This window comes from Psychrobacter sp. M13 (assembly GCF_030718935.1).
GTDB classification, from domain to species: Bacteria; Pseudomonadota; Gammaproteobacteria; order Pseudomonadales; family Moraxellaceae; genus Psychrobacter; species Psychrobacter immobilis_G.
Genome location: NZ_CP132194.1, coordinates 1383188 through 1498530, shown reverse-complemented (window position 1 = coordinate 1498530; position 115343 = coordinate 1383188). Strand labels below are relative to the sequence as shown.

Here is a 115343-nt window from a genome sequence, read left to right as displayed (position 1 = left end):
TAGAGAATACCAACGGCGTTATTGTCTATCAAGAGCAAGTCATGCAGATATCGCAAGTCATGGCAGGTTATAGTCTAGGTGGCGCTGATATGCTCAGGCGAGCAATGGGTAAGAAAAAGCCTGAGGAGATGGCAAAACAGCGTGATATCTTCATCACAGGGGCAACTGCCCAAGGTATTGATGAGGTCACCTCAGGTGGGGTGTTTGACTTGATGGAGAAGTTCGCCGGTTACGGTTTTAACCGCTCGCATTCTGCCGCTTATGGCGTATTGGCTTATCAAACGGCTTATCTAAAGCAATACTACCCTGCGGAGTTTATGGCAGCAGTACTCACATCTGATATGAACAATACTGATAACGTAGTGTTCTTTATTAATGATTGCCGTGAAAACTTTGACTTGACGGTGGTCAATCCTTCGGTCAATCGCAGTGAATGGCATTTTGTCGCTGATACGCCGACTAATATTATTTATGGCTTAGGTGCCATCAAAGGTGTGGGTGAAGGCGCGGTTGAATCTATCGTTGAGGCGCGTCGCACAGATGGCTTATTTAAAGATCTATATGATTTCTGTCGCCGTGTCGATATCAAAAGGGTCAATAAGCGCACCCTTGAGGCTTTGGTTAGCGCGGGTTGTTTTGATGATTTTGCCGCGACCCTGCGACCGGATCTACCAGCGGACGCCGCTTACGAGATTCGCGGTGCGCTGATGAGTCAGCTGCCCAGCGCCGTGCAAGCCGCTGAGCAAGATCGACAAAACAAAGAGCTCGGTATGATGGACTTGTTCGGTGAGATGGATGGCGTGGTTGCAGCACCGCCATTGGTCATGACCAGCGACCTGATCTGGGGTGATAAGCACCGGTTAAAGGCTGAGAAGAATACTCTAGGCTTGTATCTGACAGGACATCCTATCAATGAGTATTTAGAAGAGCTAAAACGCTATACCTCAGGGATTCGCTTAAATAAACTCACAGATACAGGATATAATGGCAGCTGTTATTTTGCAGGGCTGATCATCGACATGGCAAACTTCGGTAATCGAAATGTTATTATACTAGATGATGGCACCTCAAGGTTGGAGGTTAGCTGTTATGCTGAGCGCTTTAACCGCGTAAAAGAGCAGTTAAAAGTCGATGAGGTAGTCATTATCAAGGGCAGTATCCGTGAGCGTGACGGTCGTCTGTTTGCCCGTCTTGATAATGCTATGACCATGATTGATGCACGTCTGCGCTGGCTTAAAAAAATCAGTATAAAAGTACATGGCGAGGACACTAAATTATTAATGCGCTTGCAACCTCTATTAAAGTCAGCTCAAGCGAGTATTATTCCAGCGCCGCGCCTATCTCATAACTATGAACAAGATGATGATGGCAGTGCTTATAACGCTGGCATGGAAGCTCAAGTATATGATGAGGCAGGCAATGATTTAATGGCACAGCCGCAGCATACTGCACAGAACGATGCAGATTCCGCTTTTGGTAATGATGATATTAATGATAATTGTACGGCGCTTGGCTTAAGTATTTATGCCGACTACGGTATCGCCAATGTAGCCCTATCTGAGCACTGGCGGGTTTATCCCAACGATGATAATTTGCAAGCGCTTAAGAGCATGATCAGCGACGATAATTTGCACTTTCACTATAGCTGACTTTATAAGGTATAATATTGAGAACAAAGTTAAAATTAAATATATAAGCACTTAGCCTTTAGTAATGTTTAGGTCTTTAGTAATACTTAGTTTTAATGTTATACCTTAGGATTGAGGACAATGATTGAATTCAAAGTAAATCGCAACCCAAATTATATGCAAAAAAATAACTATAAAATCAAGGTCACGCACAAGCCTGCGCCTGATCAGATAGTTATTGACGAAGAGCAGTTTGAAGATATGTGCACATTGCTCGAAGATGACTTTGCAGGTTTGGTACAAAGTTTTTTTGTAGATAGTTTTGAGCGTATTAAGCTTATGCGCGAAGCACAAGCTAGTAATAACAATACTGAGGGCTATGAAGCAGCTCATGCGCTAAAAGGTGCTAGTGCTACCCTAGGTGCTAAGCAGTTAGAGATACTCTCTGGTAGACTGCAAGACGCTTGTCGTGATCATAATATTGCGGATCAGACCGCTCTTATCGATCAGATATCAGTAGCGTTGCAAAAGGTTGAACGTGAAATTAGTTCGCGATTAGGATTATAATGTTTCTTAATAATACGTCTATATCAGATAAAAATGCTCCAGTATCTAAAACGGTTGACTATCTATCTTGCTTGCAAGTAATTATGGTCAACACTACTCTGCCTGCCAATATTGGCTCAGCAGCGCGCGCTATGCATACTATGGGTTTGACACGATTGAGTGTTGTTAATCCAAAACACCCTATTGATGATACTAGTATCGCGCATGCTGCAGGTGGTCAAGATATTTTGGCAAACGCTAAAATTGTAGATCATTTAGAGACAGCGATTAGTGACTGTCAGCTGGTGTTTGCCGCCAGTTCCCGCAGCCGTCATCTACCGCGTCCTGTCGTCAATCCAATGCAAGCGGCAGAGATTATGATGGACTTTATAGATAGTCAAAGCGCAATCGAGCTTGGCAATATGCCTAATATTGCTATTCTCTTTGGTCGTGAAGATCGCGGGCTGACTAATGAGGAGCTCTCTTTGGCAGATTATCATATTCAAATAGATGCCAATCCTGATTATCCTGTACTCAATGTCGCCTCAGCGCTGCAAGTCATTGCCAGTTTTATTTTTACTTATGTACAGAGTCATGTTGCTAATAATTCGGCTAAAAATGCAGTTACTATGACCGCAGATGAGATAGAAGATAGCTTGGAGCTACCGATGTTGTCTACCTTTAGACGTCAACAGTGGGATGAGCCTGCCATTAATCAGCAACAACTGCAGCACCTTATAAAGCGTATCACAGAACTAATGGTTGCTCGTAATTTAGCAGATAGTGAACACTTGCGGTCCTTACCATCGCGCCTGTCACGGTTAGGATCACGACTACAACTTGATCAAAAAGAGTATCAACTATTAAGTGCTTTAGTCGCTAAACTACTAAAAGACTAGAACTGTACGAACTTGCTGGATACTTGCCTTTAGCATCTCCGCGTTAAACCAGCTGAACTACTTTGTAGGTTGCATTTTTGAGACAAGCCACACCTTAACAATACACCTTATGCGAACAACCTAAGCTTTTTATATCATTAGCTGTGGCTATATACTAGCGCACGCAACCTATCTTATTTTATATCTTAAATGATGTAACACCAGCAATAGCTATCCTACAAAGCGAATTTGATACTCATTTTAAATATTGATCTTGAATACTTATTCTTAAATAATGAAAAGGAATGATTTATGAACTGGAATGTCTATTTATCTGGAGAGATACATACTGATTGGCGTCAAAAAATTATGCAAGGCGCTAAAGAGCACAATCTGCCTATTACTTTTAGCTCAGCGGTGACTGAACATGGAGCTAGCGATGCAGCTGGTGACCTATTAGGCGAAAATGACAATCAATTTTGGCGTGATCATCAGTCTTCAAAGGTCAACTCAATTCGTACCAAAAACCTGATTCAAAAATGTGATATTGCGATTATTCGTTTTGGTGATAAATACAAGCAGTGGAATGCCGCATTTGACGCAGGCGCTTGCGCTGCATTAGGTAAGCCTTATATCACTTTACACGCAGAAGATATTATCCATCCGTTAAAAGAGGTAGACGCGGCAGCAATGGCATGGGCACAAACGCCAGAGCAAGTGGTTGAGCTACTAAAATATACGGTCAGCGATAGCTAAGCTGTATAGTGAAGGCGCAATTTAGGTGGCCATATAGAAGTACCGTACAATTACACCTAAAAACGTGCCTTTAAGCAAAAAATCAGGGTCTGTTGAATATTCATCAGGCCCTGAGTTTAATCTCTCAACTGCTTTTATTTATAACTCATAGCTATATTTTAGAGACCAAAACTGCTATAACTTAATAGACTATAATCAAAATACGATAGGACGTGCTATGCCATCGACAGCCTCTTTATATAAATCACTTTCTCGCATAAAAAAAGATCTCAAAGAAGATATCGAAGCGGTCTTTACTCGTGATCCTGCTGCGCGTAATAGCTTGGAGGTGATACTCACCTACCCTGGTATTCATGCGCTTGTCCTGCATCGGGGAGCACATTACTTGTGGCAACATGATCATAAGCTCTCTGCTCGTATCATCTCTTATGGTTCACGAGCGCTAACTAGTATTGAGATTCATCCTGCCGCCAAGATAGGTAAGCGCTTTTTTATCGATCATGGTGTCGGTGTCGTTATCGGTGAGACGGCTGAAATTGGTGATGATGTTACTCTGTATCATGGTGTTACTTTGGGCGGAGTCTCATGGAATAACGGCAAGCGTCATCCGACTCTAGAAGATGGTGTTATCGTTGGTGCTGGTGCCAAAGTTTTGGGCCCGTTTACCGTTGGCAAAGGCGCAAAAATTGGCTCTAACGCGGTAGTGGTGAAGCCTGTCCCTGCTGGCGCGACTATGATCGGCGATGCGGCTCGTATGATATCGGATCATCATGACGAAAAAGGCAACCCAATCGTTAAAACGGCAAAAGAGATAAAAGCGACTAAAAAAACCAGCTCAACACGAGCTTCTACTTTCCAGGCCTATGGTATCGAGCAATCTTCACAAGATCCAGTGGCAGAGGCCTTTGCTAAGATGCTTGAGCATATCCAGCAGTCAGAAAACCGTCTTGATCAGCTGCAAGATGCCATGTGCAAGCTCGATCCTGACTTTTGTAAAAAAGACTATGATAAATTATGTCTAAAAGATTTAGATGTCATTGGTGACAGCGATATGGATGCTGCCGACACTGAAGAGAAGTAGAAACTATTTTGATTATTTTAAGTCCTATCAAACGTAGAATCGTTTATGTCGTCATATTTGAGATAGTAGCGATTATTTCCTCGACGCTTATCTTAATGGCGCTGAGCGGCGGCGATGCTGTCCAGTCACTGCCTGTTGCTGTGATGGTTTCGGCTGCAGCAGTGATTTGGAACTTTGTTTTTAATTCTCTATTTGAAGGATGGGAGCAACGACGTGGTAATCCAGAGCGTACTATTGTTGTTCGCGTTATTCATGCGCTAATATTTGAGGGCGGGATATTCTTAATCTGCTTACCTCTGTATATGATTTGGTATGATGTAGGATTGTATGAAGCCTTTATCATGGAGTCAGCCTTACTGCTGTTCTTCTTAATCTATACTTTCTTGTTTACCTTAGTTTTTGACAAGATATTTACTTTGCCTTATCAAGTTATGGCGAGTAAGCAAAGGGCTTAGATAAAAATACTTAGACGCAAGCTTATATACTGTATGGGTCGTAGGGTGGTTCAGCTCAAACGTGACCCACCAAATACCTACTTTAAAAATTCAATTCTTAAATCTATTAGACGTAATTATTATAGTTTAAAATTTAACGCGTAGGCTGGGTTTTTAACCCAGCATTCTAAATTTTAACTATGATCTATATTCAATTGAATAAGCAATTTTTCGATAATCTTAATACACTCATCTTCTTGTAAAACAAACTCTTCTCCCATATCTATAGCTATTAAACTGTGTAAATCACTATGAAGTTCATAAGGTATTTCATTGGAATAACTGAGTAAAAATCCCATTGCTTGTTCTGAAATTAATATGGGTTGATACTTATTAAGTATTTGTTTTTTCAGTTTTAATAGCTCAACCCCAATAAGCTTATTCATATAATTTCCTTAAAAACGCTTTGTATCAATCAACCTGATCTTATCATTTATCTTTCGCTCTAATCATCTTAAAACCTCAGCCGCCAACTCTCCCACCCCATCCATCTCATGCGCCTTAAACGGATAACGCTCTGCCATTACTATCCAACCGCTACTACCTTCTAGCCTTACTAATAAAGTATCAATATCCATCGTCACTTTTTTTACAGCCACTTGTTTTATAACGGTGTTTTTAACTTGTCGCTGTCTATTACAGTCATTTTCAAACTGCTTAAATAGCTGTCGTAATTGCTGCAACGTCATCGAAGAAAGTAAAGCTAAATAAGCGCATTGATTGATATAATCAGGTTTTAGTTGAGTTGGTGTAGCAGTAACATCAGGATTTTGATAGGCCTTCGATAATTTTATCTCACCCAATTTGGCAAGGCTTTCGTGCACAGTAGCTAAATGCTGCTCGGCTTGATGATTGCTCCCCAGCGATATCACTGCTGCACTCACTGTTTGCGCTTGCAACTGCTCAAAGGTCTGCATTTCTAACTGATCTATATTTTTTAGCATTAAATTTTGATCAGTCATTAGATTTATCAACAGCTTTTGCATAGCGAGTGATTTGCACACCGACCGCGTCCGCATCGACTATAGCCGTTGGTTTGGCGACGCTTAACGTGATTTTCTGACAGCTATAATTAGCAAATAATCTATCGATAAGCTCAGCAGCTAAATGCTCAAGCAGTTTAGCTTTGATGTCTTTACACCAAGCAGAAACGTCATCACAGACGTCTTTATAACTTAACGCATCTGCCACGTCGTCTGATTGCGCGGCTTTAGCAATATCAGTTTCTAGAGCAATATCTATTAAGATTGGCTGAGTAATCGCGCGCTCCCAAGCAAAGACCCCTATTACTGCTTCAACTTTTAGACCTTTGACAAACACTACGTCAGCTTCAGTATTAAACATGTTCTAATCCCTATTTGTTTTTAGTATTACTATTTAGTCGTTTTATCTAGCTTTGCTGTCTTTAACATTTTACTTGGGCGATGACGCCATAGATCAATGCTGAATAATAACAGACCGAACCATATCAGACCAAACACCATTAATCGGTGCAGGTCGAACGGCTCTTTGTAATAGAATACCGCCAAAAAGAAAATAAAGGTCGGCGTTAGATAATTCATAAAGCTAAGAATACTATAAGCCACTAGCTTAGTAGACTTATTAAACAGCAGTAGCGGTATCAAAGTAATCGGACCTGCCAGCATTAATAGCCAAATATTGGAGCTGACCCAAAAGCTAAGCTGGGAGCTTGCTACATCTGCTTGCCAGAACCACCACAAGCATATCGGTAATAGCATCGTCGTCTCGACAAACATCGCGTCAACTGCGGTCAATGGCGTTTGCCGTTGAATAGTGCCGTAAGTGCTAAAACTAAAGGCCAGAATTAAAGACACCCATGGCAAACTACCGAGCATTACCACCTGAATCACTACGGATAGTAATGCAAAGCCAATTGCCACCCATTGCAGTGTGCGCATACGCTCTTTAAACAAGATCATTGATAGCGCGACGCCGACAAGTGGGCCAATAAAATAGCCCAAACTGGCCTCTAGTATCTGATCGCTATTGACCGCCCATACATAAGTGAGCCAGTTAACCGCGATAATCAGCCCTGATAAAAAAGTGAGCGCGATCCATTTTGGATTTTGTTTTAAGGTGCTAATCCATTGCCAGCGCTTGGTCACCACAAGCACTACTAATAAACATAAAAACGTCCAAACAATACGATGACCAATAATTTCAGTCGCGTTATAAGTCGATAGTTGTTTAAAATATAAAGGAAATGCACCCCAAATAGAAAAAGCAATAAGCGCGGTAAAGATACCGCGCTGAGTGGTCTTGATAGGGACGACTGGTTTTTTGACAACGTTTTGGGTAGTCATAGGACAACAACTTTTTTGAGCAAAGAGCGCTCTTGCGCTTAAAATAAAAAAGCAATGCGTCAGAATTTATATATTCTGACGCATTGCTAAAACTTGATAATAGGCTAGCTTACCTAAAAACTAGCGGTCTAACAACTCGACATTAATAACTTTATTCTGGCTTGACACCACTATCCACTTCTATCGCCATACCGATTTGATTGGCTAGTTCCGCAAATCCAGGAAAACTGGTATTAACCGTTTCAACACCTTCGATGATGATTTGTTCTGATGCGCGCAGACTGGCCACGGTAAAGCTCATAGCGATACGATGATCATGATGCGAGGTGATGTGACCACCACCAAATACAGGCTGGCTATTGTTGATCTCTTTACTGCCTGCGCTACCCCTACCTTCAATGATCATACCATCTTCGGTAACGGTGCACTCTACACCTAAAGTTTGCAAGCCTTCTGCCATAACTGCTATACGGTCAGACTCTTTGACCCGCAGCTCTTTGGCACCTGTCAGCACCGTACGACCTTTTGCACAGCTAGCCGCAATAAACAGCACTGGAAACTCGTCAATCGCTAACGGCACTAGCGATTCTGGAATCTTGATACCGACTAGGTTTGATGAGCGAATAGTAATATCAGCAACGGGCTCTTCGCCAACATAAGTCTTATTACTAAGGGTAATGTCTGCTTGCATCAGCTTAAGAATATCGATGACACCCGTACGCGTAGGATTGATACCAACTTGCGTTAAAGTCAGCTCGCTGTCTTGACTAATAGCTGCCGCTACCATAAAAAACGCAGCCGATGAGATATCAGCAGGGACAGCGATATCTCCGCCCGTCAGCTGACCGCCGCCCTCAACGCTGATGCGATTGCCATCGACATGCACAGGGTAGCCAAACGCGCTGAGCATACGCTCAGTATGATCGCGACTGATCTCAGGCTGAGTGACGGTAGTCGTCCCTTGCGCCCATAACCCTGCTAGCAATAGACAAGATTTGATTTGAGCCGAGGCCACTGGCATCTCATAATCTATACCTTGTAAGGATTGACCGACTTTATCACGACCCGTGATACTAAGTGGTGAGGTACCTTTAGTACCTGTGCTTTGAATCACCGCACCCATTTGACGCAGTGGCGCGGCAATACGCTCCATTGGGCGCTTATTTAAGCTGGTGTCACCTGTTAATACACTATCAAAATTTTGTGCCGCTAATATACCTGCTAGCAGACGCATACTAGTGCCTGAGTTACCCATATAGATAGGCGTTTTGCTAGGCTTCAAGCCATTCATGCCGACACCATGAATGGTTAGCTTACCTTTATCAGGGCCTTCAATAGTGACCCCCATATCGCGAAAGGCTTGCAGTGTTGCCAAGGCATCTTCACCTTCTAAGAAGCCCGTTACTTGAGTCACGCCTGTCGCTAAGCTACCTAGCATAATGCTGCGATGAGAAATAGATTTATCGCCAGGAATGGAGATAACACCAGAGACTGTGTTGCTGTTATTATTTTTGGGCGAGATAATATAAGAAGCTGACATAGCAGAGATATCCGTATAAGGAGTGCTGGCTAACATATGGCCAAAATGTCGCCGTGCGGCTTGCGCGCGGCCCAAAAGCCCCATCAGGGCGGTTGAATCTTTATCAATTATAAGCTGACGTATATTGGTCAGGTAATCACTGTACTCATCAAGAGCACTAACTATCGAGGTCTGATTGGCAAAGAATATATCATGCCACATCTTCGGATCACTAGCGGCAATACGGGTAAAGTCACGAAACCCACCAGCAGCATAGCGAAACATATCTAAATTATCATCGTGGCTTGCCAGTTGATCCACTAAATTAAACGCTAATAGGTGCGGCAAATGACTGGTATGCGCGAGTATCGAATCGTGATGCTCAGCATTCATCGATATTACCGTCGCCCCTATCGCCTCCCATAGCTGACGCAGCTTAGCGATAGCAGTGAGCGTGGTCGTTGGCAACTCACAAATAATGACGCTGTGATTGATGAATAAAGTACTGCGCCGAGCATGATACCCTGAATCCTCTGCGCCAGCAATCGGATGTGCTGGCACTAAGCCTATGGGAAGGCCTACAGGCAAATCTGCAAACACCTGCTGAGCCGCTTCAATGACATTGACTTTAGTGCTACAGACATCACTAATAATACAGTCAGCAGCTAATTGTCCGCTATCCATTGCTGACTTGATAGCGTCAAATATCACTGGCACGGCTTGCACCGGTGTTGCGATGATTATGAGATCACTACCAGCAACGACTGCACTTAATTCGCTACTGCCTGCGTCTAACAATCCTTGCTCTATAGCAGCTTCAATGCTTGGCTGGTGTCTATCAACTGCGACTATTCTCAGACTTAGCTGATTGTCTCTAATAGCTTGCGCCATGCTTGCGCCAATCAGTCCTAAGCCGATAACACAGACTTGTTGAAACAGCGGCTCAGTTTTCAAATGGCTTTTAAAACTAGGATTACTAGTATTATAAGTAACGGGCGTATTAAAGCTTTGCTTATCCATTAATCATTAACCAATATAGAGCGTAGGGTATCGATCAGGCGCGTATTGTCTTCTGCTAAGCCGACCGTAATACGTAACCAATTAGGCAAGCCATAGCCTATTAGCGGACGCACGATGACTCCTTGCTCAAGCAGTGCTTGATGGATAGCTACCGCGTCTTCTATTTCAACCATTATAAAATTGGCATGCGACTTTACAAACGCCAGTCCCAGCGCGTCAAACTGCTTATTGAGCCAGCGCATTTGACTCTCATTTACTTTACAAGTTTGCGCGATAAAATCTTGATCAGCCAATGCCGCAGCGGCCGCGGCCAAACCAATGCGACTGACATTGAATGGCTGACGCACACGGTTGAGTAAATCCGCTACTGGTGCAGAGCTTAGCGCATAGCCAATACGTAGACCTGCCAGCCCATAAGCCTTAGAGAAAGTTCGTACGATAACTAAGTTATCAAACTCATCTAATAACGTGCGATTATTGGTCTCAGGGCTGTACTCAATATAAGCTTCGTCCAATACCACTAAAACTGAAGCTGGCATGCTGGCAATAAACTCACGTATTGCTTCACTCTCAAGTCCAGTGCCTGTTGGATTATTGGGATTCGCGATAAAGACCAGCTTGGTATTAGTATTGTCTAAGACTGCCTGACGCATAGCATTTAGATCATGTCCAAAGCGCTGCGCGGGTACTTCAATGCCTGTTGCGCCTTGTATTTTGGCTAGCATAGAATAGACCACAAAGGCATATTGACTATAGACAATCGCATCATCGCAGCCCACAAAGCTACGTGCCAAAATATCGAGCAAGTCATCAGAGCCATTACCCAAGGTAATGCAATCGATATTAATATTATTAAAATCAGATAAGGCTTGTTTAAGATAATAACCATTACCATCTGGATAACGCGCCAGCTGAGTCAATTGCTCAGTAATAGCAAGCGTCACATGTGGCGAGCAGCCTATTGGGTTCTCATTGCTGGCCAGCTTGACCACATCTGACACCCCATATTCACGCGTTAATTCTTCTACAGGCTTACCCGTTTGATAAGGCACTAGCTGTAGAATACTATCGTAAGCAGGTGCTAGGCGTGCCAAATCAAGCTCTTGAGAGGACTGCATGAGTTATCCTTAGAGGTATTACCCATCTATTATTGGTAAAAAATATTTATATAGAATCGCAATGCGTTAAATAGTGAAAACGGCTTAAACGGGTTCACTGTATTTTTAAGTTATGGCACTTTAAAACCATAACCCATTAAAATCATAGCACTTTGAAATCACAGCCCTTTTAAATCACAGCACTTTGAAATCATAGTACCGCTTTAGGATAAGAGCCTAATATACGCACATCCTTCACTAACGGGCGAATATCGGCAATAGCCGCGCTGACATTAGCATCTTGGATATGGCCATCCATATCAATAAAGAACACATAAGCCCATTTATTAGGACGCTCAGGACGGGTCTCGATGCTAGTCATCGATACCCCGTGATAGGATAACGGCTTTAGTATTTCAATTAAAGCACCCGCCTTATCATGGGCTGAGACTACAATAGAGGTCTTGTCTTGACCCGATGGCGCAATAGCCTCATGACCGATAATCAAGAAGCGCGTGGTATTGCTCGGGTTGTCCTCAATATTCTTATATAGCTTGTGCAGATCATATTCAGCGACAGCAACGTCGCCTGCGATAGCAGCCGAATGCCATTCGTTTTTGAGGCGACGCGCCGCCTCTCCATTACTTGATACTGCAACACGCTCGACATTGGGATAATTGACATCGAGCCAATGACGACATTGTGCGAGCGACTGCTGATGCGAGTAGATACGGCTGATACTATCAAGCTTAGTATGCTCGGCCACTAAGAAGTTCTGATGAATAGGCAGCTCAACTTCACCGATAATCTTGAGACTTGAGGATAAAAATCCATCTAAAGTATGATTGACCACGCCCTCTGAGGAGTTCTCTACTGGCACGACGCCGTACATAGCCGTGCCTGCTTCCACTTCACGAAATACATCAGTAATCGTATTAAGCGGCATCGTATCAGCCGCTTTACCAAAATGCTTTAGTGCAGCCGCGTGAGTGAAGGTTCCCAAAGGACCTAAAAAGGCAATACGCTGCGGCGCTTCTAGATCTAGGCAGACCGACATAATCTCTCGAAACAGACGCGCCATTTTCTCATCTGAGATAGGCCCCTCATTACGAGCCATAACCGCTTTGAGCACCTGCGCTTCACGCTCTGGACGATAAAAAATAGGATCTTTTGTTGAAGCGTTGTCATTGTTAAGAGCCACTTGCTCTTTTTTGACGGTTGCCACTTGCTGGGCTAACTTGGCTCGATTATTAATCAGCGTATGAATTTCACTGTCAACGGCATCGATACTTTGACGCAATTTGCTTAAGAACACTTGGTCTGTTGTGCTTTGACTGCTCTCATTAGCATCTGTGTTCGTCTGATTGCTGACTAAATCATTGTTCTTTGCTGGTTGCTCGCTCATTAGCGCCTATCCTTAGTGTTTCTACTATTTTATTCTTAATAAGTATTTTTAAAATCTATTATAATCGTCTGCTTTGCTAATTTTTTGATAACAGCATTGACGGCATGTTAAACAGTAGTAGCTAATTAAACTGTCGCCCTACTATAGCAAAAACTATGCTGAGTGCCCATGTGAAAATAAACTAAATGGGCTAAATTGCTTCAAATTAATTCATTTAAGGTTCAAGTTGATATTGTCAGCGAAATTCAAGGTCAAACTATGGTAAAGTTTCAAGATATTCTCTCAAACCTTTGTCAAACTTGCAACGAACAACGAATAACCATGTTCATTCTAAATTAATTTCAAGGATATGCAATGAGTGCTCTACAGCAGCTTCACACTATGACTACTATTGTTGCCGACACAGGTGATCTTACCGCTATTGCGCGTCTAAAACCTAGAGATGCTACCACCAATCCAAGCCTAATTACCAAAGCGCTTATCGAGCCTGATAATCAAGCGATGCTAGCTGATATGATGAACCGCCATCAAGGCGACGTCGATGCCGTGATTGATGCACTCACCATTCAGATTGGCCGTGATATCTTGGCGTTGATTGAGGGCCGTGTGTCTACCGAAGTCGATGCACGCTTGTCTTATGATACTCAGGCGACCATCGATAAAGCGCTGGAGTTTATGGACGCTTATGCCAAGGCAGGTATCGACTCAGAGCGCGTACTGATAAAAATGGCAGCGACTTGGCAAGGGATAGAGGCAGCGCGTTATTTAGAGACTCAAAACATTCACTGCAATCTGACATTGTTATTCGGTCAGCATCAAGCCATTGCTTGTGCCGATGCGGGTGTGACTCTGATATCTCCTTTTGTCGGTCGCATTTTAGACTGGCAAAAGCGTCAACAGAATCGCCAGAATGTACCTGTTACCGATGATATGGGTGTGCAGTCAGTCAAGCTTATCTATCAATATTACAAGCAGCATGGTTATAAGACCCAAGTTATGGGCGCCAGCTTTCGCTCAGTTGAGCAAATACTGGCGCTGGCAGGTTGTGACTTATTGACTATCGCACCCAATCTCATTGATGAGCTGGCTGCTATGGATACTGAGGTTACTCGCCAGTTATCACCTGATATGTCAATGGCTATGGATAATTTGAATAAAATAAGCTTGACTCATGAACAATTTAGTAAGGCCTATCAGCAAGATAAAGTCACTCAAAACTTACTCCCAAAAGGCATCGACGGCTTTATAGGTGCGCGTGATGAATTGGCACAAACATTGGCGGCTATTCGTTAGTTTGATTTGCTACTAACTAAGGCGTGTTAGAAGTATTTATAGGCTGGGTTTTTAACCCAGCTTTTTTTATTTATAAAAAATAAAAATACCTGACTAATTGGTCAACATATTATTATATAATGTTGTTATTAGTCACTAGGGTTTAGCAAGTTGCTCACCCCTCTTTCAATTGAAAAGGATACTCAATGTTAAAGTCAAAATTTAAACAACCTCAGCAAGAAGTGTTTATTCACATCGTCCATAGCAAACGTCTAAAGCCACTAAAAAAGCAGCCAGCAGTGAGATGCATTGAAGCGGTCAATCATATCGATAAAGAATTCTTAGCAGAACTGGCAGGCTCTGAAGAATATATCTCAATCGCCTTTTGTTATAAGAACTATAACGAAGAAAAAAACCCACGTTTGAGTGAAAATGAAAGCTGCGCGGTTATCAGCGTTGCTCACGCAAGAGAGCTATTACATACTGACGTACTAGCTGAAGAGGCGCTAAGTGCCGTTAGTATTATTTTATTCAGTGCCGTATCACAAACCTTTGGCGGATTCTTGACCGATGGCGAAACTAATAAGCGCTATGTACTCTCTAAAGGCACTGAGTACGCTGGCCTGTCTTCAGTTTCTTTAGCACTGTAATTTTTATTATGAAAACTAATATTTATTTCAACTTTTTGTAGGGTGCATTTTATGCACTATTGATTTAACTCAGCGGTGCATAAAATGCGCCCTACGCCTATTCTAGTTTTTTTTAAAGTAATTTTCTTATAAAATTTTGCTAAACATTAAAAACCAACTTAAGCTTTTAAAACGGTATAAACAGGCACTGGAAACTCACCATGTAACTCTACCAAGTCCAGTAATACCAGCGCACCAACCACCGTATGATCAGCAGATTTGCACAGCTCATAAGCAGTGGTCAATGTACCGCCTGTCGCTAAAATATCATCGACTAGCAGCACGCGCTCAGGAGGCAAATTATTTTGCATCTCAAGGGTATCTTTGCCATACTCTAGCGCATACGCTTTATTAGCGACTGGTGGCGGCAACTTACCAGGTTTACGCAGCAATATCATACCTTTACCCAATCGTCCTGCCAGCAGACTTGCAAACACAAAGCCGCGCGCTTCAACTGCACCTAAGCAATCTACCTCGTCCATGAGCCCTACCGGTAATGTAGCTAACATCGCATCGACGACTTCATTAACGTGACTACGCAGTAAAGGGGTAATATCATAAAAATCGATACCTGCTATAGGAAAATCTGGTACGGTACGAATCACTTGCCAAAAGGGATGCTCAGTATTCATCTTTCTCTCATTATAGTTAGGTATTTGGGTATTTAGTTAATGAATTGCTATCAAAAATTAGCGTTGCCTATCATAACATAAGGGCTATCCTGACCCCTGTTTTATCCGTCACCTCATGCCCTACAAAGCCGATAAAGTTTTGTCACCATTTGAATAAGATAAAACTCGTAGTCTGTTAGCAAGCGCTCATAAAAATACGCTATACTTTCAATATACAAGTGTAAACTTAACCCAGTATAGATCGGTTATATGCTAAACTACGCCGTTTTGAACGCACAATATAATAACTTGTGCTCTATAATTTCCAATGTAATATGGTATCAGAAATATTTTAAGACACATATTGCAAGCAACAATAGTAATAATAGGTAGAATTATATATGAAACGTTATGAATGTATTGTCTGTGGCTGGATCTATGATGAAGCGCTTGGCTGCCCTGAAGAGGGTATCGCACCTGGTACAGCATGGGATGACATCCCTGATGATTGGACTTGTCCTGAGTGTGGTGTTGGCAAATTAGATTTTGAGATGATGGAAGTTTAAGTCGATGACACTGTGAGCAGGAGAGATCATGACCCAACCCAATAAGCCAAACCTAACTGCCAACTCTATTACTGAGAACGTTAGTACTGAAAACGCGGTCAACTACCCGACACCTGAATGGGAGCGTTTTGGCGCGCATCACTGGCGCGCATCAGATCTTAGCGAGCATTTGCAACAAGCGATGATCGACATCGGCGATAATATCAAGCTGTGTGTCGAGGCTGGTGGTAATCCAAATAATCCGCCATTGTTGATGGTAATGGGTCTGGGCTCACAAATGATATTTTGGCCAGATGACTTTATCAAACGTCTTATTAATGCTGGATTTTTTATCATTCGTTTTGATAATCGTGATATTGGTCTATCTTCAAAAGTACAGATCGAGGGCTTACCGCGTGTCAGTCAGCTAAAAATGATGCTACGTCTGCAAACAGGGCTATCCAATAAAGCAGCACAAGTAGCTTATAACTTGACCGATATGGCAGAGGATACGGTGCGCTTGATTAAGGCGCTAAATTTAAAAAGCACTCATCTGCTAGGGGCTTCGATGGGCGGTATGATCGCGCAAATCGTCGCGGCGCGCTATCCCAGTTTAGTCAATAGAATGGTATTGATGTTCACTACGACTAATCGCGCCTTTTTAAAACCGCCACGCCCCAAGCAGCTCTATACTTTGATCAATAGACCTGAGAGCCATTCTGAGCGCGATATTGTTCGTCATAGTGTCTGGTTTATGAAAACGGTCGGGACGCCAGGACATGTCAATGTGCGTACCGTACGTGAGATTGCCAAATTGCGTTACCAGCGTAATTTTCACCCATTAGGCACAGTACAACAGCTTAATGCTATTTTGTCCTCAGGCTCCATCGCCCGATTTAGCAAGCAAGTTAAAGCACCCACTATCGTCATTCATGGTAGCGCTGATGGGCTGCTGCCTGCATCACAAGGACGCGTGGTCGCTAAGACTATACCCAAGGCTAAGTTCTACTTGATAGAGGGCATGGCACATGATATTCCAGGCTACTATCAGCCCTATTTGGTTGACTTGATCAGCAAGCATTTATTAGATTAAAAATTATGCAAATTTAGTACTTAACATAAAAAACGGATAGTGATCACTATCCGTTTTTTTATCACTGTACTTTTACTCACAGCTAACCTTATTGCCCTCTTTACTGATACATAGTTTGTCAGCATTTTGCAGACTACCTATCCACGCTTTTTCGTTGTTAAATAAAAACATATCATCAAAATTTTCATTACTCTGCACCGTATCATGCACAAAACTTAATGGAATAACGAACTCACCTTTTAGGTCAATAAAGCCCCATTTATCATCAACGCGTACCCCAGCTAAGCCTTCTGAGAAGGGTCGCACTTCATCGAATGCGTAAGCAATCACAATAGCCTTTTGCTCATCAATGAATCCCCATTTGCCATCTTGCTTGGCAGGCTTTAGCGTTATAACAGAGTCAGGTTTTGGAGTAGTGAGTGTTATTTTGGACACGACAGAAGTCGTCGTAATGTTGCCCAAATCTTTGACAGAGCTAGGAGCGCTGATTTCTCTCACCTCTCGGGTCTCATTGACTTCGTTAGTTGGTTTAATCTCACTGACTTCGTTAATCTCACTGACTTCGTTAATCTCACTGACTTCGTTAATCTCACTGACTTCGTTAATCTCACCGATTTCGCTGATTTCGCTGATTTCGCTGATTTCGCTGATTTCGCTGATTTCGCTGATTTCGCTGATTTCGCTGATTTCGCTGATTTCGCTGATTTCGCTGATTTCGCTGATTTCGCTAGTGTTATTAGGCAAATTGCTGTCATTTTTATCAAGTGCTTTTACAATATCGCAATCGGTAATATTTCCCTTTTTATCGATACATACTTTATCACCACTTTTAAGCGTACCCGTCCACGCTTTATCCTCTTTGAATACAAACATAGACTCACTGTTCACAGTGGTGGCAGTATTGTCTGCAAAGTTAAAGGGAATGACTAACTCGCCGCCTAAGTTGACAAACCCCCAATTATCCTCTATTCGCACTGCTGCTAAGCCCTCAGAGAAAGGTCTGACTTCATCAAATGAGTAGGTAATCATAATGGTATTTTTCTCATCGACAAAACCCCATTTGCCGTCTTGCTGAGCAGGCTGTAGCGTAGTAAAGGTGGCAGGTTTTGTTGCTGGTTGTACGGTAGAGACCTTTTTATCAGGATCAGTTTTAGTAGTGACTTTAGTAGCACTATTAGGAGCGCCATTGGGATCACTTACAGTATCACCATTTTTATTCAACCAGCTAATTGCTTTGTTTTTGCGTACTTGCGCAATGCTATTACGATAATTATCAATATCGCTAAAGCCTGATGAAAAAGGCACGATTATCTTACCACTAGTGTTTATAACCCCATAATTACCGTCTTTTTTGACGATAATGCGCCCGTCGCTTACCGCTCGTGCCCAGCCTCCTGACTCTCGCAGAGCATCGTACATCGTAGGGATGACTTCGCGGCCTTGCATATTTATATAACCGACGCGGCCATTACGCTGCACGGGTATTAGACCGCTTGCTATTTTATCAGCTGCGACCTTTTGATAACGCAATAAATCAACAACAGGCTTGCCTTTAGAATCTATCAAAGCTACGGGCGCACCAAAGTCTTTGCTCGCTAAGTAATAGCCACTGCTTGAGCTGCAAGCGACGCTTTTATAGTAGCTTTTAGGGATCTTACAGCTAGCCGCTTGAGCACTTGACAGAGTGAATAGCACAGCGAATAAAGCTAAGGTTATAGGCACTAGCTTTGCGCTTGGTAATTGCTGTATTGATTGACGAGGTTCTTGAGATAAGTGACGTTGAATCATAGTAAAACCTAAGCTTGGTACGGGTAAATTGCTGAATATAAGAGTCATTGAATCATCTAAGGGTTAGCTTAGCAAATAGCGCTGCTAAGCCCTAGATGCGTTCTGTGAATAGATGCATTCTATGAAAATAACGGTAAGCTTTGAATGAATTCATTGTGGTTATAAAATAAAGAAAATCCGCAAGTCTTCATTTAAGGAGTAATAAGGTTTACACTTGTCGTTTGTTCAAAAAGCTTAGAGTACTTTATGGCTGATAATCCTTCACCCTCCGCTGCTATTGGCTTAGCTATCGGTTGTATTATTTTTGGTTTGGGTAGCCTAATTGTTGCTCATGTCGCTATTGGCAGTTGGGCCATGTCTTTTTGGCGTCTGGCGGTTTCAGGAATAATTTTTACTATACTAGCTAAGATGATGGGGCAACGCCTGCCTCGTTCGCGTCGCGCTATTGTTTATGGCTTATTATCAGGCGCGTTTTTGGGTCTAGACTTAGCGCTTTGGCATGAGAGTATTCATGCAGTCGGCCCTGGTATCTCAACGCTACTCAACAGCTTACAGATCTTCTTTTTAGCGGCGATTGGGTTTTTATACTTTAATGAACGCCAGTCTATTTTACAGCTACTGAGTCTTTGTATGGCGCTTTTCGGTGTGGCACTAATTGGTAGTCCTGAATTTGCGCAAAATACCGATGCGACTTGGGGGTTTGTAGCGGGTATTGTTTCAGGTGCTATGCTAGCGGCATCAATGACCTTTATCCGTAAGACCCATGATACTGAGCCCACCTCCATATTTATCTTAATGCAGCTGGTTAGCATCGGTGGAGTACTGGCAATGGTAGTTCCAATGCTGATCTTTGATCAAGGCGCCATCATGCCTGCGACTTGGTCACAAGTGGGTTGGATAGTAGTCTATGGTGCGATAATGCAGTGCTTGGCATGGGGCTTGATTGCCTACTCAATACCTAAACTATCGCTTACTATGGTTGGTCTATTATTGCTCACTGAGCCGATTGCTGCACTCATTATTGATTATAGCTGGCTGGATAAGCCTATTAATACCTTGCAATGGGCGGGCGCTATTTTGACCATGGCTGCTATTTTCTTAGGATCGCTGAAACCCAAACCGCGTGCCTTAGGCCGTTATCGATTTTTTGCCAAATTTTATAAGCGTCATTATAAATAAGCTATTGATCAAAATGACTTTTAAACTAAAGACAGCTTAAATCCAATCAGATTTAAGCTGTCTTTAGTTAGCGTAAATACTGGCTTACACTATGCAAAAAATCAATCTTTTTGAAGATTAAATAAAGCATTCAGCACGATGGCGGTTAGCGTCGCTGTACCGATACCGCCTAAGTCAAATCCCCCTAAGTGTAGGCTAAAATTACCCGTTCCCATAATCACAGTGACCGCTGCAATAATGAGATTACTGTTCTTGCTAAAGTCGATATGACTATCAAACCAAATTTTTGCCCCAGCGATAGCGATTAGACCAAAGACTACGATAGAGGCGCCGCCTAATAACGCTGGTGGAATAGTCTGGATAATAGCGCCAAACTTAGGCGATAAGCCTAAAGCAATAGCAACAATACCTGCGATGACAAAGATAGTTGTGCTATAGACTTTAGTAACTGCCATTACCCCGATATTCTCAGCGTAAGTGGTCACGCCCGTACCGCCAAAGCCCGCCGAAAACGTCGTCGCTAACCCATCAGCAAAAAACGCCCGACCCATATAAGGGGTCACACGAGCTTTGGTCATCCCCTCAACCGCCTTAAAGTGCCCCAAATTTTCTGCGATCAAAATAAAGGCCACAGGTGCAATCAAAATAATAGCGCTCATCTCAAAACGCGGGGTGTGAATGCTAGGGAGACCGAACCATGACGCTGCTGCGACACTACTAAAATCAATCGGTACGCCAAATCCTAACAAGTTAGTGACGATATAATAAACCACATAAGACAGTATCAAGCCGACCAGTAATAGCAAGCGTCTGAGCATACCACGAGTAAAAACCGCCACGCCACTGATGAGCAGCACCGTAAAGGCTGCCATCCAAGCATCGAACTGATTGGCAGACACGCCTTGAATGGTCACTGGCGCTAGATTGAGACCGATAATCATCACAATAGCACCTGTAACAATAGGCGGCATCAAGCGCTCAATCCAGCCCGTCCCCGTCTTAACCACCAGTAAGCCTACTAACGCATAAATAATACCGCAGACCATAATACCGCCTAAAGCGACATCAAGATTGCTATTAAAACCCACACCTGCATAGGCGGTCACTGCAATCACAGGACCAATAAAAGCAAAGCTCGACCCCAAGTAGCTGGGCATACGACCACCTGTGATTACAAAAAACATCACCGTACAGATGCCTGACATAAGGATCGCCAGATTAGGATCAAAGCCCATCAATAATGGCGCAAGCACTGTTGCGCCAAACATAGCAAAGGTATGCTGTACACCTAGCAAGAAACTCTTACCAGCGGGTAGATATTCATTAATCCCTACTGGATTACGATCCAAATCACCTTTAAAAGGTCGCCATGTCGGGAACCACCGACCGTTTTCAAAGTCTGGATTGTCTGAATAGCTCAGTGAAGCGGTATCAACACCAGCATTATGTAATGCATTAGGTGAGTTGTTATCTATGGGATTATCTGCTGAAGAATGCTCTGAGGGTGAGGTCATACGCGCTGGTTCCTTTTGGTCTATTTCGGACATAGGACTGATATAATACCTTTGAAATTATAGGCAACGAGTTATTTCTATTATGGAATGACAGCTCTTAGTTATGACTGTAGGCTGTATATACAATAGATAATCATAGGTTATTATCAAACTAATTGGTTATAATGCAGGCTTGCTACAGAGCTTACGATATTCATGCCTTTACAGAATGTTACATTGACAACGATGCTGTGCATCATAACGGAATTTAATACTAAAAAAAAGCGTTTATTGCTATACCTGTTGAACCACAAAGGTCTACTAGACTGGCAAGCTTACTTATTTCTAAACAAAATACTGACTCACTTTTTATAGTTCTAATCCGCTTACCATTTCAATAGTATTTTCAATCTAAAACTTAAGCTCAAAATTCGAAACTCAATTAAAAATGATAAGAAAATCGTTGTAAACATTAAGTGCTTTAGATATCAAAGGTAGATATCACATATAGCATCTTTTATTATTACGATTTTTTTAACTCATCATGGATGATTTATTATGATTAGTGTCTTTGATTTATTTAAGATCGGTGTTGGCCCATCAAGCTCACATACTGTGGGCCCTATGGTCGCCGCTAACTTATTTTTAGCCTCCCTACGCAAGCGTGCAGCGCTGAGCGATGTCACTGCTATCGAAGTTGAGTTATATGGCTCGCTAGCGGCTACGGGCAAAGGTCATGCTACTGACACGGCAATACTACTTGGGCTGCTAGGACACGCGCCAAGCACTATTGACACTCGTCTGACCAGTCAGTACCTCACGCCTATATTTTCTGATAAACAATTGTCTTTAGCAGGTGAGCATAGTGTCGCGTTCAATACTGAGCGTGATATTCAGTGGTACGGTGATACGGTACTACCCTATCATCCTAATGCTATGACTATCTGCGCGATATTAACTGATGGTACTCGCTATCAGCAAACTTATTATTCAGTGGGCGGTGGCTTCGTTATTAATGATGCTGATGCCAATAATCCTGATGAAGATAGTGCCGCTCCCTCCATTGGTTCTATTCCCCACCCTTTTAATACTGCAGCAGAGCTACTTGAGCAATGCCGCATACATCGATTGAGTGTCAGTGAACTGGTATTGGCTAATGAGTGTCACTATCGTGATAAAGACGAGGTTTTTGCTTATTTGGATTCTATTTGGGAGGCGATGCAAGATTGTGTCACTCGTGGCTGTCAAAACGGTGGTATTCTGCCAGGAGGTCTTGATGTCAAGCGCCGTGCCCAAGCACTATACCTGCAACTTTGTGATGAAAAAGATCAGCCAAGCACTATAAGTGATAAGCTTGCAGCTATGGACTGGGTCGATCTATATGCATTAGCGGTCAATGAAGAAAACGCCAATGGCGGCAATGTGGTCACCGCTCCGACTAATGGCGCAGCTGGTATTATCCCAGCAGTAATGCATTATTATCGCGACTTTCTAGCCAGCTATAGCACGGACGGCGCCCGTAAGTTTTTGCTAAATTCAACGGCTATCGGTAGTTTGATTAAACAGAACGCCTCAATCTCTGGTGCTGAGGTGGGCTGTCAAGGTGAGGTCGGCTCTGCCTGTGCGATGGCCGCGTCGGCTCTAGCTGAGATTATGGGTGGTGACCCTGCTCAGTGTCTCAACGCCGCTGAGATTGGCATTGAACATAATCTAGGATTAACTTGTGATCCTGTTGGCGGTTTAGTACAAGTGCCTTGTATTGAACGTAATGCTATGGGTGCAGTAAAAGCCATTAATGCTGCTCGTCTTGCTTGTCGTGGTGATGGTCAGCATTTTGTATCATTCGATAAAGTAGTCGAAACCATGAAGCAAACGGGCGCTGATATGCTGGATAATTATAAAGAAACCTCACGTGGCGGATTGGCGGTCTACGCTGATAATCGTATTCCTACCGCATCACAAGGGGTGAGTGTCAAATACAGTCAGTGTTAATCATGCCTGATAACAGTTTTCGTGGCTGATAATCCACAAATAGAATTTATAAATACAAAAAAGCCTCTAATATTTTAGAGGCTTTTGCTTATCACTATTTGCTTATTATTACAGGCGGCTTTAGATAGCTTAATAAAAACTATCTATCCATCTAACTAATTATCTATTTAACTAAATTACTCAGCAGTTTTTGAGATAACTTCATTCAAGATCCATACAGGCTTAACCATACCAGATGCTTCATCAGCTACTGCTTCTTGACGTAGGTCTAAGATATAACGGTAGTTTGGCTCATAAGAAAAACCTTGAATGTTGCCATTAAGCGTATTGTAGTTCTTATTAAAGGTTTGACGATACTGTAGGCACTCAGCTTCAACACGGTTACCGTCGTTAGCAGTGTACTCGCAAATAGCTTTACGTGGAGCTACTTCTACTTCGAAGCTTGAGATGTTAACGACTTTTACGTTGACTGGTTGGCCATCAACGACCATGGCGCGCTCATCATCAAGGCCCATAGTAGAACAACCTGCTAATGCGAAAGTTGATGCTAATGCTGCAATTGCTAATTTTTTCATTAAATTATCCTCAGTTAAAATACTTTATTGTTGTACTGGCGCTCATTATAAAACGCATAAAACCTTACACTCTATAACTGCTTTGTAATTATACGTCAAAGTTTGCAACAGTCATAAATTAGATTCTATCTGTTCAATACTACCGTTATTACTATATAAATACTAGTTTATGACCGCTGGATAAACCGTTAAAATACAATTATCTGATAAGCTGTTGATTAGCTACGATAATCTGCATTTATTTTGACATAATCATAAGATAAATCACAAGTATAAACCGTATCGTTAGCCTCTCCTCGCGCTAACTCTATGTGTATAGTAATCTCAGGAAGACTCATCACCTCCTTGCCAGCCACCTCAGTATAGCTTGGTGCAACCATGCCGTTTTGACAAATTAAGACCTCATTGAGCGACACATCGACTTGCTCAGTGTCCAGATCATCTATACCTGCATAACCAACTGCTGCTAATATACGACCCCAATTGGCATCGCTGGCAAAAAACGCCGTCTTAACCAATGGCGAGTGAGCGACAGCGTAAGCCACATCACAGCATTCCTGAGTCGTCTTGCCACCTGTCACTTTGACCGTCATAAACTTAGTAGCGCCTTCACCGTCACGAACGATCAGTTGCGCCAAACGCATAAACACGGCGCTTAAAGCATCAAATAATGGCTGATAATGCGGGTGATCGGTGCTGTCAATAAGCTCTGTACTTGCAGTGCCTGTTGCTATTAACACACAGCAGTCATTGGTAGAAGTATCACCATCAACAGTAATCCGATTAAAGGATTTCTCATTAATAGCGCTGAGCATCTTTGGTAACAGATCAGCGGTAATATTAGCATCAGTCGCCACAAACCCAAGCATAGTGGCCATATTAGGGCGTATCATCCCTGAGCCTTTGGAGATGCCAGTGATATGGTAGCTGCCACTCTGAGCAGTACTATTACCAGCAATATCGAGCTTTTGGCTAGCAACTTTAGGGACAGTGTCGGTAGTACGAATACCGTCTGCTGCCGCCAGCCAATTATCTGACTTGAGCTGTGTCAAGGCATGATCTAAGCCTGTGATTATCGCTTCACTATTTAGTGGCTCACCAATTACGCCCGTTGAGAACGGCAGAACTGAACGGACATCAATGCCCGCTTTGCTTGCCAGCTCAGTACAGATATCAGTGGCACGGCGCAAACCATCAGCGCCCGTACCCGCATTCGCATTGCCAGTGTTAATAACTAAGTAGCGCGGACTTGCTTGATCAAAATGCGTGCGTAGTACTCGCACTGGCGCAGCACAAAAGGTGTTCTTAGTGGTGACTACTGCTGTGGTAGCACTGTCTGCTATCTTAATGAGCACTAAGTCATTACGATCTTTATAGCGCACACCCGCTGCCGTAGCACTAAGCGTAATCCCATCGATAGGATAAATAGTATCTGGTACTGCAATGTTGCCGACTGCCATAATGAGTCCTTATTTATGGTTATAGATATTCAAAAACTCTGTTTTAAAAAGCCTATATTTTTACCATTTTATTATTCAATGGTTAAAACACTCAAGCAGTTACTTGCTTAAATCGAAAGTTGACCAAATCGGTGCATGATCAGAAGGCTTTTCCATAGCGCGTAGCTCGTAGCTGATACCTGCGTCAACACAGTAATCCGTTAGATCGGGCGTACATAAGATATGATCAATACGCATGCCGCGCTTAGGCTCATCGTTGAAGCCGCGACTGCGATAGTCAAACCAGCTATACAACTCCTGACTATCAGGATAATGCTGACGATAAGTATCAATAAGATCGCGTGACATCAGCGCCTCGTACCATTCGCGCTCCTCTGGCAAGAACGAGGTCTTACCATTTTTGAGCCAGCGCTTGGCATTGGCCTCCCCTATACCGATATCGATGTCCTCTGGCGCAATATTCATATCACCCATAACAATCAATGAGCGCCCCTCAGCTTTGAGAGTATCGATATAAGTCATTAAATCAGCATAATAAGCACGTTTCATAGGATATTTAGTGGGATGGTCTTGGCTTTCACCTTGTGGAAAATAACCATTAAGCACATCAATTTCACGACCACCTAATAAGTAACGCGCATGAATAAAGCGTTTTTGCGCCTCCGCGTCTTCACCAGGAAAGCCTTTTTGTACAAATATCGGTGCAATCTTTGATACCAGTGCTACCCCATAATGCGCTTTTTGACCAAAGTATTCCACGTGATATCCTAGTGATTCGACATCGCTGAGTGGAAACTGATCATCATGGACTTTGGTTTCTTGTAGACCCATGACATCGGGATCGATTATGTCACGTACGGCTTCCAGCTGATGCTGACGGGCGCGAATACCATTGATATTAAAACTAACAAAACAAGCCATTGTTTAACCTATTATTATTTGAGGGTTGGATCTATTACAAGATATATCTACAACCTTGTTGACGCTCTTTAGGACGTGTTGAGATGACGTATTGAGCTGATGTCTTGAACTGAGACGGGTTCTTTACTAACCTACAATAACAGACCTAAAATGGTCTAAGTATTGCTCAACTTTGACCGTTACGCTAAAGTAGCTATTCTACAAACGCTAAGTTTAATCAGCATCTTGAACCGTTATAAACGACTTACAAACACTAAAAATTTATCAGGCAATGATATGATCTCTAACCATACAAACAATGATACCAGTAACAATGCAAGTAGCGATACAGTCGCTAGCGTAACTACGCCTCTATTTGCAACAGAATATCACATCTATATCAATCATACTGATGCAGGCGGCATAGTCTACCATGCAAATCATTTAGTGTTTTTTGAGAATGCTCGCCGTGATTGGTTTACGAAAATTGGACTCAATGGTTATTTCCTGCAAGCGGATAATGGTCAAGTGCAGCACTTTGTCGTCTCTCAGGCCGAATTAAATTATCGTAAAGCAATCTTACTCGATGAGATCATTGAAACACGTATCGATAAAGTGGAGCTAAAACCTGCCAGCATTATCTTTTATCAAAGCATTCATCGCAAGGCTAAAAACGCAGAGTTAGCGGTTGCCATTAATCCAGCTGATACACTACTCAGCAGTGCTAGAATCGTGATCGCTTGCGTACAAAACCAAGTGCAGCCTGAAACCTCCAATTCTAGTCATGAATCAGAGAAAATAGTAGATTCTCCCGCCACTATGACAAATGTTGCTCCAATTAGACCGATTCGCGTACCATCAAAGCTGCACGCTATGATTACACAAGCGATTGCCAATCATGCTAATAAATAATGCTGATAGCCATTTTTATTTTATCAGCTATCAGCATTAGCTTGGAGCAACATTGCCAAAAGCACTATAAAATTATTGAATAAGCCCTTTAAGCTATGATTAGTTTAAAGGGCTTTATATTGTTTGATAAATTTTAACTGACAAATACGGGTTAATAAGAGTCTCATCAAATTAACTGATCTTATTGACTACACTCAAAGGTAAATGCTTCATTGCTTGACCGACTATCGACCACGGCAAGCTTGGTACGCAAGCTTCATCAACCTCAGCTTCGATCGCAGCAACAATCGCTTTGGTGCCCGTATCGACATCTACTTCGAATGGTAACGGCTTAGCATTCGTATTGATCTCAGTACGGATATAACCTGGATAGATAGTTGATACTTTAATCGGCAAGTTAGTAAGCAACATATCCGCACGGATACCCTCAGCTAAATGCGCTAAACCTGCTTTAGTAGCGCCATAAGTGGTCATGTGTTTAGGCAAGCCGCGCATGGCTGACATGCTCGATATTACTACCAGATGCCCACTATTTTGCGCGCGGAATATCTGCATACCTGCTTCACACTGTGCTAACGCTGACACAAAATTAATCTCAGCGGTGCGGCGATTGGTCTCAAACCGACCTTTACCGATACGGCGACTCTCACCAACGCCTGCGTTGACAATTATGCGATCAATTTGCCCAAAGTCCGCTTTGAAGGCATTAAATACTTTAAATATAGCATCGTAATCACTAACATCTAAGGCTTTATATTCCACCCGGATAGTAGGATAACTGTCTGTCAGCTCGATTGTGAGCTGCTCTAAGCGATCCGTACGCCGCGCACAAATTGCCAGATTATAGCCAAGTTTAGCGAATAGTCGTGCCATCTCCTCACCTAGACCTGAGCTGGCACCTGTGATCAAAACCGTTTTGTCTTGACCGACCTGTTTTTTGTTTCGCGCCTTTAGATAACGTGCAGGCTGAATAGCACTATAAGCTTGATCTTTGCTTTGCTTAGCGGTTTGGGTCACTAAATTAAATAATTTATGCTGCATAAACAGTCCTCTCGATGTCTATAGATATAAGATAATAAGCTTGACTTTTGATTCCAAAATTGTCGAGTTAAAGTCGCTATTATAAGGGTTATTACTCTCCTTATGCATAACAATTATGTAGGAGCTGTTAATTAACCTTTAATTCATTACTATCTCAAAGACTATTCTTATTAGATCATTAATTAGCATTTAGTTATTAGTGCTTCGTTACTTAAGCTTCGTTATTAGTGCTTCGTTATTAGACTTTTGCCTTTGCTAAACAGATGACTGTGCTCATTATAAGAGAGCAGCTGCAACTTTTGCTGTTGAACAATAATGCTAGTGACGCCCGTATTGACTGAACTTTGGGTCAATTGATAAGCGGTTGCACTGCTTTGCTTCAATAAATGCGCAGTGATAGCAGCGATGACACCACCTGAGGTAAATACTAGCACCGTACTGTCTGCGTCTAGGCTATCTGCATTTAGATTGTGCCTAGCGTCAACTTGGTTGCGTAGCTCCTCTAGCCCTTGCACGGCCCGCGCACTAAACTGCGGCCAGCTCTCAAGATACTCATCATCATGCTCGCCTGCATGCCAGCGCTGCATAGCTTGACCAAACAGCTCACCTAAGCGGGAAATAGGCTGATTGTTACGATTAAGCTCAGCTGCGATCTGAGCTTGCGTAGATAAGGTAGGATTGGATTTTACAAAGACATCTTCATGATTGAATTCGTTAAAAATAGGCAAAACACAGCTCTCAGGATTGCTCTTATCAAAAATAGGCTTTATACCTAAATCATGATTTGAGACTGACCGATAAGCTTGATAAAAGTGCTCAGCTGAATCACGTTGCCGTACTAAGCTGCCACTAAATATCGCATCGATACGGCGCTGGGTACTGCCATAATGCTCACCTAATCTCTTAGCCTGTACTACTCCAAGCTCTGAGAGTTGGTCGTAGTTTTCTTGTCCAAAGGAGGCTTGTCCATGACGAGCTAACAGAAGGGTTATCATAAAGAGTGGCCTATTATATTTATATAGTTACTACTGGCTCAATTTGAGAGAAGTAAGCGCCGTTATTCATCCGTGTTTTTTGAATCATCATCGATCTCTTGCTTAAAATAAGCTTTAGGTAATACGCTTTTTATCACCGCTTGTAATGGACTTGGTAGTTGCTTAATAGTAGCAGCATCTATGCCTCGATCTTGCAGGTGCGGCTGCACATAGCTCATAAACATAGCTTCGCCCTCATGCTTGGCGATGAGCTTCAAGCATTTTGCATGGAGGACGTGATTGATAATCCAAAAGTTCTTAAAGGCGGGGTTACTGGTTTGTTTATTATAATAGCGATAATAAATCTGCTGAATAATACCTGCTAGGCGAAACAGACCAAACACTTCATAAAAAGCCCAATTATCGAGCTTGAGTCCTGACTTAGAGAGGTAATACTCAACCACTTCATCGCGAGTCATCATGCCCTCTAGATGCGTGGGCTGACGACGCGCTTGTTGCATGATCGCATTGTCATCCGCTTCGATCCAATAGGCCAATGCGCTCCCTAAATCCATTAGCGGATCACCTAAGGTTGCCATTTCCCAATCGAGCACCCCGATCACTTGGGTGGGATCATTAGGGTCTAAAACCACATTATCAAAACGCCAATCATTATGAATGATACAAGTTTTACTGTCTTTAGGAATATGGTTGTTGAGCCACTGTCTAACGAGCGCAAAGCTCGGGGTATTTGGGGTCTTAGCTTTGACATAACGCTTGTCCCAGCCTGTCACCTGCCGCTCGCAATATCCTGCCCCGCGACCTAGCGCTACTAGATCGGGATGGTGTTGATAGTCTACTTGATGCAGCTCAATTAGGGCATCAATGACATTGGTACACAGTTTGCGGATTTGAGTCGAATCCAAATCAAGCGATTTGGGTAAATTAGCACGCGGAATAATTCCCTCTAAGCGCTCCATGACATAAAAGTCTGCGCCAATAACTGTCTCATCGGTGCACAGCGCAAGCGTTTTTGGTACGTAAGGATAGACACCTGCCAGCGCTTGCTGCACGGTGTACTCACGTACCATATCATGAGCCGATTTGGCTTTGGTGCCTTTGGGCGGGCGACGTAGAATTAAATCTTGGTTTTTATCAGGGCTATTGTTTTCATTGAGGCTATTGTCTTTATTGAGGATATTGTATTGCAGACGATAAGTCCAGTTTGATGCGCCTCCTGCGAATTGCGTGATAATGGGATCGCCTTTAACATCAAGACCCTGACCTCGCAGCCATACGCTAACAGCCTCTCCATCAAGCTCTTCGCCTTCACGAACGTCATCACCTTTATCTAAGACTTCTTCATCTCTATTGTTGTTATTGTCTGCCATCTGATAATCCTTATCGTAGGTTTGATTTTACGTTTTTCAATAGTTTATGTTTATCAATAGTCAATGCTTATTCAGTGACAAACTCTATAAAAACTATCCAGCCGCTAAGCTTGGATAGTCTATAGAGCATTAGGTGCCTCAGTATTACTAGCTTTGATACTGCTAACCGTTAGCGCTTGCGGCTAAACCCTTGACGCTTAAGCTCTAGCTTGGCAATCATGGTTTTGTGAACTTCATCAGGACCGTCTGCCAAACGCAACACGCGAGCCTGCGCATAGAAGCCTGGCAACATAGTATCTTGACAAACTCCCATACCGCCATGAATCTGAATCGCCATGTCGACGACTTCTTGTAGTACCGTTGGCGCGACAACCTTAATAGCCGATATCTCAGTTAATGCCGCTTTGGTGCCTTGACTATCCATCTTTTGCGCGGCATATAGAGTCATAAGACGCGCTTGATCAATCTTGATACGCGCCTCCGCTATCCGCTCAAGATTGCCGCCCAATTGTAGTATAGGCTTGCCAAAGGCATTGCGAGTCATACCACGATGAATGGCAAGCTCTAAGGCCTGCTCTGCTGCACCGATACAACGCATACAGTGATGAATACGACCAGGCCCCAAGCGACCTTGTGCGATCTCAAACCCCATACCAGGACCACCGATAAAGCTCGTTACTGGCACTCGCACATTATTAAAACTGACTTCACCATGTCCATGCGGGGCATCGTAATCACCGAATACTTTGAGCATCCGCTCAATCTTGACGCCAGGAGTATTAACAGGTACTAGCACCTGCGAGTGCTGATGATGACGATCTTGGGCTTCATCTGGGGTATGTGCCATAACGATGAGCAAATCGACTGCTGGATCACCGAGACCTGATGACCACCATTTACTACCATTGATAACGATCTCATCACCCTCAATGACAGCGGTTGCTTCCATATTAGTGGCATCGCTTGAGGCTACAGCAGGCTCAGTCATACAGAATACCGACCGCGTCTTACCATCTAGCAACGGCGTGAGCCATTTTTCTTGTTGCTCAGGACTGCCATAACGCCATAACAGCTCCATATTTCCACTATCAGGTGCATTGCAGTTGAAGATATGCGGCGCAAGCAGACTATGCCCTGTTAGCTCGGCAATAGGTGCATAGTCCGTAACCGATAATCCTGCGCCAAGCGTGTCATCTGGCAAGAATAAGTTCCAAAGTCCTGCTTGACGAGCCTCCTTACGCAAGCTCTCATAAGCGGCTGGCCACTGCCATTTTTTCCAGTCTCCATCAGGATTGAGCTTATGACAGTCTTGCCAGAACTGCGCTTCTATCGGCGCAATTTTATTGGCGATAAATTCTTTTACTTGGCTATGCATTGCTTGACCATGGGCGCTTGTGGTAAACATCAAATCACTAGTAGACATCATTAACATCCTTATATTATCGTTTTTTGCCTTAACTTTTTATTTTATAGACCACAATAGCAAAAAAGCATCATGTGATTTATAGTGTACAGGCGTTTACTATTTTTGCAGACTTATTTATAACATAGCACCTACTAATAAACAGCAAAAAAGGCGCGACTAGTTAGGTCACGCCTTTACAAAATAAGAACAGATGCTGCCTTCAAATGCCTTTAATAAAAATTGGATTACTGCTGCATAAATCTACTTTTACAAGTGCCACTTTAATGAATGCTACTGTAAACAACGCTACTTTAAAATATTGAATCGATTATTAAAGTCCAAACGCGCTAGGGCGTCAGGCAGTTTATCTACTGCTATATTAAGCGTTGCCTCTGCCGCTTGTGCTAAGCCTAATTTTTCGGCTAAGGTTGGTTTTTGACGAGAATGCAGCGCATAGACTTCATTATCTGCCATTAGCTCTAAAATATAGCTATCAGAGGTCTGTAGTTTATCCACTAGTTTTAATTTTAGCGCATCTTCACCATACCAATGCTCACCCGTGGCGACTTTATCAAGATCAAGCTGAGAGCGATAAGTGCTGACGAAGTGCTTAAACAGCTCATGAGTTTGCTCAAGCTCTTGTTGATACTTAGCCCGATCTTCGTCATCGTTTTCGCCAAATACGGTCACGGTGCGCTTATAGTCGCCTGCGGTAAATTGCTCATAATCAACGTCGTGGTTTTTGAGCCATTTATGGAAGTTTGGTAATTGAGATACCACACCAATTGAACCAATAACTGCAAACGGTGCAGCGACGATTTTGTCCGCGACGCAAGCCATCATATAACCACCACTGGCTGCAACTTTGTCCACACATATCGTCAGCTTTAGACCCGCTTCTTTTAGACGTACTAGCTGCGCGGCGGCCAGCCCGTAACCATGGACGATGCCACCTGGCGACTCTAAACGGATGATAACTTCATCACCTGCATCCGCCGTGCTGATTAAGGTGCTAATCTCTTCGCGTAGATGCTTGACCGCCGAGGCTTTTATATCACCGTCAAAATCCAGTACAAATACTTGCTGGCTGTCATTCTTACTTTTACGTTTGTTTTTGACTTTTAGAGCTTGCTTGGCTTTTTTTGCCATCGTTTTTTTGAACTGTTTCAATGCCACCTTGCCTTGAGTTGCCTCAAGTAAATCTTCGCGGCGTTGCTCTTGGGCTTTATTGAGATGGAGCACTTTGAGCTCAACAGGGTTCTTGGGAGGATGAAATAGCATAAACGGTATTCCTTAATATAAATAAGATTTAAGATAATAATAATTTTTGGAAGATTTCTTAGCAAGAGTTGCTTACCTTGAGCCTAATATGTGCACGATGTCACAGAGTTTCAAGCACAGCATCAATATTTAGCGGACGAATAAAAATAAAACCTCGCTAAATAAAAAGCTGAGGTATGTTCTATGTTCTATGTTCTATGTTCTATGTTCTATGTTCTATAAGTATAGTTGTATAACAAAAGCACATTAGGCATAATATGCGTTTACATTTATTTTTATGTAACCTATCGTTTTTGTATATAACCAATCGTTAGAATTTATCGATAAACGAGTTAATTCAAACACACTAGGCCTATCACTGGCGCTAGTTACTGTTGAATTGGTTGAAATCTCTTAACGATGGCTGCATTATTGTTTTTTGAATTGGGCAGACAACTGGATAACTATTATTATGACCGACAGCAGCATTGAGCAACCTAAATCTATTACCGAAAGTGAAATGAGCGTACATAGTAGCTATCGCGATGAATATTGCGGCGCAGTAAATGAAAATTTACTTGAGCAAACGATCACTATCGTCGGCTGGGTGCATCGTCGCCGTGATCATGGTGGCGTTATCTTTTTAGATATGCGTGACCGTGCAGGTATCTTACAAGTGGTTGTCGATCCAGACACTCCTGAAGCTTTCGCCACCGCTGACGCGGTTCGCCCTGAATATGTCCTCAAAATAACAGGCCGTGTGCGTCGTCGTTACGAAGGTACTGAAAACAAAAACATGACCAGTGGTCAAGTAGAGCTATTGGGCAAAGAGATTGAGGTGTTAGCAAAGTCTGAAACCCCGCCTTTCCCGCTCAATGATGAGAATATGACCGTCTCTGAAGATCTACGCCTAAAATATCGCTACCTTGATATGCGTCGCCCCCAGATGCAAGAGCGTATGGTTTTCCGTGCTCGCGCCACCTCTGCCATTCGTCGTTATTTAGATGATCATGGCTTCTTAGATGTTGAAACGCCTATCTTGACTCGTGCCACTCCTGAGGGTGCGCGTGACTATCTGGTGCCGTCACGTACGCGTCCAGGTAACTTTTTTGCGCTACCACAGTCGCCGCAGCTATTTAAGCAGTTATTGATGGTGTCAGGCTTTGATCGCTACTATCAGATCGCTAAATGCTTCCGTGATGAAGATTTACGTGCCGATCGTCAACCTGAATTTACCCAAGTGGATATCGAGACTTCATTTTTGAATGAAGAGGAGATCATGAGTATCAATGAAGGCTTGATCAAGCATGTATTCAAGACGATGTTGGATGTTGATTTCGAGACGTTCCCGCGTATGACTTATGCTGAGGCGATGCGTGATTATGCCTCCGACAAGCCAGATTTGCGTATCCCATTGAAACTACAAGACGTTGCTGACTTGATGAAGGACGTTGACTTCAAAGTGTTTGCTGGCCCTGCTAACGATCCAAAAGGTCGCGTTGCCGCACTGCGTATTCCTAATGGTGCCGCGCTAAGCCGTAAGCAGATCGATGCCTATACCAAGTTTGTTGGTATCTACGGCGCGCGCGGCTTGGCTTATATCAAAGTCAATGATGCAAGCAACATCAATAATGGCGTTGATAAAGACTCAGGTCTGCAATCTCCTATTATCAAAAACATGACTGATGAGGTACTTAATAGCCTTATTGAGCGCACACAAGCAGAAGATGGCGATATCATCTTCTTCGGTGCGGACAAAGCCAGCATCGTCAATGATGCGATGGGTGCGCTACGTCAGAAAATTGGCCTCGACCTTGAGATGCAAACTTGCGAGTGGGCACCGCTATGGGTCACTGACTTTCCGATGTTTGAAGAGACTGATGATGGCAAGTGGACGTCCATGCATCATCCGTTTACTAAACCTAAAGGCTCAGTTGAAGCATTAAAAACAGATCCAGCTGCTGCCCTATCTATCGCTTATGATATGGTGCTAAACGGTACTGAAGTCGGTGGTGGTAGCTTACGTATCAATACCTATGACATGCAGCAAGCAGTGCTCGAAGCTTTGGGTATCGGCGAACAAGAAGCCGAAGACAAATTTGGCTTCTTGTTAGATGCCCTCAAATTCGGTGCGCCGCCGCATGGTGGTCTGGCCTTTGGACTGGATCGTCTGATTATGTTGATGGTTGGCGCAGACTCTATTCGTGATGTGATCGCTTTCCCAAAAACTAAGACCGCTGAATGTCCGCTGACTCAAGCACCTGCTGGTGTCGATAGCAAACAGTTACGTGATCTAGGTATTCGAGTGCGCGAAAAAGCACAAGCGGATGCTGATGCGAATAAACAACAACCTGCACAGTAAATTACTCGATAATGTATTAGGGTCTGCTTGATCATTCACAAGCAGGCCCTATTATCTTATACAGTCTTAGCTACTGTTCTGTGAATAGTTATGAACCCTTATCATTTGTTCAAATACGTGCCTTTATCGCTGTTACGCGGTCTGGCACGTAGCATTGCTTGGATCATTATGCGTATGCCAAACGCGAGTTTGCTGCGCACGATTCGCATCAATACGCTTTTGATAGATCCCGCCTTGTCTGAGGCGCAAAAGCATACTCTTAATAAACAGATTGTGCTTAATCAGTGCTTAAGTAGCGTGGAGTCTATTAAAAGCTGGGCGATGTCGCCGCAGTGGAGCATAGATCAGATCATTGATGTCTATGATAAGGAGATTCTTTTAGAAGGTTTAGCCAATCCCAACGGTATGATTGCTATCTTGCCGCATCTAGGGACTTGGGAGATGATGAATGCGTGGATCAATCAACTTGGCGCATCGACTATTATGTACAAGCCCGTCAAGGGTAGATTGACCAATGAGTTTATATTGCAAGGTCGTCAACGCCTTAGCGCTACTTTAGTTCCAACTGACGGTAGTGGTGTCAAAGCTGTATTCAAGGCTTTAAAGCAAGGCGGCTTCAGTATGATACTGCCCGATCATGTACCTGAGCCCTCAGGTGGTGTGGTAGTGCCGTTTTTTGGCATTGAGACTTTGACAAGCACTTTGGCCTCTAAGCTGGCTAGCAAAACTAAATGTGCTTTGGTAGGTATCTCCTGTATTCGTCGCAGTGATGGTCGCGGCTTTGATATTCATTGTTATCGCCTTGATAATCCCGATTTGTATGATCGTAATGCTAATGTCTCAACCCATGCGCTTAATCAAGCTATGGAGAGTATAATAAAGCCACATTGTAGTCACTATATGTGGGGTTATAGGCGCTTTAAGCATATCCCTGAATTAGGCAACCCCTATCGCGCTGATAAGCAGAAACTGACAACGTTCGTTCAAATGAACACGGCTCGTAACAGCACTATTCAAACTGCAAATACTCAAGCTACAAACGCTAAGCTCACCACTGATACCAATACCAATGAAGTTAATAACGCTGACAAACCCTCTGGTTAGATTTTTATGCTTATGGGTGATATGCTTCATTCAACTTTATACTGCTATCACTAATATGAGTATTCCCTAACCTCTACATGAGTATTTTATGGCTACTGATACAACTACAACCACCTCATCCAATCAGACTGACACTACTATTAATCTAGTAGAGCAGCGCTATATTATCTGCATGAAATGGGGTAATAAGTACGGCGCTGAGTACGTCAATCGCTTATATAACATGGTCAGCCGTCATCTGACGTTAGAGTTTCAGATGGTGTGCTTGACTGATGATAGTAGCGGTATCGACCCTGCAATACAGTGCTATCCTATCCCTGAGATGGATCTGCCCGCAGGTCCTGAGAGGGGCTGGAAGAAGCTTACGACGTTCAAGCCTGAATTATATGATCTAAAGGGCGTGGCGCTATTTTTAGACATTGATATTGTTATCGTTGCTAACATGGATGGATTTTTTACTTACGAGGCTCAGCACCCAGATAGCGTAGTGATTATTCGCGACTGGAAGAAGCCTTGGCGGATGATCGGTAACAGCTCTGTATATCGTTTTAACATTGGTATGAACACCTACCCTGACCTGCTTGCGAACTTTGAGCGTAATTTTGAAACGATACGTACCCAAGTACGCCATGAGCAAGCCTATTTATCTAATTATTTGCGCCAGCATCATCACTTAGAGTATTGGGATAAAACCTGGTGCGTCAGCTTTAAGTATCAATGCATCGCCCCTATTCCTTTTAACTTTATTCGCACACCGAAGCTACCTGATAGGGCTAAGATAGTTATCTTTCATGGTGAGATCAATCCGCCAGATGCTATTAACGGTACTGGTGGCAAATGGTATCGCCATATCAAACCAAGTCCTTGGTTAAAGGAACATTGGCAATAGTAATATTTAGTAGTTTTTATTGACTGGTTTAAATAGATGCTGATAACCTGATAACTATCTATATGTTATACCTTTATGCTTTTAAATGATTTGAATAAACAGGGAAGATAATAGTGCAACTGCCCTCTAGCGCCAGCTTTGATATTGACCATCAGCTTATTGCTATTGCTGGTTTTGATGCCAATCAAAATGAGCAGAGCTTAAATCAGCAAGCGGTTAATATCATTGCTTCTGGCCCCTCTATTGCGCATTTAGCATTTGTGGAGCTGTTAGATACCGCGACTATATTTGTCAACGGCAGTATCAGTCTACTTGCTGAGCATACTTTTAATAATGTAGTCGGTTGGGTGATTAGTGATGCCCGTTTTATCAGTCATCAGCCTGAGGTTTTTACAAAGTATTATAATGGTCAGCCTTTATATGCAACCCTAGCTGTGTTTGAGGCAATAGCAGCAAGCCATCCTAATATTATTCGTGAGTATTCAAGCTCAATGCGCATCCTCTACCCTGTTGATAGACCTTGGAGCGTCAAAGCCAATAAGCTAGGGTTTGATATATTATCTTTTAAGCAAAAGCTATTTAATAAAAAAATGCCTTTATCTCATTTTGCTAACGATCCTAATTTTGTGATTGATAATGAGCATAAGCCCGTGCCAATCGGTGTCTCTCTTGATGTTACTCAAGGCTTTGTAGAAGCGGGAACAGTAGTCTATGTCGCCGCGCAGCTCGCTTTTTCACGAAACGCTGGCGCTATTCATCTATATGGTGTGGATCTAATCAATAGTAATCTACCACGGTTTTATGAGAATACAGAAAATAGCGCACCAAGTAAGCTGGATAAAGCAGTTAGCGAGCGTATTGTGCCTTCGCTGAATCTATTAGGTCGGGTGTACAAGCAGCATGGTGTGCCTGTTATTAACCACTCGCCCGTGTCTCAATATTTGTTCGATGATTTGGGTTGATATTGTTTTTATAGTAGCCTTACCAATAACAAGTTCGTATATCACAATGTTAAAGCTATAAGTCTAAAAAATATTTATGAGGCTGATCTGAATGATAAATATTAACTATAGTTCAGATCTTTTTATAAAATTTATATCATAAATTAAATGGTTATCATTATGCTATTATCCACATGCATTGAAAGACGCAACCAATATCTACTATTTTAGTGTTTCAATAACAACATTAATAACCATTTTTATTTCAAAATTTAAGAGTCATTTTATGGATATCTCTGCAAGTATTACTAAGCAAACAGGTCAAGCGAATAATGTGAATACATTAGCATTTTGTGTTGATGAGAATTATTTACCTTATGCTTTGTTTGCTGCTGAACAATTCATAACGTTACATCCAGAATTGCCCTGTGACATTTGTATTTGCCTGCCAGATATCAGCAAAGTACCCCAAAGGTTTCAAGGTAAAGGCATCCGTTTTATCGAGCTATCCATTAATGGTATAGACTCGTTACCTGTAGGTCGTCTTAGCCTAGCTGCCTACTATCGTTTATTTCTACCTCAAGTGTTTAATGAGGTTTATAAATATATTATTTACTTAGATGCTGACACTTTTGTCAATAAAGCTTTTTATAATGATTTGTTGACACATATAGAAACATTGCCAGCTGACTTTTGCGTTGCCGCCGCAACAGATATCATGGAACTAAAGTTTCGCTCCTCTTTTAAGGAGAAAAGATCTATTGTTGATGATTATGTAGAGTCGTATCATCAGTCCAATCATGTTTATCGTAATTCAGGGGTATTGGTATTTAATACTGAAAATTATGTCAAAGAAGATGTGCTTTCAAGGGTATTTAATTATGCTATTGATAATGCTGATAGCCTACAGTGCCATGATCAATCTGCCCTTAATAGAGTTTTATTAGATGATATAGCACTACTACCTTTTGACTTTAATTGGCAAATAAACAGACTCACTTATAAGTTTACCGAAGTAGTAGACCCCTATATTATTCATTTTATCAGTAATAACAAACCTTGGAGGACTGATAATAAATATACCACTAAGTACCAAACATATTACAAGGATTTTTTACTCGCTAACTTTCCTGAGATTACTGTTGATATAGCAACGATGCTGAATCAAAGACGTAAGTCGCCGAAATACAATAACCCTATTAGAGAGTTTATTTCAAGAGAATGGCAGCATCTCAAGAGCACTTCATCAGATAAAATTATGACTATATCAGGTTTTGAAAAAATAAAAGATAAATATGATATAAGAGAAACACTTATAGACACACCGTTTTTAGTTTCTGACAATCGAAACAATGCTGCTAAGAAGCCTAATTAGTATATATTCTCAATTAAGTTATCAATATAAGATAAGACAGGTTTTTTCAATAACTTGTAAATTTCATATATTTTGAGAAAAGTCTAAGTATTTTTGGGCAATAACAGTTGGTAGTAGCTCTTCATCAAACTCAGCATAAAACTGCTTGGGGTTTTGCATAGCTTGTCTCAATTTAGCAGCGATAGCGTCCGTATCGCCTTTTGGCATTAGGTTAGCCGCAGGCAGTAACTCTTTGGGGCCAGACGGACAATCAGTACTAATAACAGGTGTGCCAAGTGCTAACGCTTCTGCAATGACTATAGCGAACCCTTCCCAATCTGAGGTTAATATCTTAAATTGCGCATGCTTGATAAACGGGTAAGGGTTTTCGCAAAAGCCTAAAAATACTACTTTGTCCTTGAGACCTAGATCAATTGCCAATTGTTCCATATCTTTTTTATGTTTACCTTGACCAAGTAGCAATAGAGGCATGGATTGATCGGTTTGTGCATAAGCGTTCAGCAATATGTCGTGGCGTTTAGCTTCTTTAAAACTGCCTACATGAATAATATAGTTTTGATACTTATAGTTTTGAGATTTAGGAACAAAAGCATTGGCTAGTTTTTGAACTGCCTTCTGATCAATAGGATTATGTATAGCGGTAATCGGTGTAATATCACCAAGATTTTCTACAAAATCGTTCATAACGCCTCGACTGACACAAACGCAAGGATGCTTTGAGTAAATATCAATCAGTTTTGACTTAATATGCGCAATATTTTTTATCTCATCAAACTTATACTCTAATGAGATAGTGTTGTGAATGACATTGACAATATTTGGCAAGCGACTGTGACTAAGAACGTTATCTGCGCGATCAAGATTTGATAATACAATAGCAGGCTGACCAATTTTACTTAACACATAGCGATCAAGTGCTGCTGTAAACAGTTTATCTCGAACCGTGATACTTGGTATTAGCTTATAAGGTTTATATCTAATCAAATGATAGTTAAGATTTGGATTAATCTCGTACTCGATCAATGGCTTAAACCTGACAATATGCACCTCAAACCCTAGCTCATAGAGTCCTTGTCCTAAAGTTAAAACAAAACGCTCTGCACCGCCTCCTTGAAGACAATTAATAACCAGTAGTGCAGATTTACTATGATGCTTCATAAAAAGACGTCCCGATAATCATATAGTATTTAACTAAAAGCACACGACTAATGCTGAACTTCAAGAATCGATGCTGCGTTCCAAAAATTTTATATTCAAAAATTAGATAAGTTATAGAGTGTCATACTTATCAATCAATTTAATAATGTCATCTATAAATATTATCTAACCATAGTGCCTAAAGATAGCATCTAACCCTTTATAAAGTTCAGCGCAGTGCTTATTGTGACTATGACTTCTGAACAATAGACTTTATACTAGGGCGTATCATCATTTAAAACAAATAATACTTATTAGGCTAGAGTTTTTGCTCTCAGCTCTGTTCACATTCTCTGCGCAATAAGAAGTATCTAATCATGACCTCTAATAATAAACCTTTCTTGAGCGCCGACCCTAAATCTGATCGCAATAGTCATGACAAAAACTTAGGTATTGATAAAAATACATGGCAACAATGGCGAAAGTTTGGCCTATTATTACTCGCCTATTTTGTTATCTGGTCTATTGCTCCCGCCTTTTTAGCGAGTAGTGTACCCTTCGACGTTAGCGAGGGTGTCAGTTGGGGCAGCGAGTGGCAGTGGGGTTATTACAAACACCCCCCACTTTCATCGTGGATATTATACAGCTTTTATCAAATGTTTGGTCATATCGGCCCTTATTTACTCAGCCAACTCTACGTTTTACTCACTTTATTCGTTATCTATAAGTTAGGAAAACAAGTATGGTCAGTACCGATAGCGCTACTGGGTAGCGCTTTGACCTTAGCGGTGGTTTATTATGGCTACCCTAGCTTAGAGTTTAACCATAATGTGGCGCAATTTCCTATTTGGGCAGGTTTATACTTAGTCTTTTATCAAGCTCTCACCAAAAATCGTCTGATGGACTGGGTATTACTAGGCGTGCTAGGTGGTCTTGGTATGCTTACCAAATACAGCGTGATATTTTTGCTGTTGCCAATGGCATTGTATTTAGTATTACCAAAACAATGGCCATTGCTAAAACAGCCACAGCCTTGGCTTGCTGCCTTTATCATGCTGGCACTATTTTCGCCGCATCTATATTGGCTCATGACCCATGATTGGCTACCCTTTGGTTACGCGAGCGGACGCGCAAACGAAGTTACACAAGGGGCTGATACGATCAAAAACCACTTCGGTTGGATCGGCTTTATTACCGCTCAAATTGTTGCCCATGTTCCGCTATTGTTGATGCTTATCTTCAACCGTAAGCGCTTATTTGCTGTGCGTGATTATAAAGATCATCTACCAGCAGGTGCATCGCTGCTGTGGTATCTGTGGCTATCACCAATCGTAGTGCTAGTAGTACTAAGTGTAGTGTTTGGTATGGGTCTGCGCGATATGTGGGGTATGCCGATGTGGGCGTTGTCAGGACTGCTAGCGGCTTCATTTATTATACCCACAACGCAAGCGTTAATGACCCGTAAATTACACAAAGCGCTCGCTATTTGGTTATCGCTGGTGACTGTGCTTATGGTAGTGTATGTCGGTTTTGGCGATAAGCTACGAGACAAGTCATCAAGAATGCAGTGGCCTGAACAGGCATTGGCTGGGCAAGCTTCAACAACATGGCAATCGGTTAGCAGTTGTCCTCTGGATAGCGTATCAGGAGATCGTTGGCTGGGTGCGCTGGTTGCGATAAATAATGGCTTTCCCTCACAAATGATCTCAGGACCTGCCAGTCATTCTCCATGGATGAGTATTAAACGCTTGCAACAAAACGGTACTTTAGTAATGTGGCAGAGCGATGACGAGGTAGTACTACCCTTATTAGATCAACTAGATGCTAGCGCTTCTAATAACTCAAAGAGCGACTCATTGATCAAAAAACAGGGTCAATGGCAGCTGGCTTGGCGAGAGACTAATATCACTGAACCATTAGTGGTAAACTGGATAGCTTATGTGCCTGCGCGCTGCGCTAAATAGTTCTCTAGCGCTGATACATAGGCTGTTTTTAGTTAGATAGCATTTATTTTTGTCACCATACTTTTTGCAAATTTATATAGGTTCTGCATGACGCAAGATTATAGTTACGCGCCTTACTTGTCTATTATTATGCCTGCCTATAATGATGCTAAGGCGTTGCAAGCTTTTTTACCACAAGTGTTTGAGTTTTCGGCTAAGCTGACTATACCTAGTGATAACGCTGTTAAAAACAACCCTGTCAAAAATAGCACCAGTAAAGACATTAGTAATAGAGCCATCGTTTGTGAAATTATTATTGTTGATGATGGCAGTAGTGACAATCTAGTCGAAGTCGTAACGGCGCTGATGCCAAGCCGCCCTAGTCATACAGAGCTGGTGTTGGTACGTCTATCGCGTAACTTTGGCAAAGAGCCTGCCCTCAGTGCCGGTCTACGTCAAGCTGAGGGTGACATCGTCGCTATGATAGATGCTGATGGACAACATCCGCTTCCCGTACTGGCGCAAATGATCACGATGATTGAGCAATCAAATATCGATATGGTAGCGGGTATTCAGGCCAATCGTCCTCATGAGAGCCGCCTAGCCAAAACTTTTAAAGCCAGCTTTTATCATTTTATTCAAGATCGTCAGCGTTATGAGATTCGCCCTAATGCCGGTGATTTTAGAGTGATGAATCGTAAGGTTGTACAAGCCTTGCGCTCATTACCTGAGCGTCAACGTTTTATGAAAGGCTTGTACGCTTGGGTCGGTTTTAATACGGTATATTTGCCGTTTACCGCTGACAATCGGGATACAGGTGAGAGCAAGTTTAACTTTGGTAGTCTATTTGAGCTGGCATTAGTCGGGATTACCTCTTTTTCACAAAAACCATTACGTCTGATCTCACGCATGGGGTTTATCGTCTCCGCGTTGGCCTTTTTATACGGATTGTATATCGTTATTGAGACGCTATTATTTGGCAGCGATGTTGCAGGTTGGGCAACCGTAGCCGCTGGTATTATGTTTTCGACGGGCATTCAATTGGTATGTATCGGCGTCATCGGTGAGTATGTCGGTCGTCTCTACGAAGAGGTAAAGCAGCGCCCACTATACTTAGTCAATGAAACCATTAGCAGTCATAGCCTAATTGACGCTAATATCGAGCCTGAGCGTTATCAGCATCATGATCTTAATAAACAATCTATCGATCACTCTCGCCCATAATACAGCTACTATCCATGAATAAAATTGCTATGACTCAATCAGCCTCTCGCCAAGCACTATGGTTTTTAGTCGTTGGTGCAAGCGCCGCTGCTGTGCACTTTTTAGTACTCATTAGCGTGGTAAGCTTTACGACTATCAGCCCTGCTTGGGCTAACGTGATTGCCTTTTTATTGGCGTTCATTGTCAGCTTTTTGGGTCACTTTTATTTAACTTTTAGTACATCGACTACCTCTAGCCTTTATAAAGACAGGCAACCTCTGCACACTTTATTAAAATGGTTTGCCAGCTCAGTTATTGGATTTGCCGCCAATCAAGGCTTATTCGTACTGGGGCTTAACTGGTTTGGCGAGAGTTACTATATCTTTATTTGGCTAGTAATCACGGCTATTATTACGGTAATGACTTTTGCATTAGGTAAACTTTGGGCCTTTAAATCATGACTAATAACTCTCAAGATAATAATTTTCAAAACAGCAACTCTGAAAATATCAACTCTCAAAACGATAACTCTATAGCTATGATGAATAAAGAAAATCAAAACCTAGAGCAGACCAATACTCCTACTAATAATGCTCGTGCTATTATAATTAATGTAGATGATTTAGGCTTGTCAGATGCGGTTAATCAAGCGGTTATCCGCTTGGCTGAACGCGGGCTTATTGGTGCTAGTAGCTATATGGTCGGCGGTAGCATCAGCGCTGATACTATAAGTAGGCTAAGCGAGCTAAACGTCGATGTGGGTCTGCATTTAGATCTGACGGGGATATTTCCATCAGACTTACTAGGATCGCTTAAGCCGCTTCTTATTACCAGCTATCTGCGTCGCCTCAAACCTGCAATAGTGACTGATATTATCAACCGTCAATTTGATAGTTTTGAGGATACTTTTGGACGTGCGCCAGCCTTCGTAGATGGTCATCAACACATTCATCAGTTCCCTGTTATTCGTCAGTGCTTAATAAAAGCGTTGACTACTCGCTATGGTGAAGACGCCCAAAATACGGTTTGTGCCCGTGTCACCACGCCCTTAGTCAATGATATAAAATCACAAGTTATCTATCATTTAGGTGGCAAATCTTGGCGTAAGCTATGCGCTGACAATAACATCACGACCAATGACAAGTTCGGCGGAGTATATGGATTTGATACCGATACTGCGCAGCTCTCAGCGCTTTGGAATCAGTGGTTAAGCGCCGCGCCTCGTACTCGGTTTCTCACTTCAGGCTTATACAACTTAGATATAAATCTTGCCTCGCAAGGCACTTATTCTCAATATGGCAGTACTACACCTGCGATTCACTCCGTACCGTTAGGTCTACCACGCGATATGAAAACATCGCTGATTATGTGTCATCCAGCGGTGCCTAATAGTGGCTGGCAAGATGATATCAAGCAGGCACGCGAGCGTGAATTTGAGTGGCTAATGAGCTATCAGTTTGAAGATTTATTATTACAAAACGAGGTTAGACTGATGAGTTGGTCGGATATTACAAAAGGTAATTAAATAGGCTTACTCTGCTACTGCATGAAAAAAGCCAATATTTATTGGATATTGGCTTTTTACTTAGCATCTAGTATTTTTAGATTGAATTAATCAATAAAGCTTAACCAGTCCATGTACTGCTCATTACGACCATGCACCACGTCAAAGTACAAAGTTTGCAGCTTTTCAGTTAAGGGGCCACGGCCACCATTGCCGATAGTACGATCATCGTATTCACGAATCGGGGTGACCTCAGCTGCCGTACCGGTCATAAATATCTCATCCGCAAGATAGAACTCATCACGAGTAATACGGCGCTCAGTGACCTTTATGCCTAAGTCATTAGCGAACTGAATAATAGTACGACGGGTAATGCCATCTAGCGCGCCACCAGCCAAATCTGGAGTATGTAATTCGCCGTTTTTGACCAGAAACAAATTCTCACCTGAGCCCTGACAGACATAGCCTTGTGAATCCATCATAATCGCCTCATCATAGCCATTACGAGTGACTTCACGATTGGCCATGATTGATACGGGATAATTGCTTGACGCTTTGGCCTTGCACATGGTGACGTTTGGCAGATGATGAGTATAAGAAGAGGTTTTGACACGGATCCCCTTTTGAATACCTTCCTCTCCTAAATAAGCGCCCCAATGCCAAGCGGCAACCATAGCATTAACGCTATTATTATGAGCCGCCAAGCCCAGTTTTTCGGCACCTATCCATATCAACGGACGAAGATAAGCTTCGGCTAAATTATTTTGCTTAACGACATCTTTATGCGCCTGCTCTAAGGTTGCCGCATCGAAGGGTACCTCTAACTGAAATATTTTCGCTGATCCTAATAGACGGTCAGTATGGTCTTTTAGACGAAAGATAGCTGTGCGCTTATCATCCGTTTGATAAGCACGTACCCCTTCAAACACCGCTATACCGTAATGTAGACTATGAGTCAGCACATGAATTTTGGCATCAGGCTGCTCAATCATTGTGCCATTCATCCAAAGCTTACCGTCTTGTGTTTCCATGCTCATTGAATCATCCTTAACGTTAGTGCTGATGCCTAACTTTTTTGTTGAGTTTTAGATATTGGTTTATTGATTATATTGTCTTATAAGCGATACAGATAATTAAAGAATCGCTGTAAGCTGCGAGAGATTATAGCACCAGCGCTCTGAATAAATGAAATCTTTTAGTTATCCTAAATTAGACTTTTATTTATATCAAATTAGGATATAAAGGTTAGTTTGTCCCTTCGTTCGTATAGCCGTCATCGCTGCCACCCATCAAGCGCTGCCACTGATCCTGTACTAGCGCGCGAGTGTCAACCCATAGCGTCTCATCGACCAAGAGCGACTGCTCAGATAGCGCTAATTGATGAGTGGCAGCGCGAATACGCAAATAGGCGTCGGTTAAATCTTGGCAAATTTGTGTGTCCCATATCTCAAGTAGCGCCATCTCCTCAAAGATACGCACGTTATCACTCCATTTGGTCAAGCTGGGATAATGGTGAGAATAAGCCAATACCGCAAATTGTGCTAAAAACTCAATATCGACAATGCCACCAGCGTCTTGTTTAAGATGAAACTTACCTTTTTCTTGCTCCCTCTCACTAGTGCCAAGATGCTTTTGCATTTTGAGACGCATGCTCGTCACCTCAACGCGCACTTCGTCAAGGGTGCGTGGCAAAGATAGAACTTCACGGCGAATATCACAAAAATTTGTAGTCACTCGCTTATCGCCGCAGATGGCGCGCGCGCGTACTAAGGCTTGATGCTCCCACGCCCAAGCTTTACTCAGCTGATAGGTTTCAAACGCATGACAGGACACCACCATCATGCCAGCATTGCCTGAGGGGCGCAGGCGCATATCGATCTCATAAGCACGGCCATCACGAGTCTGAGTATTTAGGTAAGTCATCAGCTTTTGTGCCAAACGCGCGGCAAACTTCATGCCACTCACTGAGGTCTCGCCTGTGGTCATGCCCTGCTCTTGTATCTGATGTAAAAATACTAGATCCAAATCAGAGGAATAGGACAGCTCAAGCCCACCAAGCTTACCATATCCAATGATCGCAAAGCCGCAATCGGCCTCGGTGACAGGATCGCCACCTTTACCGATAGGATAACCGTAGCGCTTGACCAGCTCACTAAAGCCACGCTCAAGAGCCGCCTCTAATACCACCGCTGCGATATAAGTGAGCGAGTCGGATACTTTCATAATCGGTCTTTCGGCTAACACATCACTGGCTGCTACTGCTAGCACTTGGTTTTTCTTAAACAGGCGCAGTACGCTCAACAGCTCTTCTTCATCATCAGGCTCAACTCGCAAAAGACGCTGACGCAAAATATCGCGCAGCTCAGGCTTATCAGGCAGATGGCGATAGCGCTGCTGCAAAAACGTATCGAGCAGGACAGGATAGCGTGCCAGCTCACCTGCGATCCAAGGACTGGCTGACAGCATCGGAATCAGCTCAACCGTCGCGTTAGGGTTTTCAGCGATCATCACTAAGTAGATCGAGCGCCGACTGATCGCCTCTAATAAGGTAATGAGTCGGGGTAACGCTTTATTTGCTAATTGCTGCTGCTTTTGGTGCGCAAGCAAGGCATGCAAGATTATAGGATAAGCAGCATCCAACCGAGCCCTTGCCTCTGGGCTTAAATTGACTATCATTTTTGATTGCCAAAAAGCTTCTAGCTGCTCGCGATTCTGTTCGCTCAATACCGTGTCTAACTGCGCTATTTGCTCATCAAGTTTGGCAGGTACAATGCTCGTGTCTTCTTGAGTTGCCACTTTGCGCTCAGTGACCATACGCTCAAACGGCACGTTGACTTGCTCTCGATGCTCATTTAAGGTCAAGAGCAACGCTTGCCAGTCTGTAAAGCCTAAAGTAGTCGCCAAATTATGCTGCCAAAACTCGTCCTGTGGCAGTCGCTGGGTTTGCTGATCGTTGATCGCTTGAATACCATGCTCTAGCCGACGCAAAAAGCGATAAGCCGCTTGTAGTTTCTCATACGTTGGCAGCTTTAGGTATTTCAGCTGAGATAGCGCTTGCATAGCTTGCAAGCAAGACTTGACTTGTAACTGCTGATGACGACCGCCATAAATCAGCTGAAACGCCTGTACAATAAACTCAATATCACGAATACCACCCGCCCCGAGCTTTATATTATCTAAATCTTCACGCTGGGCGACTTGATTTTGGATCAAAGACTTCATCTCACGTAGCGCTGAAAACGCACTATAATCGACATAATAGCGAAATACAAATGGCTTGATCATCGCCTGCAAGTCACGGTAGAACGATGACTCAACCTGTCCAACCACTCGCGCTTTTAACCAAGCAAAGCGCTCCCAAGCGCGACCGTGATTGCTAAAGTATTTTTGTAGTGCCGATAGATGAATCGCCAGATCGCTGCCATCACCCCAAGGTCGTAGACGCATATCGACTCGAAATACAAAGCCATCAGCAGTATTATTATCGAGCAATTTAATAATACCTTGTCCTAAACGCGTCATAAAACGTTTATTGTCGATACTACGCGTGCCCTTTGCCTTATCACCATCCGTCTCGCCGCGTGCTTGATGAATAAATACCAAATCAATATCGCTTGATAAGTTCAGCTCATGTGCGCCAAGCTTACCCATCGCCATAATAGCCATACTGTCGGTTTGTTTATTGCCCTTCGCATTGATGAACGTCGGCTGTCCATATTGGGTAATCAGCTGCCCATAGGTATAGTCTTTGGCAAATAAAATACAGCCATCCGCAAACTCTGATAACTCATCGGTTAGCTGCTCAAGCTCGATATCACCCAGTGCGTCCTGCCAAATCCAGCGCATCATCAATAGATTGCGCAGATGACGCAAACCGCTCATCACTTTGGGCTCATCTGCCAGCTGATAGTTATCATCCAAAGTATAATCTTGAATAAGATCATCAATCTGCTGGCGAGTCAAAGTCTGATCAAGAGGATAACTGCGCAGAAAGGTTTGACAAGAGATCGTGCGACTTTCCCAAATGTTATAAGCAAATTCGCTTGCCGTTTGTAATACTTGCAACTGATGGCTGGTTGGTTGATAGTCTTTAAGGTTGGGCATAGCGAGAAAATCTCCTTATGAGATAAATAAAGGTGACCATCAAAATTCTTATTTTAATACTGTTATCTTAGTACTTAAAGCTTAGTACTTAAATCTCAGTACTTAAGTTAATATCCATAGCTACTCGTTCGTAGCAATAGTGTTTAGCATAAAATTACTATTAATAACCTAGCTAAACTAAGACTCAATCGACTTTATGGTAGCATAAAAGCTTAATAAAAATTAAATAAGCTGGCGTCAAATCTTGACCCTACAAAGGCTTATTTGAAGGCGAGAACACAGGTAAGCAAATGATTAAAGTTGCTGATGTTAGCGACGGCTAGAATTTGTTATTATAGTCATCGCTAACATCGTTTATGATGCTTGTTTTATAACTACTGACTTTATAACTAATAACTTTATAATTACCAACTCTATAACTGCTGCCTCTATGACTACGCCTCTATTACTTATCACCAAAGATCCAAGCCATCCCCTTGCTCATTTAGCATTGCGCTATGCACAGGCCTATTTTGAGCAGGCGGCTACGATGGATAGCGACTCTGATCACACCTCTTTAAACCTGTTCTTTTATGCGGACGCCGCGCATATTGCTAATCGCTTGCGTTGGCAATCGGCTGATCAGATCAATCTAACTGAGCAGTGGCAAGCACTCGCAGCACAACACAATATCAGCTTACCTGTATGCGTCAGTACCGCCCTTAGTCGCGGTATCAGTGATAGCGATAATAGCGCTCGTCATCAATTGCAAGGCGATAATCTAGCCCAAGGTTTTGAGCTGGTTGGCCTTAGTGAGCTGGCGATGATGATGCAAGGCGATTGTCGTTTAGTACAGTTTTAGATCTAGGCTGTTAGTAAAACTTATAAGGTTAAATAATGAAGCTTTTGATTCAACTGCGTACCCCTACTGAAATGGCAAGTTATGAAGGCTGTGCGCTGGCTTTGACGCTAGCGACATTTGGTCATCATGTGCAGCTTTATATCGATGCGCCCGTCTTTGGCTTGATTATGCAGCCTAAGTCGCGTCTACATGGCATGATTCAATCCCTTGAACTATACGATATGCCAGCCGCTTGGCTACCTGATGATGTGTTTAGTGGCTGGCTGACTGGCATGGTGCCTACTGATTTAGCCGCGCAGTTAACCCTTGTCCCTGAAGTAGTCCATTCACAAGACTTCGAGCAATTATTAACCTTTTGATCCTTTAATTTAAAAATCTTCAAAGCTTAACTATTTTAATACTTTACTGTTTTAATAATTTTAGCATGCATAATTTGCAAAGACGGATATATATATGGCAACGCTCTACCAGTTACACAGTACAATGGATACCCTTAGAAGCGCTACTGTTGAGATGGCAATGACTTGGCGCGCAGGTGATAGCATTATTTTACTAGGGTCAACCGTCGCTTTTATTGACTGGCTCAACGCTTATCTGAATGATGCGGATATAGAAGACATCAAAGCGATCTATGCTCTGGCTGATGATGTCGCGGCATTGGGCGTAAATACTACTGCCAAACTTAGTCTAAGCGCTAAGCTGAAGGCGTTGTTGACAGATAATGAATGGGTAGCGTTAACTCAAGACGATGCATTTGACAAAGTAGTGACGATTGCCTTATGAGTAATGAGAATCTAGCGGCTACTTATTCAAAAGCTAACACACCCGTCATCGCCTTAGATCAAGACGGGCATCTGTGTGATCACACCTTGTGGACACCTGCTATCGCCCAGCAACTTGCCGATACTTTGGCAGTTGTGCTAAATGACGAGCACTTGGCTATTTTGCAACAAGTTAGGGCATTTTTTGATAAGTTTAACCACTCGCCAGCTACGCGCCCATTGATCAAGTGGCTACAGCAGACGCTACCTGAGCACGATGTTAGCAATCAAAAGCTACAACAGCTGTTTAATACAGGCTTAGTCGCTCGCCATGTCAATCGCCTTGCTGGGTTGCCTAAGCCACCAAACTGTCTATAGCTTTCATAACTTTTAGAAATTCATAACTTTTAAAGAGTTATAGCTCTCAGAGAATGGTAACCATAAAAGACAACTACTTCGGATCATAGACCGTTAAAGTCTCATAACCTGTACTACGACCTTGATCCCCGCCAAACCCCTGCTGACGCCAGACTTCGTAAAGACATATTGCGACGCTATTTGATAGATTTAAACTACGCGAATCTGGCAACATCGGTAGCCTGAGCCAATTATCCTGACCAATATCTGCACGTATCTCATCGGCAAGTCCTGCGGTTTCTGAGCCAAAAACAAGCGCAATATTAGCACTGTTCTCACTATGAGCTTGCCCAGCAGGCGTGTGATCAAAAAAATCATACCCATAAAACGACTTGCTAAGTTTAGTGGTCAGCGCGGTAATAGTATGACAGTCTGCTGTTATTAACGCCTGCTTGGCGGCGACCCAATCCTCATGAATTTGCAGATGGGCATACTCATGATAATCAAGTCCTGCGCGGCGCAGTTTTTTATCATCAAGCTCAAACCCTAAGGGCTTAACTAAATGCAACTGCGCACCAGTGTTAGCACATAAGCGAATGATATTACCTGTATTGCTAGGCATCTTAGGGGCCACTAATACGATATGAATAGTCATAATATTTCCATAAAACTTGGTATATGTGAAGGCGTTAAGGGAAAACGCTCTCTATTTTAATTTTAGCAACTGGTCAATTTTTATAAGCAAACTAACAGAGTGCTCAATAGTTATAGATAACTCGTAATCAAAAGTTACAGTTTATTAGTGATAGTTACATTTTGATACTGTGCATGGAATTTAACTTTCACTATTATATCTTTGTCGGATAGCAAGACAAAGTTGTGCTTATGTCATAAAGCTAAATTTTTATTTGTCTATCCAATATTTGATAGATGACGTTTGAGCAAAGTGCTTAACGTCATTTATTTTGTTAGCTTTAACCTACTTATTATTGAGGAAATTATTATGAAAAAAGTAATCATCGCATCTTTGACCGCTATGTTTGTATTGACTGGTTGCAACACTTTTAAAGGCTTTGGCCAAGACGTATCAAGCGCTGGTGATGCTGTTACCGGTACTGCATCAGAAGTTCAGAAAAAAATCTAAGCTATTCATTGTTAGATTTAAAAAAGGCTTACCATTTGGTAGGTCTTTTTTTGCTGTCAGTTTTGTCAGCACTGATGCTTTAGAAAACTAGAAACTTAGAATCTGAGAGCAATTACAAAAACTCTCGTAATATCTGATTAAGATAACGTAGTCCCAGCTTAGTCGGTTGCAACCTGTCTTGACTGTCCATAAGTAAGCCTTGCGCTACGAGCTTTGTGACTTGCTTAGCAACATGCTCATAATTTAGCCCAGTACGCGCTTCAAACAGCGCCCATGTCACTCCCTTGTGCAGACGTAGCGCATTAAGCATAAACTCACTGACCAGCTCATCATCAGCGATAGGATGCCAACCAATCATCTTCGGTGCAGCTTTGGCTATTGCTGACTCACTTTTAGAAGCGTTGTATGCGACATAATCTTTTGGTAGACGCGACTTACTAAAGCGATATATACCAGCAGCCATTGAATAACTCTGGTTTGACCCCTGATTTTGTAACCGCTCTGACTCATCATTACTAATAGTTATCTTGCCATGCGCCCCCGCGCCAATCGCTAAGTAATCGCCAAACTGCCAGTAATTTATATTATGCCGACAGGGCGTATCTAACCTGCCCGCCCATGCCGATACTTCATAATTGTTATAGCCCAAGCTTCGTAGTAATGCTTGGCCTGCCTGCTCAATATCTGCCAAGCTATCCTCATCTGGTAGTACAGGCTGATCCCGATAAAACACCGTATTAGGCTCAATAGTCAGCTGATACCATGAGATATGAGTGGCACCAGTATCATGGGCCAGCTGAATATCATGTAGCGCCTCAACTAAGCTTTGCTGCGGCAGCCCATGCATTAAGTCCACGTTCACTCGGCTAAACCCTGCTTCACGCGCCGCTTTGATTGCCGTTATCGCTTGCTTGGGATCATGAATACGTCCCAAAGCTACAAGCTTATCAGCAGCAAAGCTTTGCACTCCTATAGACAAGCGATTGATACCCACGTCTAAGTATTGGGAAAATGGCGCATGTTCGAGCGTCCCAGGATTGGCCTCCATGGTAATTTCAATATCATCAGCAAAGTCAAAGCAGGCGCGCAGTCCTGCGAATAGGCGCTGATACTGATCAATAGGCAGTAGTGATGGCGTACCACCGCCGATAAATATCGAGCTGATTTGCCGACCCTGCGTTAATGGCTGCTGCATCTGTGCGTCCGTTAGCAGCGCATCCACGTATTGTTTATAGGTATCGTGCATCGATGGTTGACTAATAGAGGGCAACTCGTGCGAGTTAAAATCACAGTAAGGACACTTCTTTACGCACCAAGGTATGTGAATATAGAGGGCAAGCGGAATTGCTTGTGCATCCATAGTATTAAAATTGCTATTGATTGGGCTTATTTGGAGCTGTGACATAAAGTAAACTTATTGACATAAAGATCAAGTGTTGATGGTGACTGACAGCATAAACAGCAATGCTAAAAACCAGTATTATAAACAATCGACAGCAATAACAAAATCAGTAACGAATGCTAATATTACTTTGAACGCATTACAGGCACTATATACAAAGTTTTATACATAAAAATAATTAATAAACATTAGGGACAAGTAATTATGGCTTATTGGCTAATGAAATCTAATCCAAAATTTTTTGGTATTGATGATTTACAACACTTAGGAACAGACACTTGGGAAGGGGTACGCAATTATCGCGCGCGCAATTTTATGCGCGATGATATGCAAGTTGGCGATCAAGTTATTTTTTATCACTCAAGCGCTAAGCCTGCAGGAGTTGCAGGAGTTATGACCATTAGCCGCGCAGGCTACGCTGATCCTACCCAGTTTCATCCTGAGCATCGCCATTATGATCCTTTGGCGACTGAAGATGCCCCAAGATGGTTTATGGTCGACGTCACCTTTGAGCAAGCGTTTAAGGAAACTCTGCCCTTATCTGCTATTAAGTTTATACCAGCGCTCGAAGACTCATTATTACTCAGAAAAGGCTGCCAGCAGTTAACCATTATTCCGCTTGAACCCAAACACTGGCAAGCAATTATGGATATGGCTGAGGATTTAGATCTACGATAATAGATTTCAGCAGGTTCTAGACAAATCCACTATCATTATTGCAGCGTTGTATAAATCCTATTAGGACATAAGCGATAGCTTGAAAATATTGACATCATAGCTTGGCTTGTTTACCATCACGCTTGGCTATACCCTTAAAAAAACTTAGCTTTTGACCTGTCTACTTATACTTTGAGTTGACAGGTTATTTTTATTTAGATAAGCATTTTTAAAACTTCCTCTTTGACTATTTTGCTACTATTTTTTCGTTACTACTTTTGTTGATAGCATCATTTTTCTATTAACAATAATTTCCTTAAATAATAAAAAGTTGCTCATCATGGCTTTGCCAATATCCTTTACCGATTTTAAGAGCTATAGCTTACGCTTAGGTGTACTAGCGCTCCCTATTTTAGTCACTCAATTTTGTCAGGCGGCATTGGGTGTCGTTGATGCCATTATGGCAGGACAAGTCTCAGCGCTTGACTTAGCAGCAGTCGCAGTCGGCTCTGGTATTTGGTTGCCGCTGTTTTTGCTGGCGACAGGTATCTTAATTGCCACCACGCCACTGATTGGCGAGGCGATAGGTCAAAACAAGCACAGCGAAGTGCCCCATATCACTCAGCAGTCGCTTTGGACAGCAAGCGTGATTGGCATTTTAGGGTTTATTATTGTCAATCTCATGCCAGGCGTGCTCAATATTATGGGTGTGCCTGCTAACATTCAGCCTATTGCCGCTCAGTATTTACATGGCGTCTCTTTTGGTTTTCCTGCTATGGCAGTGTATGCCGTGCTGCGCAGTTATTGCGAAGCCTTGGGCCGCCCTGAGCCTGTGACTATTATCAGTATCGTAGGCTTATTAGCTGATATCCCGCTGAACTATATTTTTATTCATGGGCTGTTTGGGATGCCTGAGATGGGCGGCGCAGGTTGCGGGGTGGCCACTGCTATAGTGTTATGGATTACGGTCATATTACTAGCGACTTATACTGGCTTTACCAAACGTCAGCAGATCGCTGAAACTCGGTTTTTTCAGAATTTTACAGCACCAAATCGGGCGCAAATTACTAAGCTGCTTAAGCTTGGTATTCCTATTGGTGTCTCAATATTCTTTGAGGCCAGTCTATTTAGCTTAGGCGCCATCATTATCAGTCCCTTAGGTGAGATTGCAACGGCCTCGCATCAAGTCGCCTTGTCAGTGACCGGTCAGCTCTTTATGATTCCCATATCAGTGGCTATGGCATTGACCATTATGGTGTCTAATCGCTATGGTGAAAAGAACCTAGTAGCGCTAAAACAAGTGCAAGCGACTGGTCTTATTTGGACGATACTCATTGCCATTGTCTGCATGCTTGGTATTTGGTTATTTCGGCCACAAGTGGCAGCGGCGTTTACAGATAATATAGAAGTACGAGCGCAAGCGATGCATTTACTTATTTTTGCCCTTGCCTACCAATTGTTTGATGGCTGGCAAGTTAATATTGCTGGTATTTTGCGTGGCATGCAGGATACTACTGTACCGATGTGGGTGACGCTGTTCTGTTATTGGATCGTAGCCTTGCCATTAGGTATCTATCTGGTACGCTATACTAATGTAGGCGCACAAGGATTTTGGATGGCACTTATTACAGGGTTATTCTTAGCGTCTATCTTACTCACACTACGCCTGCGCTTCCAGCAAAAACGCTTGCAAGCGCAGTGGGGCTAATCAGTACTGGCGCTACTCGACTGGTTATACTATGATAAAGCTCAAGGCTATGATCAGGCTCAAGGCTACTATAAAGCTCAAGGCTGTGATAAGACTTGAAACAATTTATATAAATTCATTATTTAACCACCAGCTTCAATTGAAGCTGAGTTTTACGCCTAAATAAGTACTTAATTATAAAATGACATTCAACTTAAGCTAAAAATATGTAAAAAATCCAGTTAACAGATGTACATTGATTGCTCATTGCAGTGAATATAGGTATCATGAGCGAATACCTAATCAATATTTTGTTACATCAGTTAGTACTATTCCTAGCCAGTACTTTTTTTCTAAACTTTAGTATAAGGTCTCATAAAAATTATGGATATTGAAAAAATACGCACCCTAATCGCCCTCATGGAAGAAAACGAACTGGTCAATCTAGAAGTCAGTTCTGACGATGAGCACATCAGTTTAACTCGCCATTACGAAGCCCCTGCGCCGACTATGATGGCCGCACCTGCTGCTGGCGTAGCACCTGCTGCTGTCAGTGCAAAAGCCGCTGCCAAAGCGGGTAAAGTTGAAAACTCACCTATGGTTGGTGTTTTTTATTCTGCCCCAACCCCTAATGATCCTCCTTTTGTAAAAGTCGGTCAGCAAGTAGAAGCGGGCGATACTATCGGTATCATCGAAGCTATGAAAATTATGAACCCACTTGAGGCAACTCAAAGCGGCATCATTGATGAGATTTTGGTAGAGAATTCAGAGGTTGTACAGTTTGGTCAGCCTGTTGTACGTTATAAAGCTTAATGCGCTTATAATATCTGCCCACTCTACAATTATGACTGATAGCAAGTTACGACTACCTTGCATAAGACCCTATATTAGTATTTTGCTAAGTAATACCCGTCTTATAATAGGCCTATCAGTCACTGCCGCTTTGACAAGGATGACCCCATGATAAAAAAACTGCTCATCGCCAATCGAGGCGAGATTGCCTTACGTATAGTCCGCGCTTGTAAAGCGCTAGGTATCGAAACTGTAGGCGTCTATTCCACTGCTGATGAAAACTTGATGCATTTGCGTTTTGTTGATGAAGCGATCTGTATTGGCAAACCTAACGCCAATCAGAGCTACTTAGATATCAGCACTATCTTAACCGCAGCTGAAATCTCTGGTGCTGATGCTATCCATCCAGGTTATGGGTTTTTGGCTGAAAATGCTGAATTTGCCGAGCGTGTCGAAGAGGCAGGTCTTACCTTTGTCGGTCCTAATGCTGACCACATCCGCTTAATGGGTAATAAAGTCTCAGCTATTAATGCGATGAGAAAAGCTGGCGTGCCGACCGTGCCAGGCTCTGTTGGTGCGGTCACCATCAAAAACGCTGAAGAGCAAGCTCGCAATATCGGCTTTCCGCTGATTATCAAAGCAGCATCAGGTGGCGGCGGTCGCGGTATGCGTGTCGTTGAGCGTTTTGAGGAAATCGTCGGTCAAGTTCAAGCGGCAAGACAAGAAGCTGAGCTATGGTTTGGTGATGATACTGTCTACATGGAGCGCTATTTGCAAAACCCGCGCCACGTTGAGATTCAAGTATTGGCTGATGGCAATGGCAATGCTATCCATCTATATGATCGTGACTGCTCGCTACAGCGTCGTCATCAAAAAGTCCTAGAAGAAGCGCCTGCGCCTGGTATTCCTGATGATGTACGCCAGCCTATCTTAGATGCTTGTGTTAAGGCTTGCGAGCTGGTCAAGTATCGCGGTGCAGGTACTTTTGAGTTTTTATTTGAAAATGACGAATTTTTCTTTATTGAGATGAATACGCGGGTTCAAGTTGAGCATCCTGTTACTGAGATGATTACCGGTATCGATGTGGTGGTTGAACAGTTAAAGATTGCCGCAGGTTATGGCTTATCTTATCGTCAAAATGAGATTGAGATTCAAGGTCATGCTATCGAATGCCGTATCAATGCTGAGGATCCAACCACTTTTGCACCCTCTCCTGGTACAGTAACTCAACTGTTTGCCCCAAGTGGTACAGGCGTACGCTTTGACTCTCATTTGTACCCAGGCTATGAGATCCCTAGCTATTATGACTCACTTATTGGCAAGCTTATCTGTCATGGTCAAACTCGCAAACAAGCTATTTCAAAGACTTTGCATGCCTTAGATGAGCTTATTATTGAAGGTATTAAGACCAATATCCCACTGCATCGTGATGTTATTTTAGCGGATACTAACTTTACCGAAGAAGCCCAAAATATCCATTATTTAGAAAAAGAGCTACTTAAGCCTAAAGAAGATAAAAAAGTTTCTTAGTATTCCATAATATTTACGATTATGTGATGCAATACTGAAAAAACCGCTATTTGTTGAAAATAGCGGTTTTTATTTTAGAGATTTAAAAATTTTGAAATTAAAGAATCTTAAAGCAATAAAATTTATAATATAAATAGTTAGGGCAATACTTTATAAAAATCCATAAAGCACTCATTGCCGTCAGAGTCTGCGCACCACTGCATACTATTACCGTCATGCTTCAAAAAAGCCACTAAGGCATCGCCTGTTTGATCCACTCGATTACCTGAACAGTCAGGCTCATTATTATCATAAGTGGTTTTCATAGCGATAATAGGTAAGCCTTCTTCGCGATGCGTGATTAAGTAGCGACCAAAAGTCGTCTCTTTACCACTGACCGCTCGCATCTCATTGTCTGCAGCAAAATTATATAGCTCACGACATTCATTACTACGAATCGAGGCGGCTCTTATATTCTGTGTAGCTACGTTTTGAGCACTATTGCTAACTAAGTCTTCACTCAACGAAGCTTCTATAGAGCGACGCTCGCTTTGATCTAACACGCCATCTAGTGATGTGGCGGTGACCGCTGGCTCGTTGTCTAAGCTTAAGCCTAGTTCTCGTTGTTCATCAGCAAAAGCCAGCTCTTCTACCCGTTTACTCATCACCTCTGTACGTTCCAGATCTATCTGCCACTGTCCTGCTATAGCAGGACTAATATGCGTCGTGATGACTGCTTGGCTGACTTGCTCGCCTGCAACAGGAAGAGTAGACAGAATCCCTGCCAAGGTAAATGAAGCAAATGAGATAGGTTCCATAGTTCACCTTTTTATTTTATTTATAATGGTATATAGCCTACCAGCGTAAGTCTTCGACGCTAAAAACACAAGTAAAAATATGCTATCACCCTAGCGCCATCGACTTCAATGATCAGCTGTATTATCTGTTATGCAAAAAATAGCGCTATATTTTAAGCTCTATTAAAGCTTTTGATATAGCGCTATTAGCGGTTATTTAAACCTTTGCTTGAGCCTTTACTTATGTCTTTAAACCTAAGCAGCAGTCGCTGTCTTTGCCTGAGCCAAAGCAGATAATGCCCCTTTTAACATAGCTGATACTGTACTGCTACAGGTGCCAATACCTGAATATACTTCACCATCGACATTAAGCTGAATATAGGCGGCAGCATTGGCATTGGTTTTATTATCATTATCGACGCTATTGCCATCGACGTCACTATGCTGAGGGTTTACCGCATGCTCTGCATAATTGATAATGTGTAGCGACTTGCCGGTATGCTTTGCCAAACCATCAATGAATGAGGATAACGGGCCATTACCTGAGCCTTCAACGGTGATAGTCTCGTTATTCATATGTACCTGACCATTAAAGAACACTTCGCCGCCTTTGTTATTGACGCTATAATCAAGTAAATCATAGTCACCTTGCTGCAAGTAAGTATCTTCAAAGGTCTGCAAGATTTCATCGTTTTGTAATTCACGGGCGCTACTTTCTGCTTGCTTTTGTACTACGCCACTGAAGTCAATTTGCATCCAACGCGGCAGATTAAAGCCATAATTGCGCTGTAGGATATAAGCTACGCCGCCTTTGCCTGACTGGCTATTAATACGGACCACATCTTGGTAGCTGCGACCGATATGTGCCGGATCGATAGGCAAATAAGCCACATCCCATACGTTTTCGGTTTTATCTTTGTGCTGCTCATTATAATCAAGCGATTTTTTGATAGCGTCTTGATGCGAGCCACTAAAGGCAGTAAAGACCAGCTCGCCGACATACGGATGGCGTGGATGCACAGGTAAATTATTACACTCGCTGACCACTTGTACAATCTCACTCATATCACTAAAATCAAGCTCTGGATCTACGCCTTGGCTAAACAAATTCATTGCCATGACCATAACATCCATGTTGCCCGTACGCTCGCCATTACCCAAGAGTGTACCTTCAATACGATCAGCGCCAGCTAATACGCCAAGCTCAGCCGCTGCGACCGCACAACCACGGTCATTATGAGTATGCAAACTAATAGTGACATGCTCACGTTTAGCCAAGTTACGGCAGAAATACTCTACTTGATCAGCAAACACATTAGGCATAGACGCTTCAACTGTCGCGGGCAAATTTAAGATAACTTCTTGACCGTTCTCAGGCTGCCAAACTTCGCAGACCGCATCACAAACTTCTACTGCATACTCAGTCTCAGTCTGGCTAAAGCTCTCGGGAGAATACTGAAATACCCATTCAGTTTCAGGATATTTGGCCGCATATTTCACTAATAGATTTGCCCCAGTAATGGCAATCTCTTTGATTTCTTCTTTACTCTTGCCATAGACTTTTTCGCGTTGGATACGACAGGTTGAGTTATAGACATGGACGATAGCGCGACGAGCGCCAGCAAGTGACTCAAAGGTGCGAGCAATCAAATGCTCACGTGCTTGAACCAATACTTGTAGGGTCACATCATTAGGAACATGATCTTCTTCAATCAATTTACGTGCAAAATCAAATTCCACTTGCGCAGCTGACGGAAAGCCGATTTCGATCTCTTTAAATCCCACGCCTACTATTGTCTTAAAAAAGCGCATTTTTTGCTCAATAGTCATTGGATCAATGAGCGCTTGATTACCGTCACGCAGATCAACACTGGCCCACATCGGCGATTTTTCAATCGTTTTACTCGGCCAAGTACGATCGGGTAATAGTGGGGCAAACGCAAACGGGCGATACTTTTTATAATCAAAAGCGGCGTGTTTAGGCGTTACTTTGGCATCGGCAGTGTTAGCTGTGGCTTGTTGAGACATAATCAATCCTTAAATAATTTAGCGAATTGTAGTGATTAAATGATGCGCTTATCATACGAGATAACAGAGGTTTATACCATTATAATAGCAAAGTTTATCAAGTGAAAAACACCTTAGTTGTCTTTATTTCTCAACTATATTAGTGATAATTCTTTATTTAAGCGATATAATTAGAGAAAATCACTATATTTGGTGCAAGTTATGATAAATGATGACAATAAAGCAACAGTAGCAATCGATGAGGTTGATAAGAAGTTGCTACGCCTGCTGCAAGTCGATGCTCGTATGAGTATTACTGAGCTTGCCGAACGCATCAATCTCTCAGCGACACCCTGCGCTAGGCGTATCAAACGTTTGGAGGATACAGGAGTCATTACGGGTTATCATACTCAAACGGATGCGCAAAAGCTTGGCTACCCGCTGGCTATATTTATCGCGGTTAGCATGGATCGACACACCGCAGAGCGTTTCGAGCAGTTTGAACGTAAGGTACAAGGCTTTGATGAGGTGGTTAGCTGTAGTATTGTCACAGGACGCTCTGAGGACTACCTAATAAAGGTATGCGTGCGCGATATGGCACATTATGAAGAGTTTTTATTACATAGGCTTAATCGTATCGAAGGGGTCGCACAAGTCCATACTAGCTTTGAGCTACGTGAAGTTTTTAGTCGGAGTATGGTTTAGTGCGCTCTAATTCGCCGATTGTGGCTGCCGACGAAATAGCAATAATAAGACTAGGCTGATTAGTAAGCCAATACCTGCCACGATCAGTCCAGCATTAAAGTTATCATTACTGCCTGCTAACGCCACAGTGATCAAGGGCCCAATAAATTGACCTACGGCATAAGCTAGCGTTGCCAAACCCATCAATAAATTGGAATAGGCAGGATTAATACTTTTGATGAGGTTAAGAGTCATTGACACCATACCGACAAAGGTCAATCCCAATATGACAGCGTTTGCATACAGACCTAAAGCACTGTCGAATAACCAAGGTGCAAACATACCTATAGCTTGCAATATCGTCAAACCCATTAGAGTCTTAATCTCGCCAATGCGTTTGGCAAGGGCACCCCATAATGGATTGGAGAGCATCGCAAAAATACCGACTATGAGCCAAATCAGTAGACCAGCATAATTCTGATCGGTAAGCTGACCAGTCGCCATCACTGGCAAAAAAGTCGCTGAGGTAATATACCCAAATCCTGCCAGTAGATAGCTGACTGCTAATAGAGCAATCGCCCGCGTATGACCTATCATCGCCTCGAATAATGAGCGTTTAAAATTAATATAGGTTTGCTTAATAGAAGGGTATTTGACTGTAGAATTTGATTGGGTGGCGTCTGATTTTATAGGCCGTATAGCATAAAGCAACACTATCAGCGGTAAACTACTTATCCCAGCGACTAGCCAAATCACCTCAAAATGATAACCCAGCGTCAATAACCACCAAGTCAAAATAGCCGAAGCGCTAATCCCTGTCCCAATGCCCGCATAATGTACTGTGGATAATAGTGAGCGCTGAGCGCCGCTAAAGTGCTGAATAATAAAAGACGAGCCCAGTATCATACCGATACCACTGGCAATACCTGCTAGTAAGCGGATGATATACCATAAGCTCAAAGGCATGTTAGGCGCAACTAGCGCAATAGTCGTCACAATGCTCAGAATAATTCCTACCATCAGCGCCCTGTAGGTAAGGCGCTGCGGCACAAACATCGAAATCAGTGCCCCAATAAAATAGCCACTATAATTAACTGATGCCAGCCAACCAGCAATAGTGGTTGATAGTGTCAACTGGGTCATAATGTCAGGCAAGGTCGCTGTAAATAAAAAGCGCCCATACCCCATCGCCACCGCCAGACAGTACAGCCCTATCCAAGCGATCGCGGTTTGATTGGTGATGATTGGGACGATAGAGCGCCGAGCGGAATTCATGATACTGCTCGTTCATACCTAATTGTGGCCATCAGCACCCTACCCTTATTACAGATAATTATTATGGAACAGTAACATTAAGAGGCAACGGAAGGTAGCGCTGTATCGTCCTGCCCGAGCATAGCAACTCGCTTATCGCTGAACATATCCATATCAGGAGCAAGGGTGCGCATAAAACGGTCAAAATAGAGGAGCTGCTTGGTCAATAGCGCAAAGTCGCGCGGGAAATGAATACCATGACGTTTACCAACCTCGACAATCTCCAGCATCATTTTATTCAGCTCATCCGCTTGCTCTTTGACATTGACAGGTACGCCACTAGTAAAGGTGATATTTTCAGCCATGACAACCTGCATCATTCGCTGTAAATCCTCAGCGAGTGCCGCCACATCGACTTGGCCACGAGCGCCTGTCATTTCCATATCGATCATATACTGCGCCATGGCCTGATAGTTATTATCCTGCAGCGCTTGCATCATACCCATACAGGCACGCCAGCTCTCGGCTTTGAGTTTACCCACGATACCGAAATCGATAAAGCCAATGCGTCCATCGGTCAACAGCATCAGATTACCTGCATGCAAATCAGCATGGAAGCTATTACAGAGCATTAGGCTTGCAAACCAAGTATTGAGCGTATCGGCCATCACTTGTGCAGGGTCACTACAATACTGACGCATAGCAGTTTCATCAACCATAGACACCCCACGCAGTCGACTCATAGTGAGCACTCGCTTGGTGGTTAGATCATCATAGACTTTCGGTGCAATAACACGCGTATTGCCTGAGACTTGTAAGAACTGCTGAAAGTCGCGGATATTTTGCGCCTCAGCAATAAAGTCAGTCTCAGCGAGCATACGCAAACGAATCTCATCAATGATCGGTGCAATGCTCGCAAACTTCATCGACGGCATTATCAGCTCTAATAGCTTAGTTGCCATATGCAAGACGCCTAAATCCGTCTGCATAATAGTCTCAACATTAGGCTTTTGTACTTTTAGCACCACCTCATCGCCGTTGTGCAAACGCGCACCATGCACCTGCGCAATTGATGCTGAGGCGATCGGCTCTTTGTCGATATGAGCAAAATTTTCTTCTAAGGTTTGACCATAGACTTCTAACTCAGCCCTTAGTACTTGCTCAATATAAGCGTAGGATAAGGGTGTGGTCTGATCCAAACAGCTTTGAAAGGCTTCGACGTATTCGCGTGGAAATAGTGAAGGCGTACTAGCGATAAACTGACCGATTTTGATATAAGTCGTACCTAGCTGCTCAAAGGTTTCTTTTAGTAGTTGCGCATCAGGCTTTTCGCCAGTGGCGACTCTAAGGGCTGACAGTCCTGCAACACTGGCAGTCTGACGAACGCGATTGACCACATTAAAGGTATGTTTTAATAAATGAGGGCGATGAATTTTCATAAAAGACAACTGTATCGAAAATAAAGGAGTTAGATGGGATAGTTAACAGAATATTCAATGAGCTTGGCAGTCACAAAATAAATCAATGAGCTTACTTAACGATATAAAAGATTAACGGCTAGCACAGACGATACAATCTTTATCTTGCCTATAACCCATCAGCCGCTGCTGCATGCGGCTACCATCCCACAATAGCAGTTTGCCTGTCAGTGGATTTTTGGTTAAGCCTAAGTATTGCAAGGCTGCATTGGCCTGTAAGCTACCCATAATCGCTGTAGTACTCGCCAGCACGCCAGAATTGGCACAGGTTCGCGCATCAGCTGCTTCATCAACACGAGTCTCGCCGAATACACAATGGTAGCAACCTGTATTAAGCTGCGGTTCAAATAGCGCGAGCTGCCCCTCCATTGCTATAGCAGAAGCTGATAATAGCGGAATCTGGTAGCGCACGCTAATACGGTTAATCATATCGCGAGTGGCAAAATTATCAGTACAGTCCAGTAATAAATTGGGCTTGCCCGACTCCATTGCTAGCAGCTCATAGGCGTTATTTTCATCTAAACGAGCGACGCTACCCTTTGCCTTTATCAATGGATTTATTTTACCCAGCATAGCAGCAGCAGTAGTCGCTTTTGGCTGACCTATGTCCTCAGGTAAAAACAAAGTCTGACGCTGTAAATTGCTGGCTTCGATGACATCATCGTCAATCAGATGTACTTGTCCAACACCCGCGCGCACCAAAGTCTCTGATGCTGGACACCCTAAACCACCTGCGCCAATCATCACCACACGAGAATATTTGAGGCGCAATTGAGCATCAATATCCCAACCGTCGAGTAATACCTGCCGCGCATAGAGCAGTAGCTCATCATCGGTCAGTGACTGGCTATCGGTTAACTGAGTCATATTCATTACCAAAGCTTATCTTAATAGTAAAAAAGAAATTCTAGCGACACTAATTCTAGGGATACTAATTGTCAAAGAAGCTGCCCAAGCGTCACCCTATCATTACCACCAAAGTCTTGCACCGTCTGCACTTTATCAAAACCATTGTCGATAAATAATTGATGCACCGATTGCCCTTGATCATGACCATGTTCGATAGCCAACAAACCCCTTACTTGCAAATATTGTGGTGCTTGCTGGACAATATGCTCGATATCAGCCAAACCCTGATTGGGCGCAGTCAAGGCACTGATCGGCTCAGCTTGCAGACTGGTTAAATGCTTATCCGTTTCATCGATATAAGGTGGATTAGAGACGATAACGTCAAACTTATTATCGTCATCACTCAACTGCTCATACCAACTGCTTTGCACAAACTCAATGTTATTAATCTTATTCGCCACTGCATTATGTCGAGCGACTTCTAGCGCTTTGCTAGACAAATCAACAGCGACAATTTGCCAGCTATACTGTTTGTAGCACTTATTATTAGTCAGCTCATACGCTAGGCTAATCGCAATACAGCCTGATCCTGTGCCTAAATCTAGTAGGCGCTTATTTTGATCACTGTTTTCAAACTCTGACTTATTAGCTTTAATCCAAGATAGCGTTTGCTCAACCAATACCTCAGTATCGGGTCTTGGAATTAGCGTATGTGCGTTTACCTTAAAATCAAGCGACCAAAACTCTTGCCGACCTGTTAAATACGCTAGCGGCATGCCCTGCTGCATCTGAGCCACGCCAATATTAAATCGCTCAAATTCGCTAGCCGTCAGCTGATAGCTCTCATCTGTTATTGAGAATGATGACGGCTTATCAATAACGTAAAGTAGCCAATCAGTTAGCCAAAATGACGGTACGCCAAACGTTTGAGCGAACTGTGGCGCTTGCTGCTTGATTTGCCGTACTGTCATATTCTCTGCTTTAGACGTTTCCATGAGCTACTCTCAGTACCTATTTAACACTATTTAACCAACACTTTATTCGCTTGCCCGTGGTGGCTCTTTTGTATTGGTTAGACTAGGATTCGCTTTGGCTAGCTCAAGCCCTGCATTACCTTTACCACTGCCCTTATCATCGTCATCACCGTAAATATCATCATGACCGCCAATGACAATGTGTTTATCGACTAAATAAATCAGCACCAATATAGGAATACCAATAGCAAAGGTAAACATAAAGAAAAACGGGTAACTGGTATTATCGACGATAGCTCCTGAATATCCCCCTATCACCTTAGGTAATAAAGTCATCAAGGAAGAGAATATTGAATACTGCACAGCGGTAAAACGGATAGAGGTCAATGCTGATAAAAAGGCAATAAATACGGCGCTGGCAAGGCCGGCTGCTAGATTATCAAGGATGACTGCCAAATACATATACGGCAAACTACCGGGATGATAGGTCAGCAAAATAAATAGTAAATTAGTCACACAAGCAAGGATGGCACCAACCATCATAGCGCGCATAATACGCATTTTCTGCGCTAATATGCCTCCTAAGAAACCACCACCGATAGCCATAATGACCCCAACCAATTTGACAGCGTTGGCAATATCAACCTTAGTGAAGTCCATATCTTGATAGAAGACATTGGAGATTACACCCGCAACAATATCCGAGATACGATATAGACCAATTAGCGCCAATAACAATAAAGCTTTCATACCATACCGACGAAAGAAATCTGCAATAGGCTCAACCCATGTCGTCCTTGCAAATTCTGGCTCTACAAGGTTGGCCTTAACCAAGCCATAGCCAATCGCTATAGCGGCGGCCAAGCTCGATACCATACGTACTACTTCAATTAAAAAGCCAAATAGCACGCTTTCAGTCTCAGGCAATAACGGTCCCATATTGGCAAATACCAGTACAAAACCTATGACTGATATGGCAAATACGAGTACTAAGCGAGTATATTCCGAAGTTTTACGCTCGACCAATACCTGCTGGCTAACAGGCTCATGAATAACCAAAGTGGTAATAACCCCAACGCTCATCACCGCAGCCATGATCCAATAAGTATTTCGCCACGCCTCATAACTATAAAATGTTTCGGTCGAGCCAAAATAATCTGCCAAGTATAGCGCGCCAGCACCAGCGACAATCATACCCAAGCGATAGCCCGTAACATACATAGCCGACAATACTGCCTGCAAGCTTGGCGGTGCCAGCTCAATACGGTAGGCATCAATGACGATATCTTGGGTAGCGGATGAAAAGCCAAGTAGTACCGCGCCCACTGCCATTAAGAACAAACTACCCTCAATCGCTGGATTAACACTTGCCATAATACAAATGGCCGCAATAATCATAATCTGCGATACTAATATCCAGCTACGCCTACGACCTAATAGCTTCGTTAATATGGGCAGTGGCACAGCGTCAATAAGGGGCGCCCAAATAAACTTGAAGGCATAACCAAGAGCTGCCCAGCTGAACATCGTCACGACAGTACGATCTATACCCGCTTCACGTAACCACAAAGAAAGACTTGAGAAAATCAATAAAATGGGAATGCCTGCGACAAAGCCCAAAAGCAACATAATTATCGCGCGGCGATCGAGATAAGCTTTTAGGCTCTCACTCAATGACTTCTTGGCAATAGGCGACTTTGATGATGTAGAAGGCGGTACAGATTTGACAGCGGACATAACAATTCACCGAAACATAGGACAGGAAACATCACAGTGCACGCCGTTTTAGTGCTGCACAAAAATGTGATCGTGACAAAATTGAATTATGGTACTTGAGAACGTGTATTTTGACTAGGCATTATGATGATATTTTTGCATTAAACGACTCATAGCTAGACTATCTTTGTTGCATCTATCTTGGCTGTAACTGGATGTATTATAAGCTTGCACAACTGTTATTGCCATAGTTCTATAATAGCTACGTTAGAATTACGGTCGATCGACATCTATCCTCCCTGATATTACGATTTATAATTTAAAACACATAATTATTATATATTTATTTTATCAATCAACGATAACGTTATAAGATAAAACTATAAACGATAGTATCTAGACAATATCTATAGGCATTATTACAGACACCCTTAATTTTTATCATAGCCGGTTTTATATTGGCATAGGAGCAAAAAGATGAGCAAATCTACCCCTTACCCACACACAAAAAGTGCAGAACAAGGCTCAAGTGATTCTGACCATTCAACCAAAGATACGCCAAGTAATACGACTTATGATAAAGGTGATGGCTTAGGTCCTGATATTCATAATCAAAACATTGATGAGTCACATGCACCGCAGCGTCCTAGTATGGGTGGTTGTCCCGTTATGCATCAAGCGCATACAACGACCGCATCAGCAGCAACAGATTGGTGGCCAAATAGCTTAAATCTAGACATCTTACATCAACAAGATAACAAGACTAACCCTATGGGTGCCGATTTTGATTATGCTGAGGCCTTTAAGACATTGGATCTAGAGGCTGTCAAACAAGACCTAAAGAATCTGATGACTGACTCACAAGAGTGGTGGCCAGCAGATTGGGGACACTATGGCGGACTGATGATACGTATGGCATGGCACTCAGCAGGTACTTATCGTAACTCTGATGGTCGTGGCGGCTCAAATACGGGTAATCAGCGCTTTGCACCTTTGAACAGCTGGCCTGATAACGTTAATCTTGATAAAGCCCGTCGCCTACTTTGGCCTGTGAAGAAAAAATATGGTAATAAGCTATCTTGGGCAGATTTGATGATACTAGCGGGTAACATGGCTTATGAATCTATGGGCTTTGAGACTTTAGGATTTGCGGGTGGTCGCGCTGATATCTGGCATCCCGAAAAAGACATCTACTGGGGTTCTGAGCGCGAATGGCTAGCGGCAACCAAAAATCGCTATGACGACGATAACGAACGCGAATCGTTAGAGAATCCATTAGCTGCGGTACAAATGGGCTTGATCTATGTCAACCCAGAAGGCGTCGATGGTAATCCTGATCCGCTCAAAACCGCACAAGATATCCGCACTACTTTTGCACGGATGTCGATGAATGATGAAGAAACCGTGGCCCTAACCGCTGGTGGTCATACCGTTGGTAAGTGCCATGGTAATGGCGATGCCACTGCCCTAGAAGATGAGCCCGAAGCCGCTGGTATACAAGAGCAAGGGCTTGGCTGGCGTAACCCTAATGGTACGGGCAATGCTGGCGACACCGTCTCCAGTGGTATTGAAGGCGCTTGGACGACTCACCCTACGCGGTGGGATTACGAATACTTTGAGCTGCTATTCAATCACAACTGGGCGCTAACCAAAAGCCCAGCAGGCGCTTGGCAATGGGAGCCGACGGACATTAAGGAGGAGGATAAGCCCCTTGATGCTCATGATCCAAGTGTACGCCGCAACCCTATGATGACCGATGCCGATATGGCAATGATCAAAGACCCTGCTTATCGCAAGATTTCAGAGAACTTTCATAAGAACCCAGAATACTTTGATGAGGTGTTTGCAAGAGCTTGGTTTAAGTTGACTCATCGTGACTTAGGGCCAAAATCGCGTTATTTAGGGGCCGACGTGCCAGCGCAAGATTTTATCTGGCAAGATCCTATTCCAGAGAGCCCTGCTGACTTGAATGCTGATGACATAGCTACTTTAAAAGCGAAAATCGCAACACAAATTGATAATGGCAGTCTTAGCCGTCGTGAGCTAATCATTACCGCATGGGATAGCGCTCGCACTTATCGTGGCTCTGATTTGCGCGGCGGTGCTAATGGTGCTCGTATCCGTCTGGCTCCGCAAAAAAACTGGGTCGCTAATGAGCCTGAGCAGTTAGGGCGAGTGCTTGATGCTTTGACTCAGATTCAGACTGAATTTGCTAAAGATGTTAGCTTAGCGGATTTGATTGTACTTGCGGGTAATACTGCTATTGAACAAGCGGCGGCTGATGCAGGCGTCCATGCGCAAGTCCCTTTTGAGACTTGGCGTGGTGATGCCACTGACGAGATGACGGATGCTGATTCATTCAACGATCTTGAGCCGCGTCATGATGGCTATCGTAATTGGGTAAAAGATAACTATGCGGTATCGCCTGAGGAGATGCTACTTGATCGCAGCCAGTTGATGGGACTTACCGCTCCTGAGATGACTGTGCTGATCGGTGGTATGCGCGTGTTAGATACTAACTATGAGCACAAGCAACACGGTGTCTTCACTGACCGTGCTGGCGTGCTTAGCAATGACTTCTTTGTCAATATAACCGATATGAATCTGACTTGGCACCCTACTGATGACAATGATGACGCCAGCCATACCTCCAATCTTTATGAAGTGCGTGAGCGTAAAACGGGCAAAGTCAAATGGCAAGCCACTCGTGTTGATCTGGTATTTGGCTCCAACTCCATCTTACGTGCCTATAGCGAGCTATACGCGCAGGATGATAATTTAGAAAAATTCGTTCATGACTTTATCAATGCTTGGAATAAAGTGGTGACTGCGGATCGTTTTTAAGCTTGAGCGCTAGTTATTAACACTTTCTATTGTTTAACATTATCAAAACGGCTACCTATTATAAGGTGGCCGTTTTTTGTGGTGACTGATATTAAGTTAGCCAAATAATTGAGGTGTTCATTGTTTGTTGTTCATTACACAAAGGATCGTCAGGATTAAGCCAACAATCTCTCTATATTCCAAAATATCATAAATAGATACCTATCTAGTATATACAAGAATAATAACTTTGAATTAAACTAGGCGCTTGCCAAACTTTGGCGTTTGAAATGCTTATAAAAATATAAGACAGTTCTAAAGTAGCTTTTAAACAGTAGCTTTCAGTAAATAGCTTTAAATAAATATAGTAGATAACAGGGACTAAATAATGGCAATCGATGTGGTGGTAAACCAGCGGCACTTGCAAATTCAGCTCAAGCAGCTTGAAACAGTATGGCATACCGTCATTAATGGTTATAATTTAAGCCAAGCGGCCACAGTGCTACACACTAGTCAATCCAGTCTTTCTAAGCATATTGCCGCTCTTGAGAATCAACTCAAAACCGAAGTATTTGTGCGTCAAGGCAAGCGCTTGACAGGCCTAACCACTATGGGTACGGCTCTGCTGCCCCATATCGAAGCTATCTTTGCTGAGATTCGTACGATTGAGAATTTGAGCCTCGATTTTAATAATCCAAATACAGGTACGCTCACGATTGCAACTACGCATACTCAAGCGCGCTATGTATTACCGCAAGTCGTCAAAGAGTTTAAAGCGCGCTTTCCTAAAGTAAACCTAATCCTACAGCAAGCGGATCCTGAAACTATCGCACAGATGGTGATTCGTGGACAGGCTGATATCGGTATTGCAACCGAATCGCTACTACATAATAACTATCTGCGCTGCTATCGCTACTATGACTGGACACATCGTATTATCGTGCCAAGTGATCACGAGCTGGCGGGTCTAGAGAGCATTGATCTACCAACGCTTGCCAGCTACCCTATCGTTACTTATCATGGCGGCTTTACAGGACGTGGAGCTATTGATAAGACTTTTGACGCGGCAGGGCTTGAGCCTGATATCGTACTCGCCGCACTCGATGCGGATGTGATTAGCACTTATGTTGAGTTGGGCTTAGGGATTGGTATTATTGCCGAGATGGCTTATGATCCTAGCAATTATCACAACTTAGTGGCGATACCTGTCGATCATTTTGGCCGCTTTACTAGTTGGATGGCGGTACGAGATGATGCAGAAATACGTCAATACGGACGCGCCTTTATGGAATTATGTCAAAAGCAGTTCGATCATCATAGTGATTTGGTTTAGACGTCAATTTACACCAAACCGAAAAGTATAATTGACAGTGTCTAACAAGTTTATCTTTTGTAGGGTGCATTCCATGCACCGATGGTCGGCAATAGCGTCATTATTGGTGCGCTGGAGAGCACCCTACGTCTACTATATTTATTCAATGTTGTGCTTGGAAAGTCCCACGACCAAACATGCATCATATCGTCAGGACTCTGCCTAAATGATTCAGTTTCAAAATCTTTTAAAGCTTCATATAGATTATCAAGCACTTCTTCTCTAGTGCCTTTAAATATGAACGGCTTACCACAACTAGAATTCGGAAATACCTGAATTTGAAGTTCATCTGTAAAGCTTATAAAACGCCATAATGCAAAATCAGGCTCTAATGAAAATTCAACTTCTTCAGTTTTGCTTCCAAGTTGCAGATTAATAACTGCTTTAGCTAGCTCGCTAATTGAATCACATGAGACGTCAGAGATATCTAATATGATGCATTGGCTTTGATTACTAATAGTAAGCTCTAACCAACCATCGACTGGTACACCGAACTCGATTTTTACTGTATTCATGGCTAGAGACCTAATAAATTTATATTCACATCACAGCTAATAGCTTAGCAATTATATTGGCGTAAATAATATATGCTAAAGTAAATACAATTATTCAAAACACTGCTCCTACAAAAACTACTAATAAGCCTTCTGGATTAGGGTTGTTTTTGGTAAATAATCTAGTGATGAAATAACTAGTTCCCTTTAATAGTATCTCAAACACTATTTCAATTACAAAATATCCAATCAAGCGACCGATAACTCTGAATATACCTTCGAAGACATCTTCTATCATTTTGCTCTCTATAACTAATTACTTTGTTCGTTGATAACGATATCTTTACGTCTAGTTTCATTCTTATATAGATGGCAATCCTTAGTGTGTCGGCTCACGAGTAGCAGACTACATTCAATCCATGGGTTACCACCCACACTACATATAGAATTCTATCTCAATATTAAAACTTTATAGAGTCTTAAAGCTGGGTTGAAAATTCAGCCTACACAGATCAAATGATTGAGTATGCCGCAACACCAAGATTTGTTATTCTCACTAACACGGCTCTTTATATCCGTAATAACCGCCCCATTATATTACCTATCAAGCATTTATGGCTTTCTACAAACAGCCGTTAGAACTTATAAAACAAGACTGTTAGAGAGTTTTTCAATGCTTATAAATCAATAAATAATAGGTGACTTATGAAAAATACTGAGACTGACATTAATAATAAACAAATTCCATTATCGTTTTTAGATTTAGCGCCCGTACCCATGGGTAGCACTATCGCTGACGGTATCGCTCAAACCGTAGAGATTGCGCAAAAGGCAGAAGACGTTGGCTTCAATCGTTATTGGATGGCAGAACACCATAATATGGTAGGTATCGCTAGTGCAGCGACCTCAGTATTACTATCACATATCGGTAGTCAAACAGACCGCATCCGCATCGGTGCAGGTGGCATTATGCTGCCTAATCACGCGCCTTTAGTGGTCGCTGAGCAGTTCGGTACGCTACAAGCCCTTTATGGTGATCGCATTGACTTAGGCTTAGGCCGCGCCCCTGGTACCGATGGCGCGACCTTTCAGGCATTACGTCGGCAAATGAGTGATGCTGAGCGCTTTCCACAAGATGTGCAAGAGCTGATGTACTTTTTAGGGAATGATACGGATAACAGTCCTGTGCAAGCTTTTCCAGGAGCTCATTCAAACATACCGATTTGGATATTAGGCTCATCGCTATTTGGCGCAACGCTAGCTGCTCATCTAGGGCTACCGTATGTGTTTGCCTCACACTTTGCTCCGCAGATGTTAGAGCACGCTATCACCACTTATCGTGAGCAATTTAAACCATCAGCCTACCTTGATGCGCCTTATGTCATGCTAGCGGCAAACTTACTACTTGCTGATGATGATGCGACTGCGAACTATCACTTTAGCTCAGCCCAGCAAAGCTTTGTAAGGTTGCGCCGAGGTGAAAAAGGACAAATGCCAAAACCTGTCGAAGATATGAACAGTATCTGGAATTCGAGCGAAAAGGCGATGGTCGATAGTGCGTTGTCAGTATCATTTATTGGCTCAGTTGATACGGTACAACCTAAGCTTGCTGACTTTATAGCGCGATATCAGCCTGACGAATTGATCGTAACTGCCAATATTTATGATCAAGCTGCACGCCTACGTTCACTAGAACTTACACCTCAGCTAAACTTGTTTACTTTACAATCTCCGGTCGCCCTTGCATAATTATTGATAGATAAAGGTTTGTTGACGCAAGCCAATCGATAATAATTATTAATCAATGGACAATCATCATGGATACTACTCCTATTATCAGCGCCTCATTAGTCATTGGCTCAACTATATTTGCTTATATCGTAGCTCTTTTAGTGGTTTTGGGATTCTTTGGTTATTTGACCTATCGTGTCAGCCCTAAAGGTAAAGCACGTCGTGAAGCAAAACGTGAAAGGCGTAAGTAAGTAACTAGTATTAATTTCCATTAAAATCCAGTAATGCAATCGCATTACTGGATTTTTTTCGACTCAAAGCTATGTAGTATGATCGCATCAGAATGTCGTGCCAAATAGTTCTACAAAGGTAGTAAACGCTAAAATATTTGCTAAATTTCAGGCTGTTTTAAAAGTATCGAAATATCCTAATCTAGGATTTATTAGCTCAATGCTGCTAGCTTTTGCGTGAGGGACGAGCGCTGAGGCGAGTCGTTACAGAATGTTGAGCCCTGACCCGCATATTTCTATCTTGGTAAATACGCGATGCTGAGGCCATATTGGTTAGCTTTTGTTTAAGTATGGGTAAGTAAAAACAACATCAGCACTCACATTAGCCCTAGTCCACGTAATAGCGCTGCGCCAATCGCCATGCCAAACAATCCTACTACGGTGGTAAACGCTAAGATATTAGCCGCTAACACATCATTACCGCCCATGGCTTTTGCCATTACATAGCTGGCAGCAGCCGTAGGGGACGCGACCATCAAGAACAGCACACCCATGTGTACGCCTGTCAAACCAAAAGCTAAACCGATGGTAATCGCTAAGATAGGCGCAACAATAATGCGACCAATACTCGCCTGCATCGATAACCCAGAAGGGTGTAGCATCGATTTTAGATCAATACTGGCACCCGCACATATCAGCGCCAAGGGTAAAGCGACCGCTGCGAGCAAATCACCAGTAGTATGAATGACGCCTGTTAGCGGTGGTAATGGCAAAGCTTTGTAAGCAAAAGCGGCCAATAACGCCAAAATCAATGGATTGGTCAATAGCTTTTTGACAATCATCAGGCTACGACTGACCCAAGTATCATCAGCACTTTTGGACACTCGGCTCAAAGTAATAACCGCTAACACGTTAAATAGTATCGTCACAATGCCCATATACACTGCGCCAATACTTAGACCGATATCACCATAGGCATTGGCGACGGTCGCAAGCCCGATAATCGCCATATTACTGCGAAACACACCTTGGACAAAGACGCCTTGGTCGGCAGGGGCACTAATAAAGCGCTTGGCGTATAGTTCTGAACCGATAAAAAGTATAAAAGTGACTATAATACCAGCAGCTATTAGCACGACTTGCTTAGCATAGTCGACCTCACTATCGACGACGCTAAAGAATAACAAAGCTGGCAGACAGTAATTAAAGACGAAACTTGAAGCTTGATCGATAAAAGCTTGGCTGGCCTCGCCGCGTCTTTTCATAAAAAAGCCCAACCCCATCAAAAAAAGGTTGGGCAATACAATAGTAATCGCGAAGATAATGGCAGCGGTCATAGAGGGACTCAAGCAATCAAAACAAAAGGTACTAAGCGACTCTCAACTTGATATGATTTTTTGTAGGCTGTGGCTTTAGCCCAGCGAATAACTTTAAAAAATTACAATGCTGATTTAGACCCACAGCCTACGCTTAGAAATTGAGGATGGTGGTATAATGGCATAAGCTGCTATAAAAAGTAATAGTCTAAAATATACAATGAAACTATGACTCTAAAGCAGCCTTGGCTTTTTTATGCTTTTTGACCGTCATCGCCAGTAGCTGGATTGCAGCGGGCGTTACGCCACTGACACGACTGGCTTGCGCAAGCGTTGCTGGACGCACTTGAGTGAGCTTTTGTACTACTTCATTTGATAGGCCAGATACGACAGTATAATCAAAATCTACAGGTAGCGGAGTATTCTCAAGGCGCTTCATCTGTTCGATATCTTCCTGCTGACGATCAATATATCCTGCGTACTTAACTGATATCTCAATCTGCTCGCCAACTAGTGTATCGACTTGTGAATCAGTGATTGCAGCTATATCAGCGAAGTGAATCTGTGGACGTTTGAGCAAATCATAAGCAGTAGATTCTTTAGATAGCACTTCACCTGTTTGGGTAGCGACTTGCTTACCAAGCTCGTTCATCGGCGTTGCCCACATATCTTTTAGACGCGCAGTCTCGGTACTAATAGCGTCCATTTTTTGCTCGTAGGCTTGCCAGCGCGTGTCATCAACTAAGCCTAGTTTGCGACCAATCTCAGTTAAGCGCTGATCGGCGTTATCTTCACGTAATAGCAGGCGATATTCCGCGCGACTAGTAAACATCCGATACGGCTCATCAGTACCATGAGTGATTAGATCGTCGACCAGTACGCCCAAATAAGCCTGATCACGACGCGGTGTCCAAGTGTCAAAATCTTTATTATTAGTAGTAACTAGCGCGGCATTTGTCCCTGCTAATAGACCCTGCACGCCAGCCTCTTCATAACCGGTCGTACCATTGATCTGACCTGCAAAATACAGCCGATCAATCGACTTAGTCTCTAAAGTTGGCTTGAGGCTTTGTGGATCAAAGTAATCATATTCAATCGCATAACCTGGACGGGTAATATGAGCGTTCTCAAGCCCTTTCATGCTATGGATAAACTCAAGCTGTACATCAAATGGCAGACTGGTTGAAATACCATTAGGATATAGCTCATGGGTAGTCAGACCTTCAGGCTCAATAAATATCTGATGGCTGTCTTTATCCGCAAAACGATGAATTTTGTCCTCAATAGACGGACAATAGCGCGGGCCTACACCTTCGATTTTGCCAGAGAACATCGGCGAACGATCTAAATTCTCACGGATAATGTCATGCGTGCGCGCATTGGTATGCGTGATATAGCAATTGACCTGCTCAGGGTGCATAGCGACATTACCCATATAGCTCATCACTGGTAATGGCGTATCGCCTGGCTGTATGGTCATCACACTAAAGTCCACCGTACGCGCATCAATACGCGCGGGCGTGCCTGTCTTTAATCGACCGACTGGTAGCTTGAGTTCACGCAAGCGATCGGCAAGCTTGATAGAAGGCTGATCCCCTGCTCGGCCGCCCTTTGAGTTCTCAAGACCAATATGAATAACGCCGCCTAAGAATGTCCCTGAGGTTAGCACCACCGTTTCGGTCTTAAATATGATACCCGTTGAGCTGACCACCGCAGTTGCGCGACCATTCTCGACTAAAATGTCATCCGCACCTTGTTGAAAGATATCTAAATTCGGTTGGTTCTCAAGAGTATGACGAATAGCGGCTTTGTAAAGAATACGATCTGCCTGCGCACGCGTAGCCCGAACGGCCGCCCCTTTACGACTGTTCAATACCCGAAACTGAATGCCTGATTTATCAGTTGCCAGCGCCATCGCCCCGCCAAGCGCATCAATCTCACGCACTAAGTGTGACTTACCGATACCGCCAATCGCAGGATTACAGCTCATCTGCCCAAGCGTCTCAATATTATGCGTCAGTAGCAAGGTTTGCGCACCCATACGTGCGGCAGCAAGTGCGGCTTCTGTACCAGCATGACCACCGCCGATAACGACCACATCGTAAATTTTGGGATATTGCATATTTGCCTCGCTTGATTGATGATAACTGCCGCACTGCAAGTCATTGATTAGCTAAAAATAACTTACAAAACGAGTGATTGACAATCGCATGTAAAAAACCAGCAATGACTGGAATAAATCACTAATGATATAAACGACTAATAATAAAGATGTAACCGGTAATTATAGCAATTTTTGGGTAGTATAAGAATATTTACCTCAAAAAATTTTAATCCAAAATTAGATCAGCAACAGTATATTTAGACTATTTACTGTCATCATCGGCATTGTTAAAACCTGTACTCATTGTTGCAACCGTATCAGGCTGAGCACTAAGTACATGCTGGCTACCATAACCCTCAGGATTTATTTGTAAATAAGCATTCATCTGCCCAATCGCCTCCCCATCATCACTAATCAAAATCTGTGACTTGATACTATCCACAGGAGGATGAGGTAAGTTCTTAAGTAGCGCCAAGCGCTGTTGATTGTCGCCCTTTTCTACTACCATTTCGATAAGTTGACGGACATCGATAGGCAAGTCTGAGGTTCCTTGCGCGAGCAGCGCCAAATGATAAGCTCCAGCTATATCTTGATCAGCGACAATACGACGCTCGATGGCTAAATAGGTTGCCTCCGTTGCGCCGCCTGCGACACTAAGCTGATGAATACATCTCAGCGCTGAGTGTGATTCATTATCAGCAATATCAATGATACGCGCTGAATCTGTGGTTAATTTTTCGCGGCGACGCTCAATGGCTTGTTGGTCAATAGATTGATTAGTCATAGAACTCTCTTATTATTAAACTTTTGAAACTTGTGCCCTACATGGGGTCAAAGCCTAAAATTAAAACCTAAGCTTAAGACCTATAAAACAATAAAAAGCTCGAACAGTCAGTATTAGACTATTCGAGCTTTTTGAGTAGTGAGCTAAACGCATTAGCTATAAATAGGTGCTGATTGCTAATGCATCAAAAGACAATGTATCAAAGAATAATATAGCAAAAGACTATGCCGCTGGGCTATTGGCTTCAACTAAGGGCTTAAGCTCACCTGATTGGTACATTTGCAGAATAATATCAGAACCACCCATCAACTCGCCATCAATCCATAATTGTGGAAAAGTCGGCCAGTTCGCGACTTTTGGTAAAGTAGCACGAATTTCTGGGTTTTCTAAGATGTTTACAAAGGCAAAAGGACGACCAATTTGGGTCAATACTTCAATAGATTTTGCTGAAAATCCACACTGTGGAAATTGTGGCGTACCTTTCATGTATAAAATAACTTTGTTATCTTTGATTTGATCACGGATCAACTGTTCGACATCATTGGCAGCGGTATTTGGGGTTTGCTCGCTCATAAAAGCTCCTATTTGTTGAATGGCTTGTTAAAAATAGTTATATCAAAAATGATTTTCAAACGACATGTGGATGATACATGGGGCAATCCGTACTTTATTACAAGTGTAAATCAAGTAGACTTGCTATTTTTATAATCAATACTAGTGCTCATTTCCAGTTATTAGCGTTCATTGTCAGTTATCAGTGTTCAGCTTTAACTAACAACACCACGGCATTGACCATAACGCCCTCTTGACGACCGGTAAACCCCAACTTTTCGGTAGTAGTGGCTTTAACGCTAATATTATCAATCGTTGTTTGCAAGTCGTTAGCAATATTAGTACGCATAGCCTCATTATGAGGGGCAATCTTTGGTCGCTCACACATAATAGTGATATCAGCATTACCTAGCTTATATCCCGCTGCTTGAATTTTGCCATAGACGTAACGCAGTAATACTCGTGAATCCAGCCCTGCATGCGCGGCATCAGTATCAGGAAAATGCTGACCTATATCTCCCAGTGCCAATGCGCCGAGCAAAGCATCGGCGAGTGCATGTAATACCACATCACCGTCAGAATGCGCTAGCAAGCTATGGGTATGCTCGATTGCGACACCTGCTAGAATGACATACTGCTGTTGCTCGCCATTGTTATGAAAAGCATGAACATCGACACCTTGACCAATCTTTATCATTATATTTTTCCAAAAGTAAGTAACCAACAGACCCTAAACAGTGTCCAAAGTAAATTAAATTTATTAAGGTCATTAACGACGTTTTCAATCCATGCTGATTAACTTACGCAACTCATTAGTCGCGCCAACGGATCGTCATTAGCTGTTATAATATGACGCTTATTTTACCACAAGTTGTTAAGAGACTTCTTATGTCAACCACGCTCGCAATGTCAACGACCCAAAACTTTTGTGCCCATACTGCCCTAACCCTTAGCGATATCGATAATCCTGCTGACATACGCGTTATCGTTGGCATGTCGGGCGGTGTCGATTCGTCAGTATCAGCCGTGTTATTACAGCAGGCGGGCTTTGTAGTGGAAGGCTTGTTTATGAAGAACTGGGAAGAAGATGACGGTAGCGAATACTGTACGGCGATGGACGACTTGGCGGACGCTCAATCGGTCTGCGATAAGATAGGTATTAAACTGCATACCGCTAACTTTGCGATGGAATATTGGGATCGAGTTTTCGAGCACTTCTTAGCAGAGTATAAGGCAGGTCGTACGCCTAACCCTGATATTTTATGCAACAAAGAAATTAAGTTTAAGGCGTTTTTAGATTACGCCTTAACGCTTGGTGCAGACTATATCGCTACGGGTCATTATACGCGCCGCAGTGTCAATTACAAAAACGATAATGGCGCTGAAGTTGCACAGCTATTGCGCGGTCTTGATAATAATAAAGATCAAAGTTACTTTTTACACGCGGTTGGCGGCGACAAAATTGCCAAGACTTTATTCCCAGTTGGCGAATTAGAGAAGCCTGTGGTACGCCAGATTGCAGAAGAGCACGATTTGATCACGGCTAACAAAAAAGACTCTACGGGCATCTGCTTTATTGGTGAGCGCCGCTTTAAAGACTTTTTACAGCAGTACTTGCCCGCGCAAAAAGGCGATATCGTCACAGATGATGGTCATACCATCGGTACTCATGATGGGCTGATGTATTACACTTTAGGTCAGCGTGGCGGTATTGGTATTGGCGGGGTTAAAGACCGTCCAGAGGAGCCATGGTTTGTACTGGCCAAAGATTTGGACAATAACCGTCTCATCGTTGGTCAAGGACACGAACATCCAATGATGCAAAGCGGCGAGTTGACTGCATACAAAATGGACTGGGTCGATGGTTTACCACCAAAAGATATCTTTACCTCTGACGGTCTACGTTGCATGGCAAAAGCACGTTACCGTCAGCCTGATCAAGCCTGTACTGTGTTCGCTATTGATGAGCAAGGATTAGAGGTTAAAGTGGTTTTTGATGAGCCACAGCGTGCCGTGACTCCAGGTCAATCCGCTGTCTTTTATGTCAATGAAGTTTGCTTAGGTGGCGGCGTTATTGAATCTATCGATGCGCCTTGTAGCCTCTAAATCATCAGCTATACTATTTAGGAAGCTAGCGACCGCTGAAAATAGTTAGCTTAGTTGTGCCTTTTTAATTAAACCTTATATTATTTACTAGTTAGCGATTGTCATCAGCTATGACGCTTGCCATCGTATATCATTGTCCTTTAATTAGATATTAGGTGATAAAATTACTGATATATTTAAGCAGTTTTATTTCTAGAGTTCAATAAAAATATGAACAAATGTATATATTTATATCAAAGTATATATGCACTAAATTTATGGTAGTTTTTATTTATATAGCCCTTTTGCCTGATAGCTTAGTAAGCTGAGCCAAACACTTGCTTTAATCATGCCTTTTTTGTAGCAACTCTTGTTATAATCGTCTACCGAAAACACCCTACTGCACCATAAATTGATTCACTTACTATTAATTCAAAGGTATTGTTATGATCTCCTCGTTATCTGCCCTAACCGCACTCTCTCCTATTGACGGTCGCTACGCGTCTAAAGCTGATAGCTTACGCCCTTATTTGTCTGAGTTTGGCCTGATAAAAGCCCGTGTCACTGTTGAGATTCGTTGGTTGCAGTCACTCGCTGAGAACGCTGCTATTGGAGAGTTAGCTGCTTTTGATAATGATACTAATGACTTTTTAAATACTATCGTAGACACCTTTAGTGAAGACGATGCCCAAGCGATTAAAGATATCGAAGCGACAACCAATCACGATGTCAAAGCCGTTGAGTACTTTATTAAAGACAAATTCCGTGGTAATCAGCAATTAGAAGACAGTTTAGAATTTATTCATTTTGCTTGTACTAGCGAAGATATCAATAACTTATCTTATGCCTTGATGCTAAAAGACAGCCGTAGCATCGTGCTGGCTAAGATGCAACAAGTGACAGACAGTATCGTCGATTTGGCTATTACCCACGCTGACCAACCGATGCTGTCACGCACTCATGGGCAAACAGCTAGCCCGACGACGCTAGGTAAAGAGATGGCGAACGTCGCTTATCGTCTAGCGCGTCAAATCAAGCAGGCAGGACAAGTTGAATTATTAGGCAAAATCAATGGTGCTGTCGGTAACTATAATGCTCATTACTCGGCATATCCTGATGTCGATTGGCAGATGCATGCTGAACATTTTATCAATGAGCGTCTAGAGCTGACTTTTAATCCTTATACTACACAGATTGAGCCGCATGATTATATCGCCGAGCTATTCGATGTGCTCAAGCGCTTTAATACTATATTGATCGATTTTAATCGTGATATTTGGCAATATATTAGCTTAGGCTATTTCAAGCAGCGTCTAAAAGACGGTGAAGTTGGCTCATCAACCATGCCGCATAAAGTTAACCCTATTGATTTTGAAAATTCAGAAGGTAACTTAGGTGTCGCCAATGCCATGCTCGCTCATTTAGGTGAAAAATTACCAATCTCACGGATGCAGCGCGATTTATCAGATTCAACCGTATTGCGTAATATCGGTGTTGGTCTAGCACAAAGCATGATCGCTTATGATGCTTGCTTAAAAGGTGTGGGTAAGCTTGAATTGAATGCCCAACGCTTAAATGACGACTTGGATAATGCACAAGAAGTGCTAGCAGAGCCGATCCAAACCGTTATGCGTCGCTATCGTGTTGAAAACCCTTACGAGAAGCTAAAAGCGCTCACTCGTGGTAATGCGATGACCCGCGCGGCGATGCTGACTTTTGTAGAAAGTGATGAGCTATCGGCCGTTAGTGAGGCGGATAAAGACAGTCTGCGACAGTTAACGCCAGCGACTTATATTGGTAATGCCGCTGAGCAAGCAAGCACTATTAAAGAGTGGATTGCCAAGCTTTAATTATCAAATTTAGTAATGCATATATCATCCAAAAAACATCATGACACCTCTTTAGGTGTCATTTTTTTGTCTATTTACGACAAGCCTGAGTAGTATTATGTAATTTTGACTTGCTTAGATAAACAACAACAATACGATATTTATATTCTACTACTACCATGATTTACAAGAGATTAATTCATAATAATAATTAAAGTGCAGCCGAACAGCGTTACTAACTTTGACTTTATTATTAAGAAAAATAATTATGAAACGTCTCATTTTCGACATAGATGATACTTTATGTAACACACAGAATTCTGATTATACGAATGCCAAACCTATCCTTGCTATGGTAGAAAAACTTCGCGAATATCATAGCCAAGGCTTTACTATCGTTTTGAATACCAGTCGCAACATGCGCACCTATTCAAGCAATATTGGCGAGATTAATAAAAACACCCTGCCTATTATTATTGACTGGCTGGCCAGACATGATATTCCTTACGACGAGATCTATGTCGGTAAACCTTGGTGCGGTTTTGAAGGGTTTTATATCGATGACAAAGCGATACGACCTAAAGAATTTTTGGATTTATCTTATGAGGATATCTGTAAACTATTAGGAATGTCGCCATGATTATTATTCATTCTTCAAAGTTTGTGAATGCTGAGCTTGAGGCAGAAGTCGGTCCAATACCACCTTGTATGCTTCCTATTGGCAACAAGAAAATGCTGGAGCTACAAGTTAATAATTTTCGTAGTTATTTTGCTGATGAAAAAATAATAGTGACACTACCGCAGCATTACCAACTCACGATCAATGAGCAAATGGTCATCAATCAGCTGAATATTAGTATTCAACGTATTTGCGATACTATTGGCTTTGCTGAATCAATGTTGCATGTTCTTAACATTGAGATTGATTGTCCTACTGAGCCAATCCGAATTCTGCAAGGTAATCGACTACTCAATGATATCCCAACCGATAGTGATTGTATCGCAACCGTTGATCAAAATAGACAAGGCGACTGGTATGATAGATATCAGCGTCAAGATAATGAATCGCGCTGGCTTGGCTACTACTGTTTTTCTTCCAAAGCTGATTTGGTAAAGGCTTTAGCACTTTTTACAAAGAGCTTTCCTGAAGCGATTGCTTATTATCAAAACAGTATTGCTATAAGCGAAGTTCAGCCAACAGATTGGTACAATTGCAGTCATTTTAGAAGTTACTTTGATGCCAGATCTAGTATCACCACTCAACGCTCTTTTAATGCTTTAATTATAAAGTCAGGTATCGTCACTAAGACGAGCAATGATGATATTAAGATTCAAGCGGAAATCTACTGGTTCTCTCATTTGCCACCAAAACTTCGACGTTTTACGCCGCAATTTATTGATAATGGACGTTTGCAAGACGGCATTACGACCTATTACTGCTTGGAGTTTTTGCCATTATTACCATTGAACGAGCTGTATGTTCATGGGCGTAATCCTATTTGGTTTTGGCGCAATACATTTGATCTAATAAAAGATTATTTTGGTCATGCTGCAAGTAAAGAATATATCCATACACTTGATGCTAGCGATATTGATGAATGCCGAGACAGTCTATATTGCAAAAAAACACTTAGCCGTCTAAAAGCCTATCAAAAATCGTCTCAAATTGATCTACACTCTCCAGTTTTTTATCAAGGGATTGAGCTGGGTTCTATCTATGATATTACCCAAGATTGCATAACTAAAATGCTTAAATTGCCCAAACGTCCCGTTATTATGCACGGTGATTTATGTTTTAGTAATATGCTATTTGATACTCGTGGTCGTCGATTAAAATTAATCGACCCGCGTGGTCTCGATTGCTATGAAAACTTTAGTATTTTTGGTGATATGTCTTATGATTTGGCTAAGCTTGCTCACTCAGTAGTTGGTATGTATGACTTCATTATTGCTGGGCGCTTTGAGATTATTGCCAGTCATGAGGCTGATCATGCAGGACATATTATTCATTTTGATATGGATGAGCGCTTAGAGCGTATTCAAGCGGAATTTCTACAATTTAACTTTGTTGAAGGTATAGATGCCATAGATATTATGCCAGCAGTAGTGTTACTGTTTTTATCGATGTTACCTCTTCACGCTGATAGACCGGATCGGCAGCAAGCCATGCTTATTAACGCTTTTCGCTTATACAAAGAATATGTGTATATCAATCCTATTGAGCATAGTGGCATCAGTAACCAGTTAGTCGATGCTGAGCAAACTGACAATATTTTGGAGAGTTAAATGATTGTGATTCCTATGGCGGGACTTAGTAGTCGCTTTTTTAAGGCAGGATTTGAGGTGCCAAAATATCAGTTAACTGTCGATGACGAGTATGTATTTGATTTAGCGCTTAAGTCCTTTGGGTGCTATTTTGAATCAGAGCTGTTTGTTATTGTCTTGCGAGATTGCTTTGATACTAAACAATTCGTTGAACAGCGGTTGCAAGCGCTTAGTATTAAGCATTACCTCATCAAAGTCTTAGATTTTGAGACGCAAGGGCAAGCTGAAACAGTGCTGTTAGGAATTAAGGATTCTAGTATTAATGATGATGAACCACTATTTATCTTCAACATTGACACCTTTCGTTATGACTTTAAAAAACCTGACTTCATCAATGATTGCGCAGGCTATTTAGAAGTATTTCGCGGTGATGGTGAGCACTGGTCATTCATTGAAATAGACGATAACGATAGAGTCAGTCGTACCACGGAAAAACAGCGCATCTCAGATTTGTGTAGTGATGGCTTGTACTATTTTGCGAGCAAAGCGCTATATATCGATTTGATAGTCAAAGCAAAAGCGCAAAATATGCTGGTCAACAACGAGCTGTACATTGCTCCTATTTATAACTTATTAATTGAACAAGGCAAAGAAGTACGTTATCACTGTATCAACGCTGATGAGATTGATTTTTGTGGTACTCCTGATGAGTATAACTCTCTATTACGAAAAGGATTAAAAACAGATTAACTTGATAGTTAATAGCTTTGTAATATTTCAAGCTTAAAAAAAGCGACTACTCAATGAGTCGCTTTTTTACTAAATTAGGTGCCATTAAAAACACTTTATTTAAAATATTATTGAGGATAAATTTGATTCATTGATAGCTGATTAGTCGTAATAGACACAGCATTACGCTTTAGAGCTTGACGCTCATCACCTGCCTGCAACAACACTTGATTAGGCGATCTCACTTGCCAATAGTCAGCAAACAGACGATACCAATCTTCGTGATTGACACAGTTAAGCACCGCAAACTCATCGTTTTTTACCCAGTCGTATTTCGGAAAACTTAGACCCAACTGATCGATATCAAGCACTACAAAATGCTCAGCTAAAAATCTATCGTGGCCTGCTAATATAGTCTCATCGGTCTCATTGTACAAATTTGGCACTTTATAGCCGCGAGATTTGGCATAGTTAACGGCGATATGCTGCTCGACTGCCAAGCGCGTACGGAACTGATCATCATAAAAAGTCGCCTCCATATCGTGGGCGTTATTTTCAAAATAAGTTGCGTTCTTTGTAGTCATAGGTTTCACTGACCAGTACTCTTGCAACACCTTGCGGCGGCCAAATTGCAGCCAGTCACTAACATGATAGGCCATATGCTGATAGATACTAGGATCAATAGTAAAGAAATTAGCGACCGCAATTGGCGAGTACTTTTTATTGGTTTTCTTGCCAGACTTTTTAGCTTTAGCAGTGGCTTTTTTGGATTTAGCTTTAGACTTATTCTTTGAGGTTAAAGTATTGCTATCTCGTTGCGGTGCGCCACGCTGAACGGCTTCTAAATACTGATCGTAAATACTTAGTAGGTTGGCGTTGGTTAAGTAACTATCGGCGCGCAGTTTTAACGCATATTTAGTATCTACTAATGCCATACCAGCCGCCGCTGAGGTAATTTGACGATTGGCGTTATTTGGCGCATCAAAACCGAACCTGATATTGGGCAATCCACCTGGGTCTTCGTTCAAAATCAAGCTATCGACGCCAAGCTTTTGCGCAGTGTTATACTGAGCTGGAAACTCAAAGCTATTCCAAGTCGATAGTATAATCTTGGCATCAGGTAGCGCCGCTTTAGTCTGGGCTAAGTTATATAAAAAATCAGTACCATCGGAATTTCCTGATCCTAGCTTGTCAGGGTCAACATACCCTTGATAAACCACGGTTATTTTTTTACTTTTAATCATATTGCCCTCAAAATATGTAGTCATTGACTTATTATATTAGCAAAAAAATATTATGAATTTATAGTAAATAACCGTTAATAAGTCTTTAATTTATTATCAATAGCTCGGTGTTAGCAATTTTTATGATGAGAGTCATTGTTATTATAAAATAGACTAATTACAGCAATATTTAGATATTTTTGCTAGTGACTGCTATGATACGACTCTTTTACGTCTTAATTCTTAAGTCATGTTAATCAAGGCTAGGCTTATGTATGAGTAAGCGCTTTAATCCTGTATTTATTAGCACTATTATTGTGCTAATTGTCATGATACTTGCCAGCATAAATCCTTTAGAATGGTCAAGCTATCTACTGCACCAAGCGGGCACGCTGATATTTTTGGCAGTAATAGTAGCATTGTATCGTTACTGGCATATTAGCGCTAAGGCGTACGTACTCGCAACTCTGTTTTTATTCATCCATATCATTGGAGCACGCTATTTATATTCTTATGTGCCCTACGACGATTGGACGCAGCAATTATTCGGTGTACGATTAAGTACAGTATTTGGCTGGCAACGCAATATGTATGATCGGCTAGTACATTTTAGCTATGGATTATTGATATTTAGCGTCATGTATCAGGGCTTAAATTATGTGCTAAAAATTCAGTCGACTAAGCAGTTGATCGTATTAACATTAATGCTGAATATGTCAACCAGCCTACTCTACGAGTTATTTGAATGGGGTATTGCTACTACTCTATCGCCTGAGGCAGCAGAAGCTTATAATGGTCAGCAAGGTGATATGTGGGATGCGCACCAAGATATGGCGCTGGCATTGATTGGCGGCATTACCGCTGCTGCAATGACTGTCTTTTTTGATAGAAATAACAAGCACAAGCAGCAAGTTTTACCTATTAAGTAAGCTTATTTAGTAGGATTAATCGTCTTTTTTATCGTCATCACTATCACCAGGTATAATGGCTTTGCCGACTGCTACTGTGCCTTTGGCAATCCCCTTTGTGGTTTTATAAGCGACTTTTATGGGTACGGTGACGAGTTTATGTACGCAAGCTTGCAAGAAAAAGAGACTCGTAATAATAGCGATGATCTGTAGTTTTTTCATAAGTTTCTCAAGTTGGGTTTATACGGTTAAGCAGTCGCTTATCATAAACTATAAAGCCGATTTACTAAAGTCATTTACTAATGATGTGCCTTTCTATCAATGATAAAACGCACCCTTCCATTATTTAATTTTTATAAACATACGGATCTACCCTATGAGCGCTATACCCCTTTGTTTACCTGAATCACTCTCTGCTGAGCAATTTTTGAGCGAATACTGGCAAAAAAAGCCGTTGTTGATTAGACAAGGATTACCTCAGCTCATTGGCATGTTTGAACCAGAAGATATCTTGGCCTTAGCGCTAGAGGAAGAGGCTAGTGCCAGATTATTGACTCAGTCCGCTGCTAAGCAAAACAATGAGCCACAATGGCAAGTCAAAAAGAGTCCGCTGACAGAGACAGACTTTGATAATTTACCCGAACAGTGGACAGTGCTAGTACAAAATCTAGAACAGTGGTCAGCCGAGCTTGGGCTGTTATGGCAAGCGTTTGACTTTATTCCGCAGTGGCAGCGCGATGATATTATGGTCTCTTACGCACCAAAAGGCGGCTCAGTTGGCAAACATTATGATGATTATGATGTATTCTTAGCTCAAGGCTATGGGTCACGGCGCTGGCAACTTGGCAAGGTGTGTGATGAGCATACTGAGTTTGTAACAGGCGAACCTATACGACTCTTTGATGATATGGGTGAGATAATTTTTGATGAGGTATTAGAAGCTGGTGATGTACTATACGTGCCCCCTAAATTATCGCATTTTGGCTTAGCGCAGGATGATTGTTTGACCTTTTCATTTGGCTGTCGCCGTCCTAATTTGATGCAAATTATCGATAGTCTGGCCGATGTGGCAACCAATGATAGTCGTCTATTCACCCCGATGCTACTACTGCAAGCGTCTCAAGCGTCGGGCGAGCTGCAAGAGGACAGTATTGATGCTATAACTCGTCAACTATCACAACTGCTGCAGTCTAAGCAAGGCGCTGATATTATTCGTCAAGCAGTCTGTGAAGTGGTCAGCCGCCGCCAGTATGATGCGCTAGTGCCAGAGGAAGCTCTAAGCACTGATGAGCTGATGCAAGCTTTGGCTGAGGGTGCTACTTTGCAAGCCGATTATAGCAATCGCCTGCTTTATAATCAGTATGATGGCAACACTACTCTATATGCTAATGGACAAAGACTAGACGGATTGGATAATACCGCAACTGCGCTGTTAAAGCGCTTTGCTGATGGCGAGCAAATCCAGCAAGGTGATATTGAAGATATCGATCCTGATGAGCTAATGGAATGGCTTGAAAACGGTTGGATATGGCTGGATTATATTGGCTAGAGTCTAGGGTCTGTTGAAAAAACCGCTATCTAACTCATTTAGACAGCGGTTTTTTTGATATATCGTTAAGTTAATAAGCCGTTATAGTAAAAAGAAATACGCCCACAAACCAACGACGAACATAGCAATAATATTGAGCACGACTCCAACTCGTATCATCTCCGATTGTTTTATGAGCCCTGTACCAAATACAATAGCATTTGGTGGTGTTGCAACAGGCAGCATAAAGGCACACGACGCACCGATACCGATAATCAATACTAACACTTCAGTCGGTACGCCCATTTGCTCTGCAATCGCGGCAAATACAGGAACTAGCAATGCAGCAGATGCCGTGTTAGAGGCAAACTCTGTCAAGAAGATAATAAAGGCCGATACAGCAATCATCACTAAGATTAGTGGCGCAGTTGCTAAAGCATTAGCCACTGTTTGACCTAGCACTAAAGAGGCGCCAGACACTTTAAGTACCGTTGATAATGCGATACCGCCACCGAAAAGCATGAGTACGCCCCAGTCAGTATTGTCTGAAACTTGTTTCCATGACACCAGTCCACAACTAACGACAGCTGCCGCCGCTGTCAATGCAATCACAGCATCGGTATCGGTAATACCAAGCGCGGCACCAAGCTGCTTAGAAAATATCCAGCTAAGCGCAGTCAAAATGAAGATGATGATAGTGACTATCCGTGGCTTGTTCCACTCGATAGAGTCGTCTTGGGCAAGTGTTACTTTACGATTAAGGTTAGGTTTAAGCACAAAGTACATGGCACCCAATAACAAGGGCAATAGCACTAGCATAATTGGAATACCAAACTTCATCCAATCGATAAAGGCAATACCTAAAGCGTCGGCAGCAATAGCATTTGGCGGTGAGCCGACGATAGTCCCTAAACCGCCAAGACTTGCGGAATAAGCAATACCTAGAAGCACAAAAACAAAAGTCCCTCTATCTTTTTCACGATCCACTTGGGTAAGAATACCTAGAGCTAGTGGTAGCATCATCGCAGCCGTAGCAGTATTCGATATCCACATCGATAGAAAAGCGGTAACGCCAAATATTAAATATACTGCCGTGCCAAGCTTACCACCTGACATCGATAGAATTTTTAGAGCAATTTTTCGATCTAATTGCTGTACATGTAGGGCGGCTGCCAAAGCGAAACCACCGAAAAATAAATAGATAATAGGGTTGGCGAAACTCTCTAAACCTATTTTGGCATCAAACTCTGGTATACCTACTAAGGCACCGACGACTACCACCAATATAGCAGTAATCGTCACGTGGATGGCTTCAGTCAACCATAATGCGCCTATAAAAAATAGCACTGCTAGACCTTTATTAGCATTGATATCATAAGGCAATACGTTATAGATAATGACACTGATAATCGCGGCTATAGCGACCACAATTATTCCTTTACCTGTTCCTTTGGGAAAAGTATCCGTAAATAAATACTCATTGCCATCATCAGGAATATGGCTATCTAATCTTTGTTCTGGCATGACTCACCCTCATTACATAAGAGACCTAGTAGATAATATAAAGTTAATTTTTTAATTAGGGTCTGTTGCTATCTAAAAAAAATGATAGTAACAGACTTTTATCTATAGAAACACAAGAATGTGCAAAGTATATAAAACCATTATAATACAGCGTGTTGAACATTATCTTAGAAATAAGTACTCAGGTACTTCTTAAATATTCTCTGTACAATATCTCTATCAGCAGGTATCTCTTTACACACAGATACCAAAGAGATGTAATGATACTCTATTAATGGTATCAATATTAATTCATAATTAAAGAGTTAAGACATCGTTATATAATAATAACTAAATGGAGCATACTATGACACGTAATAAAGTTGACCCAACCACTAAGCTGGCGCCGAAAGATATTAATCAAGACGATTTAGCCAAAGAGGATCAGCAACGTACTGATGATTCAGCACTAGGTATGATGCAAGCTATGCATGAGCATGAAGACCACAAAGATGCTGAAGACGAATAGTCTGATCTAACAGCTCTACCACTGTAAAAGCTGTATATTACAAAAAGCGCTTACCACTGTTTATATTTATAACTGTGATAAGCGCTTTTTGCGTTTAGGTTGTCGTCTCTCTGGTAATCTATCAGAAGCTTTGTTATAAACAAATGCTGCTATCAATACGATAGTAATAGGCACAAATAATGATCCGTAGCCGATTCTTGCATACAAAAAAGCCCCGACTACCCCGCCGCCGCAAAAGCAATACCAAATGATAGCTTGAAAGCCAAGCGTCGGTTTACTAATAGAGCGTCCTGCCAGCCAGTTGCCGATTGAAGCACCCATATCCGACGTCAAGCCTGTTAAGTGAGTGGTACGAATGACCGCACCGCTATAAGTAGCAACCATAGCGTTCTGTAATCCGCAAGCCATAGCAGCGGTAAGCTGACCTAAATAATCGTGCTGCTGATAGAGAACATAGCTGAGCAGCAGTAAAGCCGCCTCTATATATAGCGCGTTACCGTAGCGCCGGCCCAACTTTAGAGAGGTCTGCCCGATCACAAAGCCACTAAGTATAGAGCCTGCCAAAAAGGCCAATAAAGACGCACTAATATAGAGAATGCTACGTCCATCAAAATGAGCAATAGCGGCTGAAAATAAGCTTACGTTCCCTGTGACATGCGATACGGATAAGTTAGTAAAGCCCATTAGCGCGGCAGTGTTCAGACAGCCTGCGCTAAATGCCAATACTGCCCCGCCCCACAATATCCACCTTGGAAGTCTGGTTATCATAGCTATTGCCTATAAGCTGGTCGCTCAAAAATGCCCTTAGTATAACCAAAAAAGGCCGCCCGTTGGCCGCCTTCTGAAACTTATTTAAACTATTATCACTTAAGTTATATAACCTTGCTGAGACTATTTTTCAGTATCACCCAACGTCATGAGCTGCTCGCTAATAGCGACGGTGTTAAAACCGGCATCAACGAACATAATCTCGCCTGTGATACCTGAGGCCCATGGCGATAACAAGAACAATGCAGCATTACCAACTTCCATTTGGCTCACGTTACGCTGTAGAGGGGCTATCTTTTCGCTGATATCAAGCATTTTACGGAATGACTTGATACCACTTGCTGCTAGCGTACGGATAGGACCTGCTGAGATAGCATTAACTCGGATGCCCTCAGAGCCCATAGAAGTAGCAAGATAGCGTACGCTGGCCTCTAAGCTAGCTTTTGCCATACCCATGACATTATAGTTAGGCAGTACTGATATGCTGCCTTCATAAGTGAGCGTCAACATAGAGCCATGACGCATCGCTAGTAGCTCGCGCGCTGCTTTGGCGAGTGCTACAAAGCTATAGCTTGAGATATCATGAGCAATATGACTACCCTCGCGAGTGGTCGCGTTGACAAAATCACCATCAAGCTGATCCATCGGCGCAAAGCCAATGGCATGAACAACACCGTCAATTCCATCACCCCAATGAGCCGTTACTTGCTCAAAGCAAGCAGCGATAGACTCATCAGAGGCCACGTCACACTCAAGGACAAGATCCGCTTCAAACGCTTCGGCTGCCATATCTACCCGTTTTTTTATTTTATCATTAGGATAGGTCAAGATCAGTGAAGCACCCTCACGGTGCAGCGCTTCAGCGATCGCCCAAGCGATAGAGAGTTTGCTTGCGATGCCAGTTACGACAAAACGTTGTCCTTGTAGTAGCATAATAAATCCTTATTAAATAGTTAAGCTATTAGGGTATTTTAAATCGAGCAATCAGATGGCTCATTATACAGCAATTTAATTAAGTAAACAGACGTAAACTAATAGCGAGCTAAAGAATTGATCTTTATAGACAAGCCTTGCTATATTGCTTTGCCTATAGCGGTATGAAACTAAGTGAGTTTCAAGTATAATCACAGTCCTTTTCAGCTTGCAAACACTTTATAAAATCTTGGTTCATCGTGCTTGGTTCACTATGATTGAAACCCTAAGATTTAGCGTTATGCTATACCCACATTTTGGATGGCTGCCCCCTTATGAGTAACACTCCAACTATAATCGCTGATTATCAGCAAAGTATTGAGTCCTATCGTCAGCTAATCAGCTCAACGGGCGAGGACTTAGAGCGTCCAGGTCTAGAGGACACGCCTCAGCGCGCAGCAAAAGCGTTTGCGCATTTAACTCAAGGCTATCATCAAAACCTAGAGGAAGTCGTCAATGATGCCGTATTTCCCTCGACCAATCGTGAGCTAGTATTAGTACAAAATATCGAGTTCTACTCCCTTTGTGAGCACCATATGCTGCCTTTTCATGGTATCGCCCATATCGGTTATTTACCTAACGGACAAGTGCTGGGTTTATCCAAGTTTGCTCGTATCATTGATATGTTCGCCCGTCGCTTGCAAATCCAAGAGAATCTTAGCGAGCAAGTGGCGCAAACCATTATGGATGTAACAGGCTGTCGCGGGGTTGCCGTGGTGATGGATGCTGCCCATATGTGTATGATGATGCGCGGGGTGAGCAAGCAGCATTCGACTACTCGTAGTACTGCGATGCTTGGTGAGTATATGCACGATAATCAAGCGCGTAATGAGTTTTTAAACGCACTACCTAGACGACAGCCTGCGTTTTGAATATTGTACGTCCATTAAAAAAAATGCTGACTCAATAAAGTCAGCATTTTTTATTATCAAAATATTCAAACCTGAACAGAAAACCAATCAATAAGAATCACTCAATAAAAATCGTTCACTATAGCGATGCTTAACCATCAGTGAGCGATTTGTTTAAATATAAAAAAAGTGATCAAACTTAGCTAGCGGTTTTTACCTCATCGATCCAATTACCATAGCCCGCCGCTTCCATCTGAGCTAGTGGTATAAAGCGCATCGCCGCCGAGTTCATGCAATAACGCTTGCCAGTCGGTGCTGGACCATCATCGAACACATGGCCAATATGCGAGTCTGCATAACGACTGCGTATTTCGGTACGAGTACCAAAGATACCTGGATCGGCTTTTTCAACCACCATCTCAGCGTTTAGCGGACGAGTAAAGCTTGGCCAGCCTGTGCCAGACTTATACTGATCGCGAGAGGAATATAACGGCTCGCCCGATACGATATCAACGTAAAGTCCTGGCTCTTTATTATCCCAATATTCATTATCAAAAGCGCGTTCGGTACCATCCTTTTGCGATACTTTATACTGAATACTACTCAATGATTTTTTTAACTCATCTTGTGAAGGTTTAACAAAGGTAGCTGGATTAAAGCCTTTGCTCGATATAGCGCTACTTGTTGTATTCTCACTTGCCTTTGACTGCGCAGCAATATCGGCAGCAGTAGGCTTGAACTGGTTAAAGTCCAGCTCATAGTCTTTGCCATAGACGCTCTCAATAAATTGATAGCGACCAGAGTTAAAGGTATAGGCTTTATAGCGTAGTGGGTTCTTTTTATAATAGTCCTGATGGTACTCTTCGGCTGGATAGAACATCGTAGCAGGGACGATCTCAATCACTACTGGCTTCTCATAGACGCCTGAGGCCTGTAGGTCCTGTTTAGCGGTTTCTGCAATTTGTTTTTCTTGTTCGTTATGATAAAAAATAGCAGGGCGATATTGAGTACCACGATCGACATACTGACCATCAGCATCAGTGGGATCAGCAATCCGCCATAATGCTTGCACTATGCCATTATAAGTAATTTGAGTAGGGTCATAATAGATTTGCGCAGCTTCAGTATAGCCTGTGCCCCCTGCTGATACAGTATTGTAAGTTGGGTTTGGCGTATCACCACCAGCATAGCCTGAGACTACTTCAATCACCCCAGGTATCTTCTCATATCCAGCTTCCACGCACCAAAAACAACCACCAGCTACCGTCGCTACGGCTAAGTTTGGATCCGTTGGTGCATAAGGGTTGACAGCGGTTGGGTTCTTAACGGTAGTGCTATTGTCAGTAGCAGTACAACCTGCGTATAGTGCACTGCTGGCTACTATCGCCATACCAATGACTTTGGCTTGTATTTTGAAGTTCATAAGAAGCTCCTAATGATTTTCTAGTAATTTATAGTCCTATTATATCTTTTAGGTATCACCGAAATATTTTTATTATGTAGTTTATTTACCTAATAACAGTCAATTTATAGCTGACAGTTACCTTAAGAATACATTACTAATGACTAATTACCTTGAAGTAAAATTAAACGCTCATAATAAAATATAGTTTGGATATTGGCATCATAACTTGGTATCTGAATCAAGTTATAAACCTTACTTAGGCTATTTTATAGCTGAATACTTGCCTGTAATAATCGTTGCGCATAAGGATGCTGGGGGTTATCAAAGATAGCTTCTGTTGCGCCTGACTCCACACATACACCTTCTTTTAGCACCATAATATGCTGACAGAGCGCGCGAACTACTTTTAGATCGTGGCTGATAAACACGTAGCTGATATTAAATTTTTGCTGTATTTCACGTAGCAAATTAACAACGGTAACTTGAGTCGTACTATCGAGAGCTGAGGTGGGTTCATCCAGAATAATCAAGCGTGGCTGCATCACCAATGCTCTTGCGAGCGCCACGCGCTGACGCTGACCACCTGATAGCTCATGCGGATAACGATGGACAAAGTCAGTCGGTAGGTGCACCGTGGTTAAGCTCTGCATAACGGCATCCTCGCGCGCTGCTTTTTCGATGCCTTGGACTAGCAACCCCTCCTCGACAATTTGCATCACGGTCATACGCGGATTAATACTAGCAAACGGATCTTGAAAGACCATCTGAATCTGCGCACGAAATTTGCGTAGATCACGTTTAGATAGTGCTGTGATATCTTGACCATTAATCGCTATTTGACCCTTAACTGTTGCCTGATTACTAAGCAATTGACTGAGCGCTAAAGCAATAGTGGTTTTACCTGATCCCGACTCGCCGACTATCCCTAAAGCTTGGCCTGCTGCTAGCGTCATATCGACATCTTTTACCGCATCAAACCAGCGCTTAGTTGCGCCAAATATATTTTTTTCAATCGGGAATTGCACTTGTAGATCATCAACTTGTAATACAGCTGCTTTATCTGACGCTTTGAGCTGCTCGATAGCAAGCGCTTGTCCAAAGTCTTGCTGCATGAGGGTACGAGTATACTCAGCCTTGGGACTGGCAAAAATCGTAGCGGTCGCACCTTGCTCGATAGTATGACCTTGGCGCATAACGATAAGGTCATCGCTATAGCGCTTAACGAGATTTAGATCATGGCTGATCAGAATCATCGCCATATTATGATCCGACTTGAGATCATTGAGCAGTGCTAATATCTCATGCTGCAAGGTCACGTCCAGCGCCGTGGTTGGCTCATCCGCTATTAAGATATCCGGCTGCTGAGCTAGCGCCATGGCGATCATTACCCGCTGACGCTGACCACCAGATAGCTCATGCGGATAGCGATCTAGCTTATCTTCAGGATCGATAATATTGACATCATTTAACAGAGTGATGGTTTGCGTGCGCCATTGCTTTTTGGCAACGCCGCTTAATCGCAGCGATTCAGCGATTTGCTTGGCAACAGTATGTAGCGGATTGAGCGCGGTCATCGGCTCTTGAAATATCATACCAATACGCTGACCACGAATAGCTTGTAGCGATTTATTACGATTACGGGCATTGACAATAGGCAGCTCAAGCATATTGTTATTATTAATGCTGTCCGCTATTTGTACCTTGCCGCTGACTGTCAAGCTCTCAGGCAGTAGCCCTAATAGCGCTAAGCTGGCAATAGACTTACCAGAACCTGACTCACCGACGATAGCAAGTGTCTGACCTTGGCAGAGCTGATAAGAGAGCTTATCAACTAGCACTAGTCCTGCTTTGGTAGTGATAGTTAGCTCATTTACTGTCAATATTGGCTCAGGAATTGGCACTATAGGTATTTTTTTATTAATAATCATATTAAGAGCGCCTCGGATCAAAGGCATCACGTAGCGCTTCGCCAATGAATATAAGCAGCGATAAAATAAAGGTGAGACTAAAGAATCCTGATAAGGCAAGCCACGGCGCATCTAAGTTGTTTTTACCTTGTACCATCAGCTCTCCTAACGAAGGCGAGCCTGGCGGTAGACCATAACCTAAAAAGTCGAGCGCCGTTAAAGCAATAATATTAGCGGTCAAAATAAAGGGCAGCTGCGACAAGCTCGAGGCTAGCGCATTAGGTAAAATATGTCGCCACATGATTTGACTATCGCTAACCCCTAAATTACGCGCCGCGCGCACATAATCAAAATTACGCGCCCGTAAAAATTCTGCTCGCACTAAACCTACCAGCCCCATCCAGCCAAATAGTAGCATCAAGGCAAACAGTACATAGATGCTAGGGCTGAACAGACTGACAAGAATAATAATCATAAACAGCTGCGGCATCCCGCCCCAGACTTCCATAAAGCGCTGACCCGCTAGATCGACCCAGCCGCCATAATAGCCCTGAATAGCACCAACAATAATACCGATCAGCGCGCCTGCTAAAGTCAGCGCTAAGCCAAACAGTAGCGACACGCGCAAACCGTAGAGAATACGCGCCAGCACATCGCGGCCTTGGTCATCTGTACCCAGCCAGTTTTGACTATTGGGCGCAGCAGGATAAGGAATCGCCAGCTCGACGTTTGGCGTTTGATCGGCAAACGGTATTAGTGGCATCACATAATAGCCTTGGGCATTTATTAATTCTTGAACCGCAGGATCTTTATAGTTAGTCTCAGTCTCAAAGATACCGCCAAAGGTCGTCTCAGGATAGGCTTTGGCAACAGGGAAGTAATAGCCGCCATCGTATTGCACCATCAAAGGTTTGTCATTGGCAATGACATTAACCGCCATACAGATGACAAAAATTATGGCAAAAATAATCAGTGATACAAATCCTAGACGATTACTTTTAAAGCGCTTTAGTCGCGCTTGCCAAATAGGATTTAAGCGTGATTTTTTATGAGCAGATACGGTCAGATTGGAGTCAAAGGGTGGCTCAGATTCAGGATGTTGAGAGGGTTTGGAAGAGCTAGAGTCCCGTAAACTAGTACTAGCAAGCTTGGCATCAGTAGTAGCATGAGGATCAGGTGCTATATGAGAAGTTGACATTAGCGACCCTCAAAATCAATGCGCGGATCGATCAAGTGATAGCTTAGATCACTGATCAGCTGCAGCAGCAGACCCAGTAAAGTAAAGATAAATAGCGTGCCAAAGATCACAGGATAATCACGCTGTTGAATAGCCTCAAAACCTAACAGTCCAAGCCCATCTAACTTAAAAATAATCTCAATCAAGAAGTTACCCGCAAAAAATATCCCAACGATAGCCGCTGGAATACCAGCAATAATAATCAGCATCGCATTACGAAACACATGCCCATAGAGCACTTGGCGCTCGCCCAAGCCTTTGGCGCGTGCGGTCAGTACATACTGCTTGCCAAGCTCTTCTAAAAAGCTAAACTTGGTCAAATAAGTCAAGCCTGCAAAACCGCCAACGGTGCTCGCTAGCAGCGGCAAAGCTAGATGCCAAAAGTAGTCTTTTATTTTGCCAAGCAAGGATAGCTGATCAAAATTCTCTGAGGTCAAACCTTGTAATGGAAAGATATTCCAATAGCTGCCGCCTGCGAAGAATACTAACAATATCACTGCAAATACAAATACAGGTATCGCATGACCTATCGCTAACAGCATAGCGGTCGCTTTATCGATACCTGAGCCATGATGCATCGCTTTATAGACACCAAGCGGAATAGCAATCATATAGATGAGCAGCGTGCTCCACAGACCAAGGGAGATAGAGACTGGTAGTTTTTCAATGATTAAGTCGGTCACTGACTGACCCTTAAAGAACGACGTACCAAAATCTAGCCGCGCATAGTCTTTTAGCATGATCCAAAAACGCTCAGGAGCAGATTTATCAAAGCCATATTGCGCATTGATAGCGGCGATCATATCGGCTGATAAACCGCGGGTGCCTTGATAAGTGCTATCGCTACCACCTGCGCTACCAGCACCAACATTACCGTTTAGCGCATTATCTTTAGCGCCTTGTTCAATGAGTGCTAATTGTTGTTCTACAGGCCCACCAGGGGCTGCTTGTACAATGACAAAGTTTGCCAATAATATTAAGAACAGCGTCGGTAATATCAGCAGCAGCCTCTTTAAGATATAACGACCCATAATGGCGGCTTCCTGACTGGCAAATAAAATTTAGATAAAAATACTTATAACAAAGCAATGTAAAATAAAGCTAAATAGCACTTTTAAAAGTTATCTTTAAGCTCGCGTAATGCAGCAAACACAGTCAATGGCTCTTCATCTTTAAGCGCCATCTTGGCCTGAACTCCTGCAATGACACTAGGCTCCTTTACTCGTAAAAATACATTGACCGCGCGTTCATGCTCTAAGGTAACAGGCAACGTACACACACCTTGTGCCGTTTGCTCTTCGGCTTGTGCCAGCGCTTGTTGTATAACCACATTATCAGGCTCAATAGTTAGTGCAAAACGTAAGTTATTAGCCGTGTACTCATGGGCAGGATACAACAAAGTATCAGCAGGCAACTCATTAATGCGCTTAAAGCTTCCAAAAAGCTGCTCGATAGTGCCTGTGAATACTCGACCACAGCCGCCGCTAAATAAGGTATCACCACAAAAACAGTGCTTGCGACCCTCATTATCTAACACATAGGCAATATGACTGCCCGTATGGCCTGGGATATCCCAAACTTGTGTTGAACAGCCCCAAGCGCTGACCGTGCTGCCATCTTTAATCGTTTGATCTTCTTCAACGCCATGTTCGCTATGGGCGACGATATGCGACATCGGAAAATACTCTTGCAGCTCCATCACCCCGCCCGTATGGTCAAAATGATGGTGCGTGGTCCAGATTGAGATTAGCTCAAGCCCATGCTCTTGCATATACTCGGCAACTGGGGCCGATTGACCTGGATCTATGACGATAGCTTGTTTATTATTTTTATTAATTAATGTCCAAATATAATTGTCATTAAATGCTTTGATTGGATGAATATGCATATCCATAGTAGATCCTTATTTTTTAACAATGTTTTTAGCAACGGTTTCTATTGTACTCTAAAGGATTTAGTTTAGCGGTTTAAATACTTATCGACACGCGCCTCGGCCTCAGCATCTACCCACCAATAATCAATACCGACAGCGTTAGTCGGCAAAGTAGCATGACGATACTGATCCCAATACGCGACATTAGTGCCTGATTTACCATATAAAGGGACTAGATAATGACCTGCGCGCAGCAGACGATCGAGCACATGAGTATAGAGTACAATCTCATCACGACTCTCAGCATCAGCGAGCGCCTCAACGACTTTGTCGATCGCTACATTCTTAATGCCCATCGTATTATTATTGCCTACCTCATCAGCGGCAGCACTACCCCAATAGCTAGCCTGCTCAGCGCCAGGCGACAAGCTTTGCGCGAACACATCGACGCTCATATCATAGTCATAGCTACGCATACGCTCTTGGAACTGTGGCCCATCCACTTGGCGCAAATTGGCATCAAATCCCAAACGCTGGATACTACGAATATAAGGTAATAATACGCGGCTTAGAGAGTCACCTGTCATTAGTATCTCAATTTGCGCAGGCGTCCCATCAGGCTGATACAGCTTCATATCATCATAATAAAAACCTGCCGCAAGTAACAACTTACGTGCATTGAGCAAGCCTTGGCGATTAAAGCCGCCACCATCGCTGGCAGGCAATTGCCAATTGGCCAAGACTTCCTGACGCTGCATAGGCTCAAGACTAGGTAGTAGCGGTGTTAAAATTTCCATCTCCTCGGTAGACGGCGTACCTGTAGCTGCCAATTCTGAGCCATGAAAAAAGCCTTGCAAGCGCTCGTATTGATTATGAAATAACGTCTTGTTCATCCACTCAAAATCATAAGCGAGACTTAATGCTTTACGTACGCGAATATCTTGAAACAACGGCCGTCTATTATTCATAATCAGCCCTTGCATTGGCACTGGATTTTGAGTGCTTATTGACTCTTTTTTGACCATGCCAGATTTTACCGCGGGGAAATTATAACCTTTTGCCCAGTTAGAGGCTTTATTCTCAGGGCGAAAGCGGTATTGACCTGATTTGAAACCCTCAAAAGCAATCTCATCGCTCTGGTAATAAACAAACTTGATCCTATCAAAATTATAACGCCCACGATTGACCATTAGATCTTGTCCCCAATAATTTGGGTCACGCACATAACTCACTGATCGTCCCGCCTCGACGCGTCCCAGCTTATAAGGGCCGCTACCCATCAGAGGCGTTAGGCTGATTTTTTCAAAGTCTTTATCGATAGAAGATTTGGCAAATACAGGAAATTGACCGACGGTTAATAAAATCTCTTTATTGTCGCTTGATGCAAAGACAAACTTTACGCGCTGCTTATCAACGATTTGCACTTCTTTAATATCGCCTAAATAACTACGTATAAACATCGGGCCTTTGATCAGCAATGCATCATAAGTTGCTTTGACGTCATCACTGGTAACGGGCGACCCGTCCCAAAATTTTGCGTCAGGGTCAATGTGATAAATAATCCAGCTGGTATCGTCTGGATCGTAGGTAACTTGACTTGCCAGCTGTGGATACATGGTAAAAGCTTCGTTTAGCGAGCCGGTCATCAGCGTATCATACAGATAGTCAGTACCTATCATCGCCACCCCAGTGGTCATCCACTTATTCGCCGCATTAAAAGTACCGCGCGTATCTAAGGATAACGTGCCGCCTGTTGGCGCATCTGGATTGGCATACGGCATATAAGGTGCGTTGACATACTCGGCAGTGCTATTGTGCCCAAGTGCTGACACCGTAATAGGCGCAGCATGGCTGGCTGCTATCCAACTGATGGTTAGACTGGCTAATGCGGTCTTTATGAAGGTAGTTTTTATCATAGTGAATACGGTGAAAAACCTGTGCGCTTAACTAGGTGACTAATATTGTAAATATTTATCATAGCAAACTTCGCTTTTTTAACCTAATGGTTTGCGAAGTTAGCAATACAGATAAAGCTGTCAAAGGTTTAGAGCGTGTTCAACTTAAAATAAAAAAAGACGTAATCACTATGTCAGTAACTACGCCTTGTCAGTAATTGCGCCTTTTATCTACATAAACAAGCTACTATCTCTACTACTACCTAACCATACTTCTTCTCAAAATCTTTCATAAAGTCAACCAGCTGCTGCACCCATTCAAGTGATACTGCATTATAGATGCTCGCGCGCATACCACCGACTTCACGATGACCTTTTAGATGTAATAATCCAGCCTTTTCTGACTCCTCAAGGAATACTTTATCCAGCTCACTATCTTTTAGCGTAAAAGGCACGTTCATGATCGAGCGATGCTTAGTCGCAACCGAGTTATGATAAAACTCACTGTCATCGATAGTCTTATAAAGCAGCTCTGCTTTTTGCGCATTGATGTTGCCGATAGCCTCAATACCGCCCTGCTCCTCTAACCAGTCAAAGACTAACCCTGCAAGATACCAAGAGTAAGTCGCTGGCGTGTTCGACATCGACTCCTTTTCGACTTGATGAGTATAATTCATTAGTAGCGGACACCATTCACTTGCCTGCCCAAGCAAGTCGTCACGAATAATGACAATGACTAAGCCTGCAGGCCCAATGTTCTTCTGCGCACCCGCATAGATCATCCCATAGTCAGAAACATCAATAGGTTGCGATAAGATACACGACGACATGTCAACGACAAGGGGTACATCAACTTTTGGTGGCTCAAATATTTGTACGCCATGAATGGTTTCATTGGCACAATAGTGAAAATAAGCCGCATTGTCACTCAGCTTCCACTCACTTTGTGCAGGTACGTCAGTAAAGCTAGAAGCTTTTCCTGTCGCCACCTCGACTACTTCACCTAAGCCTAATGCTTCGTAACGGCGAGCTTCTTTAATTGCTTTGGCTGACCACGTACCTGTGGTGAGATAATCAGCATGTCCGTCTTTAAGCAGATTCAATGGAATCGCTGAAAACTGTAAACTGCCGCCCCCTTGCAAAAACAGTACTTTATAATTATCAGGAATAGCCATCAACGAGCGTAGTTTGGCTTCCGCCTTTTCGGTAATCGCTAAATATTCTTTACTGCGGTGACTGACCTCCATCACCGATACACCGCGACCTTGCCAATCAAGTAGCTCATCTTGCGCCCGCTCTAACACTTGAGTCGGTATCGTTGCAGGACCCGCACTAAAGTTAGGGGTACGATGGGCAACAGGTTTGTTATCAGTCATAATTATCGTCCTAAATAGGTTTGAGTTAGATAAAAGAAAAAGAGTCGAACAGTTTTAATTATAAGGTGCGTTTGGTATCGGTGTGCAGTGATAAACTTATTTATTTTACTGAGAAATTTGCTCCCACAGCTGACGCTTAAGCGTGCTATCTGCAAGCATAGTATCCAAGGTCACGACGCTGACCAAATTAGGATAGGTCAAACCAGCAGGCAGCTCAGTTAAAGCAGCAACTTGACTCTCCTCACTGCGCCCTATTTTGAACAGGTAACCTGCAAGGCTAGCATTGGCAAGCTCAGCTGTGTCCATGCCCGCGCAAATAGGAAAAGAGATCGTGTCACACTCTAACGATAAAGCTTGAGTAATATTTTGCCACAGCTTTTGGCTATCACTGTTAAGCGCTTGGATATCAACGATAAGCACCCAATTATTATAGCGCCCGCCCTGCAAGTCAAAAGCTGCTACTTGGTCTAAAGTGGCATTATCAACATTATTAAAATTAGCGTTATCAAAGGAGTCAAGGTTAGTAGGCGCAGTCGTTTGCTCAACCAAGGGCGCAACAACATCTGCCACTGTCGGCATGTCTTGTCTTGCTCTGGCAGCAACAGCGTCAGAATCCTGCGTTACAGTATCTACATTATTTGCCCATTTGCTATCTGCTGCGACTAAGGGCGATGCTGTCAAATTTACCGCATCTGAACTTACAGCATCTTGCTTGCTCATTGACTGACTAACAGGGTTATCAACAGAGGGTTGATCGATATGAGCTACTTTAGTCGAATGAGCAACATCCTCTATATTTAGAGTCGCAGAGCTTGGCTGTATCCACTGCCCAACACCCATCATCGCCAAAATCTGCCGCTGCTGTACTTGCTGCTGCAGATGGCGTTGTTGTAATACGGTAACATTTTGGGTATTACTCATGAAAAGGGGCTTATCCTAATTATTCTGACAAAAGATACTAAAATGTGTTGATACTGAATAAAGGCTCAATCAACCAGCTGCCGTACGCCAAGCCAGCGCTCAGCTAACACTGTCAAACAGTCGTATTCATCTTGCGAGACTATCGTATCGTGTAACATAGCCGTATGCAAGGTGCTTAGCCATAGTCGATAATCGTTATGCTTGTACGCGATATAGGTATGGTTATTATAAGCCATTTTTTTCAATTTTAGTCGGCTGTCATCTTGCTTATCATAAGTGCTATGCGCTACTGGGGAGGTGCTGATAATGACTAATAACTGAGTACTATTTAAACGCTTTGCTGTCAATAATAACCATTGTAAATCAATATCGCTGATCGCTGCTAGGTCTATACTTATCAAGCGCGCATAACGTCTTAAGTCTAAAACATAGCCTTTATTTTTTAATGCTTGCGGATCAAATGGGGTCGATAAACGATAAGCCAATATAATAAGCATCATCTGCTGGGCAGCATTAAGACCTTGAAATAGTTGCCCTGATAGGTCTAATTGTACCGTAATACTCTCAATGCATGCCTGTAGCACTTGCTGATAAGAGGCCGTTTTTGTGTCCACGCCTAACACTTGTTGTAAGACGGGTAATAACTGCTGCAAATGCAATGCTTGCCATAATGATAAAATCGTTGCTTGCTGAGGGTTTGAAGGTACTTCTGATGAATAAATTGACGGTGAATGAGCTACTAGTGAGTCAGCGCTGCTATCAAAATTATTATTAATATTAACGGTTAAATAAGTCAATCATTCATAGTTGCTTTCTAAATGGTTACTGTCTCAATAGTTACTTTCTCAAGCAGTCGAATTATTAGTGTTTTGTATTAACCATCTTAACCTATAACCACAGCTTTTCTAGACTCTCTAGCTGAATTTTAGGCAAAAAAAATCCTTTATTAATAATAATAAGGATTCGATATATCACAAGAATATGTACGTACTTAAATAACTATTAGCTTTCAATAAACAGCAGGCAAAAAAAAGCGACTCCAAAAGCACATCCTCGGCACACATTGTAACTAATACCGTTGCTACCTTCCGGTCCTGGCGGGGTTCATAGAACAATGTTGCGAGGCTACCAATGGAGCCACCAGTTGCAAATTATACCCACTTTTTTTAATTTTACAACCCCTGTGTTTAGATAGAGGATAACTTTTAGAATATGGCTTATTTATAAGTTGTAATGACACACAGAAGTTACCGGTTATAGAACGGTAAGATAAATAACAAAACCCTTATAGCATCTGTAGTTAGACCTGTTATTTTAGCTAGAACGCGTTTGTAATAACTCGTCTATAAAACAGTTAAACTTAATCTAAGCATACCTTGATACTCTACCATGCTCGCTCCTTACTATTCTGGAGCATTTCACTATTTTGGAAATAATTATGAAAAATACTATTTTAGATAATAAATGGTTAAAGAAAACAGCTATTGCCTCAAGCACAGCGTTATTACTGACAGCCCTTATGAGTAGCGCTCACGCCGAGCCGACAGGTTACGATCAGCTTAGCTTTCAGACAGAAGTGAAAGAAGAGATTGCTAATGATGAAGTAAGAGCCAGTCTCTATAAAAAGGCGCAAGCTAACGATGCAAAAACCTTAGCGACGACTCTGACTACTTCGATCAATAGAGCTTTAGCTATTGCTAAGCGCTACCCTACAGTCACCATCAGTACAGGGCAGCAAAACACCTATCCACGTTATGATAAAAACGACAAAATCATCGGCTGGACTGGGCAAGCTAATATCGATCTTAAGAGCACCGACTTTGTGGCAACCAGCCAGCTCATAGCAGACTTGCAAGAAACTCTAGTCATGAATAATCTAAACTTTGGAGTATCTGAGATTAAAAAGGACGCCCTTGAACAGAAGCTAATGACTGATGCCTCGCGCGCTTTTCAACAACAAGCAAAAAACTTAACTCGTGCTTGGGATGCGCGTGGCTATCGAGTAGTGACCGTCAATCTCAATACAGGTAATAACTACCCACGTCCTATGTATAGCGCTATGGAGATGCGAGCCACCTCAGCGGATGCTTCAGTGCCCAGTCAAAACTTTGAGTCAGGTAATAGTACGATTTCTGTCACGGCTAATGGCACCATTGAGCTGACTAAATAAGTTAGGATAAATTTTGTAAACCGTATTTATTAAGTGATAATAAAAAGGCAATCGCTAACTCTAGTGATTGCCTTTTTTAATAGATTCAAATGCTATGTATCAAACATCATTTTATAGCAGGTATTTCGAGGGTCATCGTTGTATTGACTTATGGCGTATTCAAAAATTGAACATTAGTACCTTTATCCCTACGTAGCTTAAGTAACATTTTTTGTGTCCAAGATAAACGCTCATAAGCCAGTAGTTGCTCGGCTATTTTTTTATTTTGTTGCAATCTGACAGTGTTTTGAATCACATATACCTTACGCGAGACTTGTTGTACCACCTGACCTTTTTTATTCATGACCACTGCTCGAATATTATGCTCGCCCGGCAAGATATCAACAGTTGCTATTGATGCGCTGAGCCCTTGCGCTACAACAGTATCGTCAAGAGAAATCGTGACAGTGTCGCCTGCTTGCAGTGCAGGATTCATTTGCAGTTGCACTGCGATACTTTGTGCGGGACGACGATAAGCACGCTCCTCGCTTGGCTCAAGCATTGTCAGCTGATAATTCACTGCTCTAGTTTGTGCCGTCATCTCAGGCAAGTCAGCAACAGACTGAGCACTGAGCGTAGAGCTAGCGTTGTTATTTTGGCGGCTACTCGCTTGGCTGGTAGAAGTTTGATTAGCGCTATTAGCAGAGCTAGCACTTGGACTATTGCTATTGTTACCCGTAGTAATTCCCGTTTGACTGACTTGCTTATTTTCTTGCTGATCGTAGCTTTGTGGGTTGTCAGTAAAAGTGATCTGCCCCGTTTGACTATCGACAACTTTGTAAATAGGCGCCGCATTAAGTGTAGAAGCATAAAGACTAGCAATACTGATTATTAGAGCTGTCATTACCTTTGTGATTTGATCGTTTACTGATAGGTTTACTTTAGATAATACAGTCATAATCAGCCCATTTAGTATTTATTCTGATAATTTATACTTACCTATTATGCGATACTTTTGTTGTAAAAGCAGTAGTGACTATGCAAATGGATTGCTGCTTGAGTCTAATTTGACATAATAGTGTCTATTAAAACTGTTAAAATTGTTTATTCACATTCTAAAACCTATATAGAATAATAAAACACCAAAATATAAGACAACAGCTGAAATAGCATTTGCCGTTAAGCGATGTGAAAATACATCTCTTGTCCCATCAAGCAAACCAAAAATAACCTCGCCCAGTCCTCCTGTAAATCGATAATTATTTAAATCAACATTGCCTTTATCATCTGTAATAAAGCGCAGGTAGCCAAAAATTATGGCAAGACTGCCAGTGATCAATATTATGATTCTAAGGGTTTCCATTTTTTGACCCACATAGCTTGATATATTTTTAGATCCAAGCGCGACTTAACTTTTAATTAGAACAACGATCTAACTATAGCTTAAAAAAGCTATAGTTACTTATCTACCTACAACCACAAAAAAACCAGCTAAGATATTCTCAGCTGGTTTTTCTTATTCTGAATTTTTAGAAGCTAATTAGCAGCTATAGTACAGATCAAACTCTACTGGATGGACAGTAACGTTAACACGCTGTACTTCTTCTTCTTTAAGCGCAATAAAGGCTTCTATAGAGTCTTTGGTAAACACATCACCTTTGAGTAAGAACTCATGATCATCACGTAAAGCTTGTAGCGCGACTTCTAAGCTCTCAGCAACCGTTGGAATCTGTGCTTCTTCCTCTGGTGGTAAGTCATATAGGTTTTTATCAGCCGCTTCACCTGGATGGATTTTATTCTGAATACCGTCAAGACCTGCCATTAATAGTGCTGCAAAGGTCAAATAAGGATTCGCCGCAGGATCTGGGAAACGCGCTTCGACACGTACCGCTTTTGGGCTACTAACGTGTGGAATACGGATAGAAGCTGAGCGGTTAGACGCCGAATAAGCAAGCTTGATAGGTGCTTCGTAATGCGGTACAAGGCGCTTATAGCTGTTAGTCGATGGATTGGTAATCGCATTTAAGGCGCGGGCATGCTTGATAATACCACCGATAAAGTAAAGGGCTGATTCTGATAGACCCGCATACTCATCACCCGCAAAAGTATTGACGCCATCTTTTGAGATTGACATATGCACATGCATGCCTGAGCCGTTATCACCAACGATAGGCTTGGGCATAAAGGTCGCCGTTTTGCCAAACTGATGCGCAACATTGTGAACGACATACTTTAATTGTTGTACTTCATCGGCTTTTTTGACCAGCGTATTAAAAGCAACACCAATCTCTGCCTGACAAGGCGCAACTTCATGATGATGAACTTCAACACAGCCTTCACCGATAATATCCTCAATACGCTCACACATAACCGCGCGCATATCGTGTGAGCTGTCGATTGGTGGTACAGGAACATAACCGCCTTTGACGCGCGGACGATGACCCATATTGCCCCACTCGTAATTTTTATTGGTTGACCATGCCGCTTCTTCTGCGATGATCTCATGGCTAACCCCTGACATCTCAACCGACCATTTTACTTCATCGAAGATGAAAAACTCAGGCTCAGGGCCAAAGTAGGCAGTATCACCAATGCCTGTTGACTTTAAATACTCTTCAGCGCGGCGGGCGATAGAACGTGGGTCACGATCATAACCTTGTAGGGTTGATGGCTCAATGATGTCACAAGTGACAACGATAGTGACCGCATCGAAGAATGGGTCAACAAACGCAGACTCAGGGTCAGGGCGCAAGATCATATCAGAGGCTTCAATACCCTTCCAGCCAGCGATAGAGGAACCGTCAAACATTTTGCCATCTTCCATTGACTCTTCATCAATAGTAGATGCCGGAAAGCTCATGTGCTGCTCTTTACCGCGAGTATCAGTAAAACGAAAATCGACCCATTTGGCATTGGTTGATTCGATAAGATCTAAAAGTTTGTTCGACATAAATAGTCTTCCTTATGATTAGTATGAGATAAAGCTAGTTTTGACGCTAAATACGTAATGGTCTAAATACATAAATAGTACGCTGATTACTGTTAATAATACTTAACGAGCAAGATAATAAGGTATTCGTCATCATAGCTTCTAAGCTTACAGTGCTAAGCTTATAGTGCTAAGCTATTTTATACAAATTTATCTAGCGCATGTTTCTATAACGCTCATTTATTTAAGTAATCTACATGATAAAAGGTGCAAGCCTTATGCCAATATACTAATTCCAAAACAATCGTATTCAATATCAATATGTTATATATACTACCTCTCAATTACTAATCACCATAATAGATTTAACCCTAAAATGCGCATAGTAATATCATGATTTATTGCACTACTTTAGTGCAATACTTATAGAACAGCGTTATTATAGTGCACTACTATACACTATGAATAAAACTTAGAATCAGTTTGGCGTTATGATTATAGTCGTTAACTTTGCTTTGCTTGCTTCAATAGATACTTATATTTTAGACCATCGCTCTTAATGGTTTCAAACGGCGTTCAAAAAACTATTATTTAGCAGTAGATAGCTTATACCGTACATTTGCTAGATGATAGATTAGTGGTAAGATAGCAAAGACACATTTTTCTCTATTATTCTCTTAACTTGCTGATTATATATCAAGCAGTGACTGTTCTATTAATAGGTGCTACCCATAATGATTTTGATGATCGATAATTACGATAGCTTTACGTATAATATTGTCCAGTACTTTGGTGAATTGCAGCAGGATATCACGGTTTGGCGTAATGATCAGGTCACTATCGAGCAGATTAAAACCTTCGCTCCTGATGTTATTGTCATCGGTCCTGGCCCTTGTGATCCAGACCGCGCTGGTATCTCTCTAGAGATCATAGAAGTCTTTAAAGGGGTTATACCTATTTTGGGTATCTGCTTAGGGCATCAAGCGATTGGTCAAGCGTTTGGCGGACAAGTTATCAAAGCAGGCGCCGTTATGCATGGTCGCCTATCCGCTGTTTATCATAATGGACAAGGGGTGTTTGCCGATCTGCCCAATCCCTCACAAGTGACTCGCTATCACTCCTTAGTCGTGGACAAAACTAGCTTACCTGACTGCTTAGAGATGACCGCTTGGACTAAGAATGCGGACGATAGTATCGAAGAGATTATGGGCGTACGTCATAAAACTTTTGCCATCGAAGGCGTGCAATTTCATCCTGAGTCTATCTTAAGCGAAGCAGGCTATCAGCTGCTCAATAACTTCTTGATAACCCATCATTTAGCAGTTTTGAGTACTGATGAGCTACCGCAGGTTGGCTAGTTTATTACCTTTGAATAATTATATACCACCTCAAGCAGCGGTATGCTCCGTAAGATTAGGCCCTACGAAAATACAATGTCGCCAAGATACTATTTCAACAAGATACTATATTGCCAAGATACAATGTCACCAAAATACAATGTCACTAAAACAAGCCACTAAAATAAGAATATAAGTGAGACTCTATGAGTACTACTGCCCTCTCAAGCGCTAGCAAAAACGCTAAAGCTACTCCAGAAAGTATCGCCCAACGCTCGGATGAACAACTTCATAAGCTATTAGCCGTAGCGCTAGATCATATCTTACAACGTATTGACTTGACCTTTGATGAGATGCGTGAGGTTATGCTGATTATTATGCAAGGCAAATGCAGCAATGCGATGATGGGCGCGATTTTGACAGGCTTACGTATGAAAGGCGAGTCTATCGATGAGATCACCGCCGCTGCCAGTGCCATGCGTGATTTGGCCGCCAATATAGCACCAAAGGGCAATTACCTAGTCGATATCGTTGGTACTGGCGGCGATGGTGCTAATCTATTTAATGTATCAACCGCCTCAGCATTAGTTGCGGCAGCGGCGGGTGCACAAGTCGCTAAGCATGGCAATCGCGGCGTCTCTACTAAGTCTGGCAGCTCAGATTTGCTAGAGCAAGCAGGTATTAGCTTGGCTTTATCACCTGAGCAAGCGCTTGATTGTATCGAAAATCAAGGGATAGGATTCTTATTTGCACCTAATCACCACAGTGCTATGCGCTATGCTAATCCTGTGCGTCGTGAGCTAAAAGCGCGGACCATCTTCAATATACTGGGGCCATTAACCAATCCTGCTGGCGTGCCAAATTTAGTGATAGGCGTGTTTAGCCCGCAGCTATGTGAGCCTATCGCCAAAGTTATGCAGAATCTAGGGGCGCGTCACGTGATGGTCGTCGGATCAAAAGATGGTTTGGATGAGATAAGCTTGGCAACCTCGACGACCGTCGCAGAATTAAAAGACGGTGAGATAAGTGTCTATGAGCTAACCCCTGAAGATGCTGGTATCGAGTCACAAACCCTAATAGGCCTCGATGTCGACTCTCCACAGCAAAGCTTACAGCTAATTTGTGCCGCTTTATCTGGTGATGAGACCCATGATCGATCAGTGCTAAAAGCCCGTGACATGATTGCGCTTAATGCAGGTGCCGCTATCTATACGGCTGGACTTGCCAGCAATTATGCCAACGGCGTAAGTCGCGCTCAAGCCGTTATTCAAAATGGTAGTGCTCTCTTAAAGCTTGAGTCATTAGCGACTCATACTCAACATTTAGCTGCACAAGCTTAGAGTCTGTTGAATCACTACTATTTATGTCGCTATATTTTACCCATTAGGCTTTTAGGATGACTGCTATGACCAATACTACCGATCCAAATTCTACCATTCCCTCAGTATTACAACGTATAGTCGCTACCAAAATTGAAGAAGTGTCTGCTGCAAAAGCTATATTATCTTTATCCGATTTAAAAGCGCAAGTGGCTGCTGATAAGCGTGCGCGTCGCGGCTTTGCCACTGCCCTACGTTTAGCAAATCTAGGGGTCATTGCTGAAATCAAAAAGGCCTCACCTTCTAAAGGTGTTATCAATCATAACTTTGACCCTGCCTTATTTGCGCAGCAGTATGAGCAAGCAAGCGCTAACTGTCTATCAGTCTTGACGGATCGAGACTACTTCCAAGGTGATGATAGCTATCTATTACAGGCGCATAATAACTGTAATCTACCTGTATTGCGTAAAGACTTTATGATTGATGCTTATCAGATTTATCAGTCCTATTTGCTCGGTGCTGATTGTGTTTTATTGATTATGGCCTGCTTGGATGATGCGCAAGTACATGAGCTGCATGCCCTAAGTGTCGAGCTGGGTATGGATGTTTTAATTGAGATTCATACCTTTGATGAGCTTGAGCGCGCCCTACGCTTGCCTTACTCTCATCACAATATTTATGGCATTAACAATCGAGACCTCAATACTTTTAATGTTGACTTGCAGCATTCTATCAAACTTAAAAACGCACTAAGTACAGGTCTAAAAGACAAAACATCGGATATACCCTTGATCGTCACTGAAAGCGGTATCGATAACGCTAGTGATGTAACGTTAATGAAAAATCAAGGCTTTCAGCACTTTTTGATTGGTGAGCAGTTTATGAAAACCGATCATCCAGGTCAGGCGTTACAATCCTTACTTGCGAGCGTGGCGGCACAAAGGTAAAGTAGTCTTTAGAAAACATGGCTTACTATAAAATATAGCTTATAATTTTAAACGCTATAAACCAAATCCTTCACTAACCAAACAGAATTATAAATTATTATGTCAAATTCTCTATTCTCAAAAGAAATGCAAGATCAGCTCAAAGAGTTAAAAGGTCAACTGACTAAAGGCCGTGATACTACCTCACCCGATGGTGAAAATGAAAAGCCAACTGAGCCTGTGTCACTACTCACCCAAAAGCAAGTCAAAAAAACCGTCAAGCAGATGGATAGCGAACATGTCGATGATGACAAAGTGCTCTTTATGCAAGCGATGCACGGCGTCAATCAATTGGAAGATAAAAACGTACGTTCCCCTGCTGATGCTACAAAAGCGACTAAACCTGATGCCACAACTCTATCAAAACGTGCAGCTGCTCAAGGTGGCGATGTCGCTGAGTTAAGCGTAGGTCTATCTGATATGCAAGCGCTACTCAATCCAGTCGCTGCTGAATCCATCTTGTCTTACAAGCAACCAACGCTACAAAACAAAGTATTTACTCAGCTTAAGCAAGGTAAGTTGCGCTGGTATGATGCGGTCGATATTCATGGCTGTACTATTGAAGAAGCGCGCGCTGCTGTGACTCAACTGCTGTCTCAAGCCAAACAAAATAA

At 42.6% G+C, this 115343-nt stretch carries 104 protein-coding genes and 1 other RNA gene (2 of these 105 running past the window's edge); 50 read left to right on the top strand and 55 right to left on the bottom strand.

Features of this window, described 5'->3' with window-relative positions; translation table 11 throughout:
* The 6 genes from dnaE to Q9G97_RS06335 all read left to right on the top strand — a co-directional run.
* Positions 1–1649, top strand: the final stretch of a protein-coding gene (gene dnaE / locus Q9G97_RS06360; protein ID WP_305900181.1) for a DNA polymerase III subunit alpha. Its footprint begins 2023 nt before the window's first position; only the last 1649 of its 3672 coding nucleotides appear in the window; the start codon falls outside the window, past its left edge; it ends in the stop codon at positions 1647–1649.
* Between the two features lie 120 nt (positions 1650–1769).
* On the top strand, positions 1770–2195 hold the full coding sequence (locus tag Q9G97_RS06355) for an Hpt domain-containing protein (protein ID WP_227680391.1): 426 nt from the start codon (positions 1770–1772) through the stop codon (positions 2193–2195).
* The gene (locus Q9G97_RS06350; protein WP_305900180.1) at positions 2195–3073 is read left to right on the top strand and encodes an RNA methyltransferase; all 879 of its coding nucleotides are present in this window, start codon (positions 2195–2197) and stop codon (positions 3071–3073) included. Before Q9G97_RS06355 ends, Q9G97_RS06350 begins: the two co-directional genes overlap by 1 nt.
* 291 nt (positions 3074–3364) lie before the next feature.
* Positions 3365–3808, top strand: coding sequence for a YtoQ family protein (locus Q9G97_RS06345; RefSeq protein WP_305900179.1), 444 nt, complete (start codon positions 3365–3367; stop codon positions 3806–3808).
* 256 nt (positions 3809–4064) lie between these two features.
* Positions 4065–4889: a serine O-acetyltransferase gene (cysE, locus tag Q9G97_RS06340; protein ID WP_305900289.1), complete on the top strand. Its 825-nt coding sequence runs from the start codon at positions 4065–4067 to the stop codon at positions 4887–4889.
* 8 nt (positions 4890–4897) lie between these two features.
* Complete coding sequence (locus tag Q9G97_RS06335) at positions 4898–5344, top strand: PACE efflux transporter (RefSeq protein WP_305900178.1); 447 nt, start codon at positions 4898–4900, stop codon at positions 5342–5344.
* Positions 5345–5517: 173 nt separating this feature from the next.
* Here the strand turns inward: Q9G97_RS06335 and Q9G97_RS06330 are convergent, their stop codons facing one another.
* The 7 genes from Q9G97_RS06330 to pheA form a co-directional block, all read right to left on the bottom strand.
* Entirely contained in the window at positions 5518–5769 is a 252-nt protein-coding gene (locus Q9G97_RS06330) for a hypothetical protein (RefSeq protein WP_305900177.1), read from the bottom strand.
* A 63-nt stretch (positions 5770–5832) separates the two neighbouring features.
* Positions 5833–6345 carry a 2-amino-4-hydroxy-6-hydroxymethyldihydropteridine diphosphokinase gene (locus Q9G97_RS06325; RefSeq protein ID WP_305900176.1) on the bottom strand — a complete coding sequence of 171 codons (513 nt, stop codon included), beginning with the start codon at positions 6343–6345 and terminating at the stop codon, positions 5833–5835.
* Positions 6338–6727 (bottom strand): dihydroneopterin aldolase, encoded by a 390-nt coding sequence (folB, locus tag Q9G97_RS06320; protein ID WP_201573309.1) that lies wholly within the window; start codon positions 6725–6727, stop codon positions 6338–6340. Before folB ends, Q9G97_RS06325 begins: the two co-directional genes overlap by 8 nt.
* Before the next feature lie 29 nt (positions 6728–6756).
* Positions 6757–7707, bottom strand: a complete 951-nt coding sequence (gene rarD, locus Q9G97_RS06315) for an EamA family transporter RarD (RefSeq protein WP_305900175.1) — start codon at positions 7705–7707, stop codon at positions 6757–6759.
* Between the two features lie 151 nt (positions 7708–7858).
* The gene (locus tag Q9G97_RS06310; protein WP_305900288.1) at positions 7859–10117 is read right to left on the bottom strand and encodes a bifunctional prephenate dehydrogenase/3-phosphoshikimate 1-carboxyvinyltransferase; all 2259 of its coding nucleotides are present in this window, start codon (positions 10115–10117) and stop codon (positions 7859–7861) included.
* A 128-nt stretch (positions 10118–10245) separates the two neighbouring features.
* A complete protein-coding gene (hisC, locus tag Q9G97_RS06305; RefSeq protein WP_305900174.1) occupies positions 10246–11364 on the bottom strand; it encodes a histidinol-phosphate transaminase in 1119 nt (372 codons plus the stop codon).
* Positions 11365–11554: 190 nt separating this feature from the next.
* Entirely contained in the window at positions 11555–12748 is a 1194-nt protein-coding gene (gene pheA, locus Q9G97_RS06300) for a prephenate dehydratase (RefSeq protein ID WP_305900173.1), read from the bottom strand.
* A gap of 354 nt (positions 12749–13102) precedes the next feature.
* Between pheA and Q9G97_RS06295 the strand changes: the two genes are divergently transcribed.
* Together Q9G97_RS06295 and Q9G97_RS06290 are read left to right on the top strand one after the other, a co-directional pair.
* Complete coding sequence (locus Q9G97_RS06295; protein ID WP_305900172.1) at positions 13103–14041, top strand: transaldolase; 939 nt, start codon at positions 13103–13105, stop codon at positions 14039–14041.
* A gap of 185 nt (positions 14042–14226) precedes the next feature.
* Complete coding sequence (locus tag Q9G97_RS06290; RefSeq protein WP_305900171.1) at positions 14227–14670, top strand: hypothetical protein; 444 nt, start codon at positions 14227–14229, stop codon at positions 14668–14670.
* Positions 14671–14828: 158 nt separating this feature from the next.
* Here Q9G97_RS06290 and Q9G97_RS06285 read toward each other — a convergent pair whose 3' ends face one another.
* On the bottom strand, positions 14829–15341 hold the full coding sequence (locus Q9G97_RS06285; protein WP_305900170.1) for an adenine phosphoribosyltransferase: 513 nt from the start codon (positions 15339–15341) through the stop codon (positions 14829–14831).
* A gap of 380 nt (positions 15342–15721) precedes the next feature.
* Here Q9G97_RS06285 and Q9G97_RS06280 point away from each other — a divergent pair, with 380 nt between their 5' ends.
* Together Q9G97_RS06280 and Q9G97_RS06275 are read left to right on the top strand one after the other, a co-directional pair.
* The gene (locus Q9G97_RS06280) at positions 15722–15886 is read left to right on the top strand and encodes a rubredoxin (protein ID WP_201573299.1); all 165 of its coding nucleotides are present in this window, start codon (positions 15722–15724) and stop codon (positions 15884–15886) included.
* A gap of 28 nt (positions 15887–15914) precedes the next feature.
* Entirely contained in the window at positions 15915–16958 is a 1044-nt protein-coding gene (locus Q9G97_RS06275; protein ID WP_305900169.1) for an alpha/beta fold hydrolase, read from the top strand.
* Between the two features lie 72 nt (positions 16959–17030).
* On the opposite strand, the gene Q9G97_RS06270 is transcribed toward Q9G97_RS06275, so the two are convergent.
* On the bottom strand, positions 17031–18746 hold the full coding sequence (locus Q9G97_RS06270; RefSeq protein ID WP_305900168.1) for a WG repeat-containing protein: 1716 nt from the start codon (positions 18744–18746) through the stop codon (positions 17031–17033).
* A gap of 246 nt (positions 18747–18992) precedes the next feature.
* Here Q9G97_RS06270 and Q9G97_RS06265 point away from each other — a divergent pair, with 246 nt between their 5' ends.
* A complete protein-coding gene (locus tag Q9G97_RS06265) occupies positions 18993–19925 on the top strand; it encodes a DMT family transporter (RefSeq protein ID WP_305900167.1) in 933 nt (310 codons plus the stop codon).
* 101 nt (positions 19926–20026) lie between these two features.
* On the opposite strand, the gene Q9G97_RS06260 is transcribed toward Q9G97_RS06265, so the two are convergent.
* Positions 20027–21439 carry a solute carrier family 23 protein gene (locus Q9G97_RS06260; protein WP_305900166.1) on the bottom strand — a complete coding sequence of 471 codons (1413 nt, stop codon included), beginning with the start codon at positions 21437–21439 and terminating at the stop codon, positions 20027–20029.
* A gap of 537 nt (positions 21440–21976) precedes the next feature.
* Here Q9G97_RS06260 and Q9G97_RS06255 point away from each other — a divergent pair.
* A complete protein-coding gene (locus tag Q9G97_RS06255; protein WP_305900165.1) occupies positions 21977–23410 on the top strand; it encodes an L-serine ammonia-lyase in 1434 nt (477 codons plus the stop codon).
* 176 nt (positions 23411–23586) lie between these two features.
* Here Q9G97_RS06255 and Q9G97_RS06250 read toward each other — a convergent pair whose 3' ends face one another.
* The 3 genes from Q9G97_RS06250 to xthA all read right to left on the bottom strand — a co-directional run bounded on the left by Q9G97_RS06250 (position 23587) and on the right by xthA (position 26366).
* Positions 23587–23985, bottom strand: a complete 399-nt coding sequence (locus Q9G97_RS06250; protein WP_305900164.1) for a DUF4377 domain-containing protein — start codon at positions 23983–23985, stop codon at positions 23587–23589.
* A gap of 218 nt (positions 23986–24203) precedes the next feature.
* The gene (gene argJ / locus Q9G97_RS06245) at positions 24204–25445 is read right to left on the bottom strand and encodes a bifunctional glutamate N-acetyltransferase/amino-acid acetyltransferase ArgJ (RefSeq protein WP_305900163.1); all 1242 of its coding nucleotides are present in this window, start codon (positions 25443–25445) and stop codon (positions 24204–24206) included.
* Between the two features lie 99 nt (positions 25446–25544).
* On the bottom strand, positions 25545–26366 hold the full coding sequence (gene xthA / locus Q9G97_RS06240) for an exodeoxyribonuclease III (RefSeq protein ID WP_305900162.1): 822 nt from the start codon (positions 26364–26366) through the stop codon (positions 25545–25547).
* Positions 26367–26642: 276 nt separating this feature from the next.
* Between xthA and Q9G97_RS06235 the strand changes: the two genes are divergently transcribed.
* Complete coding sequence (locus Q9G97_RS06235) at positions 26643–27257, top strand: thioesterase family protein (RefSeq protein ID WP_305900161.1); 615 nt, start codon at positions 26643–26645, stop codon at positions 27255–27257.
* 171 nt (positions 27258–27428) lie between these two features.
* Here the strand turns inward: Q9G97_RS06235 and Q9G97_RS06230 are convergent, their stop codons facing one another.
* The 5 genes from Q9G97_RS06230 to sohB all read right to left on the bottom strand — a co-directional run bounded on the left by Q9G97_RS06230 (position 27429) and on the right by sohB (position 33349).
* Positions 27429–28130: an SDR family oxidoreductase gene (locus Q9G97_RS06230; protein ID WP_305900287.1), complete on the bottom strand. Its 702-nt coding sequence runs from the start codon at positions 28128–28130 to the stop codon at positions 27429–27431.
* Positions 28131–28522: 392 nt separating this feature from the next.
* On the bottom strand, positions 28523–29293 hold the full coding sequence (locus Q9G97_RS06225; RefSeq protein WP_305900160.1) for a histidine phosphatase family protein: 771 nt from the start codon (positions 29291–29293) through the stop codon (positions 28523–28525).
* Positions 29294–29355: 62 nt separating this feature from the next.
* Positions 29356–30663 (bottom strand): phosphotransferase family protein, encoded by a 1308-nt coding sequence (locus Q9G97_RS06220; protein ID WP_305900159.1) that lies wholly within the window; start codon positions 30661–30663, stop codon positions 29356–29358.
* Positions 30664–30832: 169 nt separating this feature from the next.
* Positions 30833–32068 carry an acyl-CoA dehydrogenase family protein gene (locus Q9G97_RS06215; RefSeq protein ID WP_305900286.1) on the bottom strand — a complete coding sequence of 412 codons (1236 nt, stop codon included), beginning with the start codon at positions 32066–32068 and terminating at the stop codon, positions 30833–30835.
* 306 nt (positions 32069–32374) lie between these two features.
* Positions 32375–33349 (bottom strand): protease SohB, encoded by a 975-nt coding sequence (sohB, locus tag Q9G97_RS06210; protein WP_305900158.1) that lies wholly within the window; start codon positions 33347–33349, stop codon positions 32375–32377.
* A 499-nt stretch (positions 33350–33848) separates the two neighbouring features.
* Between sohB and aspS the strand changes: the two genes are divergently transcribed.
* The 5 genes from aspS to Q9G97_RS06185 all read left to right on the top strand — a co-directional run bounded on the left by aspS (position 33849) and on the right by Q9G97_RS06185 (position 39999).
* Positions 33849–35690, top strand: a complete 1842-nt coding sequence (gene aspS, locus Q9G97_RS06205) for an aspartate--tRNA ligase (RefSeq protein WP_305900285.1) — start codon at positions 33849–33851, stop codon at positions 35688–35690.
* Positions 35691–35780: 90 nt separating this feature from the next.
* Positions 35781–36794, top strand: a complete 1014-nt coding sequence (locus Q9G97_RS06200) for a lysophospholipid acyltransferase family protein (protein WP_305900157.1) — start codon at positions 35781–35783, stop codon at positions 36792–36794.
* Between the two features lie 172 nt (positions 36795–36966).
* Positions 36967–37683: a glycosyltransferase gene (locus Q9G97_RS06195; protein ID WP_305900284.1), complete on the top strand. Its 717-nt coding sequence runs from the start codon at positions 36967–36969 to the stop codon at positions 37681–37683.
* Between the two features lie 113 nt (positions 37684–37796).
* The gene (locus Q9G97_RS06190; RefSeq protein ID WP_305900156.1) at positions 37797–38645 is read left to right on the top strand and encodes a hypothetical protein; all 849 of its coding nucleotides are present in this window, start codon (positions 37797–37799) and stop codon (positions 38643–38645) included.
* Between the two features lie 265 nt (positions 38646–38910).
* On the top strand, positions 38911–39999 hold the full coding sequence (locus Q9G97_RS06185) for a glycosyltransferase (RefSeq protein ID WP_305900155.1): 1089 nt from the start codon (positions 38911–38913) through the stop codon (positions 39997–39999).
* Between the two features lie 63 nt (positions 40000–40062).
* Here Q9G97_RS06185 and Q9G97_RS06180 read toward each other — a convergent pair whose 3' ends face one another.
* On the bottom strand, positions 40063–41157 hold the full coding sequence (locus Q9G97_RS06180) for a glycosyltransferase (RefSeq protein ID WP_305900154.1): 1095 nt from the start codon (positions 41155–41157) through the stop codon (positions 40063–40065).
* 356 nt (positions 41158–41513) lie between these two features.
* Here Q9G97_RS06180 and Q9G97_RS06175 point away from each other — a divergent pair, with 356 nt between their 5' ends.
* The 4 genes from Q9G97_RS06175 to Q9G97_RS06160 all read left to right on the top strand — a co-directional run bounded on the left by Q9G97_RS06175 (position 41514) and on the right by Q9G97_RS06160 (position 45807).
* Positions 41514–43100: a glycosyltransferase family 39 protein gene (locus tag Q9G97_RS06175; protein WP_305900153.1), complete on the top strand. Its 1587-nt coding sequence runs from the start codon at positions 41514–41516 to the stop codon at positions 43098–43100.
* Between the two features lie 87 nt (positions 43101–43187).
* Complete coding sequence (locus Q9G97_RS06170) at positions 43188–44303, top strand: glycosyltransferase family 2 protein (RefSeq protein WP_305900152.1); 1116 nt, start codon at positions 43188–43190, stop codon at positions 44301–44303.
* A 14-nt stretch (positions 44304–44317) separates the two neighbouring features.
* Positions 44318–44743, top strand: a complete 426-nt coding sequence (locus Q9G97_RS06165) for a GtrA family protein (RefSeq protein WP_305900151.1) — start codon at positions 44318–44320, stop codon at positions 44741–44743.
* A complete protein-coding gene (locus Q9G97_RS06160) occupies positions 44740–45807 on the top strand; it encodes a ChbG/HpnK family deacetylase (RefSeq protein ID WP_305900150.1) in 1068 nt (355 codons plus the stop codon). The genes Q9G97_RS06165 and Q9G97_RS06160 overlap by 4 nt, the downstream gene beginning before the upstream one ends.
* An 86-nt stretch (positions 45808–45893) precedes the next feature.
* Here the strand turns inward: Q9G97_RS06160 and Q9G97_RS06155 are convergent, their stop codons facing one another.
* Together Q9G97_RS06155 and glnE are read right to left on the bottom strand one after the other, a co-directional pair.
* Positions 45894–46823, bottom strand: a complete 930-nt coding sequence (locus Q9G97_RS06155; RefSeq protein ID WP_305900149.1) for a branched-chain amino acid transaminase — start codon at positions 46821–46823, stop codon at positions 45894–45896.
* Between the two features lie 208 nt (positions 46824–47031).
* A complete protein-coding gene (gene glnE / locus Q9G97_RS06150; RefSeq protein WP_305900148.1) occupies positions 47032–49890 on the bottom strand; it encodes a bifunctional [glutamate--ammonia ligase]-adenylyl-L-tyrosine phosphorylase/[glutamate--ammonia-ligase] adenylyltransferase in 2859 nt (952 codons plus the stop codon).
* Between the two features lie 430 nt (positions 49891–50320).
* Here glnE and tusD point away from each other — a divergent pair, with 430 nt between their 5' ends.
* The 4 genes from tusD to Q9G97_RS06130 all read left to right on the top strand — a co-directional run bounded on the left by tusD (position 50321) and on the right by Q9G97_RS06130 (position 51870).
* Positions 50321–50731, top strand: coding sequence for a sulfurtransferase complex subunit TusD (gene tusD, locus Q9G97_RS06145; RefSeq protein WP_305900147.1), 411 nt, complete (start codon positions 50321–50323; stop codon positions 50729–50731).
* 35 nt (positions 50732–50766) lie between these two features.
* Positions 50767–51090, top strand: coding sequence for a hypothetical protein (locus Q9G97_RS06140; protein ID WP_201573260.1), 324 nt, complete (start codon positions 50767–50769; stop codon positions 51088–51090).
* Between the two features lie 94 nt (positions 51091–51184).
* On the top strand, positions 51185–51514 hold the full coding sequence (locus Q9G97_RS06135) for a hypothetical protein (RefSeq protein ID WP_305900146.1): 330 nt from the start codon (positions 51185–51187) through the stop codon (positions 51512–51514).
* Entirely contained in the window at positions 51511–51870 is a 360-nt protein-coding gene (locus Q9G97_RS06130) for a TusE/DsrC/DsvC family sulfur relay protein (RefSeq protein ID WP_305900145.1), read from the top strand. Before Q9G97_RS06135 ends, Q9G97_RS06130 begins: the two co-directional genes overlap by 4 nt.
* A gap of 73 nt (positions 51871–51943) precedes the next feature.
* On the opposite strand, the gene Q9G97_RS06125 is transcribed toward Q9G97_RS06130, so the two are convergent.
* On the bottom strand, positions 51944–52504 hold the full coding sequence (locus tag Q9G97_RS06125) for a tRNA (cytidine(34)-2'-O)-methyltransferase (RefSeq protein ID WP_201573257.1): 561 nt from the start codon (positions 52502–52504) through the stop codon (positions 51944–51946).
* Positions 52505–52852: 348 nt separating this feature from the next.
* Between Q9G97_RS06125 and Q9G97_RS06120 the strand changes: the two genes are divergently transcribed.
* Positions 52853–52993 (top strand): entericidin A/B family lipoprotein, encoded by a 141-nt coding sequence (locus Q9G97_RS06120; RefSeq protein ID WP_201573256.1) that lies wholly within the window; start codon positions 52853–52855, stop codon positions 52991–52993.
* A gap of 112 nt (positions 52994–53105) precedes the next feature.
* On the opposite strand, the gene hemW is transcribed toward Q9G97_RS06120, so the two are convergent.
* A complete protein-coding gene (hemW, locus tag Q9G97_RS06115) occupies positions 53106–54398 on the bottom strand; it encodes a radical SAM family heme chaperone HemW (protein WP_305900144.1) in 1293 nt (430 codons plus the stop codon).
* Positions 54399–54599: 201 nt separating this feature from the next.
* Between hemW and Q9G97_RS06110 the strand changes: the two genes are divergently transcribed.
* From Q9G97_RS06110 to accC, 4 genes are all read left to right on the top strand, one after another.
* Positions 54600–55073: an EVE domain-containing protein gene (locus tag Q9G97_RS06110; RefSeq protein WP_305900143.1), complete on the top strand. Its 474-nt coding sequence runs from the start codon at positions 54600–54602 to the stop codon at positions 55071–55073.
* A gap of 319 nt (positions 55074–55392) precedes the next feature.
* On the top strand, positions 55393–56760 hold the full coding sequence (locus tag Q9G97_RS06105; protein ID WP_305900142.1) for an MATE family efflux transporter: 1368 nt from the start codon (positions 55393–55395) through the stop codon (positions 56758–56760).
* Positions 56761–57123: 363 nt separating this feature from the next.
* Complete coding sequence (gene accB / locus Q9G97_RS06100; protein ID WP_305900141.1) at positions 57124–57552, top strand: acetyl-CoA carboxylase biotin carboxyl carrier protein; 429 nt, start codon at positions 57124–57126, stop codon at positions 57550–57552.
* A 147-nt stretch (positions 57553–57699) separates the two neighbouring features.
* Complete coding sequence (accC, locus tag Q9G97_RS06095) at positions 57700–59061, top strand: acetyl-CoA carboxylase biotin carboxylase subunit (protein ID WP_305900140.1); 1362 nt, start codon at positions 57700–57702, stop codon at positions 59059–59061.
* 137 nt (positions 59062–59198) lie between these two features.
* Here accC and Q9G97_RS06090 read toward each other — a convergent pair whose 3' ends face one another.
* Both Q9G97_RS06090 and leuA read right to left on the bottom strand, forming a co-directional pair.
* Positions 59199–59858 carry a hypothetical protein gene (locus tag Q9G97_RS06090; protein WP_305900139.1) on the bottom strand — a complete coding sequence of 220 codons (660 nt, stop codon included), beginning with the start codon at positions 59856–59858 and terminating at the stop codon, positions 59199–59201.
* Positions 59859–60092: 234 nt separating this feature from the next.
* The gene (leuA, locus tag Q9G97_RS06085; RefSeq protein ID WP_305900138.1) at positions 60093–61865 is read right to left on the bottom strand and encodes a 2-isopropylmalate synthase; all 1773 of its coding nucleotides are present in this window, start codon (positions 61863–61865) and stop codon (positions 60093–60095) included.
* Between the two features lie 201 nt (positions 61866–62066).
* On the opposite strand from leuA, the gene Q9G97_RS06080 reads away from it, so the two are divergent.
* Positions 62067–62549: an Lrp/AsnC family transcriptional regulator gene (locus tag Q9G97_RS06080; RefSeq protein WP_305900137.1), complete on the top strand. Its 483-nt coding sequence runs from the start codon at positions 62067–62069 to the stop codon at positions 62547–62549.
* Positions 62550–62555: 6 nt separating this feature from the next.
* On the opposite strand, the gene Q9G97_RS06075 is transcribed toward Q9G97_RS06080, so the two are convergent.
* The 5 genes from Q9G97_RS06075 to Q9G97_RS06055 form a co-directional block, all read right to left on the bottom strand.
* On the bottom strand, positions 62556–63803 hold the full coding sequence (locus Q9G97_RS06075; protein WP_305900136.1) for a YbfB/YjiJ family MFS transporter: 1248 nt from the start codon (positions 63801–63803) through the stop codon (positions 62556–62558).
* 77 nt (positions 63804–63880) lie between these two features.
* Positions 63881–65221, bottom strand: coding sequence for an AarF/ABC1/UbiB kinase family protein (locus Q9G97_RS06070; RefSeq protein WP_305900135.1), 1341 nt, complete (start codon positions 65219–65221; stop codon positions 63881–63883).
* Positions 65222–65332: 111 nt separating this feature from the next.
* The gene (locus Q9G97_RS06065) at positions 65333–66127 is read right to left on the bottom strand and encodes a HesA/MoeB/ThiF family protein (RefSeq protein ID WP_305900134.1); all 795 of its coding nucleotides are present in this window, start codon (positions 66125–66127) and stop codon (positions 65333–65335) included.
* Positions 66128–66198: 71 nt separating this feature from the next.
* On the bottom strand, positions 66199–67104 hold the full coding sequence (gene prmC, locus Q9G97_RS06060; RefSeq protein WP_305900133.1) for a peptide chain release factor N(5)-glutamine methyltransferase: 906 nt from the start codon (positions 67102–67104) through the stop codon (positions 66199–66201).
* Positions 67105–67146: 42 nt separating this feature from the next.
* Positions 67147–68820: an MFS transporter gene (locus Q9G97_RS06055; protein WP_201573233.1), complete on the bottom strand. Its 1674-nt coding sequence runs from the start codon at positions 68818–68820 to the stop codon at positions 67147–67149.
* 630 nt (positions 68821–69450) lie between these two features.
* On the opposite strand from Q9G97_RS06055, the gene katG reads away from it, so the two are divergent.
* Together katG and Q9G97_RS06045 are read left to right on the top strand one after the other, a co-directional pair.
* Positions 69451–71643 carry a catalase/peroxidase HPI gene (katG, locus tag Q9G97_RS06050; RefSeq protein WP_305900283.1) on the top strand — a complete coding sequence of 731 codons (2193 nt, stop codon included), beginning with the start codon at positions 69451–69453 and terminating at the stop codon, positions 71641–71643.
* Between the two features lie 367 nt (positions 71644–72010).
* A complete protein-coding gene (locus tag Q9G97_RS06045; RefSeq protein ID WP_201573231.1) occupies positions 72011–72955 on the top strand; it encodes a LysR substrate-binding domain-containing protein in 945 nt (314 codons plus the stop codon).
* A gap of 50 nt (positions 72956–73005) precedes the next feature.
* Here Q9G97_RS06045 and Q9G97_RS06040 read toward each other — a convergent pair whose 3' ends face one another.
* Positions 73006–73509 carry a hypothetical protein gene (locus Q9G97_RS06040; protein WP_305900132.1) on the bottom strand — a complete coding sequence of 168 codons (504 nt, stop codon included), beginning with the start codon at positions 73507–73509 and terminating at the stop codon, positions 73006–73008.
* A gap of 94 nt (positions 73510–73603) precedes the next feature.
* Complete coding sequence (locus tag Q9G97_RS06035) at positions 73604–73786, bottom strand: hypothetical protein (protein ID WP_305900131.1); 183 nt, start codon at positions 73784–73786, stop codon at positions 73604–73606.
* Positions 73787–74193: 407 nt separating this feature from the next.
* Between Q9G97_RS06035 and Q9G97_RS06030 the strand changes: the two genes are divergently transcribed.
* Positions 74194–75237 carry an LLM class flavin-dependent oxidoreductase gene (locus Q9G97_RS06030; RefSeq protein ID WP_371747912.1) on the top strand — a complete coding sequence of 348 codons (1044 nt, stop codon included), beginning with the start codon at positions 74194–74196 and terminating at the stop codon, positions 75235–75237.
* Between the two features lie 68 nt (positions 75238–75305).
* Positions 75306–75470: a hypothetical protein gene (locus Q9G97_RS06025; protein WP_305900130.1), complete on the top strand. Its 165-nt coding sequence runs from the start codon at positions 75306–75308 to the stop codon at positions 75468–75470.
* A 356-nt stretch (positions 75471–75826) separates the two neighbouring features.
* On the opposite strand, the gene Q9G97_RS06020 is transcribed toward Q9G97_RS06025, so the two are convergent.
* The 5 genes from Q9G97_RS06020 to ispF form a co-directional block, all read right to left on the bottom strand.
* Positions 75827–76786, bottom strand: coding sequence for an AEC family transporter (locus tag Q9G97_RS06020; protein WP_305900129.1), 960 nt, complete (start codon positions 76784–76786; stop codon positions 75827–75829).
* A gap of 205 nt (positions 76787–76991) precedes the next feature.
* Positions 76992–78887, bottom strand: coding sequence for a tRNA uridine-5-carboxymethylaminomethyl(34) synthesis enzyme MnmG (mnmG, locus tag Q9G97_RS06015; RefSeq protein ID WP_305900128.1), 1896 nt, complete (start codon positions 78885–78887; stop codon positions 76992–76994).
* 244 nt (positions 78888–79131) lie between these two features.
* Entirely contained in the window at positions 79132–79653 is a 522-nt protein-coding gene (locus Q9G97_RS06010) for a hypothetical protein (RefSeq protein WP_201573222.1), read from the bottom strand.
* Positions 79654–79875: 222 nt separating this feature from the next.
* Positions 79876–80226 carry a Grx4 family monothiol glutaredoxin gene (gene grxD, locus Q9G97_RS06005; RefSeq protein ID WP_010201219.1) on the bottom strand — a complete coding sequence of 117 codons (351 nt, stop codon included), beginning with the start codon at positions 80224–80226 and terminating at the stop codon, positions 79876–79878.
* A gap of 181 nt (positions 80227–80407) precedes the next feature.
* A complete protein-coding gene (gene ispF / locus Q9G97_RS06000; RefSeq protein ID WP_201573221.1) occupies positions 80408–80902 on the bottom strand; it encodes a 2-C-methyl-D-erythritol 2,4-cyclodiphosphate synthase in 495 nt (164 codons plus the stop codon).
* Positions 80903–81111: 209 nt separating this feature from the next.
* Here ispF and mnmA point away from each other — a divergent pair, with 209 nt between their 5' ends.
* The 5 genes from mnmA to Q9G97_RS05975 all read left to right on the top strand — a co-directional run bounded on the left by mnmA (position 81112) and on the right by Q9G97_RS05975 (position 87134).
* Positions 81112–82311, top strand: coding sequence for a tRNA 2-thiouridine(34) synthase MnmA (gene mnmA, locus Q9G97_RS05995; RefSeq protein WP_371747932.1), 1200 nt, complete (start codon positions 81112–81114; stop codon positions 82309–82311).
* A 425-nt stretch (positions 82312–82736) separates the two neighbouring features.
* On the top strand, positions 82737–84140 hold the full coding sequence (gene purB / locus Q9G97_RS05990) for an adenylosuccinate lyase (RefSeq protein WP_305900127.1): 1404 nt from the start codon (positions 82737–82739) through the stop codon (positions 84138–84140).
* 247 nt (positions 84141–84387) lie between these two features.
* Positions 84388–84759 carry an HAD hydrolase family protein gene (locus tag Q9G97_RS05985; RefSeq protein WP_305900126.1) on the top strand — a complete coding sequence of 124 codons (372 nt, stop codon included), beginning with the start codon at positions 84388–84390 and terminating at the stop codon, positions 84757–84759.
* Entirely contained in the window at positions 84756–86405 is a 1650-nt protein-coding gene (locus Q9G97_RS05980; RefSeq protein ID WP_305900125.1) for a hypothetical protein, read from the top strand. Before Q9G97_RS05985 ends, Q9G97_RS05980 begins: the two co-directional genes overlap by 4 nt.
* Positions 86406–87134, top strand: a complete 729-nt coding sequence (locus tag Q9G97_RS05975) for a glycosyltransferase family 2 protein (RefSeq protein WP_305900124.1) — start codon at positions 86406–86408, stop codon at positions 87132–87134.
* 107 nt (positions 87135–87241) lie between these two features.
* Here the strand turns inward: Q9G97_RS05975 and Q9G97_RS05970 are convergent, their stop codons facing one another.
* Complete coding sequence (locus Q9G97_RS05970) at positions 87242–88357, bottom strand: WavE lipopolysaccharide synthesis family protein (protein WP_305900123.1); 1116 nt, start codon at positions 88355–88357, stop codon at positions 87242–87244.
* A gap of 254 nt (positions 88358–88611) precedes the next feature.
* Between Q9G97_RS05970 and Q9G97_RS05965 the strand changes: the two genes are divergently transcribed.
* Complete coding sequence (locus tag Q9G97_RS05965; RefSeq protein WP_305900122.1) at positions 88612–89265, top strand: DUF2238 domain-containing protein; 654 nt, start codon at positions 88612–88614, stop codon at positions 89263–89265.
* Between the two features lie 15 nt (positions 89266–89280).
* Here Q9G97_RS05965 and Q9G97_RS05960 read toward each other — a convergent pair whose 3' ends face one another.
* Positions 89281–89466 (bottom strand): NF038104 family lipoprotein, encoded by a 186-nt coding sequence (locus Q9G97_RS05960; RefSeq protein ID WP_305900121.1) that lies wholly within the window; start codon positions 89464–89466, stop codon positions 89281–89283.
* 154 nt (positions 89467–89620) lie between these two features.
* Between Q9G97_RS05960 and Q9G97_RS05955 the strand changes: the two genes are divergently transcribed.
* Complete coding sequence (locus Q9G97_RS05955) at positions 89621–90793, top strand: cupin domain-containing protein (protein WP_305900120.1); 1173 nt, start codon at positions 89621–89623, stop codon at positions 90791–90793.
* An 81-nt stretch (positions 90794–90874) separates the two neighbouring features.
* On the opposite strand, the gene Q9G97_RS05950 is transcribed toward Q9G97_RS05955, so the two are convergent.
* Positions 90875–92296: a DASS family sodium-coupled anion symporter gene (locus tag Q9G97_RS05950; protein ID WP_305900119.1), complete on the bottom strand. Its 1422-nt coding sequence runs from the start codon at positions 92294–92296 to the stop codon at positions 90875–90877.
* Between the two features lie 346 nt (positions 92297–92642).
* Between Q9G97_RS05950 and Q9G97_RS05945 the strand changes: the two genes are divergently transcribed.
* Positions 92643–92804, top strand: coding sequence for a hypothetical protein (locus tag Q9G97_RS05945; protein WP_201573203.1), 162 nt, complete (start codon positions 92643–92645; stop codon positions 92802–92804).
* A gap of 66 nt (positions 92805–92870) precedes the next feature.
* On the opposite strand, the gene Q9G97_RS05940 is transcribed toward Q9G97_RS05945, so the two are convergent.
* Together Q9G97_RS05940 and Q9G97_RS05935 are read right to left on the bottom strand one after the other, a co-directional pair.
* Positions 92871–93572 carry a YoaK family protein gene (locus Q9G97_RS05940; RefSeq protein ID WP_305900118.1) on the bottom strand — a complete coding sequence of 234 codons (702 nt, stop codon included), beginning with the start codon at positions 93570–93572 and terminating at the stop codon, positions 92871–92873.
* Positions 93573–93695: 123 nt separating this feature from the next.
* Positions 93696–94505, bottom strand: coding sequence for an enoyl-ACP reductase (locus Q9G97_RS05935; RefSeq protein WP_305900117.1), 810 nt, complete (start codon positions 94503–94505; stop codon positions 93696–93698).
* Between the two features lie 314 nt (positions 94506–94819).
* Here Q9G97_RS05935 and folE point away from each other — a divergent pair, with 314 nt between their 5' ends.
* The gene (gene folE / locus Q9G97_RS05930) at positions 94820–95416 is read left to right on the top strand and encodes a GTP cyclohydrolase I FolE (protein ID WP_305900116.1); all 597 of its coding nucleotides are present in this window, start codon (positions 94820–94822) and stop codon (positions 95414–95416) included.
* Between the two features lie 178 nt (positions 95417–95594).
* On the opposite strand, the gene msrB is transcribed toward folE, so the two are convergent.
* The 10 genes from msrB to ffs form a co-directional block, all read right to left on the bottom strand.
* The gene (gene msrB / locus Q9G97_RS05925; RefSeq protein WP_305900115.1) at positions 95595–96818 is read right to left on the bottom strand and encodes a peptide-methionine (R)-S-oxide reductase MsrB; all 1224 of its coding nucleotides are present in this window, start codon (positions 96816–96818) and stop codon (positions 95595–95597) included.
* Between the two features lie 248 nt (positions 96819–97066).
* Positions 97067–98728 carry an ABC transporter ATP-binding protein gene (locus tag Q9G97_RS05920; protein ID WP_305900114.1) on the bottom strand — a complete coding sequence of 554 codons (1662 nt, stop codon included), beginning with the start codon at positions 98726–98728 and terminating at the stop codon, positions 97067–97069.
* Position 98729: 1 nt separating this feature from the next.
* Positions 98730–99905 (bottom strand): ABC transporter permease, encoded by a 1176-nt coding sequence (locus tag Q9G97_RS05915; protein ID WP_305900113.1) that lies wholly within the window; start codon positions 99903–99905, stop codon positions 98730–98732.
* Positions 99905–100975 (bottom strand): microcin C ABC transporter permease YejB, encoded by a 1071-nt coding sequence (gene yejB, locus Q9G97_RS05910; protein WP_201573190.1) that lies wholly within the window; start codon positions 100973–100975, stop codon positions 99905–99907. The genes Q9G97_RS05915 and yejB overlap by 1 nt, the downstream gene beginning before the upstream one ends.
* Positions 100976–101058: 83 nt before the next feature.
* Positions 101059–101838 carry a hydroxyacylglutathione hydrolase gene (gene gloB / locus Q9G97_RS05905; protein ID WP_305900112.1) on the bottom strand — a complete coding sequence of 260 codons (780 nt, stop codon included), beginning with the start codon at positions 101836–101838 and terminating at the stop codon, positions 101059–101061.
* Between the two features lie 65 nt (positions 101839–101903).
* Positions 101904–103733: an extracellular solute-binding protein gene (locus Q9G97_RS05900; protein WP_305900111.1), complete on the bottom strand. Its 1830-nt coding sequence runs from the start codon at positions 103731–103733 to the stop codon at positions 101904–101906.
* Between the two features lie 242 nt (positions 103734–103975).
* Positions 103976–105088, bottom strand: a complete 1113-nt coding sequence (serC, locus tag Q9G97_RS05895; RefSeq protein WP_305900110.1) for a 3-phosphoserine/phosphohydroxythreonine transaminase — start codon at positions 105086–105088, stop codon at positions 103976–103978.
* A gap of 105 nt (positions 105089–105193) precedes the next feature.
* Positions 105194–106009 (bottom strand): hypothetical protein, encoded by an 816-nt coding sequence (locus Q9G97_RS05890; protein WP_305900109.1) that lies wholly within the window; start codon positions 106007–106009, stop codon positions 105194–105196.
* 65 nt (positions 106010–106074) lie between these two features.
* Positions 106075–106806, bottom strand: a complete 732-nt coding sequence (locus Q9G97_RS05885; protein ID WP_305900108.1) for a hypothetical protein — start codon at positions 106804–106806, stop codon at positions 106075–106077.
* 240 nt (positions 106807–107046) lie between these two features.
* Positions 107047–107143: signal recognition particle sRNA small type (gene ffs / locus Q9G97_RS05880), an RNA gene on the bottom strand.
* Positions 107144–107447: 304 nt separating this feature from the next.
* Between ffs and Q9G97_RS05875 the strand changes: the two genes are divergently transcribed.
* Positions 107448–108179, top strand: a complete 732-nt coding sequence (locus tag Q9G97_RS05875; protein WP_305900107.1) for an SIMPL domain-containing protein — start codon at positions 107448–107450, stop codon at positions 108177–108179.
* Positions 108180–108327: 148 nt separating this feature from the next.
* On the opposite strand, the gene Q9G97_RS05870 is transcribed toward Q9G97_RS05875, so the two are convergent.
* From Q9G97_RS05870 to glnA, 3 genes are all read right to left on the bottom strand, one after another.
* Positions 108328–109116 (bottom strand): DUF4124 domain-containing protein, encoded by a 789-nt coding sequence (locus tag Q9G97_RS05870; RefSeq protein WP_305900106.1) that lies wholly within the window; start codon positions 109114–109116, stop codon positions 108328–108330.
* Positions 109117–109266: 150 nt separating this feature from the next.
* Positions 109267–109521: a hypothetical protein gene (locus tag Q9G97_RS05865; RefSeq protein ID WP_201573171.1), complete on the bottom strand. Its 255-nt coding sequence runs from the start codon at positions 109519–109521 to the stop codon at positions 109267–109269.
* A 177-nt stretch (positions 109522–109698) separates the two neighbouring features.
* Positions 109699–111108 carry a type I glutamate--ammonia ligase gene (gene glnA / locus Q9G97_RS05860; protein ID WP_201573168.1) on the bottom strand — a complete coding sequence of 470 codons (1410 nt, stop codon included), beginning with the start codon at positions 111106–111108 and terminating at the stop codon, positions 109699–109701.
* 713 nt (positions 111109–111821) lie between these two features.
* Between glnA and Q9G97_RS05855 the strand changes: the two genes are divergently transcribed.
* From Q9G97_RS05855 to Q9G97_RS05840, 4 genes are all read left to right on the top strand, one after another.
* Positions 111822–112445 carry an aminodeoxychorismate/anthranilate synthase component II gene (locus Q9G97_RS05855; RefSeq protein ID WP_305900105.1) on the top strand — a complete coding sequence of 208 codons (624 nt, stop codon included), beginning with the start codon at positions 111822–111824 and terminating at the stop codon, positions 112443–112445.
* A 185-nt stretch (positions 112446–112630) separates the two neighbouring features.
* Positions 112631–113764, top strand: coding sequence for an anthranilate phosphoribosyltransferase (gene trpD, locus Q9G97_RS05850; protein ID WP_305900104.1), 1134 nt, complete (start codon positions 112631–112633; stop codon positions 113762–113764).
* Positions 113765–113829: 65 nt separating this feature from the next.
* Positions 113830–114690: an indole-3-glycerol phosphate synthase TrpC gene (trpC, locus tag Q9G97_RS05845; protein ID WP_305900103.1), complete on the top strand. Its 861-nt coding sequence runs from the start codon at positions 113830–113832 to the stop codon at positions 114688–114690.
* A 99-nt stretch (positions 114691–114789) separates the two neighbouring features.
* A protein-coding gene (locus Q9G97_RS05840) for a Smr/MutS family protein (RefSeq protein WP_201573157.1) crosses the window boundary here: on the top strand, positions 114790–115343 show its 5' portion. Its footprint extends 184 nt past the window's final position; the window shows 554 of its 738 coding nt (coding positions 1–554); its start codon is at positions 114790–114792; its stop codon lies off the right edge, out of view.

Excerpts from the sequence above, each read along its gene's own strand:
- Q9G97_RS06355 (WP_227680391.1), top strand. The coding sequence starts at position 1,770 with ATGATTGAATTCAAAGTAAATCGCAACCCAAATTATATGCAAAAAAAT.
- Q9G97_RS06350 (WP_305900180.1), top strand. The coding sequence starts at position 2,195 with ATGTTTCTTAATAATACGTCTATATCAGATAAAAATGCTCCAGTATCT.
- Q9G97_RS06345 (WP_305900179.1), top strand. The coding sequence starts at position 3,365 with ATGAACTGGAATGTCTATTTATCTGGAGAGATACATACTGATTGGCGT.
- Q9G97_RS06330 (WP_305900177.1), bottom strand. The coding sequence starts at position 5,769 with ATGAATAAGCTTATTGGGGTTGAGCTATTAAAACTGAAAAAACAAATA.
- Q9G97_RS06325 (WP_305900176.1), bottom strand. The coding sequence starts at position 6,345 with ATGACTGATCAAAATTTAATGCTAAAAAATATAGATCAGTTAGAAATG.
- folB (WP_201573309.1), bottom strand. The coding sequence starts at position 6,727 with ATGTTTAATACTGAAGCTGACGTAGTGTTTGTCAAAGGTCTAAAAGTT.
- rarD (WP_305900175.1), bottom strand. The coding sequence starts at position 7,707 with ATGACTACCCAAAACGTTGTCAAAAAACCAGTCGTCCCTATCAAGACC.
- Q9G97_RS06310 (WP_305900288.1), bottom strand. The coding sequence starts at position 10,117 with ATGGCGCAAGCTATTAGAGACAATCAGCTAAGTCTGAGAATAGTCGCA.
- hisC (WP_305900174.1), bottom strand. The coding sequence starts at position 11,364 with ATGCAGTCCTCTCAAGAGCTTGATTTGGCACGCCTAGCACCTGCTTAC.
- pheA (WP_305900173.1), bottom strand. The coding sequence starts at position 12,748 with ATGAGCGAGCAACCAGCAAAGAACAATGATTTAGTCAGCAATCAGACG.
- Q9G97_RS06295 (WP_305900172.1), top strand. The coding sequence starts at position 13,103 with ATGAGTGCTCTACAGCAGCTTCACACTATGACTACTATTGTTGCCGAC.
- Q9G97_RS06290 (WP_305900171.1), top strand. The coding sequence starts at position 14,227 with ATGTTAAAGTCAAAATTTAAACAACCTCAGCAAGAAGTGTTTATTCAC.
- Q9G97_RS06285 (WP_305900170.1), bottom strand. The coding sequence starts at position 15,341 with ATGAATACTGAGCATCCCTTTTGGCAAGTGATTCGTACCGTACCAGAT.
- Q9G97_RS06280 (WP_201573299.1), top strand. The coding sequence starts at position 15,722 with ATGAAACGTTATGAATGTATTGTCTGTGGCTGGATCTATGATGAAGCG.
- Q9G97_RS06275 (WP_305900169.1), top strand. The coding sequence starts at position 15,915 with ATGACCCAACCCAATAAGCCAAACCTAACTGCCAACTCTATTACTGAG.
- Q9G97_RS06270 (WP_305900168.1), bottom strand. The coding sequence starts at position 18,746 with ATGATTCAACGTCACTTATCTCAAGAACCTCGTCAATCAATACAGCAA.
- Q9G97_RS06265 (WP_305900167.1), top strand. The coding sequence starts at position 18,993 with ATGGCTGATAATCCTTCACCCTCCGCTGCTATTGGCTTAGCTATCGGT.
- Q9G97_RS06260 (WP_305900166.1), bottom strand. The coding sequence starts at position 21,439 with ATGACCTCACCCTCAGAGCATTCTTCAGCAGATAATCCCATAGATAAC.
- Q9G97_RS06255 (WP_305900165.1), top strand. The coding sequence starts at position 21,977 with ATGATTAGTGTCTTTGATTTATTTAAGATCGGTGTTGGCCCATCAAGC.
- Q9G97_RS06250 (WP_305900164.1), bottom strand. The coding sequence starts at position 23,985 with ATGAAAAAATTAGCAATTGCAGCATTAGCATCAACTTTCGCATTAGCA.
- argJ (WP_305900163.1), bottom strand. The coding sequence starts at position 25,445 with ATGGCAGTCGGCAACATTGCAGTACCAGATACTATTTATCCTATCGAT.
- xthA (WP_305900162.1), bottom strand. The coding sequence starts at position 26,366 with ATGGCTTGTTTTGTTAGTTTTAATATCAATGGTATTCGCGCCCGTCAG.
- Q9G97_RS06235 (WP_305900161.1), top strand. The coding sequence starts at position 26,643 with ATGATCTCTAACCATACAAACAATGATACCAGTAACAATGCAAGTAGC.
- Q9G97_RS06230 (WP_305900287.1), bottom strand. The coding sequence starts at position 28,130 with ATGGCACGACTATTCGCTAAACTTGGCTATAATCTGGCAATTTGTGCG.
- Q9G97_RS06225 (WP_305900160.1), bottom strand. The coding sequence starts at position 29,293 with ATGATAACCCTTCTGTTAGCTCGTCATGGACAAGCCTCCTTTGGACAA.
- Q9G97_RS06220 (WP_305900159.1), bottom strand. The coding sequence starts at position 30,663 with ATGGCAGACAATAACAACAATAGAGATGAAGAAGTCTTAGATAAAGGT.
- Q9G97_RS06215 (WP_305900286.1), bottom strand. The coding sequence starts at position 32,068 with ATGTTTACCACAAGCGCCCATGGTCAAGCAATGCATAGCCAAGTAAAA.
- sohB (WP_305900158.1), bottom strand. The coding sequence starts at position 33,349 with ATGCTATTTCATCCTCCCAAGAACCCTGTTGAGCTCAAAGTGCTCCAT.
- aspS (WP_305900285.1), top strand. The coding sequence starts at position 33,849 with ATGAGCGTACATAGTAGCTATCGCGATGAATATTGCGGCGCAGTAAAT.
- Q9G97_RS06200 (WP_305900157.1), top strand. The coding sequence starts at position 35,781 with ATGAACCCTTATCATTTGTTCAAATACGTGCCTTTATCGCTGTTACGC.
- Q9G97_RS06195 (WP_305900284.1), top strand. The coding sequence starts at position 36,967 with ATGAAATGGGGTAATAAGTACGGCGCTGAGTACGTCAATCGCTTATAT.
- Q9G97_RS06185 (WP_305900155.1), top strand. The coding sequence starts at position 38,911 with ATGGATATCTCTGCAAGTATTACTAAGCAAACAGGTCAAGCGAATAAT.
- Q9G97_RS06180 (WP_305900154.1), bottom strand. The coding sequence starts at position 41,157 with ATGAAGCATCATAGTAAATCTGCACTACTGGTTATTAATTGTCTTCAA.
- Q9G97_RS06175 (WP_305900153.1), top strand. The coding sequence starts at position 41,514 with ATGACCTCTAATAATAAACCTTTCTTGAGCGCCGACCCTAAATCTGAT.
- Q9G97_RS06170 (WP_305900152.1), top strand. The coding sequence starts at position 43,188 with ATGACGCAAGATTATAGTTACGCGCCTTACTTGTCTATTATTATGCCT.
- Q9G97_RS06165 (WP_305900151.1), top strand. The coding sequence starts at position 44,318 with ATGAATAAAATTGCTATGACTCAATCAGCCTCTCGCCAAGCACTATGG.
- Q9G97_RS06160 (WP_305900150.1), top strand. The coding sequence starts at position 44,740 with ATGACTAATAACTCTCAAGATAATAATTTTCAAAACAGCAACTCTGAA.
- Q9G97_RS06155 (WP_305900149.1), bottom strand. The coding sequence starts at position 46,823 with ATGAGCATGGAAACACAAGACGGTAAGCTTTGGATGAATGGCACAATG.
- glnE (WP_305900148.1), bottom strand. The coding sequence starts at position 49,890 with ATGCCCAACCTTAAAGACTATCAACCAACCAGCCATCAGTTGCAAGTA.
- tusD (WP_305900147.1), top strand. The coding sequence starts at position 50,321 with ATGACTACGCCTCTATTACTTATCACCAAAGATCCAAGCCATCCCCTT.
- Q9G97_RS06140 (WP_201573260.1), top strand. The coding sequence starts at position 50,767 with ATGAAGCTTTTGATTCAACTGCGTACCCCTACTGAAATGGCAAGTTAT.
- Q9G97_RS06135 (WP_305900146.1), top strand. The coding sequence starts at position 51,185 with ATGGCAACGCTCTACCAGTTACACAGTACAATGGATACCCTTAGAAGC.
- Q9G97_RS06130 (WP_305900145.1), top strand. The coding sequence starts at position 51,511 with ATGAGTAATGAGAATCTAGCGGCTACTTATTCAAAAGCTAACACACCC.
- Q9G97_RS06125 (WP_201573257.1), bottom strand. The coding sequence starts at position 52,504 with ATGACTATTCATATCGTATTAGTGGCCCCTAAGATGCCTAGCAATACA.
- Q9G97_RS06120 (WP_201573256.1), top strand. The coding sequence starts at position 52,853 with ATGAAAAAAGTAATCATCGCATCTTTGACCGCTATGTTTGTATTGACT.
- hemW (WP_305900144.1), bottom strand. The coding sequence starts at position 54,398 with ATGTCACAGCTCCAAATAAGCCCAATCAATAGCAATTTTAATACTATG.
- Q9G97_RS06110 (WP_305900143.1), top strand. The coding sequence starts at position 54,600 with ATGGCTTATTGGCTAATGAAATCTAATCCAAAATTTTTTGGTATTGAT.
- Q9G97_RS06105 (WP_305900142.1), top strand. The coding sequence starts at position 55,393 with ATGGCTTTGCCAATATCCTTTACCGATTTTAAGAGCTATAGCTTACGC.
- accB (WP_305900141.1), top strand. The coding sequence starts at position 57,124 with ATGGATATTGAAAAAATACGCACCCTAATCGCCCTCATGGAAGAAAAC.
- accC (WP_305900140.1), top strand. The coding sequence starts at position 57,700 with ATGATAAAAAAACTGCTCATCGCCAATCGAGGCGAGATTGCCTTACGT.
- Q9G97_RS06090 (WP_305900139.1), bottom strand. The coding sequence starts at position 59,858 with ATGGAACCTATCTCATTTGCTTCATTTACCTTGGCAGGGATTCTGTCT.
- leuA (WP_305900138.1), bottom strand. The coding sequence starts at position 61,865 with ATGTCTCAACAAGCCACAGCTAACACTGCCGATGCCAAAGTAACGCCT.
- Q9G97_RS06080 (WP_305900137.1), top strand. The coding sequence starts at position 62,067 with ATGATAAATGATGACAATAAAGCAACAGTAGCAATCGATGAGGTTGAT.
- Q9G97_RS06075 (WP_305900136.1), bottom strand. The coding sequence starts at position 63,803 with ATGAATTCCGCTCGGCGCTCTATCGTCCCAATCATCACCAATCAAACC.
- Q9G97_RS06070 (WP_305900135.1), bottom strand. The coding sequence starts at position 65,221 with ATGAAAATTCATCGCCCTCATTTATTAAAACATACCTTTAATGTGGTC.
- Q9G97_RS06065 (WP_305900134.1), bottom strand. The coding sequence starts at position 66,127 with ATGACTCAGTTAACCGATAGCCAGTCACTGACCGATGATGAGCTACTG.
- prmC (WP_305900133.1), bottom strand. The coding sequence starts at position 67,104 with ATGGAAACGTCTAAAGCAGAGAATATGACAGTACGGCAAATCAAGCAG.
- Q9G97_RS06055 (WP_201573233.1), bottom strand. The coding sequence starts at position 68,820 with ATGTCCGCTGTCAAATCTGTACCGCCTTCTACATCATCAAAGTCGCCT.
- katG (WP_305900283.1), top strand. The coding sequence starts at position 69,451 with ATGGGTGGTTGTCCCGTTATGCATCAAGCGCATACAACGACCGCATCA.
- Q9G97_RS06045 (WP_201573231.1), top strand. The coding sequence starts at position 72,011 with ATGGCAATCGATGTGGTGGTAAACCAGCGGCACTTGCAAATTCAGCTC.
- Q9G97_RS06040 (WP_305900132.1), bottom strand. The coding sequence starts at position 73,509 with ATGAATACAGTAAAAATCGAGTTCGGTGTACCAGTCGATGGTTGGTTA.
- Q9G97_RS06035 (WP_305900131.1), bottom strand. The coding sequence starts at position 73,786 with ATGATAGAAGATGTCTTCGAAGGTATATTCAGAGTTATCGGTCGCTTG.
- Q9G97_RS06030 (WP_371747912.1), top strand. The coding sequence starts at position 74,194 with ATGAAAAATACTGAGACTGACATTAATAATAAACAAATTCCATTATCG.
- Q9G97_RS06025 (WP_305900130.1), top strand. The coding sequence starts at position 75,306 with ATGGATACTACTCCTATTATCAGCGCCTCATTAGTCATTGGCTCAACT.
- Q9G97_RS06020 (WP_305900129.1), bottom strand. The coding sequence starts at position 76,786 with ATGACCGCTGCCATTATCTTCGCGATTACTATTGTATTGCCCAACCTT.
- mnmG (WP_305900128.1), bottom strand. The coding sequence starts at position 78,887 with ATGCAATATCCCAAAATTTACGATGTGGTCGTTATCGGCGGTGGTCAT.
- Q9G97_RS06010 (WP_201573222.1), bottom strand. The coding sequence starts at position 79,653 with ATGACTAATCAATCTATTGACCAACAAGCCATTGAGCGTCGCCGCGAA.
- grxD (WP_010201219.1), bottom strand. The coding sequence starts at position 80,226 with ATGAGCGAGCAAACCCCAAATACCGCTGCCAATGATGTCGAACAGTTG.
- ispF (WP_201573221.1), bottom strand. The coding sequence starts at position 80,902 with ATGATAAAGATTGGTCAAGGTGTCGATGTTCATGCTTTTCATAACAAT.
- mnmA (WP_371747932.1), top strand. The coding sequence starts at position 81,112 with ATGTCAACGACCCAAAACTTTTGTGCCCATACTGCCCTAACCCTTAGC.
- purB (WP_305900127.1), top strand. The coding sequence starts at position 82,737 with ATGATCTCCTCGTTATCTGCCCTAACCGCACTCTCTCCTATTGACGGT.
- Q9G97_RS05985 (WP_305900126.1), top strand. The coding sequence starts at position 84,388 with ATGAAACGTCTCATTTTCGACATAGATGATACTTTATGTAACACACAG.
- Q9G97_RS05980 (WP_305900125.1), top strand. The coding sequence starts at position 84,756 with ATGATTATTATTCATTCTTCAAAGTTTGTGAATGCTGAGCTTGAGGCA.
- Q9G97_RS05975 (WP_305900124.1), top strand. The coding sequence starts at position 86,406 with ATGATTGTGATTCCTATGGCGGGACTTAGTAGTCGCTTTTTTAAGGCA.
- Q9G97_RS05970 (WP_305900123.1), bottom strand. The coding sequence starts at position 88,357 with ATGATTAAAAGTAAAAAAATAACCGTGGTTTATCAAGGGTATGTTGAC.
- Q9G97_RS05965 (WP_305900122.1), top strand. The coding sequence starts at position 88,612 with ATGAGTAAGCGCTTTAATCCTGTATTTATTAGCACTATTATTGTGCTA.
- Q9G97_RS05960 (WP_305900121.1), bottom strand. The coding sequence starts at position 89,466 with ATGAAAAAACTACAGATCATCGCTATTATTACGAGTCTCTTTTTCTTG.
- Q9G97_RS05955 (WP_305900120.1), top strand. The coding sequence starts at position 89,621 with ATGAGCGCTATACCCCTTTGTTTACCTGAATCACTCTCTGCTGAGCAA.
- Q9G97_RS05950 (WP_305900119.1), bottom strand. The coding sequence starts at position 92,296 with ATGCCAGAACAAAGATTAGATAGCCATATTCCTGATGATGGCAATGAG.
- Q9G97_RS05945 (WP_201573203.1), top strand. The coding sequence starts at position 92,643 with ATGACACGTAATAAAGTTGACCCAACCACTAAGCTGGCGCCGAAAGAT.
- Q9G97_RS05940 (WP_305900118.1), bottom strand. The coding sequence starts at position 93,572 with ATGATAACCAGACTTCCAAGGTGGATATTGTGGGGCGGGGCAGTATTG.
- Q9G97_RS05935 (WP_305900117.1), bottom strand. The coding sequence starts at position 94,505 with ATGCTACTACAAGGACAACGTTTTGTCGTAACTGGCATCGCAAGCAAA.
- folE (WP_305900116.1), top strand. The coding sequence starts at position 94,820 with ATGAGTAACACTCCAACTATAATCGCTGATTATCAGCAAAGTATTGAG.
- msrB (WP_305900115.1), bottom strand. The coding sequence starts at position 96,818 with ATGAACTTCAAAATACAAGCCAAAGTCATTGGTATGGCGATAGTAGCC.
- Q9G97_RS05920 (WP_305900114.1), bottom strand. The coding sequence starts at position 98,728 with ATGATTATTAATAAAAAAATACCTATAGTGCCAATTCCTGAGCCAATA.
- Q9G97_RS05915 (WP_305900113.1), bottom strand. The coding sequence starts at position 99,905 with ATGTCAACTTCTCATATAGCACCTGATCCTCATGCTACTACTGATGCC.
- yejB (WP_201573190.1), bottom strand. The coding sequence starts at position 100,975 with ATGGGTCGTTATATCTTAAAGAGGCTGCTGCTGATATTACCGACGCTG.
- gloB (WP_305900112.1), bottom strand. The coding sequence starts at position 101,838 with ATGGATATGCATATTCATCCAATCAAAGCATTTAATGACAATTATATT.
- Q9G97_RS05900 (WP_305900111.1), bottom strand. The coding sequence starts at position 103,733 with ATGATAAAAACTACCTTCATAAAGACCGCATTAGCCAGTCTAACCATC.
- serC (WP_305900110.1), bottom strand. The coding sequence starts at position 105,088 with ATGACTGATAACAAACCTGTTGCCCATCGTACCCCTAACTTTAGTGCG.
- Q9G97_RS05890 (WP_305900109.1), bottom strand. The coding sequence starts at position 106,009 with ATGAGTAATACCCAAAATGTTACCGTATTACAACAACGCCATCTGCAG.
- Q9G97_RS05875 (WP_305900107.1), top strand. The coding sequence starts at position 107,448 with ATGAAAAATACTATTTTAGATAATAAATGGTTAAAGAAAACAGCTATT.
- Q9G97_RS05870 (WP_305900106.1), bottom strand. The coding sequence starts at position 109,116 with ATGACTGTATTATCTAAAGTAAACCTATCAGTAAACGATCAAATCACA.
- Q9G97_RS05865 (WP_201573171.1), bottom strand. The coding sequence starts at position 109,521 with ATGGAAACCCTTAGAATCATAATATTGATCACTGGCAGTCTTGCCATA.
- glnA (WP_201573168.1), bottom strand. The coding sequence starts at position 111,108 with ATGTCGAACAAACTTTTAGATCTTATCGAATCAACCAATGCCAAATGG.
- Q9G97_RS05855 (WP_305900105.1), top strand. The coding sequence starts at position 111,822 with ATGATTTTGATGATCGATAATTACGATAGCTTTACGTATAATATTGTC.
- trpD (WP_305900104.1), top strand. The coding sequence starts at position 112,631 with ATGAGTACTACTGCCCTCTCAAGCGCTAGCAAAAACGCTAAAGCTACT.
- trpC (WP_305900103.1), top strand. The coding sequence starts at position 113,830 with ATGACCAATACTACCGATCCAAATTCTACCATTCCCTCAGTATTACAA.